Here is a 113,373-nt window from a genome sequence, read left to right on the forward strand (position 1 = left end):
CGGCTCGATCACCGGCGCGCCCAAGGTCGCCGCCATGCGCCGCATCCGCCAGATGGAGACCGCGCCGCGCGGCCTGTACTGCGGCAGCATCGGCTGGCTGGCCCCGGACGGCGATTTCTCGCTCAACGTGGCCATCCGCACCTTGGTGCTGGACCGGGCCGGGCATGGCGTCTACAGCGTCGGCGGCGGCATCGTGCATGACTCCGACCCGGCCGAGGAATGGCAGGAATGCCACTGGAAGGCCCGTATCCTGCGCGCCTGAGTGCGCAATCCGCGTCCGCGGGGTAGGATAGAACCCGGCCCCGCCCGCCACCGTCGGCCGTTTCCCAGGAGCCCCCATGCAACCCGAACTGATCGAGACCATCCTGGTCGATGCCGAGCGTCGCGTGCCGCTGCTGGCGCGCCACCTGCGCCGTCTGGAGCACTCCTGCAAGGCGCTGGGCTATGCCTGGGGCGGCGGCGCGGTCGAAAGCGACATCATGATCGCCGCCCTCAGCCTGAACACGCCTGGCGCGCACCGCCTGCGTCTGCTGGCCGCGCGCGATGGCAACCGCCACATCCAGACCGCCGTGCTGCCGCCGCTGCCGGCGGTGCAGGAAATCATGCTGGCGCCCGAGGCGCTGCGCTCGTCCGAACCGCTGCTGCGCTACAAGACCACCTACCGGCCCTGGTACACCAAGACCATCGAATGGCTGCCGGCCCATCCGCACATCTTCGACCTGGTCTACCTGAACGAACGCGGCGAGCTGTGCGAAGGCAGCCGCAGCAACGTCTACCTGCGCCTGGATGGCGAGTGGTACACCCCGCCGGTCGATAGTGGCTGTCTGCCCGGCGTGCAGCGCGCCGAACTGCTCGACACCGGCAACGCCAAGGAACGGGTGCTGACCCTGGCCGATCTGCATGCGGCTGAAGAGATCCGCCTGTCCAACGCCTTGCGCGGCTGGTTCACGGTGACCCTGCGCGAAGCCTGAACCGGCCGCCCGCCTCGCGCGCGGGTCCCGCTAATCCGCGAACTGCTCCACCACCACCTGCCGCAGCCACTGGTTGGCGGGCTCGCGGTGGTTACGGGCATGCCAGAACACGTTGATGACGGACTCCGGGATCTTCACCGGACAGGGCGCGGTGGCCAGGCCGAAGGGCTTGCAGGCGCAATCGGCGAAGCGGCGCGGCACCACCGCGATCATGTCGGTGGCCTGCAGCACCGGCCCCACCGCCATGAAGTGCGGCACCGTCAGGCGCAGGCGCCGGCGAATGCCGGCCTGCTCGATGACCTGGTCGACCACGCCGTGGCCGGTGCCCTCGGACACGATGGCGACGTGCTCGGCGGCGCGGAACTGCCGCGCCGACACGCCGGTGCGCGCCAGCGGGTGGTCCTCGCGGAAAATGCACACGTACGGCTGGCGGAACAGCCGGCGCTGGAAGAAGCCGTGCTTCAGGCCCGGCAGGAATCCCATCGCCAGATCGATGCGGCCGCGCTCCATCTCGTCCTTCACGTCGATCGAGGTGGTGCGCACGGTGCGGATGGTGACGCCGGGCGCGGCGCCGTCCAGGGCCCGCATCAGGCGCGGCAGGAAATAGGTTTCACCGACGTCGTTGACGCCGATGACGAAGGCCCGCTCGCTGCGCGCCGGATCGAAGCTGGCGCGGGCGTTGAGCGTGCCGTGCAGCGCTGCCAGCGCGTCGGCGATGGGTTGCGCCAGCGCCTCGGCATACGGCGTGGGCACCATGCCGCGCGAGGTGCGCAGGAACAGCTCGTCGCCCAGCAGCTTGCGCAGCCGACCCAGCGCGTTGCTGACGCCAGGCTGCGAGATGCCCAGGTTCTGCGCCACCGCCGACACACGGCCGTGCTTGCACAACGCGTTGAACACGACCAGCAGGTTCAGGTCCATGTCTTGCAGGTTCATGCTTGTCTCCACCAATATTCATTTTGGTGATTGTTGTCATCATCCAGATTCTATTTATTTATTTCACACCCTGGCCGATGATGCAACAAACGCCTGCGCCCATGCCGCGCGGGCCCCGATGGATGAAGGAGACAACCATGCGCCATCCCCCCGCCCCGCCCTGTCGGCGCGGCCGCCTCGCCGGAGGCCGCCGATGAACGCCCCCGAACAGCCGCTGTCGTTCGTGCCGCCCTGGCAGGGCGACGGCAGCCACCGCATTCCCTTCGGCGTCTACACCGACGCCGCCCTGCACCAGCGCGAGCTGGCGCGCTTCTTCTATCGCGGCCACTGGAGCTACGTCGGCCTGGAAGCGGAAATCCCCAACCCCGGCGACTTCAAGCGCACCGCCGTGGGCGAGCGTTCGGTCATCCTGCTGCGCGACAACGACGGCCAGGTGCGCGTGGTGGAGAACGTCTGCGCCCACCGCGGCGTGCAGTTCTGCCGCGAACGGTCCGGCAACCGCAGCGAATTCGTCTGCCCCTACCACCAATGGAATTACGACCTGCAGGGCAATCTGATCGGCGTGCCGTTCCGCCGCGGCGTCAAGCAGGACGGCCGCGTCAACGGCGGTATGCCGCCCGACTTCAAACCCGAGGAACACGGCCTGACCAAGCTGGCCGTGGCCTGCCGCAACGGCGTGGTGTTCGCCTCGTTCGACCATGAGGTCGAGCCGCTGGAGGACTACCTGGGCCCGGACATCCTGCACTACTTCGACCGGGTCTTCGATGGCCGCCAACTGGTGATCCACGGCTACAGCCGCCAGCGCATTCCCGGCAACTGGAAGCTGATGCAGGAGAACATCAAGGACCCGTACCACCCGGGCCTGCTGCACACCTGGTTCGTCACCTTCGGACTGTGGCGCGCGGACAATCGCTCGGAGCTGAAGATGGACCGCCACTTCCGCCACGCCGCCATGATCTCGACCCGCGGCCAGGGCGGCAAGGGCAGCGTCACCAGCGGCGTGTCCAGCTTCAAGGAGCAGATGACGCTGAACGACGACCGCTTTCTCGACATCGTGCCGGAGCCCTGGTGGAACGGCCCGACCGCCGTGCTGATGACGCTGTTCCCCAGCGTGATCATCCAGCAGCAGGTCAATTCGCTGTCGACGCGCCACATCCAGCCGGTGGGCCACGACGCCTTCGACTTTGTCTGGACGCACTTCGGCTTTGCCGACGACACGCCCGAGATGACGCAGCGCCGCCTGCGCCAGGCCAACCTGTTCGGCCCCGCCGGCTTCGTGTCGGCCGACGACGGCGAAGTCATCGAGTTCTCGCAATCCGGCTTCGCGCAGAAGCCCTGGCACCGCAGCGTGGCCGAGCTGGGCGGCAAGACCGCCGAGAACACCGACCACATGGTGACCGAAACCCTGATCCGCGGCATGTACGCCTATTGGCGCCGCGTGATGGAAGCGGAGGCGTAAGGATGCTGGACTTTCCCCTGTACTACCAACTGACCCGGCTGTACACCGACTACGCCGCCGCGCTCGACGCCGAACAGTGGGCGCAATGGCCCGAGTTCTTCCTGGAGGACTGTGTCTACAAGGTGCTGCCGCGCGAGAACCACGAGCGCGGCTACCCGCTGGCGACCATGTCGTTCGAGAGCCGCGGCATGCTCAAGGACCGCATCTACGGCGCCACCGACACCATCTTCCATGATCCGTACTACCAACGCCACGTGGTCGGCGCGCCGCGCGTGCTGTCGGTGCAGGGCGACCGGATCGAATCGGAAGCCAACTACGCGGTGTTCCGCACCAAGCCGAACCAGCTGACCACGGTCTACAACGTCGGCCGCTACCTGGACGTGATCCGGCAGACGCCCGACGGACTGAAGTTCGAGTCGCGCCTGTGCATCTTCGACAGCGAGCTGATCCCGAATTCGCTGATCTACCCCATCTGACCAGGACACCAGGACATGACTACGAATTGGATCAAGGCCATCGCGTTGGCCGACGTGCCGGACGAGGACGTGATCGCCGTGCAGGCGGGCGATCGCGAGATCGCGCTGTACGGCGTGGAAGGCAACGTCTACGCCACCGACAACCTCTGTACGCACGGCAATGCGCGCCTGTGCGACGGTTTCCTGACGGGCCACGAGATCGAGTGCCCGCTGCACCAGGGCCGCTTCGACGTGCGCGACGGCCGCGCGCTCTGTTCGCCGCTGCGCGACAACCTGGCCACCTATCCGGTCAGGATCGAGGACGGCGTGGTGTTCGTAGCGCTGTGAGCATGGCGCGGCGCCGCAAGCGCGGCGCGGCGGCCCGCCATTCCGAACCGGGCGGCGCCAGTCCCCGCCTTACAGCGCCAGCCGCAAGGCCTCGTTGGCGGCCGCCATGCCCATGGCGGCGGTCACGGTGACCACCGAGCCATAGCCGGCGCAGGACAACCCCTGCGGCGCCACGGCCTGCGCCGAGGCACCCATATCGTCCTCGGCCTCGGCCTGCCGCGTCCATTCATCGGGCAGGATGGCGGGCTGATCGAACCACAGGGCATGAATCCCCATCTTCGGCACGCGCTTGAGCGCCTTGCCGTTCTTGTCGGACGCCCGCGGAAACCCATGCTCGCGCCGCAGCTTGTTGCGCAGCTTGGACAGCAAGGCGTCGTTGACGGCGGCCGACAAGTCGCCGGCGCGCAACGCCAGCGGATCGGTCTTGCCGCCGGCGCCGCCACACAGCAGCATCGGTATCCCCAGCGCCCGCGCATGCAGGATCATGGCGATCTTGGCGGTGGCCTGATCGGTGCAGTCGATGATGGCGTGGTAGGGACCGGGCAGCACTTGCCCGACGTTCTCCGGCGATACGAAATCATCGACGCGTGTCAGGCGGCACTCGGGATTGATGGCCAAGACGCGCTCGGCCATGGCATCCACCTTGGATTGCCCCAGGGTTTGCGTCAGGGCATGGATCTGCCGGTTGACGTTGGATTCGGCGATGTGGTCCAGGTCGATCAGCGTCAGGGCGCCGACGCCGCAACGGGCCAGGGCTTCGACGGTCCAGGAGCCAACGCCACCCAGGCCGGCGACGGCGATGTGGGCGCCTTGCAGGCGGGCGGGAGCGTCGGGGCCATAGAGGCGGGACAGGCTGCCGAAGCGGCGGGCGATGTCGGCTTTTTCTTCTGGGGGGATCATGGGGGTATTTTATATGGGCGCGGAGGGGGGTCTTGCGCCGCGCGTGGCCGGGGCGGAAGGATCAGCGTGCATTCACACCGACGGAATCGTTCCGCGTCGGCACGGCATCGTCGCCGCCCAGCGCCTGATAGACCTTCACCTGGTTGATCAGGCGGTTCAGGGCGTTCTCGTCCCGCGCGATCTCGGCCGCGCGCCGCTTTTCCTGCGCGTCCAGCCAGAACCGCAACGAGACCGAGCCGGCCCGGTAGCGTACCTCGTACAGGCGCTCGGCCTCGCGCGCCGCCTTCAGGGACGCGTCCAGTTGCTCGGCCTGCAGGCGCAACTGGGTACGATTGGACAAGGCGTTCTCCACGTCCGCCATCGCCTGGTACAGGGCCTGGCGGAAGCTCACGACCCGCTCGTCGAAATCGGCCTGCGACACGCGCAGGTTCAGGCTCAGGCGGTTCCATTGCAGGAATGGCAGCGTCAGCGCTCCCGCCAACGATCCCACGGGGTTCTGCAGCACATTCGACAGCGTCGGACTGGAGCTGCCCAGCGCGCCGGTCAGGTTCAGCGTCGGATAGAAACTGGCGCGCGCCGCGTCGATGTTGGACAGCGATTCGCGCAGCCGCAATTCGGCGGCGCGCAGATCCGGGCGACGACCCAGCAGTTCGGCCGGCACGCCTTCGCGCGCCTGCGGCAGCGGGTATTGCGGCAGGCGTTGCGGGTCGGCCATGGTACGGTCGGGCGGGCCGTCGAACAGGATCGCCAGGGCGTTCACGTATTCCACGCGCTGCTGCACCAGCAGCGCGTGCGCCGCCTGCTGGCTCGCCACGGTCTGCTCGGCCTCGGCCAGCTCCAGCGCCGAGGCGCCGCCGGCGGCGTACTGCGCGCGCACCAGGTCCTGCGTCTTGCGGGCGTAGGCGATGCTCTCCAGGCTGCTGGCGATGCGCTGGTTGATGAAGGCGGTCTGCCAGTACAGCGTGGCCGTGGTGCCCACCAGCGACAGCGCCGAACTCTGGCGGTCCTGCTCGCTGGCCAATGCCTCCCATTCGGCGGCATCGAGCTGGCGCGAGAGCTTGCCCCACAGGTCGACCTCGTAGCCGATCGACAGTTCGGCGCTGTTGGTGCGGGTGATTTCGCGTTCGCCGCGCAGGTTGCGGGCGCGCGTCACGTTGCCGGTGCCGGACAGTTGCGGGATCAGCTGGTCCTGCGCCAAGCCGGCCTGCAGTTGCGCGCGGCGCACGCGGATGGCGGCGGCGGCCAGGTCGTTGTTGCGCGCCAGCGCGCCGTCGACCAGGCCGTTCAGCACCGGGTCGTTGAAATTGCGCCACCAGGCGCCGCCGGTGGCCAGCGCGCTGGCGGGGGCCGCAGCGGCGCCATGGGTCCAGGCGGGCGGCGCCTGCGTCGCGGGCGCGCGGTATTCGCTTTTTAGCAGACCGCCACAGCCGGCCAGGGCCAGCGTCAGGGCCACTGCGGCGGGTTTGCGGATCAGGGAAACCACTTTCATCTTCCTCATTCCCGGGCCAGGGCCTCGACGGGGTCCAGGCGCGCCGCGTTGCGCGCCGGTAAATAGCCGAACAGCACGCCGATCAGTGTCGAGCAGGTGAAGGCCGCCACCATCGACGCGGTCGAATAGATCATGCGGAACGAACCGCCGGTAGCCTTGGACACCAGCACGCCCAGCCCCAGCGACAGCGCGATGCCCACGGCGCCGCCGATCAGGCAGACCAGCACGGCTTCGATCAGGAACTGCTGCATGATGTCGCTGCGACGCGCGCCCACCGCCATGCGCACGCCGATCTCGCGGGTACGCTCGGTCACCGACACCAGCATGATGTTCATGACGCCGATGCCGCCGACCATCAGCGAGATCAGCGCGATCAGCGACACCAGCAGCGTCATGGTGGCCGTGGTGCGCTCGATGGTCTTGCGGATCGCATCGGTGTTGAACACGAAGAAATCCTTCACCACGTGGCGGCGCAGCAGCACCTTGGTGATGGCCTGTTCGGCGGCCGCTGGCGGCGCGGCGTCGTTGACGCGCACGGTGATGCTTTTCAGATGCTGCTGTCCCAGCACGCGCGACAGCGCCGTGGTGTAAGGAATCCACACATTCAGGGTTTCGTTGTTGCCGAACACGGTGTCGTTCTTTTTCGTGACGCCGATCACCCGCGCCGGCATCGACCCCAGGAACACGACCTGCCCGATCGGGTCGGTGTGCGAACCGAACAAGGTCTTGCGGGTGCTCTCGTCGATCACCACTTCCTGGGCGCGCCGCGCCACGCTGGTGGCATCGAAGAACTTGCCCTGCGCCAGCTTGACCGCGCGCACGCGGAAGTACTGCTCGCCCACGCCCTGGATCGAGCCGTTCACCGCCACATTGCGATAGCGCAGCGTGTTGCTGGTGGAAACCTCGGGCGTGACGCTGTCCACGTAGGACTCGCGTGACAGGGCCTCGGCATCGGCCGGCACCAGGGTGCGGATGGTCATGGCCTTTTCGTCGCCGAAGTCCTTGCCCGGGAACACCTCGACGGTGTTGGTGCCGATCTCGCTGATATCTTCCAGGATCTTCTGGCGCGAGCCCTCGCCCAGCGCCACCACCGACACCACCGCGGCAATGCCGATGATGATGCCCAGCATGGTCAGCGAGGTGCGCAGGCGGTGCGCGTTCATGGCCAGCAGCGCCATGCGCAGCGCCTCGCCACAGCGGTCCAGGTAGGCCTGCCAGGCCGGGCGCGGCGGCAGCGGCGCGGCTGCTTCGCGCGCCGCCTCGATGCGCGGCGCGTCGGGATTGCGCTGGTCGGCGACGATCTCGCCGTCGCTGATCTCGATGATGCGCTGCGCGTGGCGCGCCACGTTCATGTCGTGGGTGACCAGGATGATGGTGTGGCCGGCGGCGTTCAGCTCTTCGAGGATGCGCAGCACTTCCTGGCCGGTATGCGTGTCCAGCGCGCCGGTCGGCTCGTCGGCCAGGATGATGTCGCCGCCGTTCATCAGCGCGCGGGCAATGCTCACGCGCTGCTGCTGGCCGCCGGACAACTGGCCAGGACGGTGGCCGGTGCGCTCGCCCAGCCCCAGGCGTTCGAGCAATTCGGCGGCGCGCGCCAGCCGCGCCTCGCGGCGCTTGCCGGCATAGACGGCCGGCACCTCGACGTTGCCCTGCGCCGTCAGGTCGGACAGCAGGTGGTAGCGCTGGAAGATGAAGCCGAAATGCTCGCGGCGCAGTTCGGCCAGCTCGTCCGGATCCAGTTCGCCGGTGCTGCGCCCGCTGACGCGGTAGTCGCCGCTGGTGGCGCGGTCCAGGCAGCCCAGGATGTTCATCAGGGTCGACTTGCCCGACCCGGACGCGCCGACGATGGCCACCATTTCCCCGGCCTCGATGGTCAGGTCGATGTCCTTGAGGACGGCGATGGTCTGCTCGCCCGCGGGGAATTCGCGCCGGACCCCGGACAGCGAAATCAACGGTGCAGCCATGTCAGCGTCCCGCCGCCGCTGGCGCGGCGTCGGCCGACACCACCCGCTCGCCCACCGCCAGGCCATCCAGCACTTGCGCCTGCACGTTGTTGTTCATGCCGATCCTGACCAGGCGGGTCTCGGTCTGGTTGTCCTTGCCCACCACCCGCACTTCGTAGCGGCCGTCCGCGCCGCGCTTGCCCAGGGCCGAGGCGGGCACCACCACGGCGTCGCGCGCCTCGCCCAGCACGATGGAGACCTGCGCGGTCATGGAAATGCGCAGCTTCTCGTCGGGGTTGGGCACGTCGAACAAGCCGTTGTAATAGACCGCCGCGCTGGTGGAATTGGCGCTGGACGAGGTCAGCGACGAGGTGGCGTCGTCCTTCTGGATCGAGTCCGGCGCCGGCTCGACCGCGCGCAGCGTAGCGTGGTAGCGGTGATCGGGCTCGCCCAGGATGGTGAAGTACACCGGCAGGCCCGGCTTGACGCGGGTCACGTCGGCCTCGGAGATCTGCGCCTTGATGGTCATGGTGGCCACCTGGGCCACCTTGATGATGGTGGGCGCGCTCTGGATCGCGTTGACGGTCTGGCCTTCCTTGGTCACCACCGCCACCACCACGCCATCGATGGGGGAGACGATGCGGGTGTAGCCCAGGTTGACCTTGGCCTTGTCGACCTCGATCTCGGCCTGGACGATCTGGGCGTCGAGCGCGGCGATGTCGGCGCGCGTCACGCCCAGCGTGGCCTCGGCCGCCTCATAGTTCTCGCGCGAACTGGCGTCGGCCGCCAGCATCTGGCGCTGGCGGCGGAAGGCCAGCTCGGCCTGCTTCAGGGTCGCCACCTTGGCGGCGCGCTCGGCGCGGCGGGTCTGCAGCGCGGCCTGGGCGTTGCGCAGGTCGTTCTGCTGGGTCAGGTCATCGATTTCGGCGACCAGTTGCCCTTTTTTCACCCGGTCGCCCAGCGCCACCTTCAGCGATTTCAACTGGCCGGAGGCCTGCGCGCCGACGCTGACGCGCTCGATGGCATCCATGGTGCCGCTGGCCAGCACACTGTCTTCGAGGTTGCCGCGCACGACCTCGGCCACGGCGAAGGTGGGCGGTGGCGGCGACGAGAAAAACGCGGCCCGGACGCCAAAGACGATGACCAGAAGAACAACGGCGATCAGGCTGTAACGCTGGACTTTGCTGCGAGGTTTTTTCATTGAACCAGTCAGGAGAAGGCGGCGGAGGCACTCTCCGCCTCCCGAATGCGTCGACGCGGATCGGCGGAGTCATGCGTACCCATACTGACCGCTCATGCTAAACGGCGAGTGCCGTCAAAGCATGGCTATCTGTGCCGAAAGGGTGAAAAACGGTAAAGCCCCCATTGGGTCGCGCGACCAGGAGAATTGTTCCGTTGCATGAACGATACATCTGTTGCGGCGCATTAGCGTTTCCATTTTGCGCAACCCTGTCCGCAACGTGATGCCATCTTGCGGCATCCTTGCCGTAGAAGGGCCATAGATGCAGCCTATCCGCTCGCCCCGGCTCATCATGGATTGCGGCGACGCAAAATAAGCGCGCCTCGACATAGGCCGACGATAGGCACAGAATGGACTCAGTTACGCCGCATCCGTGTCCAATCCGCCCCCCTCTCCCTCTACTCACAACGCCGCCCCGGAGTTTTCCGGGGCGGCGTTGTTGTGCGTGCTGGCCATGCTGAACCACGTGGCGCTCACGGGGGGACGGATCACGGTGTCCCTGACGGCGCTGCAGATGGGCCTGTCGACCTTCAAGGTCGGAACGCTGGTGGCGGTATTCGCGGTATTGCCGATGCTGTTCTCGGTGGGCGCCGGCCGCTGGGTCGACCGGGTCGGCATCGTGCGCCCACTGGTCATCGGTACCGCGCTGGTGGCAACCGGCACGGCATTGCCGTTTCTGTCGCAGACCCAGTCCGCGCTGCTGGTGGCCTCCTGCTGCATCGGCATCGGCTTCATGCTGCACCAGGTGGCCACGCAGGATCTGCTGGGTCATGCCGAACCGACCCAGCGCCTGCGCAATTTTTCGCTGATGTCGCTGGCGCTGGCCGGCTCGGGTTTCTCGGGGCCGCTGATTGCCGGCCTGGCGATCGACCATCTGGGCACGCGGCTGGCATTCGGCCTGCTGACGCTGGGCCCGCTGCTGTCCGCCGGCGGCTTGTACATGTTGCGCCGCCAATTGAGGGCGGTCGATTCGCAGTTGTCCGGCGCCAGGCAGGCGCAGCGCCGCCGCGTGACCGAGCTGTTGGCGGTGCCGGCGCTGCGCCGCATCCTGATGGTCAATACCATCCTGTCGGGCGCCTGGGACACGCATCTGTTCGTGGTGCCGATCTTTGGCGTTGCCATCGGCCTGTCGGCCACCACCATCGGCGTCATTCTTGCGTCCTTCGCGGGGGCAACGTTCGTCATCCGCCTCGTATTGCCGCTTATCCAGCGCCGAGTGCGGTCGTGGACCCTGGTACGGACGGCCATGGCCACCGCCGCCATCGATTTCATGCTTTACCCGCTTTTCACCGACGTTGGCATCCTGATCGTGCTGTCATTCATCCTTGGGCTTGCGCTGGGGTGCTGCCAACCGAGTATGCTTTCATTGCTGCACCAGCATTCGCCGCCGGGCCGCGCCGCCGAAGCCGTCGGGCTGCGGATGGCGCTGATCAACGGATCCCAGGTGTCCCTGCCGCTGACCTTCGGCGCGCTCGGTGCGGTCATCGGCGTTGCCCCGCTGTTCTGGGCCTATTCCGTGGCCTTGATGGCCGGTGGCTGGGCCAATCGCAACCCCCCGCTCGAGTCTGACCGGAAACCGTCGTCGTGAACATGCAGTCCTCTCCCCCCGTGGCCGGCGCCAGCCTGCCTTTCCGCCTCTGGACCCCCGAAGAGCGGCAAGCCTCCCTGCAGGCCGCCCTGCAACATTGGCGCGACGGCGAGGACGTGTGGGTATATGGGTACGGATCACTGATCTGGCGTCCCGACTTCGACTTCGAGGAACGCCGGCTGGCCACCCTGCGCGGCCATCACCGCGCGCTGTGCCTGTGGTCACGGGTCAACCGCGGCACGCCGGAATGCCCCGGACTGGTGTTCGGCCTGGACCGCGGCGGTTCCTGCCGCGGCGTGGTCTACCGCCTGGCGGGCCGCCAGGTGCCGGCCTACTTCCCGGCGCTGTGGGAGCGCGAGATGTCGACCGGGGCCTATCTGCCGCGCTGGATCAACTGCAACACGGACGCCGGCACGGTGCGCGCGCTGGTGTTCATCATGAACCGCGACAACCCCGCCTATATCCGCGCGCTGCCCGAGGCCGAACTGCTGGCCATCGTGCGCCGTGCCGCCGGCCGCTATGGCCCCTGCACCGAATACGTGGTGCAGACCGCCCAGGCGCTGCGCGCCGCCGGCATCCACGATGCCCGGCTCGACACTATCGCCCGGCGCCTGGAACAGGACGGCCACGGCCTGCCCGAGGGCGCCTGACACGTCCCCGGCGCCCTTCCGGCGCAAAAACTTCCCCGGGCCCTGCGCGGGGTCAATAAGGGGAGCGTATCTGCGGCGGTATAAACTGCTTGTCATCAACGCTGAAACACACGCCCCATGTCTGTCTCCGATCTGCGTCAAAGCTACGAAAAGAATGTGCTGCTGGAAGGCGAGGCGGCCGCGTCCCCGTTCGAGCAGTTCACCCGCTGGTTCGACGAAGCCCTGGCCGCCAAGGTGCCCGAGCCCAACGCCATGACCCTGGCCACCGTCGACGCCGCTGGCCAGCCCAGCGCCCGCATCGTCCTGGTCAAGGGCTTCGACGAGCACGGTTTCACGTTCTTCACCAATTACGAGTCGCGCAAGGGCACCGACCTGCTGGCCGAGCCGCGCGCCTGCCTGCTGTTCTTCTGGCAACCGCTTGAGCGCCAGGTGCGCATCGAGGGTGTGGTGGAGAAAGTGTCGGCCGAGGAATCGGACGCCTATTACCACAGCCGCCCGGCCGGTTCGCGCATCGGCGCCTGGGCCTCGCGCCAGAGCCAGCCCATCACCCGCGCCGAGCTGGAGGCCCGCGAGCAGGAATTCCGCGCCCGCTACGGCGACCAGCCGCCGCGCCCGCCGCACTGGGGGGGCTACCGCCTCAAGCCCACCACCCTGGAATTCTGGCAAGGCCGGCCCTCGCGCCTGCATGACCGCCTGCGCTATGTCGCCGACGGCCAGGGCTGGAAGATCGAACGCCTGTCGCCTTGACGCCGCCGGGCGCCGCGCCTCGCCGCGGCGCCCGCCCCATCTCTCACTTGCATGCCAGCCTCCTCCCCTGATTTCGATGCCGCCTTTTTCCGTACCGCGCTGGGCCGCTACGCCACCGGTGTGACGGTCGTGACGACCGCCGACCTCGATGGCGCGCCGATCGGGCTCACGGTCAGTTCCTTCAATTCGGTCTCGCTGAACCCACCGCTGGTGCTGTGGAGCCTGTCGCGGAATTCCTCGTCGCTGGCCGCTTTCGAGCAGTGCCAGCGCTATGTCGTCAACGTGCTGGGCGCCGGACAGATTGCCCTGGCGCGGCGCTTTGCCACCGGCAAGACGCCCGAGCGCTATGCGGGCCTCACCGTGCACCACGCGCCGGGCGGCACCCCGATGCTGGACGGCCATTGCGCCGCCTGGTTCGAATGCCACAACCGCAGCCGCTACGTCGAAGGAGATCACGTCATCATGGTGGGAGAAGTCGAACGTTGCGGACATAGCAGCGAGCCGCCGCTGGTCTTTCATGCCGGCGGATTCGACCTGACGCCGGCCGGTTCCCGCGGCCAGGGAGCGGTCTCGTGAGCGTCGATATCGATTGCGTCGTGATCGGCGCCGGCGTGGTCGGCCTGGCCATCGCCCGCGCCCTGGCCCAATCGGGCCGCGAAGTGCTGGTGGCCGAGGCCACCGAAGCCATCGGCACCGGTACCAGTTCACGCAACTCCGAAGTGATCCACGCCGGCATCTATTACCCGGCGGGCAGTCTCAAGGCCCGCCTGTGCGTGCGCGGCAAGCACCTGCTGTACGCCTATTGCGCCGAACGCGGCATTCCGCACAAGCGGCTGGGCAAGCTGATCGTGGCGACCGACACCGAACAGGCCGCCCAACTGGCAGGCATTGCGCAGCGCGCCCGCGCCAATGGCGTGGATGACCTGCAGTTCATTTCCGGCGAGGACGCCATGCGGCTGGAGCCCGCCCTGCGCTGCACCGCCGCGCTGGTGTCGCCTTCCACCGGCATCGTCGACAGCCATGCGTTGATGCTGGCCTACCAGGGCGATGCCGAGAATGCCGGCGCGCAATGCGTGTTCCACACTCCGCTGGTCTCCGGCCGTGCCTGTCCCGAAGGCGGATTCGAACTGCAATTCGGCGGCGACGAAGCCATGAGCCTGCGCTGCAACGTGCTGATCAACTCGGCCGGCCTGCAGGCCCCGGCGCTGGCGCGCCGCATCGAGGGCGTGCCGGCCGCCAGCATCCCCACCGACTACCTGTGCAAGGGCAGCTATTTCACGCTGTCCGGCCGGGCGCCGTTCTCGCGCCTGATCTACCCGGTGCCGCAGCATGCCGGCCTGGGCGTGCACCTGACGCTCGACATGGGCGGCCAGGCCAAGTTCGGCCCCGATACCGAATGGGTCGGCACCGAGGACTACACCCTCGACCCGGCGCGCGCCGAGGTCTTCTACGCCGCCGTGCGCAGCTATTGGCCGGCGCTGCCGGACGACGCCCTGGCGCCCGGCTACACCGGCATCCGCCCCAAGATTTCCGGTCCGCACGAACCGGCAGCCGACTTCGTCATCGCCGGTCCGGCCGCGCACGGCGTGCCCGGCCTGGTGAACCTGTTTGGCATAGAATCGCCCGGACTGACCTCCAGCCTGGCGCTGGCGGAAGAAGCCCTGGCGCGCCTGGCCGATGACGCTTCCTCACCTTCTTTTCCCTGAACAATGCAGCACAACGACTACATCCTGACCCTGTCCTGCCCCGACCGCACCGGCATCGTCTTCCGCGTCAGCGGCCTGCTGTTCGAATCGGGTTGCAACATCCTCGATTCGCAGCAGTTCGGCGACGAGGAAACCGGCCGCTTCTTCCTGCGGGTGCACTTCGACCTGCCCGCCGGCGAAGCCCCGGACGCCCTGCGCGCCCGCCTGGACGAGATGGCGGCCGAGTACGGCATGCAATTGCAGCTGCACGACGCCCGCCGCAAGGAACGCCTGCTGATCATGGTCAGCAAGCAGGGCCACTGCCTGAACGACCTGCTGTTCCGCGTCCACAGCGGCCAGCTGCACGCGGACGTGGCGGCCATCGTCTCCAACCACAACGACTACGCCGGCCTGGCCGCCTCCTACGGCATTCCGTTCCACCATCTGCCGGTCACGCCCGACACCAAGGCCGAACAGGAGCGGCAGGTGCTGGCGCTGGTGGACCGCTACGACATCGACCTGGTGGTGCTGGCGCGCTACATGCAGATCCTGTCGGCCGAGATGTGCCAGGCGCTCAATGGCCGCGCCATCAACATCCACCACAGTTTCCTGCCCAGCTTCAAGGGCGCCCGCCCGTATCACCAGGCGCACGCGCGCGGCGTCAAGATCATCGGCGCCACCGCCCACTTCGTCACCTCGGACCTGGACGAAGGCCCGATCATCGACCAGGACATCGAGCGTGTCGACCACACCATGACGGCGCAGGACCTGACCCAGGTCGGCAGCGATATCGAGTCGCTGGTGCTGTCGCGCGCCGTGCGCAGCCACGTCGAGCACCGCATTCTGCTGAACCGCAACAAGACCGTGGTGTTCCGCTAGGCGCTTGTCCGGCCCGCCGCCCGCGGCGGGCCGCCAGGCTTCATGCGCCCCGGCCGCCAGGCCTGGACTTGTCTTTCCCGCGCGCGCTGGCGGGAAACTGGCGCGCCACCAGCGCCAGCGCCTTGTCCTGCAGCGGCGTGCGCTCGGTCCCTGGCCAGATCACCTGGCTGACCGAGCGCGCCTGATGCTCGAAGGCGATGAAGCGCGTTCCCGCCAGGCCGCTGCGCGACAGGCAGGACGGCACGATCGACACCCCCAGCCCCTGCGACACCAGCGAGGCCACGCTCAGCCAGTGGCGCACCTCGTGCCGCACCACCGGCATGAAGCCGGCCCCCACGCACAGCGACAGCACCGTCTCGTAATAGCTGGGCGACGCCGCTCTTGCGAAAAACACGAAATCGTCCGCGGCCAGTTCGGCCAGCGCCAGCGACTGGCGCCCGGCCAGCGGGTGGCTGGCGGGCAGGCAGACCACGAAAGGCTCGGCCAGCAGGTCGCGCGCGGCCACGCCGGCCGGCACCGGGTTGGCATGGATGAAGCCCAGGTCCTGCTCGCCGCGCCGCACCGCCTCGATCTGGTCGTGCGAATTCAGTTCGGTCAGCACATGCTCCACGTCAGGCAGTTCGGCCCGCATCGTCCCCAGCAGGGCCGGCAGGCCGCGATACAGCATCGACCCCACGAAGCCGATGCGCAGGCGGCCGCGCAGACCGGCGTCGACCCGCTGCACCAGCATGCGCACGTCCTCGGCCTGGCGCAGCAGGGTCTGCGCCTCGCGGTACAGCACCTGGCCGGCGGCGGTCAGCTCCACCTGCCGACTGGTGCGCGCCAGCAGGCGCGCGCCGACGTTGTCCTCGAGCTGGCGGATGGCGTAGCTCAACGGCGGCTGGGAAATATGCAGGCGCGCGGCGGCGCGGCTGAAATGGCGCTCTTCGGCCACGGCGATGAAATAGCGCAGCAGGCGCGGGTCCAGGTCCATCGGTCTCCTCCCTGGGCGGCGCCCCGAGATCCATATTTTTTTTGGATAGGTCTACATTAAAACGGTATTTGTATAGATTAATCCATCGTCGCACCATGCCAGCGATCCCCTTTTGCGCAGGATGCCGCCATGGATACCCCCGCCCACCCCGTTGCCACCGCCGCCCCGCCCATTCCGGACGCGCGCGGCCTGAACCTGTTCCGCGCCGATCCCTACGCCGCGCCGCTGGCTCAGCGCTACCTGCCGCCCGCGCTGCATGCGCACCTGCTGCCGCACCTGGATCGCCTGGGGGCCCTGGCTGGCGGCCACATGGACGAACTGGCGGCCACCGCCGACAAGCATCCCCCCACCCTGTCGGTGCGCAGCCGCGCCGGCGCCGACGAATCCCGCATCGACAAGCACCCCGCCTACGTCGAACTGGAACGCCTGGCCTACAGTGAATTCGGCCTGGCGGCGCTGTCGCACCGCGGCGGCGTGCTGGGCTGGCCCGAACCCATGCCGGCCGCCGCCAAGTACGCCCTGAGCCATCTGTTCGTGCAGGCCGAGTTTGGCCTGTGCTGCCCGGTCAGCATGACCGATTCCCTGGCCCGTACCCTGCGCAAATTCGGCGATCCGGCGCTGGTGGAACGGGTGCTGCCGCAGGTCACCAGCCAGGACTTCGACACGCTGCGCCAGGGCGCCATGTTCATGACCGAGCAGGGCGCCGGCTCGGATGTCAGCGCCACCGAAGTGACGGCCGCCCGTCAGGACGATGGCAGCTGGCGCATCCACGGCGACAAATGGTTCTGCTCCAACCCCGACGCCGGCTTCGCCATGGTGCTGGCGCGCAGCGAAAGCGAGCCCGGCCTGAAGGGCGTATCCCTGTTCCTGCTGCCGCGCGAACTGGCCGACGGCTCGCACAACCACTACCGCATCCTGCGCCTGAAGGACAAGCTCGGCACGCGCTCCATGGCCAGCGGCGAAATCCGGCTGGAAGGCGCGGTGGCCTGGCTGGTGGGCGAGCGCGGCAAGGGCTTCAAGCACATGGCGGACATGATCAACAACTCGCGCCTGTCCAACGGCATGCGCGCGGCCGGCCTGATGCGCCGCGCCGTCACGGAGGCAGTCTACGTATCGCAACACCGCCGCGCCTTCGGCAAGCGCCTGATCGACATGCCGCTGATGCAACGCCAACTGGTCAAGATGACCGTGTGGGCGGAGCAGGCGCGCAGCGTCATGTTCCAGACCGCCCGCGCGCTGGCCGACGCCGACCAGGGCCGGGGCGATCCGGCCCTGGCGCGCATCCTGACGCCGCTGATCAAGTTCCGCGCCTGCCGCGATGCCCGCAAGGTCACCGGCGACGGCATGGAGGTGCGCGGCGGCTGCGGCTACATCGAGGAATGGACCGAACCGCGCCTGGTGCGCGATGCGCACCTGGGCTCGATCTGGGAAGGCACGAGCAACATCGTCGCGCTGGACGTGCTGCGCGCCATCAAAAAGGAAGGCTCGCTGCCGGCGCTGCAACGCCATGTCGACCAATTGCTGGCCGAAGGCGTGCCCTGCCCCCCGGCGCTGGCCGCGATGCAGGCCGACGCCCTGCGGCAGACCTATGCCCTGGCCGAACGCGCCGCGCGGGAGGGCCGCGACGAACTGGCGCGTCAGGCCGCCTCGCTGCTGTACCACGCGGTGTCGATGGCGGCGCTGCGCTGGGAAGCCGCGGGCGCGGGCCTGGCCAGCCGGGCGCTGCTGGCCGACCAGGTCTTGCAGCATCGCCTGGCGCCGCGCGACCCCTACGCCATCCCTACCGACGAAAGCGCCGCCTGCCGCGGCATTCTGCAAGACGCGCTGTAATACGGCGCCCCACCCCGACGCTGGCGGCACAGCCAGCGCGCCCACACCACTGGAGACACCCATGAAACGCCTGTTCACCCCCTTGCTGCTGGCGGCCGCCGCCATTGCCGCCGCGCCGCCGGCGCTGGCCGCCGACGCCTGGCCGGCGCGCCCGGTCACGCTGGTCGTGCCATTCCCGCCCGGCGGCCCCACCGACGCGCTGGCGCGTCGCCTGGCCGACAAGCTAAAGGACCCCTTGGGCCAGACCGTGATCGTCGAGAACCGCAGCGGCGCCGGCGGCAACATCGGCTCGGAGTACGTCGCCAATGCCAAGCCGGACGGCTACACCCTGCTGTTCGGCACCTCGGGGCCGCTGGCCATCAACATCAGCCTGTACAAGAACCAAGGCTACAACCCCGAAACCAGTTTCGCTCCCATCATCCGCATCGGCCATCTGCCCAACATCCTGGTGGTGAATCCGTCGGTGCCGGCCAACAACGCGCGGGAACTGATCGCCTACGCCAAGAAGAACCCGGACAAGCTCAGCTATGCCTCGTCCGGCAACGGCGCGTCGTCGCACCTGGCCGGCATTCTGTTCAACCAGATGGCCGGCACCCGCATCATGCACATTCCGTACAAGGGCACCGGGCCGGCGCTCAACGACCTGCTGGGCGGCCAGGTGTCGATGTCGTTCACCGATATCCTGACCGCGCTGCCGTACATCAAGGCCGGCAAGCTGCGCGCCATCGGCCTGGCCAGCGCGCAACGCTCCGATGCGCTGCCCGAGCTGCCCACGCTGTCCGAACAAGGACTGGCCGGCTATGACGTCAGCGTGTTCTTCGGCATTGTCGCGCCCAAGGATACGCCGGCGGACGTCGTGGCCAAGCTGAACCAGGCATTCAAGACGGCGCTGTCCGACCCCGTGATCGAACAGACCCTGCACAGCCAGGGCATCGTGCGCGCGCAGGATCAGACGCCGCAGGGCCTGTCCTCCTTCATCGCCACCGAAGTGCCGAAGTGGCGCGCGCTCATCAAGAGCGCCAACGTTTCCATCGACTGACCCCTGAGGCGCCATGGCACCCAAGCTACCGAACGCCGGCGCCCTCGCCGGCAGCAAAGTGATCGACCTGTCGCGCGTGCTGGGGGGGCCGTATTGCACCCAGATACTGGCCGACCATGGCGCCGATGTGCTCAAGATCGAGCCGCCCGGCGGCGACGAAACGCGCGGCTGGGGCCCGCCGTTCCTGGGCGACACGGCCTCGTACTTCGTCGGCGTCAACCGCAACAAGCGCGGCATGACGCTGGATCTGTCGCAAGCGGCGGGCCAGGACCTGCTGCGCCACCTGCTGGCCGACGCCGACGTACTGGTCGAGAACTTCAAGCCGGGTACGCTGGAGAAATGGGGGCTGGGCTACGACACGCTGAGCCAGCGCTTTCCGGCGCTGATCCATTGCCGCGTCAGCGGCTTCGGCGCCGATGGCCCGCTGGGCGGGCTGCCCGGCTACGACGCCTGCGCCCAGGCCATGTGCGGACTGATGAGCGTGAACGGCGAGGCCGATGGCGAGGCCACGCGCGTCGGCCTGCCGGTGGTGGACATGGTGACCGGCCTGAACGCGGCGGTGGCCATCCTGCTGGCCTTGAACGAGCGCGGGCGCAGCGGGCTGGGCCAGTTCCTCGACATCACGCTGTACGACTGCGCGCTGTCGCTGCTGCATCCGCATGCGCCAAACTACTTCTACAGCGGCAACACGCCACGCCGCAGCGGCAATGCGCACCCCAACATCGCCCCCTACGAGACCCTGCCGACCGCCAGCGGGCCGATATTCCTGGCGGTCGGCAACAACCGTCAGTTCGCGCTGTTGGCGCAGGTGCTGGACGCACCGGCGCTGGCCGCTGACCCGCGCTATGCCGCCAATGCCGATCGGCTGGCGCACCGGCAGGCGCTGCGCGACGATCTGGCGGCGTTGCTGGCGCGGCACGATGCGGTGGCGCTGGCGGACCGCCTGCTGCGCGCCGGCGTGCCCGCGGCAGCGGTGCAGACGGTGGACCAGGCGCTCGCGCACCCGCACACCCGGCATCGCGGCATGGTGCTGGAACAGGGCGACTATCGCGGCGTCGGCTCGCCGATCAAGCTGTCGCGCACGCCAGCCACGTTGCGCAGCCTGCCGCCGGACCTGGAACCGACCGGGCCGTAGCGGCGCGGCCGGACGCGCTCGCGCCCGGCGCCGGGCCCGTGGCAGCACCGGCGCATACGGGCGCCGGGCGGCATGCCCCCCCCTAGCCGCCCAGCGCCAGCCCTTCGCGGCGGGGGTCGGCCCCGCCCTGCAGGCCGTCGCGGTCGATCACGATGCCATGGATGCCGCTGGGGAAATCGGTGATCTTCACGGGATGCCCCATGCGTTCGAGCGCCGGCGCCAGCGCCTCCAGCGCGGTGCCCCGCTCCAGTTCAGTCTCCTTGTTGCGGCTGCCCATGTTGGGCAAGGCCGCCGCGGCCTGGATGTCGAGCTTCCAGTCCAATACCGCCATGATGGTCTTGGCGACGTAGTTGATGATGGCGCTGCCGCCCGGCGAACCCACCAGCAGATAGGGCTTGCCGTCGCGCAGCACGATCATCGGCGCCATGGCGCTGCGCGGACGCTTGCCCGGCTCGACGCGGTTGGCCACCAGCCGGCCTTCGGGATCCCGGAACGACGACGAGAAATCCGTCATTTCGTTGTTCAGCAGGAAGCCGCGCACGAAGATCTTGCTGCCGAACTCGTTCTCGATGGTGGTGGTCATCGACAGCGCATTGCCGTCGGCGTCCACCGCCACCAGGTGGCTGGTGGAGGGCCGTTCCAGGGCGTTGTCGCGCCCCGGCGCCAGCAGCTTGCCCTCGGGGTCGCCGGGCAGCGCGACTTTCATGCTGCGGTCGGGACGGATCAGCGCGCCGCGCGCCCGCAGATAGGCCGGATCCAGCATGGCGCGCACCGGGACATGCACGAAATCCGGATCGGCCACATAGAAATCCCGGTCGGCGAACGCCAGCCGGCCGGCCTCGGCGAAGTAGTGCACCGCCTCCACGCTGCCGGGCGCGTAGCTGCCCATGGGGTATTGCTCCAGCTCGCCCAGCATCTCCAGCACCGCGATCGGACCGCTGCTGGGCGGACCCATGCCGCACAATTCATAACCGCGATAGGCGCCGCAGACCGGCTCGCGCTGGCGCGGCCGGTAGCCGGCCAGATCGGCCAGCGTCAGGTCGCCCGGCTTGGGGTGGGCATGCACCGCCGCGACGATGTCGCGCGCGATGTCGCCCTGGTAGAAGGCGTCCGCGCCGCCTTGCGCCACCGCCCGCAAAGTGGCCGCGAAGGCCGGGTTCTTCAGCACATGGCCGATCGGCCAGGCGCTGCCGTCGGGCGCATAGAAATAGGCCGCGGCCGCCGGCTGGCGCGGCAGCGCCCGGTTGCCCGCCAGCAGCTTGTGCAGGCGCGGCGACACGGCAAAGCCCTGTTCGGCCAGGCGGATCGCCGGCTGAAACAGGTCGGCCCATGGCAGCTTGCCCTGGCGCTTATGCGCCAGCTCCAGGCCGCGCAACAGGCCGGGCACACCCACCGCCATGCCATTGTTGACCGCCTGCGCAAAGGGCAGCGGCTTGCCGTCGGCGTCCAGGAACCGGTCCGGCCGCGCCGCGGCGGGCGCCGTCTCGCGGCTGTCGTAGGTCACGATGCGGTGGTCCTTGGCTGAATACACCACCATGAAGGCGCCGCCGCCGATGCCGGAGGATTGCGGCTCCACCAGGTTCAACACGAGCTGCGTGGCAATGGCGGCATCCACCACGCTGCCGCCCCGGCGCAGCATTTCCTCGCCGGCCGCGGTCGCCAGCGGATTGGCCGCGACCATCATGAAATGCGGCGCGCGCACCAGCGCCCGCGCCTGGCTGCCGGTGGCGGCTTCGGGATTCAGGTCCTCGGTGGCCGCCGGCGAACGAGCCCAGGCGGGTGCGGCCGCGGCCAGCGTGGCGGCGGACAAGAGGGCGGCGGCGGCACGGCACACGCGCATGACGGACTCCATGGTGGCGCCGGCAGGCCGGCATGGATGCCATGATAGACAAGGCCGCCGCCGCTGTCGCGCGCGCCGCGATGCGCCGTAGAATGCGGGTTTGCGCCAACCCCCGCCCGCCTCATGCGCCTGCGCCATATCGAGATCTTCGAAGCCATCCGCCGTACTGGTTCCCTGACCCAGGCCGCGGCGGCGCTGCACATCACCCAGCCTGCGGCCAGCAAGCTGCTGGCCAGCGCCGAGGCGCAACTGGGCTTCAAACTGTTCGAACGCATCAAGGGGCGGCTGGTCGCCACGCGCGAGGCCGATATCCTGACACCCGAGGTGGCGCGCCTGAACCAGGATCTGGACAGCGTGCGCCGCCTGGCCGCCAGCCTGCGCGACCGCCCCCATGCCCACTTGCGGCTGGGCTGCGCGCCGGCGCTCGGCCTGGGCCTGCTGCCCGGCGTGGTGCGCGACAGCCGCGCCGCCCAACCCGGCATCACCTTCGATATCCATACGTATCACAGCGCCGAACTGGTGCGCGGCATGCTGACTCGCGAGCTGGACCTGGCCGTGACCTTCGATACCCACGACACGCCCGGGCTGACGCGGATCGAACTGGGCCATACCGAACTGGTGCACCTGGGGCGCGGCGGCGGCGACGGCGGTCCGCTGGCGCTGGCCGACATCGCCGGCGACACCCTGATCCTGCTGGACGCCAGCGACGCGGCGGGCGCGTTGCTGCAAATGGCGCTGGATGCGCAGGGTCTGGATCCGCGCGCAGCGGTGCGGGTGCAGACTCACTATGTGGCCTGCGCGCTGGCCCAGGCGGGCGCGGGCGATGCCATCGTCGACGCCATCACGGCCCAGGCCATGCGGCGTCCGGACATGCGGCTGCGGCGCCTGACGCCGGTGCTGCAGGTGCCGATCAGCGTGCTGGCTCGCAGCCAGGATCCCCTGACGGCCCTGCAACGCGACCTGATCGAGCGCCTGCGCGCGGCCTGCGCCGCCAGCCAGGCCGCGCTGGAACCCTGACCCACCATGTAAAAAACCCTCGAATGCTGGGACCAGGTCCAGCGTTCGAGGGTCTGCGCGCAAGGCGCGCCACGCGAGGCGGCGGACGGGCGCGCGCCCGTGCCGCCTGCGATGTCGTCAGTCCAGCTTGATGTTCTGCTTTTTCACGACGTCTTTCGCCCAGTCGAATTGCTCCTTGATCTCCTTGGCGAATTCCTCCGGCGTGTTGCCCGACGGCGCCGAGCCCTGGTCATCCAGCGCCTTGATGACCTTCGGGTCTTTCAGGGCCACGACCGCCGCGTCACGCAGCTTGTTGACGACGTCCATGGGGGTGCCCTTGGGCGCCAGCAGGCCATACCAGACCGGCTGGTTCAGGACCGGGAAGCCGGCTTCCTTGAAGGTCGGCACGCCCTTGATGGCAGGAATTTCCTGCGGCCACGCGATCGCCATGGCGTTCAGCTTGCCCGCCTTGATCTGCGGCATCGAGGACGGCAGGTTGTCGAAAAGGATTTCGATCTGGCCGCCGACGGCGTCGGCCACGGCCGGGCCCGAGCCCTTGTACGGCACGTGCACGATGTCGGTGCCGGTGGCCATCTTGAACGATTCGCCCATCAGGTGCAGCACGCCGCAAGTGCCCGAGCTGCCATAGGAATACTTGCCGGGGTTCTTCTTCAGTTCTTCGACGAAGCCCTTGAAATCCTTGGCCGGGAACTTCGGATTCACGGCGACCACGTTGGCGGTGTTGGCGAAGTTAGTGACCGGCTGGAAGTCCTTGATCGGATCGTAGGGCAGGTCGTTGGGGCGGCACGCCGGGTTGACGGCCATGGTCGAGACCGTGGCGATCGACAGGGTGTAGCCGTCCGGCTCGGCGCGCGCGGCTTCGGCCGCGCCGATGGCGCCACCGGCGCCGCCCTTGTTCTCGACCACCATGGGCTGGCCCAGTTCCTGGCTCATGCGCTGCGTCACCAGGCGCGCGATGATGTCGGTCGAACCGCCCGGCGCGAACGGCACGATGACGCGGATCGGCTTGTTGGGATAGGCGTCGGCGGCGTGAGCGGCACCGACCGTACCGGCGGCCAGCGCGATGGCGACAGCCAGGGAGCGAACTTTAATCATTGGTGTGTTTCCTCCAAATGTGCGTGCCCGAGTGTGAACGGACCGTCTTGTGGCGCCCCCGTCTGTGAACGGGTGAGCAGTTAGCGTCGGCGGGGCATCGCTTGGAATGCAGGGCAGAAAACCGTGCTTTTTATCGAGTTGCTTGTGGCACACGCGCCCGCCAGAATGACGGAGAATAGCAGCAAACGCTTACCGTCGCATAGCGCGCCGATCTCCGGCGGGCGCTCACGAAAAAACGCAAATTCCCATGTCGGTTGCACTGCTGGTTTTCCCTGATTTCATGCTGGTCGCGCTCGGGTGGGCGCTCCGCCACAAATTGAATTTTTCGCGCGAATTCTTTGCCGGCACCGAGCGCCTGGTCTACTTCGTGCTGTTCCCCGCCCTGCTATTTCAGGCCATCCTGCGCACACCGATCAGCGCAGGCAACGCCGCAATACTGTTGCAGGCAACCGCGGCGGTGATCGTCTCTGGCGTGGCCCTGTCGTGGCTGGCGGGTCCGGTGCTGAAACCCTCGTCGCTGGGCCTGGCCTCGTCGGCGCAATGCGGTTACCGGTTCAACACCTATATCGGACTGGCCCTCTCCGCCAGCCTGGGCGGCACGCAAGGGCAAACGGTAATGGCGCTGATCATCGGCTTCGCCGTGCCGATGGCCAACGTGGCCGCGGTGTACGGGCTGGCGCGCCATAACGGCGGCAATCTGCTGCGCGAGCTGGCGCGCAATCCCCTGGTGATATCGACGCTGGCGGGGCTGGCCTGCAATCTGGCGGGACTGCACCTGCCCGGGCCGGTGGACACGGTGCTGGCGCGGCTGGGCGCGGCCGCGATCGCGCTGGGGATTCTGTGCGTGGGGGCCAGCCTGGCATGGGAAGGCGGCAAGGGCTACGGCCGCTTGATCGCGTGGATGCTGGCGGTGAAGCTGGTGGCGCTGCCGCTGGTGGCGCTGGCCGTGGCCAGAGTGCTGGGGCTGGCGCCGCTGGAGGGGCGGATGCTGTTGCTGTTCGCGGCCTTGCCCACGGCTTCGGCGGCCTACGTGCTGGCAATGCGGATGGGTGGGGACGGGCGGATGGTGGCGGTGCTCATTTCCCTGGGCACGCTGTTTTCGGCGCTGACGATTCCGGGGTGGCTGCTGCTGACGGGGAATGCCTGAACGCCTGACGCCAGGATCAACAGGACGGTACAACGCGCATCAAAAAAGCCGCCCCTTGCGGGGCGGCTTGCGCTCGATGGCGTCAGGGCTTACTTGCCGGCGTTCGTCATGCTCGACGGCACGACCCATTCGGCGAATTGGGCTTCGGTGACGTAGCCCAGGGCCAGCGCCGATTCCTTCAGCGACAGGCCTTCCTTGTGCGCCTTCTTGGCGATCTGGGCGGCCTTGTCGTAGCCAATGTGGGGGTTCAGCGCGGTGACCAGCATCAACGAGCGGTCGACCAGTTCGGCGATGCGCTCGCGGTTGGGCTGGATGCCGGCGGCGCAATGCTGGTTGAAGCTCGCCATGCCATCGGTCAACAGGCGCACCGACTGCAGGAAATTGTGGATCACCAGGGGCTTGTAGACGTTCAGCTCGAAGTTGCCGCTGGCGCCGCCGATGTTGATGGCGACATCGTTGCCCAGGACCTGGGCCGCCAGCATGGTGATGGCTTCGCACTGGGTCGGGTTGACCTTGCCCGGCATGATGGAGCTGCCGGGTTCGTTTTCGGGGATGCTGATTTCACCCAGGCCGGAACGCGGGCCGCTGGACAGCCAGCGCACGTCGTTGGCGATCTTCATGAGGCCGGCGGCGAGCGACTTGAGCGCGCCGTGGGCGAACAACAGGCCTTCGTGCGAGGCCAGCGCCTGGAACTTGTTGGGCGCGGACACGAACGCGGTTTCGGTGGCGTGGGCCAGTTCGGCCGAGACCTTGGCGCTGAATTGCGGATGGGCGTTCAATCCGGTGCCGACGGCGGTGCCGCCGATGGCCAACTGGTGCAGGCCCGGCAGCGTGGCACGGATCTGCTGCTCGGCCAGGTCGAGCTGGGCGACGTAGCCCGACAATTCCTGGCCCAGGGTCAGCGGGGTGGCGTCCTGCAGGTGGGTGCGGCCGATCTTGACGATGTCGTAGAACTCGGCGCTCTTGGCGGCGAAGGTGGCACGCAGGGCCTTCAGGGCCGGCAGCAGGCGGTGTTCGACTTCGACCGCGGCCGCCACGTGCATGGCCGTGGGGAAGGTGTCGTTGGACGACTGGCCGCGGTTGACGTGGTCGTTGGGGTGGACCTTGCGTTCCTCGCCGCGCACGCCACCCAGCAATTCGGAGGCGCGGTTGGCCAGCACCTCGTTCATGTTCATGTTGCTCTGGGTACCGGAGCCGGTCTGCCACACGGACAGCGGGAATTCGTTGGGCCACTTGCCGGCGATGACCTCATCGGCGGCGCGGACGATGCCATCGGCGATCGTGGGGTCGAGCTCCCCAAGTTCGGCATTGACCTTGGCGGCCGCGCGCTTCAGGCGCGCCATCGCGATGACCAGCGGCTCGGGCATCTTCTCGGTGGAGATCGAGAAAAAATGCAGCGAGCGCTGCGTCTGCGCGCCCCAGAGGTGATCCTCGGGGACTTCGATGGGGCCAAAAGTGTCTTTTTCGATGCGGGTCTTCATGGCGCTTACTGCTCCGTGGCGGCGTCCGTCGCGGCCGGCGGGACTCCGCCTGGCCGGACCATTTGAGAATAGCAATCACTTATAAGATTAGCAGAAACCCGAATTCCTATAATCGCGTTCAATCGGTATTTCCCATCCTGACCTTTTACCACTCGCCCCGCGACCCGCGCCATGTCCGTTCCCCTACGCAGCCTGACCCTGCACCTGCCCGATGAAGCCGCCACGGAAGCGTTGGCGCGGCAGCTCGCCCCGCTTGTCTCTGGCCGCGAAACCGGGCTGGCAGGCGCATGTATCCATCTCCAAGGCGACCTGGGGGCAGGAAAAACGGCCTTCTCCAGGGCATTGTTGCGGGAATGCGGCATCACAGGCCGAATCAAGAGTCCGAGCTACGCGCTGCTTGAATCCTATAAAGTTTCTAACTTATACTTCTATCACCTTGATTTTTATAGATTTAGTGATTCGCGCGAATGGTTGGACGCAGGATTCCGGGATTTACTGCGTGAAGATGCGGTCGTTTTGATCGAATGGCCGGAGCGGGCTGAGGGCCTTTTGCCCCCTCCCGACCTGCAGATTTCCCTGGCGTATGCCGGCCAGGGACGCGACGCCACCCTGACCGCGTACACCGCCCGAGGACAAACATGGTTGAACGCGATTGTCCCCCCGCCCGTAACGGCGCCCTCCCCGCAGCCGGCGCCACCCGACGCCGCCTGATCAGCGTCGCCGCCACCCTGCTCGTCCTGCCGGTGGTGCCCCGGCTGGCGCAGGCCGCCACCATCCTCGCGGTGCGCACCTGGCCCGCCGACGAATACACCCGCGTCACGCTGGAACTGGACAGCGAGCTCAAGGCCGAACACTTCACCCTGGAAAATCCGCATCGCCTGGTGGTCGATATCGAGGGACTGACCCTGAGCGCTGCCCTGAACGACCTGGTCTCCAAGGTCCGGCCCGGCGATCCCTACATCCAGAGCCTGCGGGTGGCGCAGAACCGTCCCAACGTGGTGCGGCTGGTGTTCGACCTGAAACAGGCGGTGGCGCCGCAGGTGTTCACCCTCAAGCCGGTAGCCGATTACCAATACCGCCTGGTGCTGGACCTGTACCCCAAGGTCGCCCAGGACCCCCTGGTGGCGATTCTCAACAAAACCGGACCCGACGCCGACGATCCGCTGGCGCGCATCCTCGAAGACATCCAGCGCAACCCCGCCACGCGCGCCGATCCACCGGAACCGCCACGGGTGAAGGGCCAGCAGCCGGCCGCGCCGCTGCCGATACCCAAGTCGCCCCCGGCCACCGCCAGCCGCGGCAAGCAGCGCATGCTGACCATCGCGCTCGACCCCGGCCACGGCGGCGAGGACCCAGGCGCCATCGGCCGCAGCGGCCTGCGCGAAAAAGACGTGGTGCTGCGCATCGCGCGGCGCCTGAAAGCGCTGATCGACGCCCAGCCCTACATGCGCGCCTACCTGACACGCGACGACGACTTCTTCGTGCCGCTGCATGTGCGCGTGCAGAAGGCGCGCCGGGTGCATGCCGACCTATTCGTGTCGATCCATGCCGACGCCTGGATCAAGCCCACGGCCAACGGTTCCTCAGTGTTCGCGCTGTCGCAGCGCGGCGCCTCCAGCGCCCAGGCGCGCTGGATGGCCGACAAGGAAAACGCGGCCGACCTGATCGGCGGCGTCAATCTGGGCAGCCACGACCGCCAGGTCGCCAAGGTGCTGCTGGACCTGTCCACCACCGCGCAGATCAACGACTCGCTCAAGCTCGGCAGCGCCTTCCTGGACGAAATCAAGAAGATCAACCGGCTGCACAAGAACAGCGTCGAACAGGCCGGCTTCGCCGTGCTGAAAGCGCCTGACATTCCGTCGGTGCTGGTGGAAACGGCCTTCATCAGCAACCCGCAGGAAGAGGCCCTGCTCAAGAGTTCGGCGCACCAGGAGAAGCTGGCGCAGGCCATGATGACCGGCATCCAGCGCTACTTCACCGCCAATCCGCCGCTGGCGCGGCTGGGCAACATCAGCTGACCGCCCGCCGGTCGCAATCAGGGCCATGCGCGCGCGCATGGCCCTTTTCTTTTGGGGCGCCCCCATGCGCTCATTCACACGTCCCGGGTTACCCGATCTTATATAAAGGCGAGTGCAAGACTTGCCTCTGGATTTTCAGACTGATCCCCACAACGCTTCGCAGTCAGCCTGGGTAAATTAGCAGCCATCCTTTTGGAAAGATTTATGGCCGCCGCCACCCCGCCCCGCATTCCAGCGCCATCCTGTATTTATCATGCAGGGATCCTGGAAAATGAAATGCACGAAAATATCGCTGGCAGCCGCCCTCTTGTTATCCACAACCTCGTATGGCCAGAGCGCGCCAAGCGAGGCCGTGCCTGACGAGGCCAGGAAGGGCGCCCATAATGGGGTGAAGATTTTCTCGCCGATCACCGTCACCACGACCATCAAGCCGGAAGACGTGACCACCCAGTCCATTTCTGCTGACGAGCTGAAAAAGATAGGCGGGAATGATTTTGGCACCATCATGCGCTATCAACCCCTGATCAGCGCATCAGGCGTAAATAGCGGTTCTCGCAACGGCAAATCCAGCTTTGACCGTGGCGGTTACAGCAGTTATAACATTCGCGGCCTGGATGGCAACCGCGTGGCCTTGGATGTCAACGGGATCCCCTTGCCGGACGCCACCGGCCGCAGTTACGCAGTCACGACCGGCGAAGACACTTTTGGCATCGGCCGCGATTACATCGACCCCTATCTGTACGGCCAGGTGAACATTACGTCAGGCTCGGCGCGGCAAAGTACGGTCAAGAACGTGGTGGGCGGCTCGGTGTCATTTATCAGCAAATCGCCGGACGCGTATCTCACCGACACTGAAAGCAGCTATTTTGATTACACCGGCGAGTTCGACTCGGCCGACCATGCCTGGCACAACGGCGTGACCTCGGCGTTCGGCAACGATAGCGCCAGGGTTCTGTTCGCCTACAGCCGGCGCGATGGCCGGCAGACGCAAAACAACAGCGATTATCTGGCTGCCTACCCGATGCGCTGGCATTCCGACGCCGCGCTGATCAATGGCGTGGTCGACATCGACAACAGCAACCGCATCATGGGCACACTGGATTTCTATCACAAATCCAGCGCGGAAAGCGCGCCCATGTACAAAAAGCTGAATAGCCTCGCCGCCCACGAAAGCATTGTTGGCTCGGCCAGGCAGAAGAACGCCACGCAACGCCATTCAGTCAGCCTGGCCCATGTGTTTACGCCAAAAAACAACTGGCTGATAGACACGATGGAAAACAGGGCCTTCTACCAGCAGACGCGCGTCAGCGACAATACCTTTACACAGCAAGATATCGCCACTTCCTTCATGTCGTGGTTTACCGGACAAGAGACGGAAAGCCCATTGGAGAATGTGTCGACCTTCTCCGATTTGAACACCAAGACTTTTGGCTTCCAGAGCGAAATCACCAAGGAATATGGCGTCCAGACACTGAATTACGGCGTGAATTTCTCGGCGGTACAGTTTTCGCGGCCCTTCAGGCAAGTTGGCGACGAATATCCAACCTTGCAGCCACAGGGCAACAACAGAACTTACGATACGAATGTGTGGCTGGGTGACACCGTCACCATCGGCGCCTTTTCCGTAATGCCGGGGCTGAAATATTCATGGCACAGAATCAAACCGCAAGGCTTTGACGCGCCCGCCGACGACAAGGCACTGGGCGGGTTGACTCTGGAAGAAATCAATCAGATACACAGCAAGACGTTCACGGACGGCAAGTTGTTGCCTTCGTTGACCGTCATGTATGCGCTCAACCCCCAGTTCAATACCTATCTGCAATACAAACGCGGCGTTTCCTACCCCACCAGCAGTCAAATAGCGGGAATCTGGCTGCACCCCAAGGTTGGACGCGCATCGCCAGCCATGGTTGGCAATTCCGACTTGAAGTCCGAAACCAGCAATCAGTTTGAATTGGGGGTGGTTGGCCAGGCCACGAGTGGAATCACCGTGCGCGGCAATGTGTTCTACAACAGCTACGATAATTTCATCTACAACCGCAAATACGCCTTGCGGGATTACCGAACAGGCTTGCCGAAACCCGGCGTTGAGAACCTGCTTGCCAAGCTTCCAGCCTCGATTTCCAGCCTCACCATCGCGGAAAATCGCGACAAGGCGTATATCTACGGCGCCGAATTGATAACCCGGATCAACTATGGCGCCCTGTTCAGGAACGCCAGAGGGCTGAGCAGCACTTTTGCCGTAGGGTACAACCAAGGCAAATCGAAATCATCGTATTCGGGCGATGGCTGGGTGGACCTGGACAGTGTCCTACCGGTTAAAGCCATTGCCTCATTGGCCTGGGACGACCCTCAAAACCGTTATGGTGCGAGCATCACCGCCACCTTCGTCAAGGGGAAGCAGGCGGTCGATCCCGTCCGGCAGAATTTCTCCAACAATTGCAGTCTTACATTTGAGGAATATGCCGAGAAATACGAAAAGGACTACAAGCGCATTCCTGGCTATAGCATTTTCGATCTGACGGCTTATTACAACGTGAAGAAACACCTGACACTGGCGATGGGCATTTACAACCTCACCAATCGCAAGTATTGGAATTACGCCAGCAATAGGAAAATGCCGATGACCTCGGATCAGGATCTGCGTGATATCGCTCTTGGCGTGGCGCCTGGCAGGACTTACCAGCTAAGCGTCACGGCAATCTTCTGATTTCGTCCTTGCTCCCTTTCCGGCAGCGGCTGCGCGCCCAGCGGCGCCGCTAGCCGCCCCGGCGCGCGCGCAGCAGCTTGAACAACGCCGCGCCAACCACCGGCACGATGGCCGCGCCCAGGCCGATCAGCACAATGGTGTTCAGGTGTTCCTTGACCAGCGGAATGTTGCCGAAGAAATACCCCGCCGCCACCAGGCTCACCACCCACAGCAGCGCGCCCAGAATGTTGAACAGCTGGAAACGCGACAGCGGCATGCCGGCCACGCCGGCCACGAACGGCGCGAACGTGCGCACCACCGGGATGAAGCGCGACATGACGATGGTCTTGCCGCCGTGCTTCTCGTAGAACGCATGCGTGCGCATCAGCGCACCACGGTCCAGAAAGCGCAGGTTCATCGAGAACACGCGCGGGCCGATATAGCGGCCGATGGCGTAGTTCACGCTGTTGCCGGTGATGGCGGCCACGATCAGCAACGCCGCCAGCAGCACCGGGTCCAGGCTGCCCGTGGCGCCGAAGGCGCCGGCGATGAACAGCAACGAATCGCCCGGCAGGAACGGCAGCACCACCAGCCCGGTTTCCGCGAAAACGATCAGGAACAGCACCAGATAGACCCACACGCCGTACTGCTGGACCCAGACCCCGAGGGTCTGGTCGATGTGGAGCACCATTTGGAAAAAATCAAGCATCAATACGTCCCTGGAGGCGGAAGGGGAATCAGGCAACGACTATAGCCCACCGGGTCAAGAGGCTAAAATCATCCTTGTAGCTACACCGGAATCCCTCATGACAGAACGCCGCTCCATTCTTGCGCTGCCCGATCTGCTGATCAGCCAGATCGCCGCGGGCGAGGTGATCGAGAGACCCGCCTCGGTGCTCAAGGAAATCCTCGAGAACGCCATCGACGCGGGTGCCCGCGCGATTGAGGTGCGCCTGGAGGGTGGCGGCATCCGCCGCATCGCCGTGACCGACGACGGCGGCGGCATCCCCCCGGAAGAACTGCCGCTGGCGCTGGCGCGCCATGCCACCAGCAAGATCCGCGACCTGCGCGAACTGGAATCGGTCGCGTCGATGGGGTTCCGCGGCGAAGCCCTGGCCTCGATCGCTTCGGTGGCGCAGGTGTCGATCATCTCGCGCACGCGCGACGGCGAACACGCCTGGCAGATCCAGGCCGGCAACATGCAGGTCAGCCCCGCCTCGGGCCCGCCGGGCACCACGGTGGACGTGCGCCAGTTGTTCGACGCGGTGCCGGCGCGGCGCAAGTTCCTGCGCTCGGAAGCCACCGAATTCGGGCACTGCGTCGATGCCATGGAGCGCATCGCGCTGGCGCATCCGCAGATCGCCTTCCGCCTGTTCCACCACGACCGCGCGCAGCGTCAATGGCTGCCGGCCGAGCCGCCGCAGCGCATCCGCGACGTGCTGGGCGCGGAATTTGCCGAGCATGGCCTGCTGCTGTCGCACAGTGTCGGCACGGTCAGCCTGGCCGGCATGATCACCCGCCCCACCGCGGCGCGCGCCCGCGCCGATCGGCAGTACCTATATGTCAACGGCCGCTACGTGCGCGACCGCACCGTCAGCCACGCGCTGCGCGCCGCCTACGCCGACGTGCTGCACGGCGACCGCCAGCCGGCCTACGTGCTGTTCCTGGACATCGACCCGGGCGCGGTCGACGTCAACGTGCACCCGGCCAAGCACGAGGTGCGCTTCCGCGACAGCGGCGCCGTGCACCGCTTCGTCAATCATGCGGTCAGCCAGACGCTGGCGCAGACCGGCGGCTCATCGGCGGTGGCGCCGGCCGCGAGCGCACGCGACGACGATGAATTCGAGACCGTGTCGCCGTCATCCCCGGTTGCGTCCGGCGGACTGCCCGCGTCCGCGCTGGCCGACGCGCCCGCGCCCCGCCCCGGCCACCACGGCGCCGGCCAGAGCGCCGCGCCCGGCTACGGCCTGCGGCCCTCCCCGACACCGCAACGCCCGCACACGCAAGTGCCGTTCCGTCTGCACGCGGAGCCGGCCGGCATTCCCGCCGCCGACTGGCAATCGCTGTACCGCCCGCTGAACGACGACACCGCATCGCGCGTCGAGCCGCTGCGCGATGCGGCCACGCCAACGCCCCTGGCCTCGCCGGCGCCGACGCTGCCGGCCGACGAGGAACACCCGCTCGGCATGGCGCTGGGCCAACTGCACGGCATCTACATCCTGGCGCAGAACCGCCGCGGCATGGTGCTGGTGGACATGCACGCCGCCCACGAGCGGGTGGTCTACGAACAGCTCAAGCAGGCGCTGGACGCGCGCAGCCTGCCGCGCCAGGACCTGCTGGTGCCGGTGGTGTTCCACGCCCAGGAAAAAGACGTGGCGGTGGTCGAGGAATTCCAGGAACAGCTGGAAGACCTCGGCTTCCAGATGCGCCCGTCCGGCCCAACGTCGATCGCGGTGCGTTCGGTACCCGCCATCCTGGCGCGCGGCGATATCGAGACACTGGCCCGCGCCGTGCTGCGCGATCTGGCCGGCGTGGGCGTGTCGCGTTTGCTGACCGAACAGCGCAACGAGCTGCTGTCGACCATGGCCTGCCACGGCTCAGTGCGCGCCAACCGCAAGCTCACGATCGAAGAGATGAACGGTCTGCTGCGGCAGATGGAAGCCACCGAACGCGCCGACCAGTGCAACCACGGCCGGCCCACTTGGGTGCAATGGTCGGTGTCCGACCTGGACAAGCTGTTCCTGCGCGGGCAATAGACGTTGTCCAGGCCCACCTCCCCGCTCGTCATCTGCCTGGCCGGCCCCACCGCCGCCGGCAAGAGCGCGTCCACCCTGGCGCTGGCCGAACGCTGGCCGCTGGAGATCGTCAACGTCGATTCCGCCACGATCTATCGCGGCATGGACATCGGCACCGCCAAGCCGTCACTGGCCGAACAAGCGCAGGTGCCTCAGCACCTGCTTGATATCCGGGACCCGGCGCAGTCGTATTCGGCCGCCGAATTCCGCGCCGACGCCCTGCGCCTGATTGCCGAGATCCGCGCGCGCGGCCGCATTCCGCTTCTGGCCGGCGGCACCATGATGTACTACAAGGCGCTGCGCGACGGCCTGGACGACCTGCCGCAGGCCGACCCCGCGCTGCGCGCCGAGCTGGAAGCCCGCGCCGCCCGCGACGGCTGGCCGGCGCTGCACGCCGAATTGGCCGTGCTGGACCCTGTCACGGCGGCGCGGCTGGCGCCCAACGACAGCCAGCGCATCCAGCGCGCGCTGGAAATCTGCCAGTTGTCGGGCCGGCCCATGTCCGCCCTGCTCAGCCGCGGCCAACGGCCGCCCGATGACGGCGCCGACCGTTACCTGACCATCAGCCTCGAACCCTCCGACCGCGCCGCGCTGCACGCGCGCATCGAACAGCGCTTTGACGCCATGCTGAGCAACGGCCTGCTGGACGAGGTGCGCGGCCTGCACGCGCGCGCCGACCTGCACCCCGGCCTGCCGTCGGTGCGCTGCGTGGGCTACCGCCAGATGTGGGCCCACCTGGATGGCGAGGTCCGCCTGGACGAGGCCCGCGAGCAAGGCATCGCCGCGACCCGCCAACTGGCCAAGCGCCAGATCACCTGGCTGCGGGCGCAGCCCGAGCGCATCATCGTCGACTGCCTGGCGGCCGACGCGGTGGCGCAGACCATCGACGCGATGGCCGTGGCGCTGGCCGACGCGCCCTGACGCAAGTGGATGCCCGCCTTCGGGCCCGGCCTCGCATCGCAACCGGCCGCCCGCGGCGGCCATGGATCCCTGGATACTGAACGGATGGACATCAACGAAGCACACCCGTCTTTTGCCGCCATGCTGCGCACGCAAGACAAAGCCTTGATCAGCGAAATCCGGCGGTTGCTTCAGGAGCGCCCGTTCACGCTGAATCCGGGCGTTTCCAAGGAAGCCGTGGACGCCATTCACTTCGAGTACGACTGGGAGTCGTTCGCGCCCGTCGCGATTCCATTGAACACGCGTTCCGGCTACTGTGGGCGGGGCCTGCCGCTGACGTTGCCGCTGCCGTTGATTCCGCCGGATGTCGACGCCGCGTTGACTGAAGCCATGGATAACGAGGACGATGATTTTTGCGATGAACTGCGCGAAAAAATGACGCAGACATACCTCGCCTGGTTCCAGGCGGCGTGGCGCGACGCGCGAGCCGCCAACCAGGATATGCGTGGCTTTCTGTCCGTTCACGACACCCTGTGGCGCACGGATCTGGATACGGGGGAAGAATTCCGCGAGGACGCGGGGCGGGTGAAATTCTTCTAACCGCGAAAGTAAAAAACCCGCCACCAGGGCGGGTCTTGTCATGCGGCCTTGCCGGCTCAGACCACCACGGTCTGCGGCATGCCTTCGGTCTGGGCGACGATCTCGCCCAGCTTGCTGACGGTTTCGCCCTGCTCGCGCAGCGTGGCGGCGATGGCGTCGGCCTGGGCCGGGTCCACCACCAGCACCATACCGATGCCGCAGTTGAAGACGCGGTACATCTCGGTGTCCTCGACGCCGCCCTGTTCCTGCAGCCACTGGAACAGCTTGGGCATTTCCCAGCTATCGCGCCGCAGGCGGGCCGACAGGCCGTCCTGCAGGATGCGCGGCACGTTGTCGAGCAGGCCGCCGCCGGTGATGTGGGCCAGGCCCTTGATGGCGGTGCCGTGCTTGGCCAGCGCGGCCAGCACCTGCTTGACGTAGATGCGGGTCGGGGCCATGACCACGTCGACCAGCGGCTGGCCGTGGAAGTCGTCGTCGGGCTTGGCGCCGGCGCGTTCCAGGATCTTGCGCAGCAGCGAATAGCCGTTCGAGTGCGCGCCGCTGGACGCCAGGCCCAGCACCACGTCGCCGACCTTGATCGACTTGCCGTCGATGATGGCCGACTTCTCGACCGCGCCCACCGCGAACCCGGCCAGGTCGTATTCGCCGTCCGGGTACATGCCCGGCATCTCGGCGGTTTCACCGCCGATCAGGGCGCAGCCCGACAGTTCGCAGCCCTTGGCGATGCCACCCACCACCGCCGCCGCCGTGTCCACCGAAAGCTTGCCGCAACCGAAGTAATCCAGAAAGAACAGCGGCTCGGCGCCCTGCACCAGGATGTCGTTGACGCTCATCGCCACCAGGTCGATGCCGACGGTGTCGTGGCGGTTCCAGTCGAACGCCAGGCGCAGCTTGGTGCCGACGCCGTCGGTGCCCGAGACCAGCACGGGTTCCTTGTAGTGCTTGGGCACTTCGAACAGGCCGCCAAAGCCGCCGATACCGGCCAGCACCCCGGGGCGCATGGTGCGCGCCGCAAGCGGTTTGATACGGTCGACCAGGGCGTCGCCCGCGTCGATGTCGACACCGGCGTCACGGTAGGTCAGGGGAGCTTTGGGTTGATTCGTCATGAGAAATGCCGTGGGATATGTAACAATTGCTGGGAATTGGGGTGGAACGCCCTGCATTTTACGATGTTGCGGCCCGGTCCAGGCCGGCGGCCGGCGAAAGCCGTCCGCGGCGGGCGGGACGGCCCCGGCCCGGCGCGGCGCCATTTTGGCGCAAACCCAAGCCAGGCAATGGGCTGGGACGCGACACCGGCGCCCCGGGTGGTTTAAAGTGTAGGGTTGGCCGATAGTGATTTTGCCAGCTTCTGGCGGGCAACGCCGCCGCCGGCCATGGGTTCGCCCCCCAGCCATGCCCCGCCTGATCGATAACCTCTCATGAACCGCCAGCTGCTGCTCGACGTTCTTCCCGCGCCAGCGCCTTCGCTGAACAACTACATCGCCGGTCCCAACGGAGAGGCGCTGGCAGCCGTGCGCACGCTCGCTCCCGGCCGCGCGCTGTATATCTGGGGCGCGGCGGGCTGCGGCCGCAGCCACCTGCTGCGCGCGCTGACCGCGCGCCCCGACGCCGTCTATATCGAAGCGGCCAACAGCGCCAACATCCTGCGCGTGCTGGCCGAAGCCGATTCCAAGTCGCCCATGCCCAAGTTCGTGGCCGTGGACGACGTGCACCGCATGGACGACCACCGCCAGGCGGGCCTGTTTGCCCTGTACAACCGCTGGCGCGAATCCGCCGCCACCGGCCGCGCCTTCGCGCTGGCCGTCGCTGGCGACCGCTCGCCGCTGTCGATGCCGCTGCGCGAAGACCTGCGCACCCGGCTGGGCTGGGACCTGGTGTTCCGCCTGGACCCATTGTCCGACGCCGACAAGCTGGCGGCGCTGGCCGCGCAAGCGGCCGAGCGCGGCCTGCACCTGGCGCCCGAAATCATCAACTGGATGTTGACGCACCACGAGCGCGACATCCGCAAGCTGGCGGCGTTGCTGGACGCGCTGGACCGCTATTCCCTGGCCACTGGCCGTCCCATCACCCTGCCCCTGCTGCGCGCCATGCTCGCAGACCCTGATTCACAACGCACATGACCTCCCGACGTCTCGCCCTGTTCGACCTGGATCACACCCTGTTGCCGCTGGACAGCGACTACCAATGGGCCGACTACCTGGCACGCACCGGCCGCGCCGGTGATCCCGACGAGGCCCGCCGCCGCAACGACGACCTGATGGACCGCTACAACCGCGGCGAACTCACCGCCGAGCAGGCCGCCGAGTTCATGCTGGGCCTGCTGGCCGCGCACGCGCCGTTCGAGCTGGCGGCCTGGCACGAAGACTTCATGGCCGAAGTCATCCGGCCGTCGATCACGCCCGCCGCGCGCGAGCTGGTGGAATCGCACCTGGCGGCCGGTGACCTGTGCGCCGTGGTCACCGCCACCAACAGCTTCGTCACCGCCCCCATTGCCCGCGCCTTCGGCATCCCCCACCTGGTGGCCACCGACGCCGAAGTCCAGCGCGGCCGCTATACCGGCCGCATTCTCGGCACCCCCAGCTTCAAGGAAGGCAAGGTGGTGCGCGTGAACGATTGGCTGGCCGCCATGGGCCTGGGGCTTGCGGATTTCCCCGAATCGTTTTTCTATAGCGATTCGGTCAACGATGTCCCGCTGCTCGAAAAGGTGACCCGCCCGATCGCCGCCAACCCCAGCCCCAGCCTGCGCGCCATCGCCATGGAACGGGGCTGGCAAGTGATCGACCTGTTCGACCACGTCATTGATGCCAAGTCCTAAATGATCACCGAAACCATAAAAAAATTCGTCGGCCGACTGTTCGCGCCGGCAGCCCGGGGGCCCTTGCGCATCGGACGCGACAAGCACGGCATCGACCGCCGCAATGTCTCGCGCCATGCCATCAAGGTGTGCGAAGTGCTGCGCCAGCACGGCTATGAAGCCTATATCGTGGGTGGCGCGGTGCGCGACCTGATCGTCGGCCTGGAACCCAAGGACTTCGACGTGGCCACCAACGCCACGCCCGAGCAGATCCGCCCGCTGTTCCGCCGCGCCCGCATCATCGGCCGCCGCTTCCAGCTGGTGCACGTGGTGTTCGGCCAGGAAATCATCGAGACCTCCACCTTCCGCGCGCCTGCCTCGGAAGACCAGGAAACCGACGCGCACGGCCGCATCCTGCGCGACAACGTGTTCGGCACCCACGAGGAAGACGCGGCGCGCCGCGACTTCACCATGAACGCGCTGTACTACGACCCGCACAACGAGGAAGTGATCGACTTCCACGACGGCGTGGCCGACCTGAAGAAGCGCCAGATCCGCATGATCGGCGATCCGGCCAAGCGCTATCGCGAAGACCCGGTGCGCATGCTGCGCGCGGTGCGCTTTGCCGCCAAGCTCAACGGCACCCTGGATCCGGCCACGCGCCAGCCGATCCGCACCATGGCCGACCTGATCGAGAACGTGCCGGCCTCGCGCCTGTTCGACGAGATGCTCAAGCTGCTGACCTGCGGCCACGCGATGGACTGCCTGCGCCAACTGCGCGCCGACGGCCTGCACAACGGCCTGCTGCCGCTGCTGGACGTGGTGCTGGAACAGCCGGGCGGCGAGCACTTCGTGGAGCTGGCGCTGGAACGCACCGACGCCCGCGTGCGCGCCGGCAAGACCATCAGCCCCAGCTTTCTGTTCGCCGCGCTGCTGTGGCAGCAGGTGGAGGTGCGCTGGAAGCAGTTGCGCGCCCAGGGCGAGCACACCATCCCGGCGCTGTCGCAGGCCGCCGATTCGGTGCTCGACGAGCAAACCGAGAAGCTGGCGATCCAGCGCCGTTTCTCGTCCGACATGCGCGAGATCTGGTTCATGCAGCCGCGCTTCGAGCGCCGCATGGGCAAGACCATTTTCCGCATGATCGAGCAGCCGCGCTTTCGCGCCGCCTGCGACTTCCTGCAACTGCGCGCCGCCGCCGGCGAGTTCGACAGCGTGCTGGCGCAGTGGTGGATGGACCTGGCCAATGCCGACGACGCCACCCGCGCCGACATGATCGAGGAAATCTCGCGCCTGCCGCGCGAGGCCGGCGATGGCCCGGCGCCGGCCGCGCGCAAGCGCCGCCCGCGCCGCCGCTCGCCCTCCCGCAGCGCGGGCGGTGGCGGCGGCAATGCCGGCAGCGCCGAATAAGGCCATGGCCGCCCCCGTGCGCGCCTATATCGGGCTGGGCGCCAACCTGGGCGACAGCGCGGCCACGCTGCGCGCGGTGCTGGCCGAACTGGCCGCCACCGACGGCATCCTGGCGGTGACGGCCTCGCCGTTCTACCGCACCGCGCCGGTGGATGCCAGCGGCCCGGACTTCGTCAACGCGGTCGCGGCCCTGGACACCACGCTGGCGCCGCTGGCTCTGCTGGACCAGCTGCAGGCGCTGGAGCTGCGCCACGGCCGCGAGCGGCCCTACCGCAACGCGCCGCGCACGCTCGACCTGGATCTGCTGCTGCACGGCGACACCACGCTGGCGCACGAGCGCCTGACACTGCCGCATCCGCGCATGCGGCTGCGCGCCTTCGTGCTGCGCCCGCTGCGCGACCTGGCGCCGGCGCTGACACTGGCCGGGCGCGGCATCGACGCCTGGCTCGGCGACCTCACCGACCAACCGATCGAACGCCTGGCCTGAACCGCGCCGGACGGCGCGGCCCGCCCCCCTGTCTTTTTTGCCGCGCTAGGCCTTGGGCGCGAACGCCAGCATGGCGCGCTCGACGTCGTCCACGGCGGGCAGGCCAGCCTCGTTGCCCAGGTGCTGAATCTTGTGCGCCGAGGCGGCGCGGGCGAAGGTGAAGTGCTCTTTCCAGGCCAGCTCGGGCCGGTTCAGGTAAGACCAGACATAGGCGCCGTGGAACACATCGCCCGCGCCGGAGGTATCGATGATGCGCTCGGCCGGCACGTCCAGCGACGGCAGCGTGTCGACCGCGCCGGTTTCGTCGTACCAGAGCATGCCGCGCTCGCCCAGCGTCACCGCGCCGATGCGGCAGCCGCGCTGCTTGAGCAGGTCCAGCAATCCGTGCGGCGACAGGCCCAGCTGTTCGCACATGCGCTCGGCACACACCGCCACGTCGATGTGGCGCAGCAATTCGTCGGTGTTTTCGCGCACGCCGCCGCCATCGAGCGAGGTCAGGATGCCGGCCTGGCGGCAGGCGCGCGCGTAGTGCAGCGCGGCGTCGGGCTGGTGGCCGTCCAGGTGCAGCGCGCGATAGCCGCTGACGTCCAGGCGCGGGAAGTCGTTCAGATAGTCCGCGTCGCGCGCCCGCACGATGGCGCGCTTGCCATGGTTGGGCATGATGAACGACAGCGACGAGCGCCGCACCTGGCGCCCGTGCAGCGTGACGCCGTGCGCGGCCGCCATGTCGGTGTACATATGGCCCAGCCAGTCCGGCGCCAGCGAGCAGATCAGGTCGGGCTTCGTACCGAGCTGGCCGCAGGCGAAGGCCGCGGTGACGGCATTGCCGCCGAATGACACGGCGTAGTCGCGCGCCACGCTTTTCTCGTCGCCGGTGGGCCACTCGTCGGCCAGCACGGTGACGTCGATATAGGTATGCCCGATGAAAAGCGCTGCACTCATGAGACCGTCCGCGAAAAGGGGTTGCCGGATTGTAGGCCGGCCAGCGCCGGACGGGTCAGCCGCCGGCGGCCTCCCCCGCCTGCGCCAGCACGCGGCGGGCGCGGCTGATGACGGGCGCATCGACCATGGCGCCGTCCAGCATGAAGGTGCCGGCGGCCTTGTCGCGGTGCGCCTGGACCACGCGGCGAGCCCAGGCCAGCTCGGCCGGATCGGGCGCGAAGGCGGCGTGGATCGCCGGCACCTGTGCCGGATGGATGCACAGCATGCCGCCAAAGCCCATCTGCTGCGCGCGCGCCGCGGCGGCGGACAGGCCAGCCTGGTCCTGGACGCCAGGGAATACGCCGTCCAGCGCCGGCGCCAGCCCGGCCGAGCGGGTCTGCAGCAGCACCTGCACGCGGGCGTGGTCCAGGACCGTTTCGGCGCCGGCGGTGTCCGGCGCCAGGCCCAGGTCCAGGCCGTAGTCGAGGCTGCCGAAGGCCAGCCGCGCCACGCCGGGCGTGTCGGCGACCTCGGCGGCGTTGAGGATGCCGCGCGCGGTTTCCAGGATGGGAATGACCGGCAGCCCGGCCTGCGCGACGTGGCGCACCTGCGCCAGGCTCTCGGCCTTGGGCAGCAGGATGCCGGCCACCGCCGGCTTGCCGCGGCAGGCCTTGAGGTCGTCGTCGTGCCACGAGGTGGAGGCGTCGTTGATCCGCACCCACACGCGCGCCTGCGGCTGCGTGCCGAGGAAATCACAGAGCGCCTCGCGCGCCGAGGCCTTGGCCAGGTGTTCGACCGCGTCTTCCAGGTCGACGATGACGGCGTCGGCGCCGCTGGCCAGGGCCTTGGGGATGCGATCGGGACGGGAGGCCGGCACGAACAGCGCGGTACGAACGACGGAATGCATCACACCACCTCCGAAGCATGGAATTGCGCCACCTGTTCGGGCGCGTATCCCAACGATGCTAGCACCGCATCCGTATTCTCGCCCACGGCGGGCACCGCCGCCATGCGCGGCGCGAAGGCATTGCTGCTAGCCGGCGGCAGCAGCGCCGGCAGCGTGCCGGCCGGGCTGTCGACCTGGCTCCAGCGGTCGCGCGCCCGCAATTGCGGGTGGGCCCAGACACCGGCCATGTCATTGACGCGGGCATTGGCGATCTGCGCGTCTTCGAGTCGGTTGGTGACCTGCTGCACGCTGAGGTCGGCGAAGGCCGCCACGATCAGCGCGCGCAAGGCTTCGCGGTTGGCAGTGCGCAGCGAGTTGGTGGCAAAGCGCGGGTCCTCGGCCAACTCGGCCTGGCGCAGCACCTGGGCGCAGAACACGCGCCATTCGCGTTCGTTCTGCAGGCCCAGCATGATGGTGTTGCCGTCGCCGGTGGGGAACGGGCCGTACGGGTAGATCGAGGCGTGGGCCGCGCCGGCGCGCACCGGCGGCTTGGCGCCCTCGAACGCGTAGTACATCGGAAAGCCCATCCACTCGACCATGCTTTCGAGCATGGAGACGTCCAGGCGGCTGCCCTGGCCTGTCTTCTGGCGCAGCAGCAGCGCGTTGAGGATGGCGGAATAGGCGTACATGCCGGCCGAGATGTCGGCGATGGAGCAGCCCGCCTTGACCGGGTCGTCGGCCGTGCCGGTGACCGACAGGAAGCCGCTTTCGCTCTGGATCAGCAGGTCGTAGGCCTTCTTGTCCTGGTAGGGGCCGCCTTCGCCATAGCCGGAGATGTCGCAGACGATCAGGCGCGGGAAGCGGGCGTGCAGGGCCTCGAACGACAGGCCCAGGCGCGCCGCGGCGCCCGGCGCCAGGTTCTGCACCAGCACGTCGGCCTGTTGCAGCAGGCGTTCCATGATGTCGCCGGCCTCGTCGCGCTTGAGGTCCAGCGTCAGGCTTTCCTTGGAGCGGTTGGTCCAGACGAAGTGCGACGACAGGCCCCGCACGCGCTCGTCGTAGCCGCGGGCGAAGTCGCCCGCGCCGGGGCGTTCGATCTTGATGACGCGCGCGCCCATGTCCGCCAGTTGGCGGGTGCAGAACGGGGCGGCGATGGCGTGTTCGAGGCTGACGACGGTAATGCCGTCCAGCGGGCGGGGGGCTGGCGTGCTCATGCGGTGAACCTCAGTTCGGCCTGGTGGGCCAGCGTGCCGTCCTGCTCGGCCCAGAGCCGGGCCAGGCCCGGTTCGTCGAGGCGGCCGGCCACCTGGAAGGGCGTGGGCGAAATCAGTGGCCGCAGGCCACGGTACGACAGGTGCGTGGGGCGCGCGCCGGGATGGGCGCGCAGGAACGCGGCGACCATCTCGGTGGCGATCAGCGGGCCGTGCACCACCAGGCCCGGATAGCCTTCGGTGCCGGTGACGTAGGGATGGTCGTAATGAATGCGGTGGCCGTTGAAGGTCACGGCCGAGTAGCGGAACAGCAGCACCGACGACGGCTCGATGGTGTCGCGCCACTGCGCCTGCGGCGCCGGCTCGGCGCCGGTGAGCTTGGGCGGCGAGGGCTGGCGATAGACGATGTCCTGCTCTTCGAGAATGGCCACCTCGCCGTCCTGGCGGTACTCGTGGCGCACCGTCACGAACAGCAGCGCGCCGGTGCGGCCGGCCTTTTCCTTGACGTCGGCCACCACCGAGACCCGTTCTGCCGGCACGCCCACGCGCAGCGGCTGGCGGAATTCGACGCGGCCGCCGGCCCACATCCGGTTGCGGTCGTGCGCGGGCGGCAGGAAGCCGCCACGGGCGGGATGCCCATCCGTCCCCAACCCGTCGGCCGCGACTGTGCTGATAAAGAACGCCCACTGCCACAAAGGCGGCAGGGGGTCGCCGGCGGCGGGCGCGGGAGCGCCCAGCGTGGCGGCGATGCGCGCCGCATGGCCGGGGTCCAGGGCGTCCGCCCGGCGCTCGCCGCTGCCGATCCAGCCGGCCGGGTCTGTCGATGTCATGCCGAAATTCCTCTGATGATTGATCTGACAGCTAGCATCCCGCATGGCGGGGATACTGTGAATTCATTTTTCCTCAAGGCCGGGTTTGGGGCGCCTGAATCGTGCGACCAGCGCCGGCCGCCGTAATATAGGCGCCATGCACTTCGATCTCGCCGACCTCCGCCTGTTCATCCACATCGCCGAATCCCCCAGCCTGACGCAAGCCGCCAAGCGGGCGCACCTGTCGCTGGCCGCGGTCAGCGTGCGCATCAAGGCGCTGGAGAACCAGCTCAACACCCGCCTGTTGTACCGCGACAGCCGTGGCGTGGAAATCACCCCGGCCGGCCAGCGGCTGCTGCAGCATGCGCGGGTCATCATGCGCCAGGTCGACCACCTGAAGCACGACTTCCAGGAGCAGGCCGACGGCGACGCCGGCCACATCCGCATTTTCGCCAACACCACCGCGGTGACGGAATTCATGCCGGACATCCTGGCGCAGTTCCTGGCGGGCCATCCCGGTGTCACCGTCGACCTGCAGGAACGCCTGACGCGCGACATCGTGCGCGGCGTGCTGGACGGCACCACCGACCTGGGCATCGTCGCCGGCCCGGTCGACGCGCCCGAATTGCAGACCATCCACTTCAGCACCGACCGCCTGGTGCTGGTGGTGCCCAACGGCCATGCGCTGCAGGGCCAGGACAAGGTCAAGCTGGCCGACGCGGTGCGCTACCCCTTCATCACCATGCACGAAGGCTCGACCCTGGTGGCGTTCCTGCGCGACCAGCTCGAACGTGTGGGCCAGCGCCTGCCGCAACGCATCCAGCTGTACAGCTTCGACTCGATCTGCCGCATGGTGCAGGCCGGGGTGGGCGTGGGCGTGATCCCGGATTCCGCCGCGCGCCGCTATGGCGCGGAAATGAAGCTGCAGGTGGTGGAACTGGACGAGCCCTGGGTGGTGCGCGAACGCAAGCTGCTGGTGCGCGACATCGACGCCCTGCCCGGCTGCGCGCGCGAACTGATCGGACAGATCCGACAGCCGGCGGCCGCCTGAGGCCTCGCCGATCGGCAACGGTAACCGCGGCGGCGGCGCGCTTTCGCGCACTGTCCCCTGCTTCGATTACGCGTCCTAGCGTCCCTTGAACGCAGGCGCGCGCTTTTGTGCGAAGGCGCGCATGCCCTCCAGGTAATCGTCGGTGTAGCCCAGCTGGCGCTGCAAGCCGCATTCCAGGTCGAACTGCTGCGCCAGCGTGTTGCCGCTGGACGCGTGCAGAGCGGCCTTGGTCGCGGCATAGGCGCGGGTCGGCCCGGCCGCCAGGGTGGCGCGGACCTCGGCCAGCGTGGCCGCCAGGTCCGCATCCGGCACCACACGCCAGATCAGGCCCCAGGCCTCGGCCTGACGCGCGCTGAGCGCCTCGCCGAACAAGGCCGCGCCCATGGCCCGCGCCGACCCCACCAGGCGCGGCAGGAACCAGGTGCCGCCGGCATCCGGCAACAGGCCGATCTTGCTGAAGGCCTGGATGAAGCGCGCCGATTCCACCGCGAACACCACGTCGCACGCCAGCGCCAGGCTGGCGCCAGCCCCGGCCGCGACGCCGTTCATGACGCACACCACCGGCGCCGGCAGTGCGCGCAACCGCAGGATCAGCGGCTTGTAGTGTTTTTCCAGGTTCTCGCTCAGGTCGCGGCGCGAGCCGTCCTCGGCCGGCTTGCGTTCGGCCAGGTCCTGGCCGGCGCAAAAACCGCGCCCGGCGCCGGTCAGGATCACGCCGCGCAGTCCGGCATGCGCTTCCAGCGTGTCCAGCGCCCGCGCCAGTTCGGCGTGCATGACAGCGGTGAAGCTGTTCAAGCGCTCAGGACGGTTGAGCGTGATGACGCCGACGCCCTGCTCCAGGGTGAAGATGATCTGGGTATCGTCCGCGGCGCTCATGCCAGTTCCTCCAGCACCGCCAACTGCTCGGCGCTGTCGCCCAGCAGCAGGTCCGCCACCGTCAGGCGCTTGAAGAAGTCGCCGACCTCCAGTTCGTCCGTCATGCCCATGCCGCCGTGCAGTTGCACCGCCATCTGCGCCACCAGCCGGCCGGCGCGCGCGGTTTCGAGCTTGGCCGAGGCCAGCATGCGGCGGCGCTGCGCCGGGTCGGCTTCGGTCAGGGCGGCCACGGCCACGTAGGCCATCGACAGCGCCAGCTCCTTGGCCACCAGCATTTCCGCCAGACGGTGCTGCAGCGCCTGGAACGTCGCCAGCGGCTGGCCGAACTGCTTGCGCGTCTTGAGATAGTCGACGGTGATTTCCAGCAATCGTTCCATCGCGCCCGCCGCATGGGCGCACAGCGCGGCGGTGCCCCATTGCAGCGCCTGCGCCAAGGCGGCGTCGGCCGCTTCGCCTCGCGCCAGCAGGGCGTCGGCCGACAACGACAGCGCGTCGAAATCCAGGCGCGCACAGCGCGCGCCATCCAGCGTCGGCGTATCGGTGAGATGCGCCCCGGCGGCATCGGCCGGCACCGCGAACAACAGCGTGGCGCCGTCTTCGTCACGCGCGCTCACCAGCCAGGCGTGGGCGGCCGCGCCGTGCCACACCAGATGCTTGGCGCCGTCCAGGCGCCAGCCGTTGCCGCCGCGCGTGGCGCGGCAGGCCTGGGGATCGTCCTGATAGCGGCGCCCGGGTTCCTGGTAGGCCACGCTGACCACCTTTTCGCCCGAGGCGATGGCGGGCAACCAGTGCGCGCGCGCCGCATCGCCGCAGGCGCCGATCAGGGCCGCGCCCATCACCGCGCTGGGGATCACCGGCTCGGCCACCAATCCGCGCCCCAGTTCCAGGTGCACCGGCAACAAGCTGGCCGGCACTTCGCCAAAGCCGCCCGCTTCCTGTGGGATGTTCAGGCCCAGCACGCCCAGCTCGGCCAGCGCGGCCCAGGCCGCCGGATCGAGCCGCCCCGCCGCCTCGCGGGCGCGGCGCTGCGACCGGGTCCATGCCTGGTCCACCAGGCGGCGCAGGCTGTCGGCCAGCATGCGCTGTTCTTCGGTATAGAGGAAATCCATGCGTCGTGTTCCTTGCGGATGCGGGCCGGGCCTACAGGCCCAGCACCAGGCGGGCGATGATGCCCTTCTGCACTTCAGTGGTGCCGCCGTAGATCGAGGTCTTGCGCATGTCGGCATAGCCGGCGCCCGAGGCCGCCGCCAGCTCCGGGCCAGGACCGTGATACGCGGCCTCGGCCAGCATCCATTCGGGGTCGTAGGGCCAGGCATCGGGGCCGGCCACTTCCATCTGCAGCATGGCCAGGTCCTGCTGGATCTCGGAACCACGGATCTTCAGCACCGAGGCTTCCGGGCCGGGCGTGCCGCCGTTGCTGGCGGCCACGCGCAGCAGCAGCATTTCCAGCGCCATGATGTCGACCTCGATGCGCGAGATGCGGTCGCGCATGCGGCTATCGGCCAGCAGGGGCCGGCCGCGCGCGGTGGCGCGCGCGGCCATGTCCTTGAGGATGCCGAGTTCGCGATGGCAATGGCCCAGGCCGGCGATGCCGGTGCGTTCATGGCCCAGCAGGTACTTGGCGTAGGTCCAGCCCTGATTTTCCTCGCCGACGAGATTGGCGGCCGGCACGCGCACGTTCTCCAGCCAGACTTCGTTGACGTCGTGGCCGCCGTCGAGCGTGCGGATCGGGCGCACGGTCACGCCCGGCGCGCGCATGTCCAGCAGCAGCATCGAAATGCCACGCTGGGCGCGCGCCTCGGGATCGGTGCGCGCCAGGCAGAACATCCAGTCGGCGTATTGCGCCAGCGTGGTCCAGGTCTTCTGGCCATTGACCACGTAGTCATCGCCGTCGCGCACCGCGCGGGTCTTGAGCGAGGCCAGATCCGAGCCCGAGCCGGGCTCGGAATAGCCCTGGCACCACCAGTCCTGCACCCGCGGCATGCGCGGCAGGAAGCGCGCCTGCTGCTCGGCGCTGCCGTACTTCATCAGCACCGGGCCGATCATGGACAGGCCGAACGGCAACAGCCGCGGCGCGCCGGCCTTGAAGCATTCGACTTCGAAGATCAATCGCTCCAGCGCGTTCCAGCCCGTGCCGCCGTGCTCGACCGGCCAGTTCGGCGCGCCCCAGCCCTGGTCGGCCAGGATGTTGTGCCAGCGCACGTAGTCGTCGCGCTCCAGGCGCTGGTGCCGGCGCACCTTGTCGCGGATGTCGCGCGGCAGCCGGTCGGCGGCGAACGCGCGCACCATTTCGCGGAACCGGATTTCTTCCGGCGTCCAGGTCAGATTCATGGCCTACCTCCTTTGGCGGGTATCTAGCCATGGCGACCGCGCGTCGGACAATCTGCGGTTGCCGAAGACCGGCTTCTGCCTCGGTGTAGGGCACGGCACTACGGGTCGGCAAAAGGCCTGCTTCAGCAATGAAGAATGGCATGGGCCGGCGCCAGCCCCGACACTGGCGGCTCATCCATCCGGAAACGTATGCAATGACCGCAACCGACCCACGCGCCACCGAAGGCGTCGAGGCGCAGTACCGCCAGGCGCTCGACCAGGGGCGCTTCCAGATCCAGCACTGCGGCGCCTGCGACCGCGCCGTGTTCTATCCCCGCATGCTCTGCCCCCATTGCGGCGCGGATCAGTTGTCGTGGCGCGTGCCGGACGGCCGCGGCACGGTCTATTCCACCACCATCGTGCGGCGCAAGCCCGAGGCGGGCGGCGACTACAACGTGGCGCTGATTGATCTGGCCGACGGCGTGCGCCTGATGAGCCGGGTCGAAGGCGTGGCGCCCGAGGCCGTGCGCATCGGCATGGCGGTGCGCGCACAGGTAGCCGTGACCGAAGGCCGCGGACTGCTGGTCTTTGTTCCCAACGAGGAGGCGCAATGACGCTGAACGATCTGCGCGGCGCCGTCGCGGTGGCAGGGGTGGGTCATGCCGGCCTGGGCCAGGCCCACGGCTTCACCGAAATGGAAATCCTGGTGCAGGCGGCGCAGCGCGCCGTGGCCGACGCCGGCCTGTCGATGCGCGACATCGATGGCCTCTGCACCGCCAGCGTGGCCGCGCCGATGTGGGCGATGCCGGTCGTCGAGCACCTGGGCATCCGCCCCAGCTTCATCGACAGCACCATGCTGGGCGGCAGCAGCTTCGTGGCGCACCTGCTGCCGGCGCTGCACGCGCTGGCCTCGGGCCAATGCAACGCGGTGCTGGTCTGCTATGGCAGCACGCAGCGCACTTCGACGCTGAGCCGCGCCGAAATCGGCCGCGTGCGCAAGCAGTTCGATCCGCAGCCCTACGAGACGCCGTATGACCCGTTGAGCCCGCTGTCGTCGTATGCGCTGGCGGCGGCGCGTCACATGCACCAGTACGGCACCCGCCGCGAGCACCTGGCGCAGGTGGCGCTGGCCGCCAACCAGTGGGCCCAGCTCAATCCCGAGGCCCAACTGCGCGACCCGGCCACGCTGGAACAGATCCTGGCCGCGCGCATGGTGTCCGACCCTCTGAGCGTGCGCGACTGCTGCCTGGTCACCGACGGCGCGGGCGCCTACGTGCTGGTGCGCGCCGACCGCGCCCGCGACCTGCCGCGGCCGCCGGTCTATGTGCTGGGCAACGCCACCGCCGTCTGGAACCGCCAGATCTCGTCGATGGAAGACCTGACCGTCACCGCCGCCAGCGAATCGGGCCGCCGCGCCTACGCCATGGCGGGCGTGACGCCCAAGGACATCGATGTGGTCGAGCTGTACGACGCCTTCACCATCAACACCCTGCTGTTCCTGGAGGACCTGGGCTTCTGCGCCAAGGGCGAGAGCAAGGACTTCATCGCCGGCGGCGCCATCGCCCCCGGCGGACGGCTGCCGGTCAACACCAACGGCGGCGGCCTGTGCTGCGTGCATCCGGGCATGTACGGCGTCTTCATCATGATCGAGGCGGTGCGGCAATTGCGCGGCGAGGCCGGGGCGCGCCAGGTGGCCGGCGCCGAACTGGCGCTGGTGCATGGCAACGGCGGCACCCTGTCCAGCCAGGCCACCGCCATCCTCGGCACTGCCGCCACGCTTTGATCCCGACCGCAGCAACCATGTCGCACACCGAACCGCTTACCCGCATCCACCAGTTGCTGGCCCGCCAGGCCAGCCGCCAGCCCGACGCCATCTGCCTGTACGAGGAAGGCGGCGGCATCCTGACCTACGCGCAGCTTTGGCAACGGGTCCGGCACGCGGCCGACTGGCTGGCGGCGGCGGGTGTGCGGCCGGGGCACCGCGTGTTGATGGTCGGCGAGAATTGCGCCGCCATGATCGCCGCGCTGTTCGGCTGCGGCCTCGCCGGCGCCTGGCCGGTGGGGGTGAACGCGCGCCTGTCGGCGCGTGAGATCGCCGCGATCAGCGCTCATGCCCAGCCCGAGATCACGCTCTATACCTGCGGCGTCTCCGCCGCCGCCACGGCCCACGCCGAGGCCGCCAGCGCGCGTCCCGCCGACGCCGAGACCTGGGGCCCGGGCGTGCAGGCGCGGCACGCGGACAGCCCGACGCAACCCGAAGCCGGTGCTCTGGCCGCCGAGGTCGCCACCGTGATCTACACGTCCGGCACCACCGGCGCCCCCAAAGGGGTCATGGTGCCGCATCGCGGCCTGCTGCACTTTGCCGGCGTTTCGGCTGCCTCGCGCCGCCTCACGCCGCAGGACATCGGCTACGCCGCGCTGCCGCTATCGCACATCTTCGGCATCGCCACCGTGCTGATGGCCACGCTGCATGCCGGCGCCAGCCTGGTGCTGCGCAGCCGCTTCGATCCCGAGGATGCCTTCAAGGCACTGGCCCATCCGGGCGTCAGCATCCTGCAGGGCGTGCCGACCATGTTCAACCGCATGCTGGCGGCCGCGCCGCCGCGCGGCGAACTGCGCGCGCCGGCACTGCGCTACCTGTACACCGGCGGCGCGGCGCTCGACCCCACCCTCAAGCGCGACGCCGAACGCTATTTCGGCGTCGCCATGCATCACGGCTATGGCATCACCGAGTACGCCGGTTCCATGTTCATCACCGACATCGACGCGCCGCCCACGGATTGCAGCGCCGGCTACCCGGTGGACGGGGTCGAGCTGCGCATCGGCAGCCCCGAGGCCGACCCGCCGCGGCCGGGAGAACGCGGCGACATCCTGATCCGCGGCCCCGGTGTGATGCTGGGCTACTACCGCGACCCGGCGCAGACGGCGCAGGCGCTGCTGCCCGGGGGCTGGCTCGCCACCGGCGACATCGGCTACCAAGACGAACGCGGCGCGTTGTATATCGCCGGCCGCTCCAAGGACCTGATCATCCGGTCCGGCTTCAACGTCTACCCGATCGAGGTGGAGGCGGTCATCAACGCTTTCCCCGGCGTGCGCCTGTCGGCGGTGGTCGGCCGCCCCACCGCCGACCACAACGAGGAAGTCATCGCCTTCGTCGAGCCGCTGGCCGGCACGCGCCTGGATACCCGCCTGCTGATGCTGCACCTGCGCGCCCAGCTGGCGCCGTACAAGCGGCCCGCGCAGATCCATTGCATCGACACGATTCCCACCACCGTCAGCGGCAAGATCCTCAAGCAGCCGCTGAAAGAAAGGCTGGCGTAGGCGCGGCTGCGCTGTTCCGCTCCGCGACCGGCCCATTACACAAGGAGACATGAGCGTGAACATCAAGACCTTGCTCGCCGCGGCTGCCGCCGTGACGGCCATGGCGGCCGGCGCCAGCGCCGCCGCCGACAGCGCCTACCCCGACCGCCCCATCCGCCTGCTGGTGGGCTACGCCCCCGGCGGCCCGGTGGACACCACCGCGCGCGTCTTCGCCAAATACCTGGGAGACAAGCTGGGCCAGACGGTCGTGGTCGAGAACCGCGCCGGCGCCAGCGGCATGATCGCCTCGGACGCCACCGCCAAGGCGCCGCCCGACGGCTATCTGCTGGGCTTTGCCGCCAGCCCGACATTGACCATGTCGCCGTTGGTGCAGCGCAGTACCCTCTTCGATCCGCGCAAGGACTTCTCGCTGATCGGCCTGGTCGTGGACTATGCCAACGTGCTGCTGGTGGGCCCGCAGATCCCGGCGCGCGACGTCGCCGGCCTGGTCGACTATGCCCGCGCCCACCCGGACGCCGTGTCATTCGGCTCGGCCGGCATCGGCGCCTCCAACCACCTGTCGGCCGAGCTGCTGAAAAAGCAGGCCGGCGTACCCATGCTGCACGTACCCTATCGCGGCAACTCGCCCGCCATGATGGACGTGGTCAGCGGCAAGATCACCTTCATGTTCGACATCACCAGCACCGCGATTCCGTTCATCAAGAGCGGCAAGGCGCGCGCGCTGGCGGTCACGTCGCGCACCCGCAACCCCGAGTTGCCCGACGTGCCCACCATGATCGAGGCCGGCATGAAGGACTACGAGGTGGTCGGCTGGTACGCGCTGGTCGGCCCGCGCAAGCTGCCCGACGCGGTGCAGGCGCGCCTGGCGCGCGCGCTGTCCGAGGTGTCGCAGGACCCCGCCTTCCGCCGCGCCATGACCGACGGCGGCTACACCATCGACACGGGTGACGCCGCCGCCCTGCAACAGCGCATCGACCGCGAATATGCCTTGTGGGCCGATGTGATCAAAAGCGCCAACATCCAGGCCAACTGACGCCTACCGGAAACCGCCCATGACGCCCCCCGCATTGCGCGCGCAGACCCGATTGCCTCTTATCGGCGCCCCCATGTTCCTGGTTTCCGGCCCGGACCTGGTGGCGGCGCAATGCGGCGCCGGCATCATCGGCACCTTTCCCTCGCTGAATGCGCGGCCGCAAGAACAACTGCACGAGTGGATCAGCCGCATCGAGGACAGGCTGGCCCGCGCGCGCAAGGAGGATCCAGGCGCGGTCATCGCGCCCTACGGCGTCAACCTCGTCGTCCACCCGAGCAACGCCCGCTGGCAGGGCGACCTGGACATCTGCGTCGAACGCCGCGTGCCGCTCCTCATTACCTCGCTGCATCCGCCCGAGGCCGTGGTCCGCGCCGTCCACGCCTATGGCGGCCAGGTCTATCACGACGTCACCAACGTGCGCCATGCGCGCCGCGCCCTCGATGCCGGCGTGGACGGCCTGATCCTGGTGGCCGCCGGCGCTGGCGGCCACGCCGGCCAGCTCAACCCCATCGCCCTGGTCAATGAGATCCGCGCCTTCTACGACGGCCCGCTGGCGCTGTCCGGCTGCATCAGCCATGGCAAGGACATCCTGGCCGCCCAGGCCATGGGCTGCGATTTCGCCTACATGGGCACCCGCTTCATCGCGACCCGCGAATCGCTGGCCAACGACGCCTACCGCGAAATGATCCTGCGCGCGCAGGCGGCCGACATCACCTGCACGCCCTATTTCTCGGGCGTGCCCGCCAACTACCTGGCGCAGAGCATCCGCGCCGCCGGCCTGGACCCCGCCCGGTTGCCCGGCGACGCCCCGCCTCCCAACCTGGACAAGCACACGCGCCCCAGGGCCTGGAAAGACATCTGGAGCGCGGGCCAGGGCGTCGGCGCCACGCAGGAACTGCTGCCGGTGGCCGAGCTGGTGGGCCTGCTCGAAGCGGAATACCGGCAGGCCCGCCAGGCGCTGCTGGGCTGAGCGTCAGAAGCGATAGCTCATCCTGACGCTGCCCGCCTGGGAGGACGCGCGCGACGTATTGACGAGCGCATCGTAAGCAAGCGAGACGCCCAGTTGCCGGGTCAGCGACCAGCCGACGCTGGCGCCGAACGTCAGGAAACCGCGCGACAGATCGGCGCCGGGCGCCGCAAAGCGCGTGCCATCCTGCGACGCCACCGTGACGGCGCGGCCGGTGTCGAGCAGTTCATGCGCGTAGGCGGCGCGCACCTGCAGGTTCAGCGGGCGCCGCATGTTATCGAACGTCTTGTCGAAGGTCACGCCGACATAGGGTTGCAGGCTGCGGGTGCTGTCCGAGCCGACATGCAGGTTCTGCCCGCGCGCGCCGCTTTCGTCAAAGCTGTTGGCGTAGAAGTATGCATAGCGCAGGCCCAGCCGCGGCGTCATGACCGTCCCGGCAAGCGCGATGGGTTTGCTGACCTGCGCCGCCGCCGTGAACTCCTGGCCGATATGGTCGCCCTTGGCCGTGCCGGCGTTGTCGAACGGCCGCTTCTGCGACAGGAAATGCAAGCCATAGCCGAGCATGCCGGTGACATCGACCAGCCCCATGTCGCGGCTGGCGTAGGTTGCCAGCCGCACCGTGTCGCGCGTGCCGGAGTTTTCGGTCTGCTCCTCCGACAGGTCGGCATGCGAGTAGCCCATCGCCAGGCCGAATGTGTTGCGCTCCACGCGCTTTTGCGCGCCGGCGAGAAAGCCGTACTGGTTTTCCTGGAAGCCGGGTTGTCCGCCCGAGCCGGACAGGCGGCCATGCCGCCCCGTGGCGTTGGCCCAGACCCATACCTTGCCCGGCGCGCCTGCCGCGTCTTCGGCGGTGCCGACGGTGCGCGGCGTTGCGCGGTCGAGCAGCGCTGCCGTGGCGGATTGCGCGCTCATCAGGGCAGCGGAGCCAAGCGCCGTATAGATGCTGGTGTGGACCGGCGCGATGACCACGGGCGTATCGCCCGGGACGCCGATGCCCAGCACCAGGGCAACATCGTTGGCGCCGTAGGCCACCGAAGAACTCAGGCCGTTCAGGTCCGCGCCCGAGACCAGCGTGCCGGTGACCGACGAGAAACGGCCGCTGATACCGTTGGCCGCGCTCACTACGTTGTAGCGCGTGGCCGAATACGTGCCGGGCGTGTACGTGATCGCCAGCGTGCCGTTCAGGGACGCGCTGCCCGACACTTTCAGCAGCGAGGCCGCAGTCGGACTCACCTCGATGGCCAGCGTCGCGTTCGACGCCTGCGTGTAGTTGCCGCCGACGCTCAGGGTGCCGATAGAGCCGCCCGGCGATACCGTCCCGCCGTTGGTGACATTGCCCAGAACCGTGCCGTGCCCGCCCAGCACGCCCTGCGCGCCAACGGCGACGTTGCCCCCCAACTCCGCGCCGCCATGGCTGGCATCGCCCACCTGCAGGGTGCCCCCGTCGACCGTCGTGGTGCCGCTGAATGCGTTGTTGGAACCGTTGATCACCAGCATGCCGGTGCCTTGCTTGACCAGTGAGCCGGTGCCGCTGAAAGCGCCGGAAAAGGCGCCGGAGGCGTTCGTCAACGTCAGGGTGCGCGCGCCCAGGGCGACCGTGCCGGTGCCCGCGAGACTGGCCAGGGACACGCCGCTCGTGGTTGCCGAAATGTCCAGCGTACCGTTGTTGTTCACGCCGCTCGATGCCGCCACACTGCCGCTGCCACTGAGCGTGAGCGTCGCGCCGCTGTCGATCGTGGTGGCGCCTGTATAGGTGTTCACGCCCGTCAGGGTCTGGTTGCCGGCGCTGACGCGGACGCCGCCGGTGCCGTCGATGACGCCATCGAACGCGCCCGCGGCATTGGTGAGCGACAGTGACTGCGCGCCGAGACGTACCGTGCCCGAGCCGGACAGTGCCTTGATCGACGCCCCGGCCGTCACCCCGGAGATGTCGAATACCGCGTTCACCACCACGCCCGACGACGCGGCGAGACTGCCGGCGCCGGTCAGGGCGAGCGTGCCGCCGCTGATCGTGGTGGCGCCGGTGAAGGTATTGACGCCCGACATCGTCAACGTCCCCGTGCCGCTGGCACTCACCGAGCCCGCGCCGGAGATGACGCCCGACTGCGCCAGGCTATTCGCGGCGGTGGAAAACGTGACGCCGGATGCGGCGTCGGTCAACACCACGTTGTTATCCAGCGCGAGCCCCGCATTTTGCGCGGCGATGGTGGCCGTCGCCCCCGCATCGAGCATCAGGTTGCCGACGATGAGGGAGCCTGACAACAGATTCAATGTGTTGCCCGCGCCGCCGAACTCAATGGCCGCGGCCCGGGCGCCGCCCGGGCCGATGCCGCCGATGATGGTGCCCGAGTTGCTGATCGTGTCCGCGCCCCGGGTCACGATACCGACCCCGCCGCCGTTACCGGCGCCGCCCGCGATCGTGCCGGTATTCGCCACGGAATTGCCGGTGCCGGCAAGATTGACGCCGACCCCTGCGGCGCCGTCCGCGCCGCTGCCGGACGCACCCGCGCCGGCGTTACCGCCCGTGCCACCGGTAATGCTGCCGACGTTAATGATGGTGGCTTGGCCCCCCACCGCGAGCAGGCCATCGCCGCCGGCACCACCGCCGCCGCCGAAGCCGCCGGCGCCGCCGATGCCCCCCACCCCGCCGACGATCATCCCTAAGTTGGTGATCGAGGCCAAGGCCGATGTCGATATCAGGCCGCTGCCACCGCCACCGCCGCCGCCGCCGTTGCCCGTCAAGCCGTTACTGGTATTGCCGCCGGCGCCGCCGGCGCCGCCCGATAGTGTCGCCGGAGCGGACACAGTGAGATTTCCGCCGGAGTAAAAGAGCCCCGTATTCCCGCCATTGCCACCGCTGCCGAAATTGGCGCCGTCCGGCCCGGTGTTGCCGGCCGCACCGCCCAAGGAGGCGACTACGGTGGCGGTGCCGGCAGTAGTGGATGTCGCGGGCGCATTGCCCGCGGCGCTACCGCCGTCGCCCGCCGCGCCTGTGCCACCCGTACCCGAGGCCCCCCAGCTTCCCGGAATCTGCACCGTCACGCCGCCCCCGTCGAGCTGGCTCGATCCGCCGCCTTGACCATTTCCGGTCCCGCCGGCGCCGCTGCGTCCGGGGAAACCGGCCCCGCCCGGCGCGCCGCAACCGCTGATGTCGCCAGCGGAACAGGCGGCCCAGGCGGGCGCCGACGTCCCGGCGAGCGCCAACGCAAGGGCGCTGCCGCCGGCCGCCAGGGCGAACCGGGCGCCGGCCGGTAAACGCGCCGACACGGCAGCGCGAGCCGACATGCCGGTGGCGGGTAGAGACATCTGCGACGCCGATGCGGCGCACAGCGCGCCATGGGTAACGAGGCCCGCTCGGTTTTGAATCATGGAATCCCCTTGTATACCGCCGTGCATGGCGAACGGCAGCCGGGAAGGCACGGCCTGGACCCGCAAGGCGGTATGGTGTGAATGCCAGCGCTCGGGATGGCAAGTCTGCTCGATGGAAGAGCGCTGGGAGGTCGCGCGGTCTGATCCGCGCAGCGCCTGCAAATGTAATACAAAGCAACAACTTCCGCTAGCGCGGCGGGAACCGCCAGTGGGGACCGCATCGGACCGGGGTTCGCGCCAGGCGGCCGGGGACGGCAGCGGGCCGCCTACTCCAGCTTGATCCCCGCCTTGTTGATCACCTCGCGCCATTTGACGACCTCGCCGCGCACGAACGCGCCGAACGCCTCGGGGCTGCCCGGCCGGGGCTCCGCGCCCGCGGCCAGCATTGCCTTGGCCGTCGAAGGATCGGACAGCACTTTCACCATGTCCGCGTTCACCCGCGCCACGATCTGCGCCGGCGTGCCCTTCGGCGCCATCAACCCGCTCCACGAATACGCCTCGTAGCCGGGCAATCCGGACTCGGCGATGGTCGGCACCTCGGGCAGCATGCTCGAGCGCGCGGGATTGCCCACGCCCAGCGCCCGCACCTTGCCGGTCTTCAGGTGCGGCACGGCCGAGGGGCCGTCCGCGAACATCACCTGCACCTGGCCGCCCAGCAAGTCCTGCATCGCCGGCGCGCTGCCGCGATAGGGAATGTGCTGGATCTTCACGCCCGCCATCGCGTTGAACAGTTCGCCTGCCAGGTGCGTGCCGCCGCCCGTGCCGGACGAGCCGAACGACAGCCTGCCCGGATTCGCCTTGGCGTAGGCAATCAGTTCGCTCACCGAATTCACCGGCAGCGACGGATTCACCACCAGCACGATCGGGAACACCGCCGCCATGCCCACCGGCACGAAATCACGGTTGATGTCATAGGTGAGGTTGTCGCGCAAGCTGGGCAGCACGGCATGGTGAATGGAGGCGAAGAAAAAGTTGTAGCCGTCCGGCTCGGCCTTGGCGGCGAATTGCGCGCCGACGATGCCGCCCGCGCCCGAGCGGTTGTCCACCACCGTCGGCACCGACCACAGGTGGCCGAGCGGCTGCGCCGTGAAGCGCGCGGTGGTATCGACCGGGCCGCCCGCGGGAAACGGCACGATGAACGTTACGGCATGGCCGGGCCAGTTGGCGGCGCGGGCGAAAGGGGTCAGCAAGGTCGAGGCGCACACGGCGCCCAGCCCCGCGATGACGCGGCGGCGTTGGGAATCTGGCAAGGCGGTCTCCTGGGTTTCGTTTTTGTCGGCGGCGTGGCCGGGCTTTTTTTTATTATTTGCCGCACAGCCGCGCTTTGCCGCTACACATTTGCAAAAGCCCCTCTTTCGCCGCACGCCCAGGTTCGACGGCCGGACGCTCCCGCGCCCCTTGCCGCATCGCGGCGACGGCGCCCGTTCGCGCTACTGCCCCCGCGCCGCGCGCTGCACGTGCTCGATGAAGCACTCGGCGAAACTGGGCAGGTCGCGGCCGCGCTGGCGGCACAACAGCCGGTCGCGCAGCGCCCAGGAGTCTTCCAACTTCAGCACGTGCAGGGCGTCGGGCCGGCTGTAGCGCGCGGCGCAGGCGCGCGGCACCACCGCGATGCCGGCCCCCGCCTCGACCATGCGGCACACGGCCTCGAAGCTGCCTACGTGCACGCGCTGGCAAATGCGCTTGCCCAGGCCGCTGGCGATGTCTTCCAGGAAGGTCTGGATGGCGCTGTCGGGATGGATGCCGACGAACTGGTAGGCGTCGACCAGATCGGCGAAATGGGCTGACGTCGATGCCGCCAGCGGATGGTCCAGCGCCGTCACCACCGTGAGCTCATCGCGGAACAGCGGGGTCACGTCCAGGCCCTCGACATCGATGTTGCCGGCCACCAGCCCCAGGTCGCCGGCGCCGGCGCGAATCGCGATGACGATGTCGCCCGAGATTTTCTCCTCCAGTTCGACATCCACGTCCGGGTTCTCGGCCAGGAAGGTCGACAGGGCGTCGGCCAGGAACGAATTGGTGGCGGTGGTGTTGGCCAGCAGGCGCAGCCTGCCCTTCAGCCCGCTGGCATAAGGCTGCAGGTCGGCGTTCAGGCATTCGAGCTGGCGGAACACGGCGTTGGCGTGTTTCAGCAGTACCTCGCCGGCTGGCGTCAGCGCCACGCCCGTGGCCATGCGCACCAGCAGGCGCGCCTTGAAGGCCTCTTCCATGTGCTTGACGCGCGCGCTGGCGGCGGGCAGCGACAGGAACGTGCGTTCGGCCGCACGGGTCAGATTGAGCGTCTCTCCCACGTTCACGAAGAGCCGCAGGTCAGTCAGGTCATGTCTCATGTTCCACCACACAGAAGGGGGGCATTTCTAATTTTGAATTCTTCGAATGCCGTGACGAACATACCATGGTGCAACCCCGTAAACCATACGGTTTGACGCGGAATGGTTTCCCTCGCGGCGTGCCGCGGCATCAGGAGTGAGTCCCAATGAGCGGTATTGTTTCCGGCAAGGTAGTGGTCGTTACCGGCGCGGGCGGCGGCATCGGCCGCGGCATCGCGTTGGCCATGGCGCGGGCGGGCGCCAAGGTGGTGGTCAACGACATCGGCGTCTCGCTTACCGGCGAAGGCGGCGGCGAAGGCCCCGCGCAGGCCGTGGCGCGCGAAATCACCGCGGCCGGCGGACAGGCCGTCGCCAACACCGACAGCGTGGCCGCCTACGACAGCGCCAGCCGCGTCATCCAGACCGCCATCGACGCCTTCGGCCGCATCGACGCGGTGGTCAACAACGCCGGCAATCTGCGCGACCGCGTGTTCCACAAGATGAGCGAAGAAGAATGGCGCCAGGTCATCGACGTGCATCTGAACGGCTCGTTCTTCATGAGCCGCGCCGCGGCGCCGTATTTCCGCGAACAGGAAGCGGGCGCCTTGGTGCACATGACGTCCACCTCGGGCCTGATCGGCAACTTCGGCCAGGCCAACTACGCTGCCGCCAAGCTCGGCATCGTGGCGCTGTCCAAGTCGATCGCGCTGGACATGGCGCGCTACAACGTGCGTTCGAACTGCATCGCGCCGTTCGCCTGGAGCCGCATGACCAGCTCCATTCCCGCCGAGACCGACGAGGAAAAGGCGCGCGTCGAGAAACTCAAGAAGATGGAAGCCGACAAGGTCGCGCCCATGGCCGTGTACCTGGCCAGTGACGCGGCCAGCGCCATCACCGCGCAGGTGTTCGCGGTGCGCGCCAACGAGATCATGCTGATGAGCCAGCCGCGGCCGCTGCGCAGCGTGCACTACAGCGAAGGCTGGACGCCCGAGCTGATCGGCGAGATCGCCGTGCCCGCCATGCGCAAGCACTTCTACGCGTTGGAGCGCTCGCCCGACGTGATCGACTGGGATCCCATTTGAGGCCGCCATGCCGCTCGACTATGCAACCGTGAAGCACTGGCGTTTCGACGACGTGCGCCAGCACTACGACGACAAGGACACCATGCTGTACGCGCTGGGCATCGGCCTGGGGCAGGACCCCGAGGACCCCCGGCAGTTGCGCTACGTGTACGAAAAGGACCTGCGCGCCTTTCCCACCATGAGCGTGGTGCTGGGCTACCCCGGATTCTGGATGAGCGACCCGCGCGCCGGCATCGACTGGGTGCGGCTGGTGCATGGCGAGCAGCGGCTGGCGGTGCACGCGCCCTTGCCCACGTCCGGCACCGTGATCGGCAGGAGCCGCGTCACCCACGTCATCGACAAGGGCGCGGACAAGGGCGCCATCGTCATCACGGAGCGCACCCTGCACGACAGCGCCGGCGCGCACCTGGCGACGCTGCAACAGAGCACCTTCTGCCGTGGCGATGGCGGCTTCGGCCAGGGCGACGCCGGCCCCGAACCGCTGCCCGCCGCGCCGCAAGGCGAACCCGAACGCCGCTGCGAACTGCGCATCCCGCCGCAGGCGGCGCTGCTGTATCGCCTGAACGCCGACCGCAATCCGCTGCACGCCGACCCCGAGGTTGCGCACCAGGCCGGCTATCCCAAGCCGATCCTGCATGGTCTGTGCTCCTACGGCGTGGCCGCGCATGCGCTGGTCAAGAGTTGGTGCGACTACGATGCCGCGCGCCTGACGCGGCTGGACGCGCGCTTCTCGGCCCCGGTCTATCCGGGTGAAACCCTGCAATGCGACATGTGGCGCATGGCCGATGGCCAGATCCGCTTCATCGCCCGCGCCGTCGAGCGCGACATCGTCGTCATGAGCCACGGCACCGCCGAGGTGCGGCCATGACGCGCCCGCCCGCGCTGGACGGCATCCGCGTGCTGGACCTGTCGCGCATCCTGGCCGGCCCGTGGTGCACGCAGAACCTGGCCGACCTGGGCGCCGACGTCATCAAGATCGAGCGCCCCGGCGTGGGCGACGATACCCGCGCCTGGGGGCCGCCTTTCCTCAAGGATGGCGAGGGCGTCGACACCAACGAGTCGGCCTACTATCTCAGCGCCAACCGCAACAAGCGCTCGGTCGAGGCCGACATGGCCACGCCGCAAGGCGCGGCGCTGATCCGCGAACTGGCCGCGGTCAGCGACATCCTGGTGGAGAATTTCAAGGTCGGCGGCCTGGCCAAGTACGGACTGGACTACGCCAGCCTGAAGGCCATCAACCCGCGCCTGATCTATTGTTCGGTCACCGGCTTCGGCCAGGACGGGCCGTTCGCGCGGCGCCCTGGCTACGACTTCATGATCCAGGGCATGGGCGGCCTGATGAGCATCACTGGTGAACGCGACGACCTGCCCGGCGGCGGCCCGCAGAAGGCCGGCGTGGCGGTCACCGACATCGTCACCGGCATGTACGCCACCGTGGCCATCCTGGCGGCGCTGCAGGAACGCCATCGCAGCGGGCTCGGGCAGCATCTGGATATCGCGCTGCTGGACAGCCACGTGGCGCTGCTGGCCAACCAGAATTCCAACTACTTCAATTCCGGCGTGGCGCCGACGCGCGCCGGCAATGCCCACCAGAACGTGGTGCCCTACCAGGTATTCGCCGCCAGCGACGGCCACCTGATCGTCGCCACCGGCAACGAATCGCAGTACCGCGCCTATTGCAACGCCATCGGCGCGCCGGAACTGGGCGACGATCCGCGCTTTGCCAGCAACCGGCTGCGCGTGACCCACCGCGAGGAACTGGTGGCGATACTGGCCGCCATCATGCGCCAGGGCGCACGCGACGACTGGATCGCCAGGCTGGAGGCGGTCGGCGTGCCCTGCGGGCCGATCAACAACATCGCCCAGGCGTTTGCGCACCCGCAGGCGCAGGCGCGGCAGCTGCGCCGCGACCTGCCGCATCCGGCGGGCGGTGTCGCGCCCGTCACCGCCAGTCCGTTGCGCTTTTCGGATTCTCCGGTGGTGTATCGGCGCGCCCCGCCGCTGCTGGGCCAGCACACCGAGGAAGTGCTGCGCGAGGTGCTGGGCAAGTCGCCGCGGGCCATCGCGGAATGGATGGAGACGCATCGCCAAGGCGCTGAGTGACGCCCCCACATATCGGACAACATAACGAATGAAGGCGCGCATCCGGCGAGGGTTTTGATTCTATGATTCGGGCCACCGATTCATTCACCGCCCATCGCGCCGAGCGAGCCTTCATGCCAGCGATCCGCCCCCTCAAGCGCCTGTTCCGCCGCGAACGCGATACCCGACATGCCGACCTGCAAGGGCAGCTCGCGGCCATCCACAAGGCGCAGGCGATCATCGAGTTCGACCTGGACGGCCATGTACTGGCGGCCAACCGGAATTTCCTCGACCTCATGGGCTACGCGCTGAGCGAGCTGGTGGGCCAGCATCACCGCCTGTTCGTCGCGCCCGAGCGCCGCGATTCGCAGCAGTACCGGGCCTTCTGGGACAAGCTCAAGCGCGGCGAATACGACGCCGGACGCTATCGCCGCATCCACAAGGACGGCAGCGACGTCTGGCTGCAGGCCAGCTACAACCCGATCCTCGACCCGCAGGGCCGGCCTTTCAAGGTGGCCAAGTATGCGATGGACGTCACCGAGCAGCAGTGCCGCCAGGCCGACACCGAAGGCCAGTTGGCGGCCATCTCCAAGGTGCAGGGCATCATCGAATTCGAACTGGACGGCACCATCATCCGCGCCAACGACCTGTTCCTGGAGGCGATGGGCTATCGCGCGGACGAATTGCGCGGCCGCCATCACAGCATGCTGGTGCTGCCCGAGGAAGTGCGCGCCCCGGCCTACCAGGACTTCTGGCGCAAGCTGCGCGGCGGCCAGTACGACACCGGCCAGTACCTGCGCATCGGCAAGAATGGCCGGCGCGTCTGGATCGAGGCCAGCTACAACCCCATCTTCGACGCCGAGGGGCGGCCGTTCAAAGTGGTGAAATTCGCCACCGACATCACCAAGCGCTTCACCGCCGCGCAGACGCTGCGCGTGGCGGTGCAAGGCCTGACCGAGAACGCCGAACGCGCCAGCCAGGCCAATATCCTGGCACGCGATGCCTGTCGCGTTGCCGAGGAGGGCGGCAAGACCGTGGCCGGTGTGGTGGCCACGATGGGCGCCATCACCGACAGCTCGCGGCGCATCTCCGAAATCATTGGCGTGATGGACGGCATTGCCTTCCAGACCAACATCCTGGCGCTGAACGCCGCGGTCGAAGCGGCGCGGGCCGGCCCGCACGGCCGGGGGTTCGCGGTGGTGGCGGCGGAAGTGCGCAGCCTGGCGCAGAACAGCGCCGCCGCGGCCAAGGAGATCAAGCACCTGATCACCACCTCGGTCGAGCAGATCGGCAACGGCGCCGAACAGGTGCAGTCCGCTGGCGCAACCATGGAGAACATCGTCACCTCGTCGCGCCGCGTCACCGAGATCATGGGCGAAGTCGTGGAAGTGTCGCTGGCGCAGTCGGCCAAGCTGGGCGAAGTCACCGAGGACATCACCCAGATGACGGCCGAAGCGGCCCAGGAACTGCAAGGCGTCTATGACGCGCAGCCCAGCCCCGCCAAGGCCGGCACAACGACCGGCGCGCGGACGTCCGCCCAACCGGCGCTGGAATACGTGCGCTACTGAAACAGGCGCGCTGCGGCGGACGAACGAAATGAGGCCCCCACGCGGGCGCGCCATGCATCGCCAAAAAAAAATCGGGCGCCGTGATCGGCGCCCGATTTGCGTTGCCGCTGCCGGCTTACGCCACGGCGACGGGAATCTTGCCGATCCTGGCCTGCCATTCCTTCGGGCCGGTGGTGTGGACCGAGGTGCCCTGGGCATCCACCGCCACGGTCACCGGCATGTCCTTCACGTCGAACTCGTAGATGGCTTCCATGCCCAGGTCCGCAAAGCCCAGCACCTTGGCGCCGCGGATCGCCTTGGACACCAGGTAGGCCGCGCCGCCCACGGCCATCAGGTAGGCCGAGCCGTGCTTCTTGATCGACTCGATGGCGACCGGGCCGCGCTCGGACTTGCCGATCATGGCGATCAGGCCGGTCTGCTCCAGCATCATGTCGGTGAACTTGTCCATGCGGGTCGCGGTGGTGGGGCCGGCCGGGCCCACCACTTCGTCGCGCACCGGATCGACCGGACCGACGTAGTAGATGACGCGGTTGGTGAAGTCCACCGGCAGCGGCTCGCCCTTGGCCAGCATGTCCTGGATGCGCTTGTGCGCGGCGTCGCGGCCGGTCAGCATCTTGCCCGACAGCAGCAGGGTCTGGCCCGGCTTCCAGCTGGCGACTTCTTCCTTGGTCAGCGAGTTCAGGTCGACCTGCTTGGACTTGTTGTAGTCCGGCGCCCAGTGCACTTCCGGCCATTCGGACAGCGACGGCGGGTCCAGGCGCGCCGGGCCCGAGCCGTCCAGCTCGAAGTGGGCATGGCGGGTGGCCGCGCAGTTCGGGATCATGGCGACGGGCTTGGAGGCCGCGTGCGTCGGGAAGGTGTTGATCTTGACGTCCAGCACCGTGGTCAGGCCGCCCAGGCCCTGGGCGCCAATGCCCAGCGCGTTGACCTTTTCGTACAGTTCGATGCGCAGCGCTTCGAGCTTGTTCTGCGGGCCGCGGGCCAGCAGTTCGTACATGTCGATGTCTTCCATCAACGACTGCTTGGCCATCAGCATGGCCTTTTCGGCGGTGCCGCCGACGCCGATGCCCAGCATGCCCGGCGGGCACCAGCCGGCGCCCATGGTCGGGACCGTCTTGAGCACCCAGTCCACCAGCGAATCGCTGGGGTTGAGCATGGCGAACTTGGACTTGTTTTCCGAACCGCCGCCCTTCGACGCCAGCTGCACGTCGACCTTGTCACCCGGGACCAGTTCGACGTGCAGGATACAGGGGGTGTTGTCGCGGGTGTTCTTGCGGGCGAACAGCGGGTCGTCCAGCACCGAGGCGCGCAGGGGGTTGTCCGGGTTCAGGTAGCCGCGGCGGACGCCTTCGTCGCACAGTTCCTGCAGGGTGCGCTTGGTGTCGAAACGCACGCCCATGCCGACCTTCAGGAAGACGTTGACGATGCCGGTGTCCTGGCACAGCGGACGCTTGCCCTCGGCGCACATGCGCGAGTTGGTCAGGATCTGGGCCATCGCATCGCGCGCGGCCGGGCTTTCCTCGCGCTCGTAGGCGCGCGCCAGGTGGCGGATGTAGTCAACGGGATGGTAATAGCTGATGAACTGGATGCCATCGGCTATCGACTGGATGAAGTCTTCTTCTTTGATGAGGACGGACATGGCGATATGCGATTAACGAAGGGATAACGTGAAAACGCGGCCGCCCTACCGGCCAGCCGCGCGGGTGAAAGGAATACTTTTCTTTTGCCGCCGGGCCGCCCCAAGGCAAAAGGGCCCCCCTGGGGGGCAGCCAGCTCGCGCAGCGGGCGCGGCGTGGGGGTCTCTCCCCCGCCGGGCCGCCCCAAGGCAAAAGCCCCCCCTGGGGGGCAGCCAGCTCGCGCAGCGGGCGCGGCGTGGGCGCATTCATTCATTTGCCTTGCCAGACCGGCTTGCGCTTTTCCGCGAAAGCCGTGGCGCCTTCCTTGGCGTCGGCCGACGCGAAGATATGGGCGATCAGCGGACGCTGGCGGTTGAACATCTCTTCCTGGGTCCAGTCGCCGGACTGCGCCACGATGCTCTTGGCGGTCTGCACCGACAGCGGGCCGTTTTCGACGATGGCGCGGGCCAGCTCCAGCGCGCCGGCCAGGGCGCCGCCCGGCTCGGTCAGGCGATTGACCAGGCCGAAGCCGTAGGCGCGCTCGGCGCCCAGCATGTCGCCGGTCAGGATCACTTCCATGGCGATGTGGTACGGCAAGCGGCGCGGCAGGCGCAGCATGCCACCGGCGCCGGCCACCAGGCCACGCTTGACCTCGGGCAGGCCGAACTTGGCATTGCTGGCGGCCACGATCAGGTCGGACGCCAGGGCCATCTCGCAACCGCCGGCCAGCGCGTAGCCCTCGACCGCGGCGATCAGCGGCTTTTTCGGCGGCGCTTCGTTCAGCCCGGCGAAGCCCCGGCCCTCGACGTAGGGGCGCTGGCCCGACTTGGCGAAGGCCTTCAGGTCCATGCCCGACGAGAACGTCCCGCCCGCGCCCGTCAGGATGCCGATGCGCACGTCGTCGCGGCTGTCCATCTGATCCAGCGCGGCGGCCATGGCCTGGGCGGTTTCCAGGTTGATGGCGTTCTTGGCCTCGGGGCGGTTGATGGTGATGATCTGGATGCCGTCGGCGACTTCCACCTTGATCAGGTCAGACATGCGGATGCTCCTTCCGGGGGGGTTGGATGTTGGTTTTATATAAGACAGGTCAACCCGGAATGATACGACCAATGCCCGCCCGCCGCAGGGCGGCGCCCGGGCGGTGTCCACCTGGGACACGTCGCGGCAAAGATGTAACCGCGTGGATGTAACCGTGATTCCGGGGTCCGGCCCCAGGGCCGCCCCGGGCCAGTTAAAATGCCGGGTTTCCCACGCCCACGGCAAACGTCGCCCGGCGACCGAATTCCAAGAATCCTATGCTCACCTTTCAGCAAATCATCCTTACGCTCCAGGAATACTGGGACAAGCAGGGTTGCGCCCTGCTGCAGCCCTACGACATGGAAGTCGGCGCCGGCACCTCGCACACCGCCACCTTCCTGCGGGCGATCGGCCCGGAACCCTGGCGCGCGGCCTACGTGCAGCCCTCGCGCCGGCCCAAGGACGGCCGCTACGGCGAAAACCCCAACCGCCTGCAGCACTATTACCAGTACCAGGTGGTGCTGAAACCCGCGCCCCCGGAAATCCTGGACCTGTACATCGGCTCGCTCAAGGCGCTGGGCATCGACCCCACGCAGCACGACATCCGCTTCGTCGAGGACGACTGGGAAAACCCCACGCTGGGCGCCTGGGGCCTGGGCTGGGAAGTCTGGCTGAACGGCATGGAAGTGACCCAGTTCACCTACTTCCAGCAGGTCGGCGGCCTGGATTGCACCCCGACCACGGGCGAGATCACCTACGGCCTGGAACGCCTGGCCATGTATCTGCAGGACGTGCAAAGCGTGTACGACCTGGTCTGGACCGAAGGCGCCAACGGCAGGCGCGTGCTGTACCGCGACGTGTTCCACCAGAACGAAGTGGAACAGTCGACCTACAACTTCGAGTACTCGTCGGCCGAGATGCTGTTCGCGCACTTCAACGACTACGAAGCCGAGGCCAAGCGCCTGATGGACGTGCCGCTGGCCCTGCCCGCCTACGAGGCCACGCTCAAGGCCGCGCACACCTTCAACATGCTGGACGCGCGCGGCGCGATCAGCGTCACCGAGCGCGCCGCCTACATCGGCCGCATCCGCAACCTGTCGCGCGCCGTCGCGCAGGCTTATTACGATTCCCGCGAACGACTGGGCTTTCCCATGCTGGGCCGCGACCAGGCCGCCGGGGAGGCTGCATAAATGACGACGAACATCCGCCCCCTGCTGGTCGAGCTGCTGACCGAAGAACTCCCGCCCAAGGCCCTGCAGAAGCTGGGCCAGGCTTTCGCCGAAGGCGTGCGCGCCACGCTGGCGCGCCACGGCCTGCTGGCAGACGGCTGCACCGTGCAGCCCTACGCCACGCCGCGCCGCCTGGCGGTGCGCCTGTCGGCCGTGCTGGCCCAGGCGCCCGACCAGGCCTACGCCGAAAAGCTGATGCCGGTGAAGATCGGCCTGACCGAAGACGGCAAGGCCACCCCGGCGCTGCAGAAGAAGCTGGCCGCCAAGGGCCTGGAGAACATCGACCTTTCCACCCTGGAACGTGAATCCGACGGCAAGCAGGATTACCTGGTCGCCCGCGGCACCGCCCCCGGCGCCGCGCTGGCCGCCGGCCTGCAGGAAGGCATCGACGCGGCCATCGACGGCCTGCCGATCCCCAAGGTCATGCGCTACCAGCTGGCCGATGGCGTCACCACCGTCAAGTTCGTGCGCCCGGCGCACGGCCTGATCGCGCTGTTCGGCGCCGACGTCGTGCCCGTGGCCGCGCTTGGCCTGAATGCCGGCCGCGACACGCTGGGCCACCGCTACATGAGCAGCGGCGCCATCACCATCGCCGATGCCGACGCCTACGCCGCCACCCTGGCCGAGAAGGGCCGCGTAGTGGCCTCGTTCGAAGGCCGCCGCGACGAGATCCAGCGCCAGTTGCTGGAGCACGCCGGCCGCCTGTCGGCCACGCTGGGCGACGACCCGGAAGTGGCCGCCCTGCTCGATGAAGTCACCGCCCTGGTCGAACACCCCACCGTCTACGTGGGCGAGTTCGAGGAACAGTTTCTGCAAGTGCCGCAGGAATGCCTGATCCTGACCATGCGCCTGAACCAGAAGTACTTCCCGCTGTTCGACCCGGCCAGCGGCCGCCTGACGCACCGCTTCCTGATCGTGAGCAACATGCACACGGACAACCCGGTGAACATCGTCGAAGGCAACCAGCGCGTGGTGCGTCCGCGCCTGGCCGACGCCCAGTTCTTCTTCGAGACCGACCGCAAGACGCCGCTGGCCGCGCGCGTCGAACAGCTGGGCTCGATCGTCTACCACAACAAGCTGGGCACCCAGCTCGAACGCGTCGAACGCGTGCGCGCCATCGCCCGCGATGTGGCCGGCAAGCTGGGCGGCGACGTCGCCGCCGCCGACCGCGCCGCCCTGCTGGCCAAGGCCGACCTGGGCTCGAACATGGTGGGCGAATTCCCCGAGCTGCAAGGCATCATGGGCGCCTACTACGCCGCCGGAGACGGCGAGCCGGACAGCGTCGTGCAGGCGCTGCGCACCCAGTACCGCAACCGCTACGACACGCCGGTCTCGCAGGACGACCTGACGGCCGCCACGCTGTTCATCGCCGAACGCGCCGAAACCCTGGTCGGCATCTGGGCGATCGGTCTGGCGCCCACCGGCGAACGCGACCCCTTCGGCCTGCGCCGCGCCGCGCTGGGCCTGATCAGCGCCTTCGAGCAACTGGCCGCCGGCGGCTGGCTCAAGCTCAACCAGGACGGCCCGCTGTCGCTGGACGGCCTGCTGGCCGCCACCGCCGCCACCTTCCCGGCCGGCAAGATCCCCGCCGAGACGCTGGCCGAGGTGCGCGCCTTCATCTATGAGCGCTACCGCAACCAGCTGATCAACGAACATGACCGCAACGCGGTCGAGGCCGTCGTCGCCCTGACGCCGCCGCTGCACCAGGTGGCCGCGCGCGTGCGCGCCGCCGCCGCCTTCGCGCAGATGCCCGAGGCCGCCAGCCTGGCCGCCGCCAACAAGCGCATCGGCAATCTGCTCAAGAAGGCCGAAGGCGAGATCGGCGCGGTCAATGCCGACGCCCTGGTCGAACCCGCCGAAAAGACGCTGGCCGCCGCCATCGCCACGCTGCGCCCGCAAGCCGAGGCGCAACTGGCCGCCGGCGATTTCGCCGCCAACCTGCGCACCCTGGCCCAGGCGCGCGAACCGGTGGACGCCTTCTTCGCCGACGTCATGGTGATGGCGGAGGACCCGGCGGTGCGCGCCAACCGGCTGGCGCTGCTGGGGCAGTTGCACACCCTGATGAACCAGGTCGCTGACATTTCCAGGCTGGCACAGTGAAACTCATCATCCTCGACCGCGACGGCGTCATCAACCAGGACAGCGACGCCTTCGTCAAGCATCCCGACGAATGGATCGCCCTGCCCGGCAGCCTGCAGGCCATCGCCCGCCTGACCCAGGCGGACTGGACGGTGGTGGTCGCCACCAACCAGTCGGGCCTGGCCCGCGGCCTGTTCGACATGGACACGCTGACCGCCATCCACACCAAGATGCGGCGCGAGCTGGCCGCGGCCGGTGGCAGCGTCGATGCCATCTTCATGTGCCCGCACGGCCCGGACGACAACTGCACCTGCCGCAAGCCGCGTCCCGGCCTGTTCGAGCAGATCGGCCACCGCTATGATGCCGAGCTGGCCGGCGTGCCGGCCGTGGGCGACTCGCTGCGCGACCTGCAGGCCGCCGCCGCGGCCGGCTGCTCGCCCTGGCTGGTGCGGACCGGCAATGGCGGGAAGACGCTGGCCAAGGGTGGCCTGCCCGAGAGCACCCGGGTCTGCGACGACCTGTCGGCCGTGGTCGACGCCCTGCTGCAGGACAACTGATGGCCTGGCTGCGCTCGCTCCTCTACTTCCTGTTCCTGTCCGTCACGGTCATCCCATACGCGTTCGCCTGCGTGCTGTGGGCGCCGCTGCCGCAGCACCTGCGCTACAAGCTCACGGTGGGCTGGCCGCGCCTGGCGATCTGGGGCGCCAAGGTCATCTGCGGCATCCGCTGGCAGGTCAAGGGCTGGGAAAATCTGCCCGACGGCCCGGCGGTGCTGCTGTCCAAGCACCAGTCGGCCTGGGAGACCCTGTTCTTCCCGGCCCACATGCCGCGCGAGGTCTGCTTCGTCTACAAGAAGGAACTGCACCTGGTGCCGTTCTTCGGCTGGGGCCTGGCGCTGCTGCGCATGATCGCCATCGACCGCGCCAAGGGCCGCGACGCCTTCGAACAGGTGGTCAAGCAGGGACAGGCAAGGCTGGACGAAGGCCGCTGGCCGCTGCTGTTTCCCGAAGGCACCCGCGTGCCGCCAGGCAAGACCGCGCGCTTCAAGATGGGCGGCGCGCTGCTGGCCTCGCGCACCGGCGCGGTGGTCATCCCGGTGGCGCACAACGCCGGCGAATGCTGGCGCCGCAACGCCTTCGTGAAACATCCGGGCATGGTTACGCTGTCCATCGGTCCCGCGATAGAATCGAAAGGAATCTCCCCCGAGGAACTGAACCGGAAAGTCCAGGACTGGATCGAAGGGGAAATGCGGCGTCTCAATCCAGAAAGGTATGCCCAGCACTGACCAGCTCGAACTCCTGTTCGACGTGCAAGACGCCGATGCGTCCCTGGACGCATCGCCGCTGACCGCGTCTCCCGCGCCCCGCAAGGCGCCGGTGGCCACGCCCCCCGCGCCGCTGTTTCCTCCCGCCGCCGCCAGCGCGCCCGGGCCCGCCGGCGAACCGCTGCTGACGCCATCGCCCAACGCCGCCGCGCGCGTGCCCACTCCCTGCCCCGATCCGCTGCCGCCCGGCGCGCGCTGGCGCGAGGTGGACACCGGCCCGCAACCCATCGGCTTCGTGCTGCTGCGCTCGCGCCGCCGCAGCATCGGCTTCGTCATCACCGACGACGGCCTGCGCGTCACCGCGCCCAACTGGGTCACGCTGACGCAGATCGACGACGCGGTGCGCGAAAAATCCCGCTGGATCGTCGCCAAGCTGCGCGAGTGGCATACCCGCAAGCAGCAGTTGGCGATGGCGCACACACGCTGGCAGGCCGGCGGCGAGTTGCCCTACCTGGGCAAGCGCATCGTGCTGGGCGTGGGCGGCGACAGCCGTCAGACCCGCCTGTCCGGCGACGCCGAAGCGCCGGCTGACGGCGACACGCTCTGGCTGGCACTGCCGGCCGACGCCGACCAGGGCCGCGTCCGCGATGCCGCCCAGGCCTGGCTGCAACAGCGCGCCGGCGCCTGGTTCGGCGCCCGGCTGGCGCATTTCCTGCAGATCAGCGGCCTGAAGATCCGCCGCTGGCGCCTGTCGTCCGCGGCCACGCGCTGGGGTTCGTGCACCAGCGACGGCAACATCATGCTGAACTGGCGCCTGATCCACTTCGCGCCGGCCATCATCGACTATGTCATCGCGCACGAACTGGCCCACCTGCGCGAAATGAACCACAGCCAGGACTTCTGGCGCGAAGTCGGCCAGATCCTGCCGGATTTCGAAGCAGCGAAAAACGTACTGCGACGCCACGACCCGGCGTCGCTTCCTCAGTTCTAGGCCGGTTGCGCCCGCCGCGGCAACCGGTTCCGTGACTCCGCCCCTCATCGCTAAAGGAATTTCACCATGCGTATGCTCCACACCATGCTGCGAGTCGGCAACCTCGACAAGTCCATCGACTTCTACACCAACGTGCTTGGCATGCGCGTGCTGCGCCGCAACGACTACCCCGACGGCAAGTTCACGCTGGCCTTCGTCGGCTACCAGGAAGAATCCGAAGGCGCCGTGATCGAGCTGACCCACAACTGGGACACCGACAAGTACGACCTGGGCACCGGCTACGGCCACATCGCCCTGGAAGTCGACAACGCCTACGAGGCCTGTGACAAGGTCAAGGAACGCGGCGGCAAGGTCACCCGCGAGGCCGGCCCGATGAAGCACGGCAGCACCGTGATCGCCTTCATCGAGGATCCGGACGGCTATAAGATCGAGTTCATCCAGAAGAAAGGACGGGTGGACTGAGGCTCCGCCCACCATCGCCATGATCCATACCATCCTGAAAATGGGCGACCCCCGGCTGCTGCGCGTGGCGCCGCCGGTCGAACGCTTCGACACTCCCGAGCTGCACGCCCTGATCGAAGACATGTTCGAGACCATGGCGGCGGCGCAAGGGGTGGGGCTGGCCGCGCCGCAGATCGGCGTGGACCTGCAACTGGTCATCTTCGGCTTCGACCGCAACGAGCGCTATCCCGATGCGCCCGCGGTGCCGCAGACCATCCTGTGCAATCCGGTCATCACGCCGCTGTCGGACGACATGGAAGACGGCTGGGAAGGCTGCCTGTCGGTGCCGGGGCTGCGCGGCCTGGTGCCGCGCTACCGCCATATCCGCTACCAGGGCAAGGACCCCTACGGCCGCGACATCGAGCGCGAGGCCGAGGGCTTCCACGCCCGCGTGGTGCAGCACGAATGCGACCACCTGATCGGCCGCCTCTACCCCTCCCGGATCCAGGATTTCTCGAAGTTCGGCTTCACCGAAATCCTGTTTCCGGGCATGGATCCGAATCAGGACGATTGAGCGTCCGCCGGCGCCCGGCGCGGGTCCGCGTCCGGCGCCAATTCCTCCGGCGCGAAATCATCCACCTGCAGCACCTGCGACACGAGCGCCTCGGCCTCTTCCAGCTGTGCCGCCTGGGCCGCCGTGATGGCGCCGTGCCGGTGCGCTTCGCGCCAATCGCGCACGCCCGACTGGCGCAGCCGGTCACGGATCGGCTGCACCGCGTCCACCAGGGCGAAGGCGCGGGTCAGCAGCGCCAGCGGATCATCGCCGGCGCCCGTCTCGGCGGACGTACGCTGGAGGTCGGCGGCCAGCCGCGCATGCGTCGGCGACGGCTTGAGCAGCAGTTCCGCGCATTCGCGGGTCAGCGCATCATCCGGCCCCCGTGCCGACCGGCGCGGCAGGATCGCGGCCCGCAAGGCCCAGGCCAGCGGCCGGCCGGGCAGGTTGGACAGCACCTGGTCCATGCGCGTTTCGATCTCGGCGTAGCCGCGCGCCATGCACCAATGCACCAGCGGCAGGTCGTCATGCTTGCGCCCCTCGTCCTCCCAGCGTTTGAGCACGGCCGACAGCAGGTATAGCTCGGACAGGATGTCGCCCAGCCGCGCCGACAGCATCTCGCGGCGCTTGAGGCCGCCGCCCAGCCGCGCCAGCGCGGCGTCGGCCAGCAGCGCGAAACCGGCGGCATAGCGGCCCAGCCGGCGGTAATGGCTGGCGGTCGGGCCGGACACCGGTGACGGCGCCAGCACGCCGCCGGTCCAGGCGCGGCCGATGGCGCGCAGGGTATTCATGCCGGCGTGGCGCAGATGGCGCCAGAACACGTCATGGAACACCTCCATGCCGCGCTCTTCGTCGGGATTGCCGAGCGCCAGGATTTCCGGCATCAGGTAGGGATGGGCGCGGATCGCGCCCTGGCCGAAGATGATCAGATTACGCGTCAGGATGTTGGCGCCCTCGACCGTGATGGCGATGGGCACCGCACGGTACAGCGCCCCGAGGTAATTGCTGGGCCCGTCGATCACGGCGCGCCCCGCGTGCACGTCCATGGCATCGTTGACCGACACCCGCATGCGCTCGGTCGCATGGTATTTCATGATGCCCGACACCACGGCCGGCTTGACGCCCTGGTTCAGCGCCGCGCAGGTCAGGCGCCGCGCCGCTTCCACCAGGTAGGCATTGCCCGCCAGGCTGGCCAGCTTTTCCTGCACGCCCTCGAACTTGCCGACGGGAAGGCCGAACTGTTCGCGCACCCGCGCATACATGCCGGTGGCATGCGCGCTCATCACGCACGCCGCCGCCGACAGCGACGGCAGCGAAATACCGCGCCCGGCGGCCAGCGCGCTCATCAGCATCTGCCAGCCATGGCCGGCGCGCTCGACCCCGCCGATCAGGGCGTCCAGCGGCACGAACACGTCGCGCCCGCGATTGGGGCCGTTCTGGAAAACCTGCATCGCCGGCAGATGGCGGCGGCCGATCTCGACACCGGGCGCGTCGGTCGGCACCAGCGCCACCGAGATGCCGATGTCGCGCGCCCCACCCAGGATGCCGTCGGGGTCGGACATCTTGAACGCCAGCCCCAGCACGGTGGCGACCGGCCCCAGCGTGATGTAGCGCTTGTGCCAGTTCAGGCGCACGCCGATCAGCTCGCGGCCATCGATCACCTGGCGGCAGACCACGCCGGTGTCCACCATGGAGGCGGCGTCGGAACCGGCCTCGGGGCTGGTCAGCCCGAAGCACGGCACCTCGCGGCCGTCGGCCAGGCGCGGCAGCCAGTAATCGCGCTGGGCCTGCGTGCCGAACTGCATCAGCAGCTCGCCCGGCCCGAGCGAGTTGGGCACCATGACCGTGACGCCGGCGGTGATCGAATAGGCGGAGATGCGCCGCACCACCTCGGAGTGCGCATAGGGCGAGAAACCCAGGCCGCCGTGGCGCTTGGGGATGATCATGCCGAAAAAACGCTGTGCCTTGAGAAAATCCCAGACTTCCGCGGGCAGGTCGCGCCGATGCCAGGTGATGTCCCATTCGTCCAGCATGGCGCACAGTTGCGCCACCGGGCCGTCGATGAAACGCTGCTCATCGGGCGTCAGGGTCGCCGCGGGCAGGTCCAGCAGCTTGCGCCAATTCGGGTTGCCGGTGAACAGGTCGGCCTCCCACCAGGTATCGCCGGCCTCGATGGCCTCGCGCTCGGTGGCGGAGAGCGGCGGCATCGCGTTGCGGGCCCAACGGTACGCGGGCTCGGAGATGCGGCGCCGGCGCCATGCGTTGAAATCCATCTGTTCCCCCTATATTCGAGATGCTACTGGGCGTATCGAATCAAAGTACCAGAATTGCGCCGTCCAGGCCAAACCGCGGCACGCCGACTCTGCGACAATGGATCTCCCCGCGCTGGTGCGCAATCCAATCGCTGTACGGGTACACACCGCATGCTGAACAAACTCTGGCTGGGCTTTTTCCTGACTGCCGCCGCGGCCGCCCTGTACCGCTGGCTGGCCATCGGCGATCCGGATGTGTTCCACGCCATGGTCGCCAGCCTGTTCGACATGGCGCGGGTGTCGGTCGAGGTCATGGTGCTGCTGTTCGGCACGCTGACGCTGTGGCTGGGTTTCCTGCGCATCGCCGAACGCGCCGGGCTGGTAGAGCGGCTGGCGTGGCTGCTGGGGCCGCTGTTCAGCCGCCTGATGCCCGAAGTGCCGCGCAATCACCCCGCGATCGGCCTGATCACCCTGAACTTCGCCGCCAACGGCCTGGGCCTGGACAACGCCGCCACCCCCATCGGCCTGCGCGCCATGCGCGAATTGCAATCGCTCAATCCCACTCCGGAAGTCGCCAGCAACGCCCAGATCCTGTTCCTGGTGCTCAACGCCTCGTCGCTGACCCTGTTGCCAGTGACGCTGTTCATGTTCCGCGCGCAGCAGGGCGCGGCCGATCCGACGCTGGTGTTCCTGCCCATCCTGCTGGCCACCAGCGCGTCGACGCTGGCGGGCTTGCTGGCGGTGGCGGCGTGCCAGCGCCTGCGGCTGCTCGATCCCGTCGTCATGCTGTGGCTGGGCGGCGCGGCGCTGCTGCTGGGCGGTTTCATGGCGCTGCTGGCCAGCATGTCCGCCAGCGCCATCGCCGCGCTGTCGTCGCTGATGGGCAACCTGGCGCTGTTCAGCATCCTGCTGGCGTTTCTCATCGCCGGCGCCTGGAAGAAGGTGCCGGTCTACGAGGCCTTCATCGAGGGCGCCAAGGAGGGCTTCGACATCGCCAAGAGCCTGCTGCCCTACCTGGTGGCGATGCTGTGCGCGGTCGGGGTATTGCGGGCCTCGGGCGCGCTCGACTTCCTGCTCGACGGCATCCGCTGGGCAGCCTCGCACGCCGGCTGGGACACGCGCTTCGTCGATGCGCTGCCGACCGCGCTGGTCAAGCCGTTCTCGGGCAGCGCGGCGCGCGCCATGATGCTCGAGACCATGACGCATTTTGGCGTGGACAGTTTCCCCGCGCTGCTGGCGGCCGTGATGCAAGGCAGCACCGAAACCACCTTTTACGTGCTGGCGGTGTATTTCGGTTCGGTCGGCATCCTGCGCGCGCGCCACGCGGTGGGTTGCGCGCTGGTCGCCGACCTGGCCGGCGTGCTGGCGGCCATCGGCGTGTGCTACTGGTTCTTCGGCTGACGCCCCGTCAATCCACCAGCAGGATCTTCATGCCATTGGTGCCGCCGCTGTCGCGGTAGAAATCGCCCTTGGTCAGGATGACCCAGTCGCCGGCCTGCACCAGGTTGCGCTTCTTCAGCTCGTCGATGGCGGCGTTGCTGAGGTCGGCCGGCTCATAATCCGACGGCGCGAACGGAATCGTGTACACGCCGCGGAACATGGTCACGCGGTTCTGCGTGACACTGTGCGGGCTGTAGCAGTAGATCGGCACGCCCGAGCGGATGCGCGACATGATCAGCGGCGTGTGGCCGCTTTCGGTCAGCGCGATGATGGCCTTGACGCCCGGGAAGTGATTGGCCGCGTACATGGCGGCCAGCGCGATGGTCTCGTCGCAGCGCGAGAAGGTCTCGCCCAGCCGGTGGTGCGACTGAGTGCTGGTGGGATGCTTTTCCGCGCCCAGGCAGACGCGCGCCATGGCCTGCACCGTTTCCACCGGATACGCTCCGGAGGCGCTCTCGGCCGACAGCATCACCGCATCGGTGTAATCCAGCACCGCGTTGGCCACGTCCGACACTTCGGCGCGCGTGGGCATCGGACTGGAGATCATCGATTCCATCATCTGGGTCGCGGTGATCACCACTTTGTTGAGGGTGCGGGCGTGCTGGATGATGCGCTTCTGGATGCCCACCAATTCGGCATCGCCGACTTCCACCCCCAGGTCGCCGCGCGCCACCATCACGCCATCGCTGGCGCGGATCAGCGCATCGAGCGCCTCGTCGTCGGCCACGGCTTCGGCGCGCTCGATCTTGGCGATGATCCAGGCCTCGCTGCCGGCGGCGCGCAGCAACGCGCGCGCCTCGTCGATGTCGCTGCCATAGCGCGGGAACGACACCGCCACGTAGTCCAATTGCATTTCAGCGGCCAGCTTGATGTCGACCCGGTCCTTGTCGGTCAGGCTGGGCGCGGACAGGCCGCCGCCGCGCCGGTTGATGCCCTTGTTGTTGGACAGCGGACCGCCCACCGTGACTGTGGTGTGGACCTCGTCACCCTCGACCCGGTCCACCACCAGCACCACGCGGCCGTCATCGAGCAGCAGCTCGTCGCCGACGCGGCAGTCGGTCACCAGCTCGGGATAGTCGATGCCGACGATGCTGGCGGTGCCCGCGTCCTTCGGATGCACCCGCGACAGCGTGAACGGCTGACCCACCTGCAGTTGCACCAGCTTGTCGGTGAAGCGCGCAATGCGGATCTTGGGCCCTTGCAGGTCGCCCATGATGGCGACGAAGCGGCCCTGCCGCGCGGCGCTCTCGCGCACCAGCCGGGCACGCTCGCGATGGTCATCGGCGCTGCCATGCGAGAAGTTCAGCCGCGCCACGTCCAGGCCGGCCTTGATCATGGCGTCGATGCGTTCCGGCGTCGACGTCGAGGGCCCCAGGGTGGCGACAATTTTGGTGCGGCGCAATACAGGCATGGCGATCCACTCTCACATGAACAACGAAAGCGCTATGGTACGACGGCGGCGGACACGCGGGTATCATGATCGGCATCCCGTCCCCAACGATCCGTGGCCGACCTCGTGAAAATCGTCATCGCACCCGACTCTTTCAAGGAAAGTATTTCCGCCCCCGACGCGGCCGCGGCCATCGCGCGTGGCGTCAAGGCCGCCTGTCCCGGCGCGCACACGGTCTGCATCCCGATGGCCGACGGCGGCGAAGGCACGGTCGAGGCGGTGTTGGCCGCGGCTGGCGGCCAGGCCCGCCAGCACACGGTCAACGATGCGCTCGGCCACAAGGTCGACGCCACCTGGGGCCTGCTCGAAGACGGCACCGCCGTCATCGAAATGGCCGCCGCCGCGGGCCTTGAACTTATCGCGCCGGCCAGGCGTGACCCGCTGCGCGCCAGCAGCCACGGCGTGGGGGAACTGATCCTGGCGGCGCTGGATGCCGGCGCCGCACGCATCATCCTCGGTCTGGGCGGCTCGGCCACCAATGACGGCGGCGCGGGCATGCTGACGGCGCTGGGCCTGCGCCTGCTCGATGCCGACGGCCGCAGCCTGCCGCCCGGCGGCGGCGCGCTGGGCCAACTGGCCAGCATCGACCCGCGCGGCCTCGATCCGCGGCTGGCGAAGACGCGCATCGTCATTGCCTCCGACGTCGACAACCCGCTATGCGGTCCGCAGGGCGCCTCGCATGTCTTCGGCCCGCAGAAAGGCGCTACGCCCGAACAGGTGCAAACGCTGGACGCCATGCTGGACCACTTCGCCGATCTCTGCGCGCGCCAGTTGGGTCGCGACCACCGCCACGAGGCTGGCGCGGGCGCGGCGGGCGGCCTGGGCTTCGCCGCCAAGGCTTTCCTGGATGCCCAATTCCGGCCGGGCATCGAGATCGTCGCCGAACTCGGCGGACTGGCACGGGCCATGGAGGGCGCCACGCTCGCCTTCACCGGCGAAGGCCGCATGGATGCCCAGACCCTGCGTGGCAAGACGCCGGCGGGCGTGGCCCGCATCGCGCACCAGGCCGGCGTGCCGGTGGTGGCCCTGGCCGGCTCGCTGGGCGAAGGCTACGAAGCCTTGCATGGCGTCGGCATCAGCGCCGCCTTCAGCCTGGCCCCCGGCCCCATCACGCTGCAACAGGCCCTGGCCGACGCCGAGCGCCTGCTGCACGACCGCGCCCGCGACGTCATGCAATTGTGGATGGCGGCGCAGAAGCGCATGCTGTAGCCGCGCCTCCCGCGCCACGACAAAAAAACCCGCTCGACGCGGGTTTTTGCCGGCCTTGGGGGCGACGCGGTGTCAGCCGCCCTGCAAAATGCCGGCCTCGACCAGCGCGTCCGACAGACGGATGTAGCGATCCACCGAGATATCCTCGGCGCGCGCGGTGGGCGCAATGTCCAGCGCCTCCCAGGGCACCTGCGGCGCCCAGTCGGCCAGCACCCGGCGCAGCATCTTGCGGCGCTGCGAGAAGGCACGCGCCACCACCGTCTCGAAGGCGCGCGCGCTGACCGGACGCAGGCGCTCGGCCGGCAAGGGCACCATGCGCACGATGGCCGACACCACCTTGGGCGGCGGGTCGAAGGCTTCGGGCGGCACGTCGAACAGCTTGTGCATGCGATAGCGCGATTGCAGCATCACCGACAGGCGGCTGAAATCACCGCTGCCCGGCTGCGCGACCATGCGGTCGATCACTTCGCGCTGCAACATGAAATGCTGGTCGCGGATGTGATCGGCCCAGGTCATCAGATGGAACAGCAGCGGGCTGGAAATGTTGTAAGGCAGGTTGCCGACCACCCGCAGCCCCGCGCCGAACTGCGAAAAATCCACTGTCAGCGCATCGGCCTCGACCACGGTCAGGCGGCCTTCGTCGAACTGCTTGCGCAGGCGCGCCGCCAGGTCGCGGTCGATCTCGACGGCGGTCAGATGGTCGAGCCGCTCCAGCAGCGGCCGCGTCAGCGCCGACAGGCCGGGCCCGATCTCGACCACGGAGTCGCCGCGGGCGGGATTGACCGCCCGCACGATCGACTCGACCACGCTCTCGTCGGTCAGGAAGTTCTGGCCAAAGCGCTTGCGCGCCTGGTGTTGAGACATGAAAAGCCCGGGCTGTGATCAGCGGTTGTTCTGGTTGATACGGTCCTGCTTCTCCAGCCGGTTGTCCACGTACGCCTGGGCGCGCAGTTGGTCCAGCCAGTCTTCGAAAGCCGGTTGGGCGCGGCGCTCGAACAGGGTCTGGCGGGCCTTCATGCGGGCCAGGTCATCGGTGGCGTCATGCTGGCGGCGCTCTTCGACCTGGATCAGGTGCCAGCCGAACGGCGTCTGGATGGGCTGGCTGATCTCGCCCGGCTTGAGGGCATTCATGGCGGCCTCGAACGGCGGCACGGTTTCACCGGGATTGAGCCAGCCCAGGTCGCCGCCCTGCGGCGCGGTCGCGTCCTGCGAGTACTGGCGCGCCATGTCGGCGAACTTGGCATCGCCGGCCACCAGGCGCTGGCGTATCTGCTCCAGGCGCTGGCGGGCCTGCGCGTCGCTCATGACGGTCGAGGTCTTGATCAGAATGTGGCGGGCATGCGTCTGCATCACTTCCACCGGCCCCTGCTGCGCCTGCGGCTGCGGTTGCGGCTGCGGTTGCGGCTGGGGAGCCTGCGCGGGCGCCGGAGCGCGCGCGGTGCGGCTGGGCGCCGGCTGGGCAGTGCCGCGGTCCATCACCTTGAGGATGTGGAAACCGTTGCCGCTCTGGAGCAGGCCGCTGACCTGCCCCTTCTGCAGGTTGGCGATGGCCTTGGCGAACAGGTCGGGCCAGCCATCCAGCGGACGCACGCCCATGACGCCGCCCTGCAGGGCTTCGGGGCCGTCGGAATTGGCGGCGGCCAGGCTGGCGAAGTCATCGCCGCGCTTGACCCGCGCCAGCAGGTCCTCGGCCTTGCGGCGCAATGCCGCCAATTGCTCGGGCGAGGAACCTTCCGGCACGCGCACCAGGATCTGGGCGACGGCGTAGAGCATCGGGCCGGCCGCGGCCGCCTGCTCGGGCGCGGCCTCGGGTTGGGGTTGCGGCTGGGCGCGCTGGGCCGCGGCGGCGAAGGCCGGGTTGCGGCGCTGATCCTTGAGGAATGCGTCGACCTCCGCGTCGGAAATGACGATGGTGGAGTCCACCGCACGCTGGCGCAGGCGATCCGCGCGGATTTCGTCCTTCAGCGACTTGCGGTAGCTGTCCCAGGTGACGCCGGTTTTCTCGATTTCCTGGCGCAGTTGCGCCACGCTGATCTTGTTGCGGCCGGCGATGGTGGCAATGGCCTGGTCGACCTGGGCGTCGTCGACGCGGATGCCGAGGCGGTCGGCCTCATGGCGCTGCACGCGTTCCATGATGAGACGTTGCAGCACCTGGTGCTGCAAGGTCTTGTCGTCGGGCACCTGGATGCCGCGCGTCTTCAGTTCGCCGGCGATGCGGGTCGAGGCATCGCGCAGCTCGCGCAGGGTGATCACATCCTTGTCGACCACGGCGGCGATGCCGTCCACGAACTGCTCGCCGGCGGGCGGCGGCGCGCTTTTCTGCGCGGCGGGCGCGTTCCGGGCACCCTTGCCGTTCGGCTCCGCCGCATGCGCGGCCGGGAAAGCGGCGCAAATGGCCAGCAAGAGCGCGTTGCCGGTAAAGCGGCGCAAAGAGTGCAACCTACGCATCATTCATACCTTTCAAATGTGGTCCCGGCGGGCACAGGCGGGGTAATGCGCGAGTAACCGGGGATACTTCTGTTCAGCAGGTTCATCGGATCGGTCCCGAGGGAACCCAGTCCGGTCAGTTCCAGCTGGAAGAACAAGGCCGTGTTGGCATCGGTGGCGGACACGGCATAGCGCTGGAACACCATCCGGCCGACCCAGCAGCAGTCGCCCTTGTATTCGAGGCCGGCGATGGCCTGCGTGATACGGGGCGAGTCGTTGGTGCCGCTGACCGTGCTCGACGGACCGTTGCGCAGTGAATAGTCGATACGACCCACGCCGTACCAGCGCTTGGTGAAGGGCCATTGCACAGCCAGGCTGATCTGGTTCTGTCCCTGCGGCTGATACTGCACGCCGGGCTGCGGATCGCGCTGGTAGCGGTAGGCCAGCGCCACGGTCGTCAGGCGCTGCGGCGACCAGCGGCCGCTCAGCAAGGCGCGCGACCAGCGGTTGTCGTAGGGGTTGTACTGGGCCGCCGCATCGGTGCTGAAGGTGTCGGTCAGCGCAGCGCTGGCGCCCACCAGGAAGTCGGAACGCACGTTCTCGCGCGGCGTCTCGCCCGGCAGCGTCACTTTCTGGTCGGCGAAATACAGGCGCTGCGCCACGGCCAGCGAGGCGCGCTCGAAGCCGGTCGAGGCATCGAGCCAGCGCGTGGTCAGCGCGGCGGTCAGCTGGTTGGCGTTGGAAATACGGTCCCAGCCGCCCGAATAGATGTTTTCCTCGAAGGCCTGCGAGAAACTGAAGTCGGACAGCGACGTGTCATAGACCGGGATCTTGGACTGGTCGCGGTACGGCACGCGCAGGTAATACAGGCGCGGCTCCAGGGTCTGGATCGACGACTTGCCGAACAGCGTGGTGTCGCGCTCGAAGATCAGGCCGGCATCCAGCGACATGATCGGCACCGTGCGCGATTGCGAACGCGGATAGCCGAACGCGGTGCCGGCATTGGCCGTGCCCGAATTCAGGCCGAGCCAGTCGCCGTTGTACCAACTGGTCTGGTATTGGGTGTAGTTGACGCCCGCCTTGGGAATCACGAACCAGCCCGGCCGGACGATCGGGTAGGACACCGTGGGATAGGTCTGGAAGCGGTCGCCATTGGGGCCATTGCGATTGCCCAGGAACAGCGGCTTGCTGAAACGCACCGCCGTCGAGGTCCAATCCAGATCGAAACCGCCCCAGTCGTAGCGGGCGCCGCGCAGGTACAGTTCGGGCTGCTTGTCGTAGGGCGGCGTCAGCAGCGCGTCCGGATCCTGCAGCGTCTGGTACTTGTACACCTGCGCATAGGCGCTCCAGTAGGTCGAGGACCAGCCCACCCGCGCGCGCTGCGGCAGATAGGTGGTGGACGCCTGGTTCAGGCCCAATTGGGAGATGTCGCGGAAGTAGTCGTTGTCCGACACCTTGGCCACGTCCCAGTCGGCATAGAAGCCGTTGCCGAACAGCTGCTGGTGGCGCCACCAGTACATCCAGCGGTCTTCGCCGCTGACATTGTCATGCGGCAGGTAAGCGCCGTAGATGCTGCCGGCATAGCTCGCCCCCAGGTAGCGGAATTCGCCGCCCAGTTGCAGGCCGCGCTTGGAAAAATAGCGGGGCTGCAGGGTCGCGTCATAGTTGGGCGCGATGTTCAGGTAATACGGTATCGAGAAATCGAACCCGCCCTTGCTGGTGGTGCCGTAGGTCGGCATCAGGAAGCCCGACTTGCGCTCTTTCTTGACCGGGAAGGTCATGTAGGGCGAAGCCAGGATCGGCACGTCCTTGAAATACAGCACGCCATTGCGGGCCACCCCTTCGTTTTCGTCGAAGTCGATGTCGACCGTGTTGGCCTTGATGTACCAGGACGGCGTCTCGCACGAGCAGCCGCTGTACGTGACGGTATGCAGCCGCATCTGCGACTTGCTGAAGATGTCGGCCTTCTCGGCCACGGCGAAGCCGCCGGTGGCGCCCAGCCAGAAGCTGGGTTTCTCGACTTCGCCGGAATACTTGTCGACGTTGAACTTGGCGTTCGGACCGGTGACCAGGGTGCCATCGCGCATCATGCGCGCATTGCCCTGCACGTCGACCTCGCCGGTATCCTTGCGGTAGTTGATGCGGTCGCCCTTGATCACGCCGTCGATGCGGCGCACCTGGGCCGCTCCCGTCAGGGTCAGGTCGGAATCCGGGTCACCTTCGATGGTGTCCGCTTCCAGATAGGCGGGGATATTGCCGTCCGGCAGGCGGTGCATCCGCAAGCCGGGAGACGTGCGCAGCTCGGGAGCCGCGGTGATCGAGGTCGACGCGGGAGCCGAACCCTGGCTGCCCTGGGCCTGAACGGCCCCGGCGACGCTGATAGCAGATAGGATCAACCACCGAACCTTGCGCACGAGTGAAAACAGCCCTTTTTGACGATGGGGGAACCAGGCAAAGGCGCCTGGAAAGGGCCAATGCTAACGGAAACGAGCCGGTATTATAGAGAAGCCGCGCCCAACGCCCAGCCTTATGTGTGCGCGCCCCTTTTTTACGCAATATTGCTCTTCTGACACGGATCATCCTTGAAAAACGATCACGACCCCCGCCTGGAGCAGATCCGCGCCTGGCTGCAAGGCCTGCCCGCCGCCCTGGGCCTGGCGGTGGATACGCTGCGCCCCGCCTCTGCCGATGCCAGTTTCCGTCGCTATTTCCGCCTGGACGCCGCCGGCCGCACCCTGATTGTGATGGACGCCCCGCCGCAGCACGAAGACTGCCGCCCATTCCTGCACGTGGGCCAGTTGCTGCGCGATGCCGGCCTGAACGTGCCCGCCGTCATCGAGCAGGACCTCGGCCAGGGCCTGCTGCTGCTGTCCGACCTGGGCGAGCAGACCTATTACCAGCGCATCCAGGACGGCGTCGACGACGCCCGCCTGCAATCGATGTATCGCGATGCCCTGGCGGCGCTGGTGCGCCTGCAGCAGGCCAGGACTACCGGCCTGGGCGCCTATGACGCTTCGCGGCTGGCCGAGGAGCTCAAGCTGTTTCCCGAGTGGTACGTGCAGAAGCACCACGGCGCCACGCTCGACGACAAGACCGCGCAGGCCCTGGAGAAGATCTTCGCCCTGCTGTCGGCGAGCAATGGCGGCCAGCCGACCGTGCTGGTGCACCGCGACTACCACTCGCCCAACCTGATGGTCTGCGACCAACCGCAGTATGGTCCCAACCCGGGGGTGATCGACTTCCAGGACGCCCTGGCCGGGCCCATCACCTACGACCTGGCATCGCTGGTTACCGACGCCCGCACCACCTGGGAAGAGCCGCAACAGTTGGACTGGGCCATCCGCTACTGGGAAATGGCGCGCGCGGCCGGCCTGCCGGTCGACGCCGACTTCGCCGAGTTCCACCGCGCCTATGAATGGATGGGCCTGCAGCGCAACCTGCGCATCCTGGGCGTGTTCGCGCGCCTGAACCACCGCGACGGCAAGGCCCACTACCTGGCCCACATGCCGCGCGTGAACGCCTACGTGCGCCAGGTGGCGCAGCGCTACGGCGTCTTCACGCCCCTGCTGCGCCTGCTGGACAAGCTCGACGACCGCCAGGTCAGCGTCGGATACACCTTCTGATGCGCGCCATGATCCTGGCCGCGGGCCGCGGCGAGCGCATGCGGCCGCTGACCGACCGGTTGCCCAAACCCTTGCTGCCCGTCGGCGGCAAGCCGCTGATCGCCTGGCATCTGGAACGGCTGGCCGCGGCCGGCTTCCAGGACGTGGTCATCAACCACGCCTGGCTCGGCCACGAGATCGAACGCGCCCTGGGCGACGGCTCCGCCTTTGGCCTGCGCCTGCGCTATTCCGCCGAGGGCACCGCCCTGGAAACCGCCGGCGGCATCGCGCAGGCCTTGCCCCTGCTCGGTCCGGACCCTTTTCTGGTGATCAACGGCGACGTCTGGTGCGACTGGGATCCGGCCGCCGCCGGCATGCAGGCGGCGCGGCTGCCCCCAAGCGGCGCCTGGCTGCTGCTGGTGGACAACCCGCCGCAACACCCGCAAGGAGATTTCACGTTGCAGCGCGACGGCCGGGTGGGCGCTGACGGCGAGCCCCGTTTGACCTTCTCCGGCATCGGCGTCTACCATCCCATGCTATTCGCGGGCGTGGCCCGCGGCACGGCCGCCCGGCTGGCGCCGCTGTTGCGGCAAGCCATGCAGCAGGATCGCGTGCGCGGCGCGCGCCACACCGGCCGCTGGGTCGATGTGGGCACCCCTCAGCGGCTCGCCGATCTCGACGCCGAACTGGGTTCCGGCCTGGCCTGAGGCCGGGCCGATGCCCACATATTTCACAATATCAAGGTGCGCAACCAGGCTTGTCCGCGCACCCAACGCACCCGGTTAACCGGGTATTCTCTGACGCTTTGGTCGGCGCGCGCGGCGCGCGGCCAGGCATTACCACAGGGTGTTTTCTAGGAATGGGGATGTTTGGAAGATCACAACGGGCCGTATTCAAGCCCTCCGTATACCAACCGGGCCAACGCACGCGCCGCATGCCGCGCTGGCTCGTCCTGCTGCTGGTGGGCATCGCCCTGGGCGCGGGCGGCGTGCTCTTCCTGCAGACCAACTACGGCCCGCAACGGCTGACCGTGGAGCAATCCGAGCAACTGCACACCGAACTGAGCGCGTCCAAGCTGGAGAACCAGCGCCTGCAGAGCCAGCTCGAAGAAGCGACCCAGCAGCGCGACGCCAACAAGGCCGGCCATGAGAAACTCACCGCCGACCTGGCGGACGCCCGCGCCAAGCTGGAAACGCTGAACAAGGAACTGGTGCTGTTCCAGGATGCCATGCCGCCCGATCCCCGCGGCGGCAATCTGGGCATCCGCTCGGCCACCTTCAAGCGCCAGCCGGGCCTGCTCGATTACCAGGTGCTGGTCATGCGCGAAGACCGCAGCGCGCCGGCCTTCAAGGGCACCCTCACCTTCGCGATCGAGGGCAGCTACACCAACGGCCGCGCCGCCACCGTCACGCCGGACGGCCCGGCCCTCGATGTCGACCGCTACGATTACGCGTTGGGCCAGCTCAAGCTGCCCGATGGCTTCACTCCCAGGGTGGTGGTGCTGCGCGTCATGGACGGCAATCAGAAGCAGCAAGCCATGCGCATCTACAACGTGCGCAACTGAGCGCCGCCGTCTCCAGGAAACCCGCCCATCCGGCGGGTTTTTTTGTGCCTGCGCAAAATGGTTGCGCCCACAACCAAGCAAGCGATATAGTTGCGCAAACAACCAAAATTCGGAGACTGCATGACACTGCCTTCCCGCGTGCCTGTCCTGATCGTCGGCGGCGGTCCGGTCGGGCTCACCCTGGCCGCGCTGCTGGCGCGCTACGGCATTGCCTCGCTCACGCTGGAGGCCGACGACAGCTATTGCAGCGGCAGCCGCGCCATCTGCATTTCGCGCCGCTCGCAGGAGATCCTGTCCTGGACCGGCGCCGACGCCGCGCTCACCGCCACCGGCCTGCCCTGGACGGGGGGCCGCAGTTACTACCGCGACCGCGAAGTGCTGCGCTTTGACATGCCGCACGATCCGCTGCAGCGTTTCGCGCCCATGGTCAATATCCAGCAGTACTTCGTCGAGGAATATGCCCATCAGGCCATGCTGCGGCAACCGGGCCGGGCGACGCTGCAATGGGCCGCGCGCGCCGTGGCGGTACGGCCGGAAGCGGACGGCGTGCGGGTCGAGGCGGACCTCGACGGACAGCGCCGGACGATCCAGGCCGACTGGCTGGTGGCCTGCGATGGCGGACGCAGCAGCGTGCGCGAGGCGTTGGGCCTGAAACTGGAGGGCATGCAGTACGAAGGCCGGTACGTCATCGTCGATATCGAGCAGGCCTCCAGCCGCCCGGTCGAACGGCTGGCCTGGTTCGACCCGCCCTCCAATCCCGGCTCCACGCTGCTGATGCACCGGCAGCCCGGCAATGTCTGGCGGGTCGACTACCAGATCCGCGACGACGAGGACGCGGCCGAGGCCGTCAAGCCCGGCAACGTGCTGCCACGGGTGCAGAGCCACCTGGACATGATCGGCGAAACGGCCCCCTGGAAGCCGCTGTGGATCTCGCTGTACAACGCCAAGTGCCTGACGCTGGAACGTTACCGCCACGGCCGGGTGCTGTTCGCCGGCGATGCCGCCCACCTGGTGCCGATCTTTGGCGTGCGCGGCCTGAACTCGGGGCTGGATGATGCCGGCAACCTGGCCTGGAAGCTGGCCTGGGTGCTGCGCGGGCAAGCGCAGCCGGACTTGCTCGATAGCTACAGCGACGAGCGCGTCCACGCCACCCGCCAAAACCTGGCCTACGGCGCCAAGAGCACCGAATTCATGGCGCCGCCGGATTATGGCTTCCGCCTGATGCGCGAAGCCGCCTTGCGGCTGGCGCTGACGGACGAGCATGTGCGCCCGCTGATCAATCCCCGCCAGTCGGCCCCCATCGCCTACCCCGGCTCGCTCTTGAACCTGGCCGATGGCGCGCCACGCCAGAGCCCCGGCGCCGCCCCCGGCCAACCGGCGCCCGACCTGCTGCTGGCCGACGCGGACATGGCGCCATGCTATCTCAGCGCCTGCTTCGGTCAGGGCTTCGTGCTGCTGGCCTGCGCGCCCGACACCGCGCAGGCCCAGCGCCTGCGGGCGCTTGCCGGCGCCACCCGGACGGCGCCGGATCCGCTGCGGCTGCTGCCCGTCGGCGGCGCCGCGCCCGACGCCTGGGGGGATCCCCACGGCCATCTGCGCGACCGCTTCGGCGCGCGCCCCGGCAGCGTGTACCTGCTGCGGCCCGACGGCTACGTGCTGGGCCGCTGGGACCACCCCGACGACCGCATACTGCGCGCCGCCCTGGCGCCCTATTACCCGATGATCCCTGCCACCGCGCCGGAGCCCCACGCATGAGCAACGATGAACTGGATCAGGTCTATACCCGAATGGCGCAGACCTTGACGCGCGTCGGTCCGGCCCAGGCGCCGCTATTCCTGTCGATCCTGGGCCTGGCCGCGCTGGCGCGGCTGCCGGACGCCTCGACCGCCGCCGCCTTGCTGGCGCAGGCCGAGGCGGCCTGCGCGGACCCTGTGGCACACTATTCCAACGCCACCGCCGACCGACCGACGTGACCCCGCCCGCCCTCGAACGCTTCCTGACCTACCGCCTGCACACGATCAACAAGATCACGGATCGGGATACGAACCGCGCCTACCTGCAGGACTGCGGCATTCCGCTAGGCGAAGCGCGCTGCCTGGCCGCCATCGGCCGCTATGCGCCGCTGTCGGTCAATGACCTGGCCCTGGCGGCCAACCTGAACAAGGGCCAGGCCAGCCGTTCGGCGCAGGCGCTGGCCGAGCGCGGGCTGATAGAAAAAAAGGACTCGACCGCCGACGGCCGCGGCGTCGTGCTGTCGCCTACCGTCGCCGGCCAGGCGCAATACCGGCGCATCATGGATCTGATCGCGCGCCGCAACGAAGAAATCTTCGGCTGCCTGAGCGCCGACGAACAGCGCCAGCTGGGCGACATGCTCGATCGCCTGATCGCCCATCAGCGCCAGCGTCCCGGCACGCCGCAAGACTGACCCGCGCTCCGCGGTCCGTGGGATCCCGCCCCTGACAGGCGCCTCGCACAGGCCCTAGCCCGCCGCCTTGGGGGCGGTCGCGCCGAATTGCGCGGCCACTTCATCCATGAATTGCGCCATGCGCACATCCAATTCGGTCACGCCGCCGGCATCATGCGTGGTCAGCATCACGTCGACCCGGTTGTAGACATTGGTCCATTCGGGGTGATGGTTCAGCTTCTCGGCGAACATCGCCACCCGCGTCATGAAGCCGAACGCGGCGTTGAAATTGGCGAAGCGAAAGCGCTTTTCGATGGCATCGCGCATGGCGACGGCCTGCCACCCCGACAGGGCCGCCAGCGCGATGTCGCTACCGATGCGCGCAGGGGGAAACATACTCATGACGAACTCCAGGAAAGGCCTGCGGAACCATGCGCCGAGGCACGCGCGGGCCGGCGTCACCGCCGATGGCCCGCCGGCGCGCATGGCGGTTGCCGGGCGCTATTGCCTGACCGCGTACAGATAGATTTCGACGCGGCGGTTGAGCGCCCGGCCTTCGGCGGTGGCATTGTCGCCGATCGGATCGCTCGGTCCGCGTCCCTCGATCGACAGGCGCGTCGCGGCCACGCCCTGCCGCGCCAGATAGTCGGTGACGCTGCGCGCGCGGTTCACCGACAGCGTCTGGTTGTGCGCCAGCGCGCCCGTGCTATCGGTATGCCCCACGACCTTGGCGCGCAGTTCGGGATGCTGGTTGAGCGCACGCGCCACGCTGTCGAGCACCGGCAGCAGCGCCGGCTTGAGGTTGGTCTTGTCGGTATCGAAAGACACATTGCTGGGGATATTGACCTTCAGGCTGCCATCCGGCATTTCAACCACGTCAATGCCCAGCGAAGTCGCTCCCGAGCGCTGCACGTCGTCCTTCACCACCTTCCAGTTGTAGCCGATCAGGCCGCCGGCCACCGCGCCTATGCCGGCTCCCACGGCGGCGCCCGTGCCGTGGCCGATCAGGGCGCCGATGCCGGCCCCCACCGCCGCACCCGCCCCCGTCCCCACCGCGGTATTGGTCTGTTGCTGGGTGGCGCACCCCGCCACCAGGGCTCCTGAAGCCGCGACTACAGCGATACGCTTGAGCATGGTTCCCGAGTACATGACAACCTCCACGATCCTGTCGGTGTGCCGGCACCATGCCGGCAGGATCATGTTACGCCCGGGCCCGCCCGCCATGTCAGCCGGACGCGCGCAACAGTTTGTACCGGCCGGCGCTCAGCCCGGCGCCGCACCGGGCGCCGCCAGCCACGGCAACACCCCCTCGAGCCGCGGTGACTGCGCCGCCGGCGCCGGCGCGCCCTGCGGCAAGGCCAGGCCGACACGGTTATGCCAATAGGTGCGTAGCCCGACCTTGCGGGTGCCGAACAGGTCATACCCCGAACCGGCCACGAACGCCGCCTGCGATGCCGGCGTTTCGAGGCGCGCCAGCGCCATCTGGTAGGGGCGCGGATCGGGTTTGTAGTAGCCCGCCTCTTCCGAGGTCACCACCACGTCCCACGCCACGCCCAGCAGCGCGGCGGCGCGATGCCCCAGGCGCCGCGAACAGTTGGTGACCACGCCGAGCCGGCAGTGCGGCCGCAACGCGGCCAGCAACTCGCGCGCGCCATCCCATACCGGCAGATCGTCCCAGCCGCTCTCCAGCGCCTGCGGCGCGCTGGCCGGCAGGCCCACCGCCGTGGCGGCGGCCTCGACCAATTCCTCATAAGGCCGATAAGCGCCGCAGCCATAGGTCAGCCGCAGATACTCGGCGCGCCAAGCCCGGCCCTTGGCCTCGGAACCCGCTGCGCCATTCCACACCGTCCAGGAATCGAGCAACGCCGTCAGCAGATCGAACAGGACCACCCGCGGATAGGCGGCGGACGGGGCAAGAACGGACATGGCAGGCACTCCCAGTGATTCGATGCCCTCACTATAGAGACACCGTGCGCCCGCGTGCTTTAGCCGGGATACAGGCTGCTTTAAGTCCAGCATTAATCCCGACTACGACGTCCGCCAACACGCCGCTGGCATGAAGCCGGTTCCGATTATTTGCACTTGCAATTACATCGCGCACCGATACAATCTTTCGACCATACGATTGCAATTGCAATCAAATATCGGGACTTTCGCGCGGCGCCGTCGAAAGGCCACGCCCCCAACTGCGCCACAGGAACCCGCAGCATGCGTCTCTTGCACATCGTGTCTTCGCCCCGCGGCCCCCGCTCGGCATCGTTCGCCATCACCAACGCCTTCCTCCAGGCCTACGGCAGGACATGCCCGGCCCTGGCGGTCGACACCTTGAATCTGTGGGAAGCCGACCTGCCCGAATTCGACAGTGGCGCCATCGGCGCCAAGTACAAGGCCGTCGCCCGCGAGCCGCTGGACGCCGCCGAAACCGCGGCCTGGACGCGCATTGCCGGCCTGGTCCGGCGCTTCGAGCAGGCGCAGCGGATCGTGGTGGGCGTGCCGATGTGGAATTTCGGGCTGCCCTACAAGCTCAAGCAGCTCATCGACCTGGTCAGCCAGCGCGGCCTGTTGTTCAGTTTCGACGGACGCGCCTATGGCCCGTTGCTGCGGATTCCCCGCGCACTGGTGGTGCATGTGCGCGGACAGGGCCACGATCCGGCGGCCAGCCCGGTCGACCCCGGGTTCGCGCACCAGGCCGACTATCTCGACTTCTGGCTCAGGTTCATCGGCGTCCAGGAGGTGCTCCGCGTGATGGTGGAACACACCTGGGACGGGCGCGCCGCCCAGGCCATCGAAGCGGCCAAGGCCCAGGCGGTCGCGCTGGCGCGGGATTTCTAGCGCCCGCGCTTACCGCCGCGCGGCTCAGCCGCGCCTGCCGAACAGCAGCGCCAACCCGAACAGCGCCCCCAGCCCGCCGACGGCGGCCAGCGAAAGCGACGGCTCGCGCAGGTTCAGCGCCATGAGCGCCGCCGCCCCGCCCAGCGCGGTGATGCACAGGCCCACCAGGCGCCCGCCCGCGGAACCATAGAAATGCGTGCGCCGCGCGGCCTCGGTGCCGGCCGGCTGGCGCCTTTGCCACGCCGCCAATGCCTGCTCGAATTCACGCAGCAGGCGTTCACGGCTGGGCAGGTCCACCGCGCTGACCAGCAACGTCGGCCGGCCGGGACGGACCAGCTTGAGATAATCGTCCGTACCCCAACTGGACAAGTCGGCGAAAGCGATCGAGGAACGGCGCGAAAACTCCAGTCCTTCGGCCGTCACCCTCACGGCGTTGCGCGTGGGAAAGCCCTTGAATGCCACCAGCGGCGGCACCAGCAGACCCAGCACCGCCAGCGTGGCCGCCAGGCCCAGCGGACCGCGATTGAACACCACCAGCATGAAGCTGCCTGCCGCCAAGGCGAACGCCAACGGCACCGACAACTGGTGCCACCGGGTGTAGACCGACGCCTGGATCCCTTCGTTGCTATTCATGCTTGAACCTTGTCAATTACTCGCCTTCACGAAGTTTGCGCCATTGCCCCCCACCGGTAGCGCGCGAATGTCGGGCATGCGATCCGGGTCGGGCCAGTATTCCACCTTGATGATCGCCTCCTGGAAGATATCGTCATCGACCAGCACTTCGGTGCGCAGGATCGCGCAACCGTTGCTCACATGGAACTGCACCGACTCGTCCCAAGGCTTGGAGGTGAATTCGATCGACTGGCTGCGATCCTTGCGTATCCAGCGCCAGACATCCGCCCACCCCGGGCGAGCGCTCATGTTGTCGACGTATTGGTCGACGCGATCGGCCCAGGTTTCCTCGCGCGGCCGGCCCTGCACGAGCTGCGCATTGGATGGTCCGCGCGGCTGCAACTCCGGGTCCGCCGAGCGCGGCGAGCCCTTGCTAGACACCACCGCGCTGACACCCTGCCCGACCAGCTTGAGGTTATACGCGTAGTCACTGTGCTCGGAATAGCCCGGCATGGTCACTTCCAGCACCAGGCGGTCGCGGCCGAAGACTTCGCCCTTCAAGAACCCCTTCCAATCCAGCGTCACGCGCACACCGAACACGGCCCGGTTGAAGGCCTCCAGTTCATCTTCCCGCGTTTCGTAGAGCGTGCGGTCTTCCACGTCCTCGAATTGCGCCGAGCGCATGCAGCAGCGCGTGAACCAGATTTCCAGCTCGCTGTCCTTGGCGCTGTCGCCCCAGAACTTGAAGTACAGCCCGGCCGCCAGCAGGCAAAGGCCCAGCGCGATCCAGCCCCACACGGGGATCCCCAACAGCACGGTGCCGCCGCTGGTCAGGCCGACCAGGGCGCCGCCAAAGCCTCCCGCGCCCGCCACGACACCGGCCGTGCTGAGGGCCCCGCCCAGCGAAATCAGCGCCGTGGCGACGCCGGTAAGCCCGGACAGCAACAGGAACACGGACGAGGTCGCATAGGCGCCGCCTGCCTCGTAGTTCTTCACATCATATTGATCGATGGCGCTCAGCGCGTTGTTGGCTCCGTCGACAAACGTAGCCGCCGCCGCGAACACCGCCCCCGCCGTGCGCACGGCAGTCAGGCGCATGTTCAGCTTCAGGTTCATGGTGAAGGCGGTATTGCTGGCCACGCGCGCGCCGATCCCGCCCGCCGTCACTTCGATCGCCACGCTGCCCACGCCCAGCACCCCCGACGTGATACCGAACCAGGCCTTGCGCGCGGCCTTGGCGTCGTGGATGACTTGCGCCTCGCGCAGATCGGAGACCGACGAGTACAGCGCCACCAGCGTCAATACGCCCGTCGCCCCGGCGTTGGCGCCGTCCTTGCTCTTGGCCCATTTGACCAGGCCCGCCAGCGGCGACATGGTGGGCGCGGGCAGGGCCAGCACCGGGGGAGGCGCTGGCAGCGACAGCTGCGGCGATGCGCCGCCGCCAGGACGCGGGCGCGCCGTGGCCGCGCGGTTCAATTGCGCGTCGACTTCCTCGGGAATGATGTAGTTGAACGTGACCGGCGTGGCGCGCTCCGCCTGGGTCCCGATCCAGCCGGCCTGCATCTGCTTGCTCGCGTAGATACCGATGTCGCCTCTCCCGCCCACGGTCAGGGACGTCGGGTCCGGCTCCCAGACGATCTGGTGCATGTCGGCGATCATCCGCGGCACGGTGGTGGTATGCGTGCGCACGGCCACCACGATGTTCATGCGCGCCGACATCGTCAGCGTGACGCGCGCCGCGACGCGTTCAGCGATGGGGTCGCCCGACAAGGTCAGCCGCAGCAACTGCGTCGCCATGAAACGGCCGATCGCCGCGCCCGCCGCCCGCATCGGCGGCAGCTGCCCCTTGGCCGCTCGCGCCTTGAGCCAATCGTTGTAGCTCTTGACCATTCTGCGGACGCTGGAGACCTGCTTGGAGATGACCTTGCCTTTGGCTTCGCGGTCCAGGAAGCCCAGCAGCTCGCCATCGTTCGCCGCCAGCGCCCGCCAGATCGCCGCATAGGTGCTGTCGCTGTCTTCGTCCTTCAGCGAATCGTCGATGGCCTTGTGCTCGCTTTCGACCGCGCCCGCGCCATCCACGCACAGCGCCATGTCTTCTTCCAACCGCTCGCCGGCGGCGGCGTCCTTGGGGGAGTAGGCCTTGAGCGCCAGCCAGAACGTATCGCGGCTATACCACCAGGCCCAGTCCTTGCCTGCCCCCTCGATCTTCTCGCGCATCCGGGAGATGGCGGCCTTGTTGTCGCTGAGCGTCTTGGCGACCTTGCCGGTGTCGATCCGTTCACGCAGGCGACTGAGCTCGTCACCGCTGGAGCCCATCTGCTTTTGCAGGCCGTCGATGATCTGCGCCACACCCACTTCGCGCAGGCGGGTCGGGTCCAGATGGTGCTCGGCCAGCTCGCCCATGCATTTATTGCGCCAGGTCGACACATCCGCCAACACGCCCACGGGATCGCGCAGCGCCAGCACCACGCCGCCCTTGGGCGTCATCTGCCGCATCTTGGCCGCCACCGCCGCGCCTTGGCCGCCGAACACGCTCACGGCCGGCGCCAGGGTATTGCCGAACAGCGTGGCGGCCCCCGCCGCATCGCGAAACTCGATCGCGTGGCTGGCGAGGTTGGCGCCGTCCTCCGCCACGCGAAAGCCAGTCTCGGGCTTGGGATGGCCGCCCGCCCACACCGCCTTGGCGTCCAGCTCCACCATGATCTTCTTGCGCCAGCGCTCGTTGCGCGCCAGATCGCGGCGGATATCGCGCGTCCACCAGACCCGCGAATAACCCACCCACACCGTGCGCGACGCATTGGCGGGGGCCTCGACGTTGATCAGCGTCGATTCCAGCCCATGCCCTTCGCGCGTGCAGGTGAATGTCGGCTGTTCGGCCGGGCGGTTATCGTCGTCGACCGGCACTTCCTTCATCTGGCCCGTGGCGGTCGCCGCGAACGCGCGCCAACCGTAGCTGCGACGCGGGTCCCAGATATACACATACCCGGCCGTGATCGCACGCAGCATGTAGGCGCCCTGGCGCATGGTCTCGTAATAGAGCTCCGGGTCTATATATACGCCATCGGGCAGGTCGTTCTTGCCGCCCGGCACGTACGCGATCCGCATGGGCAGGATGGGCAGCCCCGGCCGGCCGCAGAACTTGCCCTTGCAGGGCAGCGCGTCGTAGTCAGTCGTCATCCTTGCAGCTCCTCCCGTGCCCGCGCCTCTTGCGCGAACACCTGCCAGTCCTCGTCGTCCATATCTTCGGCGGCGCGATAGAGGCGGCCGCCTTCCTCGCGCACTTCGCGCAGCAAGGCCTCGAACGAAGGCGCGCGCTCCAGCGGCGCGGCCAGCCGCAGCCGCCAGGCGGCGAACAGCGCCAGGTCCTCGTCATCGTCGATGCCACAGGCGGCCCCGGCATCCAGCGCGCGCCGCACTGCCTCCAACACCGACGCGTCACCGCGCAGGCCGTCCGCGTTCAAGCGTTGCAGCACGGCGTTGACGCGGCCAAGCCGCGCCAGGCGCGGCCAGTCCGGCGTGGCGGTCTGCATCGGGCCGGGCGTATCCGGCAGCGCCTGCCACCGCCCGAACCCGTCCACGCTCATCCACGTGACGCCCGGTATCCACGAGGCCGGTACCGCGCCCGCATACAGCTCGCCCTGAAATTGCGTGGTGCGCGGATCCCAGAACCGCAGGATGCGCACGCGTCCCTGCGCATCGCGCAGGCGCGCCCGCTGAACCAGGCGCTGCGCGACTTCCGCCAGCGGCAGATCCGTCGCCAGCCAGGCCGACATCGAGCGCGCCCGCCGGGCGGCCGGCGCCGGACGCACGGCTTCATCCACGGCCAGCCGCAGGCTGGCGTTTACCAGACGCTCGTGGCGCAACTCATCCGGCACTTCGGCCAGATACAGGGGCGGCGCGGTGGCGCCTTGCGAAATCAGATCGACCCCGCGGCGCGCCAGGCCGGCCGACTCGATCATCCCAGCCAGCGGATCGGCCAGGGTCGAATCGCACAACAGCAGCACGCGCCGGCTGGCGCATCCGTCCAACACCGCGCGCAGACCCGCGATGGCGCGCTCGACGCTGGCTTCGGCGCTGGCCGTCCAGTACTCGGGGCAGTGGCGCAGGGTGTCCATCGTCATGCCGCCAATGCGCCGCTGCCGGCCGCGTCCTCGAGCGCCGCGGCGCAGCCTTCCAGATCGCCCTGCGGTGGTTGCGCGGGCCCGGCGCCGCTTTGCGGCCCGACCCAGTTATGCACGCCCGCCTTCAGTTCCACCTTGCCGGGCGCATGCAGCTGAATGCCGCCGCCTTCGATACGCATATACGCGCCGGCGGCCGTGGCCAGGACCTTGCGGGCCGCGTTCACCTCCACCGCGCCCTGCGCCGACACCAGTGTCACCGTCTTCTCCGCCGCCAGCCGTATGCGCGCCTTCTGACTGTGCAGCCGCAGCTGCCCGCCCGCCGCGTGCAGGCGGATGCCCTGCTGGTCCACCGCGCGGCCGTCGCCGCCCAGGCCCTTGGTGAACAGCACCACCCCTTGCGCCACGCACATCGACAGGTCCGCGCCCGCCGCCCAATTCACGTCCGGGGCGACCTGGCACAACGTGGCGCCAGCCACCATATAGGCATTGCGCGGCGTGTACTGGCCGATTCCCTTGGGCGCGCTGACCTGGATATGCGGCTGGGTGTAGGCCGGCACGCGCGCCTCGGCCTCGGCCTGGCTGCCTTCCAGGATCCCGCGCACCGCGTCCAACTCGTTCAAGGCCCGCGGCTTGTCCGCATCGCCTGGGAGCCCAGCTTCCTGGCGGCCGGCGGTGGCGGACAATTCGCCGGCCTGCTCGATGGCCGTTTCCATCAGCCTGATGGCCTCTTCGCTATCCAGCAGGCCGCCCGCCGCGTCTTCGCGCTTGTCGGCGCTGATCAGCAGCCCGGCCCCCGCCCGCAACGCCAACGCCTCGCTGGTGGCCAGCTCGGCGCCATGGCCCAGGTCCGACAGCCGCTCGTTATCGCGCTGCTGCTTCAGATGCCCCAGGTTCAACCGCGCTTCGGCCTGCGAGGTCGATGCCGTCAACCGCGACTGGCCCGGCGTGTCGTCCTGCACCAGCTGGTTGTAGCCGCCCATGCCCTGCCCGCTGGCGGCCAGCGCCTGGGTCTTGAAACCCGACATCACCACGTTGTGCGCATGCCCCGCCTCGCTGCCCGCGAACCAGGCGGGCGCGTTGCCGGTGGCCTTGGCCGCGCCGCCCTGCACCTGGTTGATCGCCGCGTTCTCGGCGCCGGCGCCGTTGTACAGGGCGCCAACCACGACGGGGCGGTCGATATCGCCATGCATGAACTGCACCAGCACCTCCTGCCCCAGGCGCGGCACGAAATGCCCGCCCCAGTCCGACCCGGCCACCGGCTCGGCCACGCGCACCCATGTACCCAGGGTGTCGCTGGCCGGCGCGTTGTCGTCGCCGGCCGGATGAACCTGGCGGTTGCTCGACGCGCTGCCGCGCTGCCAATGGAATTGGATCTTGATGCGATGGTCGCGATCGGTATGGACCGGATCGCCGGCGCCAACCACCAGCGCGGTCTGCGCGCCATGCACGGTGGGGCGCGGATGCAGCCGCGCGCCGTGGCCATCGCGCGTGCTGGGCCGGTATTCCAGCGTGGCGGCAATGGCTTCGAAGCGGTTGCGATAGAAGTCCGCCTCGCTGTCCGCGGCTGCGCCCGCCGCGCCCAGCGCCTGCGTCACGGCCCGGCCCAGGCTTTCGTCGAAATTGTTGCGGGCCTCATGGCCGATGGCGATCACCACGAATTCCGCGCCCGCGTCTTGTGACGGCCCCCAGTGTCCCGTCAGGGTGAAGCGCTGCCCCGGCGCCAGGGTACGCGCCGTGCCCTCGCCTTCGTAGCGCGACTGGCGCACGCGCTGCGCCGCCAGCGCGTTGTGCGCCAGCCGCTCGCCCTGCGCGCCATCCTCGAACAGGTACTGCCCGGGGTAGTCCGAGTCCGCCAGTTCCATCGCATTGGCGAACGTGTCTTCGACCTGGGCGCTGGCCTGGCGCGCGTGCATGGCGCGATAGTCCCAGGTGGCCAGGCGCACGGCGTTGGTGCGCCAGGCACGGCTCTGGCGCCAGACCTGGATCGAGTCCTGCGCCTCGGTGGCATCGGCGCGCTGAAACGGGATGCTGTCCTGCGGGCCCGCCCCGAAAGCGCCATTATGGTCGGCGATGACGAGGGTGTGGGCGCCGGGCCCGCCCTCGCCGGCTTCATGCTCGACCCAGTAAAACAGTCCCTCTTCGGCCAGCAGGCGCTCCACGAAGGCAAAGTCGGTTTCGCGGTACTGGATCGTCAGGCTGCGCTTGGCATAGGCCTCGCGGTCCTTCACTTCCCAGCGCCACTGGGGCGCCAGCGCGCCCTGCCCCTGGTAGTCGCCAAACACGCTGTCGACAATGTCGATCACCGACAGATCCTGGAACGCAAAGCTGTCGCGCCGCTGGCGCAGCAACGCCAGCCAAGGCTCGATGCGCAGGCGGTAGCGGGCAAAGCCGCCGTTGGCCCCCTCGAATCGCGCCTCGGTCACCAGGCCGCACCAGACGCGGTGTTCGTCACGTCCCAGCGCCGTCTGCAGCTTCACCTGCGCGGGCTGGCCGATCAGCGACTTCAGCGGAATGTGCGCATCGTCGGAGAGCGCGTCCAGGTGCAGCACGAAGCCGCCATCGCTCAGTTGTTCGCTGCCATGCAGCCGCTCGGCCAGCAATTTGTCCTGCCCCAGCGGCGTCGTCAGGTCCAACAGGCGGTCGGCCTGGGTAAAGCCTGCGCCCAACAGGCTGGCAGCGGCGGATTCAAGGGCCATGTCGGCGTCTCCTCTGGTCAGCTCATCCGGAACCGGAACTCGCCATTCTTGCCCGCGCTCACGCGGACCCTGGCGATGCCTTCACCCTGCGCCATGCGGCTGAGCACCTGCTCGGCAATCTCCGGCAGCAGCGTTCCGTTCAGAATATGGTCGACATTGCGCGCGCCCGTATCCACTTCGGTGCAGCGCGCCAGCACGGCCTCCACCAACGCCTCGTCCCATTCGAATACGGCGCGATGCGTGGCCTGCACGCGGCGGGCGATGCGCCCGAGCTTCAGACCGATGATGTGCGCCAGCGCATCGTCATCCACCGGAAAATACGGAATGGTCTTCATGCGCCCCAAGAACGCGGGCTTGAAGGCCTTGTACAGCTGCGGCGCCAGCAGTTCCGACAGTTGGTCGGGCGACGGGCGCTCGGCGGCCGGCTTGTTCAAGCAGGCCTGCATGATGGCGCCGGAGCCGACGTTGGACGTCAGGATGATCAGCGTGTTGCGAAAATCGATCTCGCGCCCTTCCGCGTCATCCATCACGCCCTTGTCGAATACCTGGAAGAACAGCTCCAGCACATCGGGATGGGCCTTCTCGATTTCGTCCAGCAGCACCACGCTGTAGGGCTGGCGGCGCACCGCCTCGGTCAGCACGCCCCCTTCGCCATACCCCACGTACCCGGGCGGCGAGCCCTTCAGGCCGGAGATGCTGTGGGCTTCCTGGTATTCACTCATATTGATCGTGACCAGCTTGCGCTCGCCGCCATAGAGGATATCGGCCAGCGCCAGCGCGGTCTCGGTCTTGCCCACGCCCGACGGCCCCACGAACAGGAACACGCCCTTGGGCTTGTCCGGATCTTCCAGGCCGGCGCGGGCCGTGCGCACGCGCTGCGCGATGGCGTGCAGCGCGTGGTCCTGACCGATGACGCGCTCGGCCAGCATGGGTTGGAGCTGCAGCACGGTGCGGATCTCGTCGTTCACCATGCGGCCAAGCGGAATCCCGGTCCAGGCCGCGATGACTTCGGCCACGATCTGCCCGTCGACGCACGCCGGCACCAGCGGCTGTTCGCCCTGCAGGGCGCGCAACTCGTCCATCAGGCCGGCCAGGCGCTGCTGCGCGGGCGTCAGCGGGGTCGGCGCCGCCTTGCGCCGGCCCGCGGCGGGCGCCTTGTCCCCGGCGGGGGCGGGAATTTGCGCATCCAGGCCCGCGGCTTCCAGCTCGGCGCGCAGGGCATGAATCCTTGCAACCAGCTCGGTCTCGGCCGCGTGCCGGGCCTCGGCCTCGGCCAGCGTCGCCTCGCCCGCCGCGATCTCGGCATCCAGTTCCGCCAGCCGCGGCTGCGGGCCGCCGGTGGCGGCTTCGCGGCGCAGCGCCTCCCGCTCGGTGCGCAGCCGCGTCAGGCGATGGCGCGCGTCGTCGATCAGCGCCGGCGTGGCGCTGCGGCCCAGCGCCACGCGCGCGCAGGCCGTGTCCAGCACGCTGACGGCCTTGTCCGGCAGTTGACGGCCGGTGATGTAGCGGTGCGACAGCCGCGCCGCCGCAACGATCGCCTCGTCCAGGATGCGCACGCCGAAATGGTTCTCCATCAATGGCGCCATGCCGCGCAGCATCGATGCCGCCAACGCTTCGTCCGGTTCCTCGACCTTGACCACCTGGAAGCGGCGCGCCAGCGCGGCGTCTTTCTCGAAGTATTTCTTGTATTCGCTCCAGGTGGTGGCGGCAATGGTGCGCAACTCGCCGCGCGCCAGGGCGGGCTTGAGCAGGTTGGCGGCATCGTTCTGGCCCGCCTGTCCGCCCGCGCCGATCATCGTGTGCGCCTCGTCGATGAACAGGATGATGGGCGACGGGCTCTGCTTGACCTCGTCGATCACGTTCTTCAGCCGGTTCTCGAACTCGCCCTTGACGCTGGCGCCCGCCTGCAGCAGGCCCATGTCCAGCACCCGCAGCGTCACGCCGGCCAGGGACGGCGGCACGTCGCCCGCCACGATCCGCAGCGCCAGTCCCTCGACCACGGCGGTCTTGCCCACGCCCGCTTCGCCGGTCAGGATGGGATTGTTTTGCCGCCGCCGCGTCAGGATATCGATCATCTGGCGGATCTCGGCATCGCGGCCGATCACCGGATCGATGCGGCCCTCGCGCGCACGCTCGGTCAGATTGGTGGTGTACTGGTCCAGCGCGGGCGTCTGCGACAGGGCCGGCGCGGGCTGCCCGGCGCCGGCCTGGGACGCCACGCCATCGGCAAAGCCGACCGCCTGCCCCGCCTCTTCCGAGCCCTGCGTCAACGCGGCGAAATCATGCTTGAGCGCGTCCAGGCGGAACGATTCGAACAGCGGCGAGCCGCGGCGCGCCAACTGCGCCAGATCGGGCTCCGTCAGCAGCGCCAGCAGCAGATGCCCGGAGCGTATGCGGGTGGTCTGCGTATCCAGCGAGGCGATCAGCCAGGCGTGCTCGAACAGTTTCGGCAAGTGCGCCGAGAACACGGGCGTGCGTGTATTGCCATTCTTGAAACGGCCGATCTCGGCCTTCAGGTCGGCCTCCAGCGCATCGGTATGGATGTGGCAGCGCCGCGCAATGATGCTGACATCGCTGGCCGGCTTTTCCAGCAGCGCCAGGAACAGATGTTCCAGGTCCACTTCGTAATGGCCTTGCGCCATGCACAGGCTGGCCGCGCGTTCAGCGGCCTGGCGGCAGGTCTGGTTCAACTTCCCGATCAAGGTCTTCAGCGGAGTCGCCATGGGTCTCTACGTTGGAATGGGATCAATGAATGGTGTGCAGCTCGTAGCTGGCGTCGTCGCGGTCCTCGTTCGCCGGCCCGCTGCACAGGAACGAATTCCAGCCCAGGCGCACTTGGCCGTCCCCGCCCAGCTGGCTGGGCGCAACGCTCTCGCGCGCCAGAACCAGCCGCACTTCGTACTCGAACGTCATGCCGCCGAACATCGTCAGCAGTTTTTCGAGCGCCTGCGCGCGCTCGCCGCCCGGCAGGAACTCGCCGAAGGCCTGGCGCGACAACGGACCGATCCACAACCGGATGCGCAGGTCGCGCTGCCAGATGCGATCGCCCGCCAGCGCGGACACGCCCAGCACGGCGCCCGGTTGTCCCAACTGGGTACGGTTCTGCGGCGGCACGTCATACCAGCGGCCCACGAACTGCTCCACCCGCAGCGGCACGCCAAAGTAATCCTGCAGCACACGCTGCAGGAACGGCGCCGATACGGGCCGCTGGCGCGCGGCCGCGGCGTAGTGGGCCACGGATTCGTCGAACACCCGGCCGGCGCCATTGTGCAGCCGGTCGCGCAGTGCCGGATGGCCGATGCCGCCCAGGGCCAGCAACAGCGGCAGGTAATGATGGTCCTGCTCGGTTTCATGCCGCAATGACATGCGGTATTTCTTCCAGGCGGCGTAGAACAGCGCCGCCGCCCGGTTCGAGAAAATGTCGAAAAAGGCGCGCGCGCCGCGGTCGCGCCGCAGGCTCTCCCGTTGCGCCAGCATTTCGGAATAATGCAGCGGCAACGCGCCCTGGCCGCCCAGCAGGCCGAAGAAGGCCGGCGTCACGTCCACCCGGCCCAGCCGACCTTCGGCCACCGCGGCCTGGCGCGCCGCCTGGTCGGCCAGCACCTCGCCATTCTTGTCGTACGCCACGGCATCGACAATTTCGCTCGGCGGAAAGCCCAGCCCCGGCGCGTTGGGAAAGCGCAGGTGCACCGGTACGGGGTGACGGGTCGCGCCGCGTTCCTGGCGCGCGAAGCACTGCTCCAGCAGGCGCACCGCCTGGAAAAACTTGAAGCGCTGCGGCTCTGCCAGCAGCGCATCCATCACGCTAGGATGGCGTCGCCGTTGCATGGGGGGCATCGTAGTAATTCCTCCGCGCCGCGGCGCGACAGCACGACCAACTGCACGAAGCTGTTGGCGTGCACATACAGGCCAAAGAACCGGTTGATCACGGCCACGAAGGCATGCAGGCTGGTGCCCACGAAGTGATCTTCATTGACGGTGAGACGAATCTCGATACCGCGCACGAAAGTGGCGAATGGCTCTCCCGGCAGCCAGTGCGTGGCTGGCTTGTAGTCCAGGCCGACCAGGCCTTCGATCTGGCGCGCCGCCACCGCCGACCCCGACAGGTCGTACAGCCGCAGGGTTTCCTTCAAGGCGGGCAGGCCGCTCTGCACCAGCGACAAGTGGTTCAGCGCCAGATGCGAAATCAGCCGCCAATGCGCCGCGCGTCCCTGCTGGAAGCGATGCGAATGCGTCGGCCGGCGCAGCATCCGGATGGCGCGCGCGACGGTGCCGCCTTCCAGGAACAGGTCGCCGCCCGCCTGCCCTACCGCGATCTGCGCCGGCAGGTCGCGATTGGTGCAGGTCAGGTCCAGGCTCAGGGTTTCGGTCTGCGGCACCGACGGATCGAAATCGATATCGACAATTGAAATCTCGGTTTCGTATCCCGGGCTGCGCTGCGCCATCGCGGCATCGCGCCGCATCGTCCAATAATGACCGGCGGACTCCGGCGACTCGCCATGATGCAATGAGTAGAACGGCCGGAAATCCACCACCGCGTCGCCCTGGGCGTTCTGCCGTACCTGGCGCACCCGGTCGATGGAATAGACCTCGTATCCGTAGGCGCGCCGTGCATCGGCCACCACGGGATAGGATTCGGCCGCGTGGGTCACGCGGATCGGATCGGCGCGCTGGGTGAACAGGTTGACCACCGGCGAGCAGCCCAGCCGCAGATTGTCGGCCGAGGTCGACTCCAGTAGCCGCGCCGTATTGGAATCGGCGCGCAGCCCGCTCACCGGCAGGTGCAGCGTGAACTGCCGCGCATTGCCCAGATAGGGGCGCAGCGCCGCCAGGTCGATATCGACGAAATTGAATTTCTCGGCAAAGACGAAATACTCGGCCAGAAGGCGATACGCCGGATGCGAACTGGCCGGAAAATCGATCAGCGCATCTTCCTCGGCCAGTCCGACCTGCGCCAGCGGAATCGCCGGCAAGCGCTCCCAGCGCCCCGGCTGCAGCTCGACATAGGCCGCGGCCGCGCGCAGGAACAAGGCGTCGCGCAGCGCCGCCACGAACGACGGTTCGCCGTGCAGATAAAGGCGCAGCCGGTCGATACCCGGCATGCCGAAATGCTGGCTCTCGCCCAGGCACCCCAGCGTGACCGAGAAGCGGCCGGTGACGCCGGCGGGCAGCTTGGCCGTGGCCGGGGCATTGGCGCTGGACACGAACCCCGCGCGCTGCACCTCGACGGGCGCCAGCGTGACCTCATAAGCCGTGCGGAAGCGGCACGACACGCCGCGCACCGGATGCGATTTCAATTCGGTGCCGCGGCCGATACGCACGGGCGCGGTCAGCTGGGCGCCGGCGCCGCCCAGGTCGAACTGGGCGACGCTGCAGGAGGGAAACGGCCGCAGGTAATGCGGGTACATCACCTCGAAAAGCGCTTCGGTGAATTCTGGGTAATCGTCGTCCAGCTTCTTGTTGATGCGGGCGCTGAGCAAGGCGAACGACTCGATCATGCGCTCGACGTGCGGGTCCTCGCAGGTCTCGCCCGACAGCCCCAAACGCGCGGCGATCTTCGGATAGCGCTCGGCGAAGTCGCGCGACGAGGTTCGCAAGAAGCCAAGTTCGCGCTCGTAATAGGGCAGCAATTCTTCCATTGATGTGTTCCTGTCCGGCGCGCCGGCGCACCTGCGCCACCGACCGATGCGTCAGACCGTGGCCGGGCTTTTGGCCCAGCCCTTGGTCACGGAGTACTGCAGGGTCGAGGGCTGCAAGGTCGCGTCGAAGGTCACGGGCTCGTGAGCCGGCCCCACGTCCAGCATGGCCGTGATCGCGAAATACAGCACCGATGTGGCCCGGCTGTCGACCTGCAGCATGACCCGTACGTGCGTCAATCTCGGCTCATGCCGCGCGATCGCCTGCTCCAGCGAACGGCAGATGAACTCGCGGTCGTAGTGGCTCGCCAGGCTCAGCCCGGAGAAGTCCGACAGCCCGTACGTCAGCAACGAGCGCTGGCAGTTCGGGTAGCGCCGCAGATCCTGCTCGGTGAACACCATGCGGGTATTCAACAGGGCCTCGATGTCGCGCGCCACCGTCTCCTTCATTTCCTCGATCGACAAACGCCGCAACGCATAGGGCGACTGGCCCTCTGCTTCGAACAACTTGTCGAACAGACTCGGTTCGAATCCTTTCATCGGGGCCTCGAATAAAAAAGACAGCGACCCGGCTCGGGCCGCGGTCTTCCAACCTGCCGGCCGCGATCAGACCGAATAGGTCTTGTCGTTCTTGGTCAGGCTCCAGGCGCCCTGGGCATTGCCGCCCTGATTGCCGCCCACCTTCTGCTGCGTGTACTTCCACTGCACCGCGGCGTACTTCAGCGAGAAGGACTCGTGCGGCAGGCCTTCGGCAACCACCTCCGGCGCCACGCGCGCGATGATCACGTACTTCAGCTTGATTTCGAGGTACTTGACGCGGTTGCCCTCGCCGTCGGCGCGCAGGAAGTCGATCGTGACCTCATCGAAGGTGGTGCCGCCCGAGGCGTGCTGATACAGCAACGGGCTGACCACGTCCAGATCCTTGGTGAAGACCATTTCCCCATGTTCGGTGCGCTCGGCGGTATGGCCGCCCGAGGTCGAGGCAGTGGCCGAACGCGGCTGGATGATCTCGTGGCGCCACGAGCTGACTTCGATCCAATCCGGATGGTCCTTGTCTTGCGACTCGCCCTTGAGCGCAGGATTGCCGAACTTGACGTAGATGTCCTTCATTGTCGATAACCTCTTTGAATGGATGAGTTGTCAGTGCAATGACGCTCAGGATTTCTGGGCCTGGGCCGGCAATTCGGCGACCAGGCGCAGGGAAATCGAGAGTTCGTCAAGCTGGAAATGCGGCCGCAAGAACGCCACGGCACGGAAGACGCCGGGGCGCCCGGGCACCTCGGCCACTTGCACCGAAGCTTCGCGCAGCGGGAACTGCGCTTTTTGTTCCTGCGTCGCGTTGTCGTCCAGCAGCACATACTGCGACACCCAGCGATTCAGGAAACTCTCTACGGACTGCGCCGACGCGAAGCTGCCGATCTTGTCGCGCATCATCGCCTTCAGGTAGTGCGCCACGCGCGATACCGAGAAGATGTATTGCAGCTGCGCCGACAACACCGCGTTGGCGTTGGCGCTGTCCGTGTTGTACTTCTTGGCCTTCTGCACCGACTGGGCGCCGAAGAAAGCCGCGTAATCCGAGTTCTTGCAATGCACCAGCGGGATCAGCCCCAGGTCGCTCAGTTCCTTTTCCCGGCGGTCGGTAATGGCGATTTCGGTCGGGCACTTGAGGGCGATTTCACCGTCGTCCGTCTTGAAGGTATGGGTGGGCAGGTTCTCCACCAGCCCGCCGCCTTCCACGCCCCGGATCGCCGCGCACCAGCCAAAATCGGCGAAGGCCGCCGTCAGGCGCGCGCCGAAGGCCCAGGCGGCGTTGCACCACAGGTACTTGGCGTGATCGGTGCCGTCCACATCCTCGACGAAATTGAAGCCTTCGACCGTGGTGCCCTCGACCGGGTCGTAGGGCAGGCGGCCCAGAAAGCGCGGCATGGTCAGGCCGACGTAGCGCGAATCCTCCGAATCGCGGAAGCTGCGCCACTTGGTGTATTCCACGGTGTCGAATACCTTGGCCAGGTCGCGCGGGCGGCCCAGGTCGGCGAAACTGTCCAGCCCCAGCAGCTCGGGCGATGCCGAGGCGATGAACGGCGCGTGCGACGCGGCGGCCACGTGCGACATCTGCTCGATGAAATACATGTCCTCGGGCTGGCGCGTGATCTCGAAGTTGCCCAGCAGCGCGCCGAACGGGGCGCCGCCGAAGGTGCCGAATTCCTCTTCGTACACCTTCTTGAACATCAGGCTCTGATCGAAGTCGATCGCGGTCTGGAAGTCGCGCACCAGGTCGCGCTTGGTGACGTTCAGCACCTTGATCTTCAGCATCGGGCTGGTATCCGTCTCCTGGCACAGGTAGTGCAGGCCGCGCCAGGTGCTTTCCAGCTTCTGGAATTCCGGTGCGTGCATCACTTCGCTGAGCTGGGCCGAAATCAGGCGGTCCAGTTCGGCGACGCGCGCGTCCAGCATGGCCGACAGGTTGTCGGACACCACCACGGTGCCCTTCATGACTTCGCGCACCAGCTCGCCGATGATGTCCTTGGCGCGATCATGCTCGGCGGTGGATTTGGCGACGCGGCTTTGCTCGACGATCTGGTCCAACAGCCCGCCCGGGGCATCGGAAGCGGTGGCGGCGGCGTTTTGCGCGGCGGCGGAATTACTCATTGCGGCCTCCCTTGTCGGTCTCGCTGGTCAGCTGTTGCAGCTTTTCGGTGCTGGTCAGCACTTCGCCCAGCAGGTCTTCGAGCTTGTCATTGCCGGCCAGCTTGTTGCGCAGGTCGGCCAGCTTGGTGCGGATGTCCAGCAGCTCGCGCAGCGGGTCCACTTGCTGCACCACGGCTTCCGGACGGAAATCCTCGATGGAGCGGAACTTCATGTCCACGCCGAACGTGCCGCCCTCTTCCGTCAGGCGGTTCTTCACCCGGTACGCCGCGCGCGGCTCCAGTCCGCGCATCACGTCGTCGAAATTATCGACATCGATGTTGACGAACTTGCGATCCTTCAGGCGCGGCAGTTCGGCCTCGGACTGCGCCGAAAAATCGCCCACCACGCCGACGACGAAGGGAAGTTCCTTTTGTTCGATGGCATCGCCCTTTTCCACGTCATACGTAAGCTGAACGCGCGGTGGACGGACTTTCTGCAATCGTTTCTGAACGCTTTCTTTCTTGGCCATGGAAGGCTCCGTGCAAAGGATCGGGTCTGTCGGACCGGGGCGCGCCGCGCGGGGCGGCGCTCCCGGGCGAATCACTTGGTAAGCAGGTCGCCGAACGGATTCGGCGCGCGGTTGGGCTGCTGGGCGGGAGGCGTGGCGGGTTGCGGCGTGGACGGCCGGGTCGACGACGCGGCCGCGGGCGTACTCGCGGGCGCGGCCGACGATTGCGCGGCTGCCGCGCCGGCGGCGGGCGCCGCAGCGGCGGACGGGGCCGGATCGGCCTTGCGCGGCTGGCGCGGACGCGGCCGGCGGCCCTCGGGGAACAGCACGTCCTGGCCCAGCGTTTCGCGCATCGATGCGGCCAGCGCCACGGCATCGGCACGGGCATTGCCGGCCAATAACGCGTCGGCGCGCAGATCGGCCAGCGACTGCATGGCCACGCGCAGACCGCCGACGGCGCGCACCGTCTTGGCCACGAAATCATCCGGATCGCGGCTCAAGGTTTCATCGGCGGCCACGATTGCCTGGCCGTATTTCTGTTCGTCGAAACGGATTTTCGCGATGTAGGACCATGGCTCGCCCTTGGAGGGATTGCGCTGCGCAATCTCTTCAAACTGCGCGACGGCCTGGTCGACGCCTTTCTGCTCCAGCGTCTTTTGCGCCGCGGCCATGGACTGTTTGTATTCAGCTTCCGACTGCGGTTTGACGGATGCGCAGCCGGCCATTAATGCAACGACACCTGCAATAACAACGAGGCGGGAAAAGGGCATTTTTAAGCACCTAGCAAGGTTGTAACTAGGGGCCGTATTTCAACAACCTTTTGTTAGTGCAGCGCTACAGCGAGTGTCTTCATGTTACTTGCGTCGATTTTGCACGCATCATGCCGCGATCTGTATTGCTTCACACACTTCCGGTATAAAGGGCCATGACCAAACATATCCATTTATCACGTTTGTTCGCGGTAATGGCGTGCGTGCTCGCAAGCGGCGCCATTACTGGATGTGCGGCCGTATCGGCCATTGGCGCGGTGGCCGGTTTGACCGGCAACGCGATGGAGATGGCGGGTTTGAAAAAGCCTGAAAACGCGCCCGTGGAAGTGAATCTGGCGATTCATGCCGGAGAAAATCTGAATGCCGGCAGCGGCCAATCGATGGCGGTAGTTACAAAAATATACTACCTGAAGAATCCTGAGCAATTCCAGCGTGCGCCGCTCACGCAATTGATAGACACTGCCGGGGAGAAAGCGGCGCTGGGGGAATCGATGCTGGGTTCGCGCGAGCTTACGCTCACGCCGGGACAGCGTTATGAGACGGTCGAGAAAGTCCCCAAGCAGGCGGATTACATCGCCATCGCCGGGCTGTTCTATGCCCCCGCGCCGATGCGTTGGAAGTACGTATTCAAGGTCGAAGACGTGGAAGACAGCGGTATTGTCCTGGGCGCGCATGCGTGCGCGCTGACGGTGGCCACGGGCGAGCCCGCGTTGCCGGCGGGCGTGCCCGCCTACGATCCATCGCGCTTGTCCGGCGTGCAGTGTCCGGGTTGACGCGCGCATCGCGGCCGTCGCTGTCCATCCAACCTTCTCTATATATAGCGATATAGAAACCGGGAAAGACGAAACAGGGAGCGTCTATTTTGAGTTACTCAGCCAAAGTCCTCTGGGGCGAGGGTTTGTTTCTGCGTCCGCAGCATTTCCAGCGGCAGGACGCCTATCACGAAGACCGGCTGGCCGAGATGGCCCGGGCGCTGCATCCCTATGCATGGGGGCTGCGCGCCGCGCGTTTCGATGCCTCGGCGCTGGCCAATGGCATGTTGCGCGCCACCGAGATGAGCGCCGTGTTTCCGGATGGCGAACTCTACAGCGCGCCGCACGGCGACGAACTGCCGCCCCCTGTCGCGCTGACGGCGCTGGACGGCGTGAGCGAAGCCGTGTTCTATCTGGCGATCCATCCGCTGAAAGCGATCGGCGGCAACTACCGCGATGCGCAGGCCGCGGGCGGGTTCGACACGCGCTACACGCACAACAATACGCCCGCGCCCGACCTCTATACCGGCGCCACCACCGCCGAACTTGCCTTCCTGCGCAAAGACGTGCGCCTGATTTCCGAGTTCGAACCGCGTGACGCCCTGCTGGCGATCCCGGTGGCGCGCGTGCGGCGCACCGCCAGCGCGGGCTACGAACTGGACAGCGCTTTCATCCCGCCGAGCCTGTCGCTGGCCGCCTCGGGCGCGCTGCACGAGCAATTGCGTCGACTGCTCGATGCCCTGCAGGCCAAAGTCAACGCGCTCTACGGCTTTCACCGCGAACCCAGCAAGAACATCATCGAATTCCGCTCGGGCGATGTGGCGTCCTTCTGGCTGCTGCACACCGCCAACGAGGCCTACGCCACGCTGTCGCACCTGTTCCATCATCCGCAACTGCATCCCGAGCGCCTGTTCCAGGAATTGGCGCGGCTGGCGGGCGCGCTGATGACGTTCTCCAAGGAGCACACGCTGGCGGATCTGCCGGTGTATCGCCACGATGCGCCCGGGCCGGCCTTCGCCCGCATGGACGAGATCCTGCGCGACTTGCTCGAAACCGTGATCTCGACGCGTTACTTCTCCATCGTGCTCGAAGAACTGCGTCCTTCGTTCCACATGGGGCGGCTCGACTCGGAAAAGCTCGACGAAACCACCTCGCTGTACCTGTCGGTGCAGGCCGCGATGCCCGCCGCCGAACTGGCGGAGAGCGTGCCCATGCGCTTCAAGGTCGGCGCGCCTGAAGACGTGGACAAGCTGGTGCTGTCCGCCATGCCAGGCGTGCCGCTCACCTACACGCCGCAGGTGCCGCCCGCCGTGCCGGTCAAGCCTGGCGCCATCTATTTCGCCCTGCAGACCCGCGGCTCGCTCTATGACCGCATGCTGCAGGCGCGCAGCATCGCCATCTACGCCCCCGCCGGCATTCCCGAACTCAAGCTGGATTTGATCGCAGTGACCCGCTGACAGGAACGACACCGCCATGACCGCTGACACCCCCTCCCTGATGCCAGCAGCAACGCTGCCGCCGCGCGCGGCGGAATTTCACGCCAGCCGCCCGGCCAGGTCATTGCTGGATCTGTTGTACGACGGCTTCCTGATGCTGTTCTTGCTCAAGAGCGGGCAGGAACCCGCCGACGCGGCCGCGTTCTCGGCGCGGGTGCAGCAGTTCCTGGCGGACTACGAGCGCGCCGCCAAGAAAATGGACGCCGCCGCCGAGGACGTCTACGCCACCAAGTACGCATTCTGCGCCGCCGTCGATGAGACCGTGTTGAATTCCCATTTCGCCATCCGCGACGCCTGGATGCTGCAGCCGCTGCAACTCACGCTGTTCGGCGAACAGCTGGCGGGCGAGAACTTTTTCGCCCGGCTCGAAGACCTGCGCGCGCAGGGCGCGCCGCGCCTGCAATCGCTGGAGGTCTATTACATGTGCCTGCTGCTCGGCTTCCAGGGCAAGTACCTGATCGAGGGCCAGGAAAAGCTGGGATACCTGACCGCGCGGCTGGGCGACGAGATTGCGCTGTTGCGCGGCAAGCGCACCGGCTTCGCGCCGCACTGGCCCCTGCCCGACAAGGTGGCGCACACGCTCAAGCGCGACGTGCCGCTGTGGTCGATCATGGCGCTGTTCGCGTTGCTGGGCCTGCTCGCGTACCTGGGCATGGGCCACTTCCTGAACACCGAAATGCAGACCGCGATGGCGCCCTATCACGACATCGTCAAGTTGGGTCCGCGCGCGGCCCATTTGACGATATCGCTGCCTTAGCGGCAGCCGACACACTCGCACGCGCCTCTGGTCCCGCCGATCGATTACCGCCCAGCCCTATGAACGCCTTGCCATCTGACGCCCCGGCCTATTCCACGCTCAACATCGCCACCCTGTCGCAACAAGCGCGCATGCTGCGCCTGAGCACCGCGCTGGATGCCGAGCTGGTGGTCGAGCACATGCGCCTGCGCGAAGGCGTGTCGCGCCTGTTCTCGCTGACACTCGATTGCCTGGCCGCCAGCGCCGAGCTGGACGTGGCGATCTTGCTGGGCAAGGAAATCAGCGTCAGCCTGCTGCAGGCCGATGGCTCGATGCGGCGCTGGCACGCGGTGGTGGAAGGCGTGGACGCGCTGGGCGCCGACGGCGGGCTGGCGCGCTACCGCCTGCACGCCGCGCCCTGGATGGCCGCGCTGGCCTTGCGCCGCGACAGTTTCGTCTATCAGGACCTGTCGGTGCAGGACATCGTCAGCGAGGTCTTTTCGGATTATCCCCAGGCGGCGTTCGCCTTCGAGCTCACCGAGGCGCCAAAGCCCCGCCCCCTCTGCACGCAGTACCGCGAATCGGACCTGGCGTTCGTGCAGCGCATCCTGGCGGAAGCCGGCCTGAGCTACCGCTTCGAACACCAGCAGGATGAGGGCCAAGGCGATGGCGGCGGCGCGCGCCATCGCGTGGTGATCTTCGACGCCGGCGCGGCGCGC

Annotated in this window: 99 protein-coding genes (2 of these 99 only partly in view); 56 read left to right on the forward strand and 43 right to left on the reverse strand. The window is 67.9% G+C overall.

Annotation, left to right across the window (positions count from 1 at the left end; all coding sequences use genetic code 11):
- On the forward strand, nt 1–262 hold the 3' end of the coding sequence (locus K2W61_RS03385; RefSeq protein ID WP_175131192.1) for an aminodeoxychorismate synthase component I. 875 nt of this gene lie to the left of the window's left edge; the window shows 262 of its 1,137 coding nt (coding positions 876–1,137); its start codon lies beyond the left edge, outside the window; the stop codon is at nt 260–262.
- A gap of 76 nt (nt 263–338) precedes the next feature.
- Nucleotides 339–971, forward strand: a complete 633-nt coding sequence (locus K2W61_RS03390; RefSeq protein ID WP_175131191.1) for an aminotransferase class IV family protein — start codon at nt 339–341, stop codon at nt 969–971.
- A gap of 30 nt (nt 972–1,001) precedes the next feature.
- On the opposite strand, the gene K2W61_RS03395 is transcribed toward K2W61_RS03390, so the two are convergent.
- A complete protein-coding gene (locus K2W61_RS03395; protein ID WP_175131190.1) occupies nt 1,002–1,904 on the reverse strand; it encodes a LysR family transcriptional regulator in 903 nt (300 codons plus the stop codon).
- A 193-nt stretch (nt 1,905–2,097) separates the two neighbouring features.
- Here K2W61_RS03395 and K2W61_RS03400 point away from each other — a divergent pair, with 193 nt between their 5' ends.
- The 3 genes from K2W61_RS03400 to K2W61_RS03410 are packed head-to-tail and all read left to right on the forward strand — an operon-like array spanning nt 2,098 to nt 4,166.
- Nucleotides 2,098–3,363, forward strand: coding sequence for an aromatic ring-hydroxylating dioxygenase subunit alpha (locus tag K2W61_RS03400; RefSeq protein WP_175131189.1), 1,266 nt, complete (start codon nt 2,098–2,100; stop codon nt 3,361–3,363).
- A 2-nt stretch (nt 3,364–3,365) separates the two neighbouring features.
- Nucleotides 3,366–3,839 carry an aromatic-ring-hydroxylating dioxygenase subunit beta gene (locus K2W61_RS03405; protein ID WP_236755053.1) on the forward strand — a complete coding sequence of 158 codons (474 nt, stop codon included), beginning with the start codon at nt 3,366–3,368 and terminating at the stop codon, nt 3,837–3,839.
- A gap of 15 nt (nt 3,840–3,854) precedes the next feature.
- The gene (locus K2W61_RS03410; RefSeq protein ID WP_006393099.1) at nt 3,855–4,166 is read left to right on the forward strand and encodes a non-heme iron oxygenase ferredoxin subunit; all 312 of its coding nucleotides are present in this window, start codon (nt 3,855–3,857) and stop codon (nt 4,164–4,166) included.
- A gap of 69 nt (nt 4,167–4,235) precedes the next feature.
- Here K2W61_RS03410 and K2W61_RS03415 read toward each other — a convergent pair whose 3' ends face one another.
- The 4 genes from K2W61_RS03415 to K2W61_RS03430 form a co-directional block, all read right to left on the reverse strand.
- Nucleotides 4,236–5,066, reverse strand: a complete 831-nt coding sequence (locus K2W61_RS03415) for a tRNA threonylcarbamoyladenosine dehydratase (RefSeq protein ID WP_175131187.1) — start codon at nt 5,064–5,066, stop codon at nt 4,236–4,238.
- 61 nt (nt 5,067–5,127) lie between these two features.
- Nucleotides 5,128–6,555, reverse strand: a complete 1,428-nt coding sequence (locus tag K2W61_RS03420) for an efflux transporter outer membrane subunit (RefSeq protein WP_175131186.1) — start codon at nt 6,553–6,555, stop codon at nt 5,128–5,130.
- Between the two features lie 5 nt (nt 6,556–6,560).
- Complete coding sequence (locus K2W61_RS03425) at nt 6,561–8,519, reverse strand: MacB family efflux pump subunit (protein ID WP_175131185.1); 1,959 nt, start codon at nt 8,517–8,519, stop codon at nt 6,561–6,563.
- Between the two features lies 1 nt (nt 8,520).
- A complete protein-coding gene (locus K2W61_RS03430; protein ID WP_175131184.1) occupies nt 8,521–9,699 on the reverse strand; it encodes an efflux RND transporter periplasmic adaptor subunit in 1,179 nt (392 codons plus the stop codon).
- Between the two features lie 493 nt (nt 9,700–10,192).
- On the opposite strand from K2W61_RS03430, the gene K2W61_RS03435 reads away from it, so the two are divergent.
- The 6 genes from K2W61_RS03435 to purU all read left to right on the forward strand — a co-directional run bounded on the left by K2W61_RS03435 (nt 10,193) and on the right by purU (nt 15,287).
- Nucleotides 10,193–11,326 carry an MFS transporter gene (locus K2W61_RS03435; RefSeq protein WP_236756941.1) on the forward strand — a complete coding sequence of 378 codons (1,134 nt, stop codon included), beginning with the start codon at nt 10,193–10,195 and terminating at the stop codon, nt 11,324–11,326.
- Nucleotides 11,323–11,976 carry a gamma-glutamylcyclotransferase gene (locus tag K2W61_RS03440; protein WP_419761586.1) on the forward strand — a complete coding sequence of 218 codons (654 nt, stop codon included), beginning with the start codon at nt 11,323–11,325 and terminating at the stop codon, nt 11,974–11,976. Before K2W61_RS03435 ends, K2W61_RS03440 begins: the two co-directional genes overlap by 4 nt.
- Nucleotides 11,977–12,093: 117 nt before the next feature.
- Nucleotides 12,094–12,723, forward strand: a complete 630-nt coding sequence (pdxH, locus tag K2W61_RS03445; RefSeq protein WP_175131181.1) for a pyridoxamine 5'-phosphate oxidase — start codon at nt 12,094–12,096, stop codon at nt 12,721–12,723.
- A gap of 51 nt (nt 12,724–12,774) precedes the next feature.
- Nucleotides 12,775–13,299: a flavin reductase family protein gene (locus K2W61_RS03450; RefSeq protein ID WP_175131180.1), complete on the forward strand. Its 525-nt coding sequence runs from the start codon at nt 12,775–12,777 to the stop codon at nt 13,297–13,299.
- Nucleotides 13,296–14,429 carry an NAD(P)/FAD-dependent oxidoreductase gene (locus tag K2W61_RS03455; RefSeq protein WP_175131179.1) on the forward strand — a complete coding sequence of 378 codons (1,134 nt, stop codon included), beginning with the start codon at nt 13,296–13,298 and terminating at the stop codon, nt 14,427–14,429. The genes K2W61_RS03450 and K2W61_RS03455 overlap by 4 nt, the downstream gene beginning before the upstream one ends.
- Nucleotides 14,430–14,432: 3 nt before the next feature.
- Nucleotides 14,433–15,287: a formyltetrahydrofolate deformylase gene (gene purU / locus K2W61_RS03460; RefSeq protein WP_175131178.1), complete on the forward strand. Its 855-nt coding sequence runs from the start codon at nt 14,433–14,435 to the stop codon at nt 15,285–15,287.
- 40 nt (nt 15,288–15,327) lie between these two features.
- Here the strand turns inward: purU and K2W61_RS03465 are convergent, their stop codons facing one another.
- Nucleotides 15,328–16,260: a LysR family transcriptional regulator gene (locus K2W61_RS03465; RefSeq protein ID WP_236755054.1), complete on the reverse strand. Its 933-nt coding sequence runs from the start codon at nt 16,258–16,260 to the stop codon at nt 15,328–15,330.
- 129 nt (nt 16,261–16,389) lie between these two features.
- Between K2W61_RS03465 and K2W61_RS03470 the strand changes: the two genes are divergently transcribed.
- The 3 genes from K2W61_RS03470 to K2W61_RS03480 all read left to right on the forward strand — a co-directional run bounded on the left by K2W61_RS03470 (nt 16,390) and on the right by K2W61_RS03480 (nt 20,264).
- Nucleotides 16,390–18,090, forward strand: a complete 1,701-nt coding sequence (locus K2W61_RS03470; protein ID WP_175140984.1) for an acyl-CoA dehydrogenase family protein — start codon at nt 16,390–16,392, stop codon at nt 18,088–18,090.
- 61 nt (nt 18,091–18,151) lie between these two features.
- Complete coding sequence (locus K2W61_RS03475; protein ID WP_175140985.1) at nt 18,152–19,129, forward strand: Bug family tripartite tricarboxylate transporter substrate binding protein; 978 nt, start codon at nt 18,152–18,154, stop codon at nt 19,127–19,129.
- Between the two features lie 13 nt (nt 19,130–19,142).
- The gene (locus tag K2W61_RS03480) at nt 19,143–20,264 is read left to right on the forward strand and encodes a CaiB/BaiF CoA transferase family protein (RefSeq protein ID WP_175131174.1); all 1,122 of its coding nucleotides are present in this window, start codon (nt 19,143–19,145) and stop codon (nt 20,262–20,264) included.
- Nucleotides 20,265–20,346: 82 nt separating this feature from the next.
- On the opposite strand, the gene ggt is transcribed toward K2W61_RS03480, so the two are convergent.
- On the reverse strand, nt 20,347–22,104 hold the full coding sequence (ggt, locus tag K2W61_RS03485; protein ID WP_175131173.1) for a gamma-glutamyltransferase: 1,758 nt from the start codon (nt 22,102–22,104) through the stop codon (nt 20,347–20,349).
- Nucleotides 22,105–22,227: 123 nt separating this feature from the next.
- Between ggt and K2W61_RS03490 the strand changes: the two genes are divergently transcribed.
- On the forward strand, nt 22,228–23,121 hold the full coding sequence (locus K2W61_RS03490) for a LysR family transcriptional regulator (protein WP_236755055.1): 894 nt from the start codon (nt 22,228–22,230) through the stop codon (nt 23,119–23,121).
- 117 nt (nt 23,122–23,238) lie between these two features.
- Here the strand turns inward: K2W61_RS03490 and K2W61_RS03495 are convergent, their stop codons facing one another.
- Entirely contained in the window at nt 23,239–24,216 is a 978-nt protein-coding gene (locus K2W61_RS03495; RefSeq protein ID WP_175131171.1) for a tripartite tricarboxylate transporter substrate binding protein BugE, read from the reverse strand.
- A gap of 247 nt (nt 24,217–24,463) precedes the next feature.
- On the opposite strand from K2W61_RS03495, the gene K2W61_RS03500 reads away from it, so the two are divergent.
- The gene (locus K2W61_RS03500; RefSeq protein ID WP_236755056.1) at nt 24,464–25,363 is read left to right on the forward strand and encodes an AEC family transporter; all 900 of its coding nucleotides are present in this window, start codon (nt 24,464–24,466) and stop codon (nt 25,361–25,363) included.
- 89 nt (nt 25,364–25,452) lie between these two features.
- Here K2W61_RS03500 and fumC read toward each other — a convergent pair whose 3' ends face one another.
- On the reverse strand, nt 25,453–26,844 hold the full coding sequence (fumC, locus tag K2W61_RS03505) for a class II fumarate hydratase (protein WP_175131170.1): 1,392 nt from the start codon (nt 26,842–26,844) through the stop codon (nt 25,453–25,455).
- 171 nt (nt 26,845–27,015) lie between these two features.
- Between fumC and tsaE the strand changes: the two genes are divergently transcribed.
- From tsaE to K2W61_RS03520, 3 genes are all read left to right on the forward strand, one after another.
- Nucleotides 27,016–27,555, forward strand: coding sequence for a tRNA (adenosine(37)-N6)-threonylcarbamoyltransferase complex ATPase subunit type 1 TsaE (gene tsaE / locus K2W61_RS03510; protein WP_175131169.1), 540 nt, complete (start codon nt 27,016–27,018; stop codon nt 27,553–27,555).
- The gene (locus K2W61_RS03515) at nt 27,483–28,862 is read left to right on the forward strand and encodes an N-acetylmuramoyl-L-alanine amidase (protein WP_175131168.1); all 1,380 of its coding nucleotides are present in this window, start codon (nt 27,483–27,485) and stop codon (nt 28,860–28,862) included. The genes tsaE and K2W61_RS03515 overlap by 73 nt, the downstream gene beginning before the upstream one ends.
- A 271-nt stretch (nt 28,863–29,133) precedes the next feature.
- Nucleotides 29,134–31,572, forward strand: coding sequence for a TonB-dependent receptor domain-containing protein (locus K2W61_RS03520; RefSeq protein WP_236755057.1), 2,439 nt, complete (start codon nt 29,134–29,136; stop codon nt 31,570–31,572).
- Nucleotides 31,573–31,621: 49 nt separating this feature from the next.
- Here the strand turns inward: K2W61_RS03520 and K2W61_RS03525 are convergent, their stop codons facing one another.
- Nucleotides 31,622–32,260 carry a VTT domain-containing protein gene (locus K2W61_RS03525; RefSeq protein ID WP_175131166.1) on the reverse strand — a complete coding sequence of 213 codons (639 nt, stop codon included), beginning with the start codon at nt 32,258–32,260 and terminating at the stop codon, nt 31,622–31,624.
- A gap of 97 nt (nt 32,261–32,357) precedes the next feature.
- Here K2W61_RS03525 and mutL point away from each other — a divergent pair, with 97 nt between their 5' ends.
- The 3 genes from mutL to K2W61_RS03540 all read left to right on the forward strand — a co-directional run bounded on the left by mutL (nt 32,358) and on the right by K2W61_RS03540 (nt 35,846).
- Nucleotides 32,358–34,307 carry a DNA mismatch repair endonuclease MutL gene (mutL, locus tag K2W61_RS03530; protein WP_236755058.1) on the forward strand — a complete coding sequence of 650 codons (1,950 nt, stop codon included), beginning with the start codon at nt 32,358–32,360 and terminating at the stop codon, nt 34,305–34,307.
- Between the two features lie 3 nt (nt 34,308–34,310).
- Nucleotides 34,311–35,267, forward strand: a complete 957-nt coding sequence (gene miaA / locus K2W61_RS03535) for a tRNA (adenosine(37)-N6)-dimethylallyltransferase MiaA (RefSeq protein WP_175131164.1) — start codon at nt 34,311–34,313, stop codon at nt 35,265–35,267.
- Between the two features lie 84 nt (nt 35,268–35,351).
- Nucleotides 35,352–35,846 (forward strand): hypothetical protein, encoded by a 495-nt coding sequence (locus tag K2W61_RS03540; RefSeq protein WP_175131163.1) that lies wholly within the window; start codon nt 35,352–35,354, stop codon nt 35,844–35,846.
- Between the two features lie 56 nt (nt 35,847–35,902).
- Here K2W61_RS03540 and purM read toward each other — a convergent pair whose 3' ends face one another.
- Nucleotides 35,903–36,952, reverse strand: coding sequence for a phosphoribosylformylglycinamidine cyclo-ligase (purM, locus tag K2W61_RS03545; protein WP_175131162.1), 1,050 nt, complete (start codon nt 36,950–36,952; stop codon nt 35,903–35,905).
- 312 nt (nt 36,953–37,264) lie between these two features.
- Here purM and hda point away from each other — a divergent pair, with 312 nt between their 5' ends.
- From hda to K2W61_RS03565, 4 genes are read left to right on the forward strand one after another with little or no spacing between them, the layout of a single operon-like run.
- Nucleotides 37,265–37,966: a DnaA regulatory inactivator Hda gene (hda, locus tag K2W61_RS03550; protein WP_175131161.1), complete on the forward strand. Its 702-nt coding sequence runs from the start codon at nt 37,265–37,267 to the stop codon at nt 37,964–37,966.
- Entirely contained in the window at nt 37,963–38,661 is a 699-nt protein-coding gene (locus tag K2W61_RS03555; RefSeq protein WP_175131160.1) for an HAD family hydrolase, read from the forward strand. Before hda ends, K2W61_RS03555 begins: the two co-directional genes overlap by 4 nt.
- Complete coding sequence (gene pcnB, locus K2W61_RS03560; RefSeq protein ID WP_175131159.1) at nt 38,662–40,047, forward strand: polynucleotide adenylyltransferase PcnB; 1,386 nt, start codon at nt 38,662–38,664, stop codon at nt 40,045–40,047.
- Between the two features lie 4 nt (nt 40,048–40,051).
- A complete protein-coding gene (locus tag K2W61_RS03565; RefSeq protein ID WP_236755059.1) occupies nt 40,052–40,534 on the forward strand; it encodes a 2-amino-4-hydroxy-6-hydroxymethyldihydropteridine diphosphokinase in 483 nt (160 codons plus the stop codon).
- Nucleotides 40,535–40,579: 45 nt separating this feature from the next.
- Here K2W61_RS03565 and K2W61_RS03570 read toward each other — a convergent pair whose 3' ends face one another.
- From K2W61_RS03570 to K2W61_RS03585, 4 genes are read right to left on the reverse strand one after another with little or no spacing between them, the layout of a single operon-like run.
- Nucleotides 40,580–41,476, reverse strand: a complete 897-nt coding sequence (locus K2W61_RS03570; protein WP_175131157.1) for a sugar kinase — start codon at nt 41,474–41,476, stop codon at nt 40,580–40,582.
- 55 nt (nt 41,477–41,531) lie between these two features.
- Complete coding sequence (locus K2W61_RS03575; RefSeq protein ID WP_236755060.1) at nt 41,532–42,365, reverse strand: HpcH/HpaI aldolase/citrate lyase family protein; 834 nt, start codon at nt 42,363–42,365, stop codon at nt 41,532–41,534.
- Nucleotides 42,362–43,555 carry a CaiB/BaiF CoA transferase family protein gene (locus K2W61_RS03580; protein WP_175131155.1) on the reverse strand — a complete coding sequence of 398 codons (1,194 nt, stop codon included), beginning with the start codon at nt 43,553–43,555 and terminating at the stop codon, nt 42,362–42,364. The genes K2W61_RS03575 and K2W61_RS03580 overlap by 4 nt, the downstream gene beginning before the upstream one ends.
- Nucleotides 43,552–44,382 carry an HTD2 family dehydratase gene (locus K2W61_RS03585; RefSeq protein WP_236755061.1) on the reverse strand — a complete coding sequence of 277 codons (831 nt, stop codon included), beginning with the start codon at nt 44,380–44,382 and terminating at the stop codon, nt 43,552–43,554. Before K2W61_RS03585 ends, K2W61_RS03580 begins: the two co-directional genes overlap by 4 nt.
- Nucleotides 44,383–44,518: 136 nt before the next feature.
- Here K2W61_RS03585 and K2W61_RS03590 point away from each other — a divergent pair, with 136 nt between their 5' ends.
- Complete coding sequence (locus tag K2W61_RS03590; RefSeq protein WP_175131153.1) at nt 44,519–45,412, forward strand: LysR substrate-binding domain-containing protein; 894 nt, start codon at nt 44,519–44,521, stop codon at nt 45,410–45,412.
- A 75-nt stretch (nt 45,413–45,487) separates the two neighbouring features.
- Here K2W61_RS03590 and paaG read toward each other — a convergent pair whose 3' ends face one another.
- The 3 genes from paaG to K2W61_RS03605 are packed head-to-tail and all read right to left on the reverse strand — an operon-like array spanning nt 45,488 to nt 48,619.
- The gene (gene paaG / locus K2W61_RS03595) at nt 45,488–46,288 is read right to left on the reverse strand and encodes a 2-(1,2-epoxy-1,2-dihydrophenyl)acetyl-CoA isomerase PaaG (RefSeq protein WP_175131152.1); all 801 of its coding nucleotides are present in this window, start codon (nt 46,286–46,288) and stop codon (nt 45,488–45,490) included.
- On the reverse strand, nt 46,285–47,397 hold the full coding sequence (locus K2W61_RS03600) for an acyl-CoA dehydrogenase family protein (protein ID WP_175131151.1): 1,113 nt from the start codon (nt 47,395–47,397) through the stop codon (nt 46,285–46,287). The genes paaG and K2W61_RS03600 overlap by 4 nt, the downstream gene beginning before the upstream one ends.
- A 31-nt stretch (nt 47,398–47,428) precedes the next feature.
- On the reverse strand, nt 47,429–48,619 hold the full coding sequence (locus tag K2W61_RS03605) for an acyl-CoA dehydrogenase family protein (RefSeq protein ID WP_175140996.1): 1,191 nt from the start codon (nt 48,617–48,619) through the stop codon (nt 47,429–47,431).
- A gap of 194 nt (nt 48,620–48,813) precedes the next feature.
- Here K2W61_RS03605 and K2W61_RS03610 point away from each other — a divergent pair, with 194 nt between their 5' ends.
- The 5 genes from K2W61_RS03610 to K2W61_RS03630 are packed head-to-tail and all read left to right on the forward strand — an operon-like array spanning nt 48,814 to nt 53,922.
- Entirely contained in the window at nt 48,814–49,212 is a 399-nt protein-coding gene (locus tag K2W61_RS03610) for a Zn-ribbon domain-containing OB-fold protein (protein ID WP_175131149.1), read from the forward strand.
- Nucleotides 49,209–50,381, forward strand: coding sequence for a thiolase (locus tag K2W61_RS03615; protein ID WP_175131148.1), 1,173 nt, complete (start codon nt 49,209–49,211; stop codon nt 50,379–50,381). The genes K2W61_RS03610 and K2W61_RS03615 overlap by 4 nt, the downstream gene beginning before the upstream one ends.
- Before the next feature lie 17 nt (nt 50,382–50,398).
- The gene (locus K2W61_RS03620) at nt 50,399–51,919 is read left to right on the forward strand and encodes a class I adenylate-forming enzyme family protein (protein ID WP_175131147.1); all 1,521 of its coding nucleotides are present in this window, start codon (nt 50,399–50,401) and stop codon (nt 51,917–51,919) included.
- A gap of 55 nt (nt 51,920–51,974) precedes the next feature.
- The gene (locus tag K2W61_RS03625; RefSeq protein WP_236755062.1) at nt 51,975–52,952 is read left to right on the forward strand and encodes a Bug family tripartite tricarboxylate transporter substrate binding protein; all 978 of its coding nucleotides are present in this window, start codon (nt 51,975–51,977) and stop codon (nt 52,950–52,952) included.
- 19 nt (nt 52,953–52,971) lie between these two features.
- Nucleotides 52,972–53,922 (forward strand): NAD(P)H-dependent flavin oxidoreductase, encoded by a 951-nt coding sequence (locus tag K2W61_RS03630; RefSeq protein WP_175131145.1) that lies wholly within the window; start codon nt 52,972–52,974, stop codon nt 53,920–53,922.
- Between the two features lie 3 nt (nt 53,923–53,925).
- Here K2W61_RS03630 and K2W61_RS27710 read toward each other — a convergent pair whose 3' ends face one another.
- From K2W61_RS27710 to K2W61_RS03650, 3 genes are all read right to left on the reverse strand, one after another.
- A complete protein-coding gene (locus K2W61_RS27710; protein ID WP_272909250.1) occupies nt 53,926–57,288 on the reverse strand; it encodes an autotransporter outer membrane beta-barrel domain-containing protein in 3,363 nt (1,120 codons plus the stop codon).
- Nucleotides 57,289–57,554: 266 nt separating this feature from the next.
- Complete coding sequence (locus K2W61_RS03645; protein WP_175131144.1) at nt 57,555–58,538, reverse strand: Bug family tripartite tricarboxylate transporter substrate binding protein; 984 nt, start codon at nt 58,536–58,538, stop codon at nt 57,555–57,557.
- A 180-nt stretch (nt 58,539–58,718) separates the two neighbouring features.
- Nucleotides 58,719–59,618, reverse strand: a complete 900-nt coding sequence (locus tag K2W61_RS03650) for a LysR family transcriptional regulator (protein ID WP_175131143.1) — start codon at nt 59,616–59,618, stop codon at nt 58,719–58,721.
- Between the two features lie 146 nt (nt 59,619–59,764).
- Here K2W61_RS03650 and K2W61_RS03655 point away from each other — a divergent pair, with 146 nt between their 5' ends.
- The 4 genes from K2W61_RS03655 to K2W61_RS03670 all read left to right on the forward strand — a co-directional run bounded on the left by K2W61_RS03655 (nt 59,765) and on the right by K2W61_RS03670 (nt 64,329).
- Entirely contained in the window at nt 59,765–60,679 is a 915-nt protein-coding gene (locus K2W61_RS03655; protein ID WP_236755063.1) for an SDR family NAD(P)-dependent oxidoreductase, read from the forward strand.
- A 7-nt stretch (nt 60,680–60,686) separates the two neighbouring features.
- Nucleotides 60,687–61,547: a MaoC/PaaZ C-terminal domain-containing protein gene (locus K2W61_RS03660; protein ID WP_175131141.1), complete on the forward strand. Its 861-nt coding sequence runs from the start codon at nt 60,687–60,689 to the stop codon at nt 61,545–61,547.
- The gene (locus K2W61_RS03665; protein ID WP_175131140.1) at nt 61,544–62,782 is read left to right on the forward strand and encodes a CaiB/BaiF CoA transferase family protein; all 1,239 of its coding nucleotides are present in this window, start codon (nt 61,544–61,546) and stop codon (nt 62,780–62,782) included. Before K2W61_RS03660 ends, K2W61_RS03665 begins: the two co-directional genes overlap by 4 nt.
- A 113-nt stretch (nt 62,783–62,895) precedes the next feature.
- Nucleotides 62,896–64,329: a methyl-accepting chemotaxis protein gene (locus K2W61_RS03670; RefSeq protein ID WP_236755064.1), complete on the forward strand. Its 1,434-nt coding sequence runs from the start codon at nt 62,896–62,898 to the stop codon at nt 64,327–64,329.
- A gap of 115 nt (nt 64,330–64,444) precedes the next feature.
- Here K2W61_RS03670 and K2W61_RS03675 read toward each other — a convergent pair whose 3' ends face one another.
- Nucleotides 64,445–65,968: a fumarate hydratase gene (locus K2W61_RS03675; RefSeq protein WP_175131139.1), complete on the reverse strand. Its 1,524-nt coding sequence runs from the start codon at nt 65,966–65,968 to the stop codon at nt 64,445–64,447.
- A gap of 247 nt (nt 65,969–66,215) precedes the next feature.
- Nucleotides 66,216–66,983 (reverse strand): crotonase/enoyl-CoA hydratase family protein, encoded by a 768-nt coding sequence (locus K2W61_RS03680; protein ID WP_175131138.1) that lies wholly within the window; start codon nt 66,981–66,983, stop codon nt 66,216–66,218.
- Between the two features lie 257 nt (nt 66,984–67,240).
- Between K2W61_RS03680 and glyQ the strand changes: the two genes are divergently transcribed.
- The 7 genes from glyQ to def all read left to right on the forward strand — a co-directional run bounded on the left by glyQ (nt 67,241) and on the right by def (nt 73,540).
- Nucleotides 67,241–68,152: a glycine--tRNA ligase subunit alpha gene (glyQ, locus tag K2W61_RS03685; protein WP_175131137.1), complete on the forward strand. Its 912-nt coding sequence runs from the start codon at nt 67,241–67,243 to the stop codon at nt 68,150–68,152.
- Nucleotides 68,153–70,291 (forward strand): glycine--tRNA ligase subunit beta, encoded by a 2,139-nt coding sequence (gene glyS / locus K2W61_RS03690; protein WP_236755065.1) that lies wholly within the window; start codon nt 68,153–68,155, stop codon nt 70,289–70,291. It abuts the gene before it with no gap.
- On the forward strand, nt 70,288–70,827 hold the full coding sequence (gmhB, locus tag K2W61_RS03695; protein WP_175131135.1) for a D-glycero-beta-D-manno-heptose 1,7-bisphosphate 7-phosphatase: 540 nt from the start codon (nt 70,288–70,290) through the stop codon (nt 70,825–70,827). Before glyS ends, gmhB begins: the two co-directional genes overlap by 4 nt.
- A complete protein-coding gene (locus tag K2W61_RS03700; RefSeq protein WP_175131134.1) occupies nt 70,827–71,555 on the forward strand; it encodes a lysophospholipid acyltransferase family protein in 729 nt (242 codons plus the stop codon). The genes gmhB and K2W61_RS03700 overlap by 1 nt, the downstream gene beginning before the upstream one ends.
- Nucleotides 71,542–72,525 (forward strand): M48 family metallopeptidase, encoded by a 984-nt coding sequence (locus K2W61_RS03705; protein ID WP_236755066.1) that lies wholly within the window; start codon nt 71,542–71,544, stop codon nt 72,523–72,525. The genes K2W61_RS03700 and K2W61_RS03705 overlap by 14 nt, the downstream gene beginning before the upstream one ends.
- 66 nt (nt 72,526–72,591) lie before the next feature.
- Nucleotides 72,592–72,987 carry a lactoylglutathione lyase gene (gene gloA, locus K2W61_RS03710; RefSeq protein WP_236755067.1) on the forward strand — a complete coding sequence of 132 codons (396 nt, stop codon included), beginning with the start codon at nt 72,592–72,594 and terminating at the stop codon, nt 72,985–72,987.
- Nucleotides 72,988–73,006: 19 nt separating this feature from the next.
- On the forward strand, nt 73,007–73,540 hold the full coding sequence (gene def, locus K2W61_RS03715) for a peptide deformylase (protein ID WP_175131131.1): 534 nt from the start codon (nt 73,007–73,009) through the stop codon (nt 73,538–73,540).
- Here the strand turns inward: def and K2W61_RS03720 are convergent.
- Nucleotides 73,528–75,792 carry an acyl-CoA dehydrogenase gene (locus tag K2W61_RS03720; protein WP_236755068.1) on the reverse strand — a complete coding sequence of 755 codons (2,265 nt, stop codon included), beginning with the start codon at nt 75,790–75,792 and terminating at the stop codon, nt 73,528–73,530. The genes def and K2W61_RS03720 overlap by 13 nt on opposite strands.
- Before the next feature lie 150 nt (nt 75,793–75,942).
- Between K2W61_RS03720 and K2W61_RS03725 the strand changes: the two genes are divergently transcribed.
- Complete coding sequence (locus tag K2W61_RS03725) at nt 75,943–77,172, forward strand: nucleoside recognition domain-containing protein (protein WP_175131129.1); 1,230 nt, start codon at nt 75,943–75,945, stop codon at nt 77,170–77,172.
- 7 nt (nt 77,173–77,179) lie between these two features.
- On the opposite strand, the gene pyk is transcribed toward K2W61_RS03725, so the two are convergent.
- Nucleotides 77,180–78,622: a pyruvate kinase gene (pyk, locus tag K2W61_RS03730; protein ID WP_175141929.1), complete on the reverse strand. Its 1,443-nt coding sequence runs from the start codon at nt 78,620–78,622 to the stop codon at nt 77,180–77,182.
- Nucleotides 78,623–78,727: 105 nt separating this feature from the next.
- Between pyk and K2W61_RS03735 the strand changes: the two genes are divergently transcribed.
- The gene (locus K2W61_RS03735) at nt 78,728–79,870 is read left to right on the forward strand and encodes a glycerate kinase (protein WP_175131127.1); all 1,143 of its coding nucleotides are present in this window, start codon (nt 78,728–78,730) and stop codon (nt 79,868–79,870) included.
- 72 nt (nt 79,871–79,942) lie between these two features.
- On the opposite strand, the gene rsmA is transcribed toward K2W61_RS03735, so the two are convergent.
- Genes rsmA through K2W61_RS03750 form a run of 3 tightly spaced genes read right to left on the reverse strand, consistent with a single transcriptional unit; the run spans nt 79,943 to nt 84,711 of the window.
- Entirely contained in the window at nt 79,943–80,734 is a 792-nt protein-coding gene (gene rsmA, locus K2W61_RS03740) for a 16S rRNA (adenine(1518)-N(6)/adenine(1519)-N(6))-dimethyltransferase RsmA (RefSeq protein WP_175131126.1), read from the reverse strand.
- 18 nt (nt 80,735–80,752) lie between these two features.
- Entirely contained in the window at nt 80,753–82,321 is a 1,569-nt protein-coding gene (locus tag K2W61_RS03745) for a peptidylprolyl isomerase (protein WP_236755069.1), read from the reverse strand.
- Nucleotides 82,318–84,711, reverse strand: coding sequence for an LPS-assembly protein LptD (locus K2W61_RS03750; protein ID WP_236755070.1), 2,394 nt, complete (start codon nt 84,709–84,711; stop codon nt 82,318–82,320). The genes K2W61_RS03745 and K2W61_RS03750 overlap by 4 nt, the downstream gene beginning before the upstream one ends.
- A gap of 168 nt (nt 84,712–84,879) precedes the next feature.
- Between K2W61_RS03750 and K2W61_RS03755 the strand changes: the two genes are divergently transcribed.
- From K2W61_RS03755 to K2W61_RS03780, 6 genes are all read left to right on the forward strand, one after another.
- Nucleotides 84,880–85,920 carry an aminoglycoside phosphotransferase family protein gene (locus K2W61_RS03755; protein WP_175141932.1) on the forward strand — a complete coding sequence of 347 codons (1,041 nt, stop codon included), beginning with the start codon at nt 84,880–84,882 and terminating at the stop codon, nt 85,918–85,920.
- Nucleotides 85,920–86,606, forward strand: a complete 687-nt coding sequence (gene murU / locus K2W61_RS03760; RefSeq protein WP_175131122.1) for an N-acetylmuramate alpha-1-phosphate uridylyltransferase MurU — start codon at nt 85,920–85,922, stop codon at nt 86,604–86,606. The genes K2W61_RS03755 and murU overlap by 1 nt, the downstream gene beginning before the upstream one ends.
- A gap of 158 nt (nt 86,607–86,764) precedes the next feature.
- Nucleotides 86,765–87,463, forward strand: a complete 699-nt coding sequence (locus tag K2W61_RS03765) for a DUF6776 family protein (protein WP_175131121.1) — start codon at nt 86,765–86,767, stop codon at nt 87,461–87,463.
- Between the two features lie 120 nt (nt 87,464–87,583).
- Nucleotides 87,584–89,218 carry an FAD-dependent monooxygenase gene (locus K2W61_RS03770; RefSeq protein ID WP_236755071.1) on the forward strand — a complete coding sequence of 545 codons (1,635 nt, stop codon included), beginning with the start codon at nt 87,584–87,586 and terminating at the stop codon, nt 89,216–89,218.
- The gene (locus tag K2W61_RS03775; protein WP_236755072.1) at nt 89,215–89,436 is read left to right on the forward strand and encodes a hypothetical protein; all 222 of its coding nucleotides are present in this window, start codon (nt 89,215–89,217) and stop codon (nt 89,434–89,436) included. The genes K2W61_RS03770 and K2W61_RS03775 overlap by 4 nt, the downstream gene beginning before the upstream one ends.
- Complete coding sequence (locus K2W61_RS03780) at nt 89,433–89,888, forward strand: MarR family winged helix-turn-helix transcriptional regulator (protein ID WP_175131118.1); 456 nt, start codon at nt 89,433–89,435, stop codon at nt 89,886–89,888. Before K2W61_RS03775 ends, K2W61_RS03780 begins: the two co-directional genes overlap by 4 nt.
- A 54-nt stretch (nt 89,889–89,942) precedes the next feature.
- Here the strand turns inward: K2W61_RS03780 and K2W61_RS03785 are convergent, their stop codons facing one another.
- The 3 genes from K2W61_RS03785 to K2W61_RS03795 form a co-directional block, all read right to left on the reverse strand.
- A complete protein-coding gene (locus tag K2W61_RS03785; RefSeq protein WP_175131117.1) occupies nt 89,943–90,269 on the reverse strand; it encodes a 4a-hydroxytetrahydrobiopterin dehydratase in 327 nt (108 codons plus the stop codon).
- Nucleotides 90,270–90,368: 99 nt separating this feature from the next.
- The gene (locus K2W61_RS03790; protein ID WP_175131116.1) at nt 90,369–91,016 is read right to left on the reverse strand and encodes a YiaD family glycine zipper/OmpA-like lipoprotein; all 648 of its coding nucleotides are present in this window, start codon (nt 91,014–91,016) and stop codon (nt 90,369–90,371) included.
- 114 nt (nt 91,017–91,130) lie between these two features.
- A complete protein-coding gene (locus K2W61_RS03795; RefSeq protein ID WP_236755073.1) occupies nt 91,131–91,793 on the reverse strand; it encodes an HAD family hydrolase in 663 nt (220 codons plus the stop codon).
- A 282-nt stretch (nt 91,794–92,075) separates the two neighbouring features.
- Between K2W61_RS03795 and K2W61_RS03800 the strand changes: the two genes are divergently transcribed.
- Nucleotides 92,076–92,699: an FMN-dependent NADH-azoreductase gene (locus tag K2W61_RS03800; RefSeq protein ID WP_236755074.1), complete on the forward strand. Its 624-nt coding sequence runs from the start codon at nt 92,076–92,078 to the stop codon at nt 92,697–92,699.
- 24 nt (nt 92,700–92,723) lie between these two features.
- On the opposite strand, the gene K2W61_RS03805 is transcribed toward K2W61_RS03800, so the two are convergent.
- The 12 genes from K2W61_RS03805 to K2W61_RS03860 form a co-directional block, all read right to left on the reverse strand.
- On the reverse strand, nt 92,724–93,332 hold the full coding sequence (locus K2W61_RS03805) for a hypothetical protein (RefSeq protein ID WP_175131113.1): 609 nt from the start codon (nt 93,330–93,332) through the stop codon (nt 92,724–92,726).
- Nucleotides 93,333–93,344: 12 nt separating this feature from the next.
- A complete protein-coding gene (locus tag K2W61_RS03810; protein WP_236755075.1) occupies nt 93,345–96,488 on the reverse strand; it encodes a T6SS effector BTH_I2691 family protein in 3,144 nt (1,047 codons plus the stop codon).
- Nucleotides 96,485–97,432 carry a DUF4123 domain-containing protein gene (locus K2W61_RS03815; RefSeq protein ID WP_236755076.1) on the reverse strand — a complete coding sequence of 316 codons (948 nt, stop codon included), beginning with the start codon at nt 97,430–97,432 and terminating at the stop codon, nt 96,485–96,487. The genes K2W61_RS03810 and K2W61_RS03815 overlap by 4 nt, the downstream gene beginning before the upstream one ends.
- Nucleotides 97,429–100,128, reverse strand: a complete 2,700-nt coding sequence (locus K2W61_RS03820; RefSeq protein WP_236755077.1) for a type VI secretion system Vgr family protein — start codon at nt 100,126–100,128, stop codon at nt 97,429–97,431. The genes K2W61_RS03815 and K2W61_RS03820 overlap by 4 nt, the downstream gene beginning before the upstream one ends.
- 17 nt (nt 100,129–100,145) lie before the next feature.
- The gene (gene tssH, locus K2W61_RS03825) at nt 100,146–102,851 is read right to left on the reverse strand and encodes a type VI secretion system ATPase TssH (protein WP_236755078.1); all 2,706 of its coding nucleotides are present in this window, start codon (nt 102,849–102,851) and stop codon (nt 100,146–100,148) included.
- Nucleotides 102,852–102,873: 22 nt separating this feature from the next.
- A complete protein-coding gene (gene tssG, locus K2W61_RS03830; RefSeq protein WP_236755079.1) occupies nt 102,874–103,965 on the reverse strand; it encodes a type VI secretion system baseplate subunit TssG in 1,092 nt (363 codons plus the stop codon).
- Nucleotides 103,929–105,767, reverse strand: a complete 1,839-nt coding sequence (gene tssF / locus K2W61_RS03835) for a type VI secretion system baseplate subunit TssF (RefSeq protein WP_175131108.1) — start codon at nt 105,765–105,767, stop codon at nt 103,929–103,931. Before tssF ends, tssG begins: the two co-directional genes overlap by 37 nt.
- 51 nt (nt 105,768–105,818) lie before the next feature.
- The gene (gene tssE, locus K2W61_RS03840) at nt 105,819–106,304 is read right to left on the reverse strand and encodes a type VI secretion system baseplate subunit TssE (protein ID WP_175131107.1); all 486 of its coding nucleotides are present in this window, start codon (nt 106,302–106,304) and stop codon (nt 105,819–105,821) included.
- A gap of 66 nt (nt 106,305–106,370) precedes the next feature.
- Nucleotides 106,371–106,874: an Hcp family type VI secretion system effector gene (locus tag K2W61_RS03845; RefSeq protein WP_006226591.1), complete on the reverse strand. Its 504-nt coding sequence runs from the start codon at nt 106,872–106,874 to the stop codon at nt 106,371–106,373.
- A gap of 45 nt (nt 106,875–106,919) precedes the next feature.
- Nucleotides 106,920–108,413: a type VI secretion system contractile sheath large subunit gene (gene tssC, locus K2W61_RS03850; RefSeq protein ID WP_236755080.1), complete on the reverse strand. Its 1,494-nt coding sequence runs from the start codon at nt 108,411–108,413 to the stop codon at nt 106,920–106,922.
- Nucleotides 108,406–108,921, reverse strand: coding sequence for a type VI secretion system contractile sheath small subunit (tssB, locus tag K2W61_RS03855; RefSeq protein WP_105237420.1), 516 nt, complete (start codon nt 108,919–108,921; stop codon nt 108,406–108,408). Before tssB ends, tssC begins: the two co-directional genes overlap by 8 nt.
- 71 nt (nt 108,922–108,992) lie before the next feature.
- A complete protein-coding gene (locus K2W61_RS03860; RefSeq protein ID WP_236755081.1) occupies nt 108,993–109,571 on the reverse strand; it encodes a tetratricopeptide repeat protein in 579 nt (192 codons plus the stop codon).
- Between the two features lie 254 nt (nt 109,572–109,825).
- Here K2W61_RS03860 and tssJ point away from each other — a divergent pair, with 254 nt between their 5' ends.
- The 4 genes from tssJ to tssI all read left to right on the forward strand — a co-directional run.
- The gene (gene tssJ, locus K2W61_RS03865) at nt 109,826–110,443 is read left to right on the forward strand and encodes a type VI secretion system lipoprotein TssJ (RefSeq protein WP_236755082.1); all 618 of its coding nucleotides are present in this window, start codon (nt 109,826–109,828) and stop codon (nt 110,441–110,443) included.
- A gap of 89 nt (nt 110,444–110,532) precedes the next feature.
- On the forward strand, nt 110,533–111,879 hold the full coding sequence (gene tssK, locus K2W61_RS03870; protein WP_175141940.1) for a type VI secretion system baseplate subunit TssK: 1,347 nt from the start codon (nt 110,533–110,535) through the stop codon (nt 111,877–111,879).
- A gap of 16 nt (nt 111,880–111,895) precedes the next feature.
- On the forward strand, nt 111,896–112,675 hold the full coding sequence (icmH, locus tag K2W61_RS03875; protein ID WP_175135726.1) for a type IVB secretion system protein IcmH/DotU: 780 nt from the start codon (nt 111,896–111,898) through the stop codon (nt 112,673–112,675).
- A gap of 68 nt (nt 112,676–112,743) precedes the next feature.
- Nucleotides 112,744–113,373, forward strand: the start of a protein-coding gene (gene tssI, locus K2W61_RS03880) for a type VI secretion system tip protein TssI/VgrG (protein WP_236755083.1). 6,801 nt of this gene lie beyond the right edge of the window; the window shows 630 of its 7,431 coding nt (coding positions 1–630); it begins with the start codon at nt 112,744–112,746; its stop codon lies off the right edge, out of view.

This window comes from Achromobacter pulmonis (assembly GCF_021733725.1).
Lineage (GTDB): Bacteria > Pseudomonadota > Gammaproteobacteria > Burkholderiales > Burkholderiaceae_B > Achromobacter > Achromobacter pulmonis.

What these genes read in the sequence shown, in the direction of transcription:
- K2W61_RS03390 (WP_175131191.1), top strand. Translation starts at nt 339, where the DNA reads ATGCAACCCGAACTGATCGAGACCATCCTGGTCGATGCCGAGCGTCGC.
- K2W61_RS03395 (WP_175131190.1), bottom strand. Translation starts at nt 1,904, where the DNA reads ATGAACCTGCAAGACATGGACCTGAACCTGCTGGTCGTGTTCAACGCG.
- K2W61_RS03400 (WP_175131189.1), top strand. Translation starts at nt 2,098, where the DNA reads ATGAACGCCCCCGAACAGCCGCTGTCGTTCGTGCCGCCCTGGCAGGGC.
- K2W61_RS03405 (WP_236755053.1), top strand. Translation starts at nt 3,366, where the DNA reads ATGCTGGACTTTCCCCTGTACTACCAACTGACCCGGCTGTACACCGAC.
- K2W61_RS03410 (WP_006393099.1), top strand. Translation starts at nt 3,855, where the DNA reads ATGACTACGAATTGGATCAAGGCCATCGCGTTGGCCGACGTGCCGGAC.
- K2W61_RS03415 (WP_175131187.1), bottom strand. Translation starts at nt 5,066, where the DNA reads ATGATCCCCCCAGAAGAAAAAGCCGACATCGCCCGCCGCTTCGGCAGC.
- K2W61_RS03420 (WP_175131186.1), bottom strand. Translation starts at nt 6,555, where the DNA reads ATGAAAGTGGTTTCCCTGATCCGCAAACCCGCCGCAGTGGCCCTGACG.
- K2W61_RS03425 (WP_175131185.1), bottom strand. Translation starts at nt 8,519, where the DNA reads ATGGCTGCACCGTTGATTTCGCTGTCCGGGGTCCGGCGCGAATTCCCC.
- K2W61_RS03430 (WP_175131184.1), bottom strand. Translation starts at nt 9,699, where the DNA reads ATGAAAAAACCTCGCAGCAAAGTCCAGCGTTACAGCCTGATCGCCGTT.
- K2W61_RS03435 (WP_236756941.1), top strand. Translation starts at nt 10,193, where the DNA reads ATGCTGAACCACGTGGCGCTCACGGGGGGACGGATCACGGTGTCCCTG.
- pdxH (WP_175131181.1), top strand. Translation starts at nt 12,094, where the DNA reads ATGTCTGTCTCCGATCTGCGTCAAAGCTACGAAAAGAATGTGCTGCTG.
- K2W61_RS03450 (WP_175131180.1), top strand. Translation starts at nt 12,775, where the DNA reads ATGCCAGCCTCCTCCCCTGATTTCGATGCCGCCTTTTTCCGTACCGCG.
- purU (WP_175131178.1), top strand. Translation starts at nt 14,433, where the DNA reads ATGCAGCACAACGACTACATCCTGACCCTGTCCTGCCCCGACCGCACC.
- K2W61_RS03465 (WP_236755054.1), bottom strand. Translation starts at nt 16,260, where the DNA reads ATGGACCTGGACCCGCGCCTGCTGCGCTATTTCATCGCCGTGGCCGAA.
- K2W61_RS03470 (WP_175140984.1), top strand. Translation starts at nt 16,390, where the DNA reads ATGGATACCCCCGCCCACCCCGTTGCCACCGCCGCCCCGCCCATTCCG.
- K2W61_RS03475 (WP_175140985.1), top strand. Translation starts at nt 18,152, where the DNA reads ATGAAACGCCTGTTCACCCCCTTGCTGCTGGCGGCCGCCGCCATTGCC.
- K2W61_RS03480 (WP_175131174.1), top strand. Translation starts at nt 19,143, where the DNA reads ATGGCACCCAAGCTACCGAACGCCGGCGCCCTCGCCGGCAGCAAAGTG.
- ggt (WP_175131173.1), bottom strand. Translation starts at nt 22,104, where the DNA reads ATGCGCGTGTGCCGTGCCGCCGCCGCCCTCTTGTCCGCCGCCACGCTG.
- K2W61_RS03490 (WP_236755055.1), top strand. Translation starts at nt 22,228, where the DNA reads ATGCGCCTGCGCCATATCGAGATCTTCGAAGCCATCCGCCGTACTGGT.
- K2W61_RS03495 (WP_175131171.1), bottom strand. Translation starts at nt 24,216, where the DNA reads ATGATTAAAGTTCGCTCCCTGGCTGTCGCCATCGCGCTGGCCGCCGGT.
- K2W61_RS03500 (WP_236755056.1), top strand. Translation starts at nt 24,464, where the DNA reads ATGTCGGTTGCACTGCTGGTTTTCCCTGATTTCATGCTGGTCGCGCTC.
- fumC (WP_175131170.1), bottom strand. Translation starts at nt 26,844, where the DNA reads ATGAAGACCCGCATCGAAAAAGACACTTTTGGCCCCATCGAAGTCCCC.
- tsaE (WP_175131169.1), top strand. Translation starts at nt 27,016, where the DNA reads ATGTCCGTTCCCCTACGCAGCCTGACCCTGCACCTGCCCGATGAAGCC.
- K2W61_RS03515 (WP_175131168.1), top strand. Translation starts at nt 27,483, where the DNA reads ATGGTTGAACGCGATTGTCCCCCCGCCCGTAACGGCGCCCTCCCCGCA.
- K2W61_RS03520 (WP_236755057.1), top strand. Translation starts at nt 29,134, where the DNA reads ATGAAATGCACGAAAATATCGCTGGCAGCCGCCCTCTTGTTATCCACA.
- K2W61_RS03525 (WP_175131166.1), bottom strand. Translation starts at nt 32,260, where the DNA reads ATGCTTGATTTTTTCCAAATGGTGCTCCACATCGACCAGACCCTCGGG.
- mutL (WP_236755058.1), top strand. Translation starts at nt 32,358, where the DNA reads ATGACAGAACGCCGCTCCATTCTTGCGCTGCCCGATCTGCTGATCAGC.
- K2W61_RS03540 (WP_175131163.1), top strand. Translation starts at nt 35,352, where the DNA reads ATGGACATCAACGAAGCACACCCGTCTTTTGCCGCCATGCTGCGCACG.
- purM (WP_175131162.1), bottom strand. Translation starts at nt 36,952, where the DNA reads ATGACGAATCAACCCAAAGCTCCCCTGACCTACCGTGACGCCGGTGTC.
- hda (WP_175131161.1), top strand. Translation starts at nt 37,265, where the DNA reads ATGAACCGCCAGCTGCTGCTCGACGTTCTTCCCGCGCCAGCGCCTTCG.
- K2W61_RS03555 (WP_175131160.1), top strand. Translation starts at nt 37,963, where the DNA reads ATGACCTCCCGACGTCTCGCCCTGTTCGACCTGGATCACACCCTGTTG.
- pcnB (WP_175131159.1), top strand. Translation starts at nt 38,662, where the DNA reads ATGATCACCGAAACCATAAAAAAATTCGTCGGCCGACTGTTCGCGCCG.
- K2W61_RS03565 (WP_236755059.1), top strand. Translation starts at nt 40,052, where the DNA reads ATGGCCGCCCCCGTGCGCGCCTATATCGGGCTGGGCGCCAACCTGGGC.
- K2W61_RS03570 (WP_175131157.1), bottom strand. Translation starts at nt 41,476, where the DNA reads ATGAGTGCAGCGCTTTTCATCGGGCATACCTATATCGACGTCACCGTG.
- K2W61_RS03580 (WP_175131155.1), bottom strand. Translation starts at nt 43,555, where the DNA reads ATGAGCACGCCAGCCCCCCGCCCGCTGGACGGCATTACCGTCGTCAGC.
- K2W61_RS03585 (WP_236755061.1), bottom strand. Translation starts at nt 44,382, where the DNA reads ATGACATCGACAGACCCGGCCGGCTGGATCGGCAGCGGCGAGCGCCGG.
- K2W61_RS03590 (WP_175131153.1), top strand. Translation starts at nt 44,519, where the DNA reads ATGCACTTCGATCTCGCCGACCTCCGCCTGTTCATCCACATCGCCGAA.
- paaG (WP_175131152.1), bottom strand. Translation starts at nt 46,288, where the DNA reads ATGAGCGCCGCGGACGATACCCAGATCATCTTCACCCTGGAGCAGGGC.
- K2W61_RS03600 (WP_175131151.1), bottom strand. Translation starts at nt 47,397, where the DNA reads ATGGATTTCCTCTATACCGAAGAACAGCGCATGCTGGCCGACAGCCTG.
- K2W61_RS03605 (WP_175140996.1), bottom strand. Translation starts at nt 48,619, where the DNA reads ATGAATCTGACCTGGACGCCGGAAGAAATCCGGTTCCGCGAAATGGTG.
- K2W61_RS03610 (WP_175131149.1), top strand. Translation starts at nt 48,814, where the DNA reads ATGACCGCAACCGACCCACGCGCCACCGAAGGCGTCGAGGCGCAGTAC.
- K2W61_RS03615 (WP_175131148.1), top strand. Translation starts at nt 49,209, where the DNA reads ATGACGCTGAACGATCTGCGCGGCGCCGTCGCGGTGGCAGGGGTGGGT.
- K2W61_RS03620 (WP_175131147.1), top strand. Translation starts at nt 50,399, where the DNA reads ATGTCGCACACCGAACCGCTTACCCGCATCCACCAGTTGCTGGCCCGC.
- K2W61_RS03630 (WP_175131145.1), top strand. Translation starts at nt 52,972, where the DNA reads ATGACGCCCCCCGCATTGCGCGCGCAGACCCGATTGCCTCTTATCGGC.
- K2W61_RS27710 (WP_272909250.1), bottom strand. Translation starts at nt 57,288, where the DNA reads ATGATTCAAAACCGAGCGGGCCTCGTTACCCATGGCGCGCTGTGCGCC.
- K2W61_RS03650 (WP_175131143.1), bottom strand. Translation starts at nt 59,618, where the DNA reads ATGAGACATGACCTGACTGACCTGCGGCTCTTCGTGAACGTGGGAGAG.
- K2W61_RS03655 (WP_236755063.1), top strand. Translation starts at nt 59,765, where the DNA reads ATGAGCGGTATTGTTTCCGGCAAGGTAGTGGTCGTTACCGGCGCGGGC.
- K2W61_RS03660 (WP_175131141.1), top strand. Translation starts at nt 60,687, where the DNA reads ATGCCGCTCGACTATGCAACCGTGAAGCACTGGCGTTTCGACGACGTG.
- K2W61_RS03665 (WP_175131140.1), top strand. Translation starts at nt 61,544, where the DNA reads ATGACGCGCCCGCCCGCGCTGGACGGCATCCGCGTGCTGGACCTGTCG.
- K2W61_RS03670 (WP_236755064.1), top strand. Translation starts at nt 62,896, where the DNA reads ATGCCAGCGATCCGCCCCCTCAAGCGCCTGTTCCGCCGCGAACGCGAT.
- K2W61_RS03675 (WP_175131139.1), bottom strand. Translation starts at nt 65,968, where the DNA reads ATGTCCGTCCTCATCAAAGAAGAAGACTTCATCCAGTCGATAGCCGAT.
- K2W61_RS03680 (WP_175131138.1), bottom strand. Translation starts at nt 66,983, where the DNA reads ATGTCTGACCTGATCAAGGTGGAAGTCGCCGACGGCATCCAGATCATC.
- glyQ (WP_175131137.1), top strand. Translation starts at nt 67,241, where the DNA reads ATGCTCACCTTTCAGCAAATCATCCTTACGCTCCAGGAATACTGGGAC.
- glyS (WP_236755065.1), top strand. Translation starts at nt 68,153, where the DNA reads ATGACGACGAACATCCGCCCCCTGCTGGTCGAGCTGCTGACCGAAGAA.
- K2W61_RS03700 (WP_175131134.1), top strand. Translation starts at nt 70,827, where the DNA reads ATGGCCTGGCTGCGCTCGCTCCTCTACTTCCTGTTCCTGTCCGTCACG.
- K2W61_RS03705 (WP_236755066.1), top strand. Translation starts at nt 71,542, where the DNA reads ATGCCCAGCACTGACCAGCTCGAACTCCTGTTCGACGTGCAAGACGCC.
- gloA (WP_236755067.1), top strand. Translation starts at nt 72,592, where the DNA reads ATGCGTATGCTCCACACCATGCTGCGAGTCGGCAACCTCGACAAGTCC.
- def (WP_175131131.1), top strand. Translation starts at nt 73,007, where the DNA reads ATGATCCATACCATCCTGAAAATGGGCGACCCCCGGCTGCTGCGCGTG.
- K2W61_RS03720 (WP_236755068.1), bottom strand. Translation starts at nt 75,792, where the DNA reads ATGGATTTCAACGCATGGCGCCGGCGCCGCATCTCCGAGCCCGCGTAC.
- K2W61_RS03725 (WP_175131129.1), top strand. Translation starts at nt 75,943, where the DNA reads ATGCTGAACAAACTCTGGCTGGGCTTTTTCCTGACTGCCGCCGCGGCC.
- pyk (WP_175141929.1), bottom strand. Translation starts at nt 78,622, where the DNA reads ATGCCTGTATTGCGCCGCACCAAAATTGTCGCCACCCTGGGGCCCTCG.
- rsmA (WP_175131126.1), bottom strand. Translation starts at nt 80,734, where the DNA reads ATGTCTCAACACCAGGCGCGCAAGCGCTTTGGCCAGAACTTCCTGACC.
- K2W61_RS03745 (WP_236755069.1), bottom strand. Translation starts at nt 82,321, where the DNA reads ATGATGCGTAGGTTGCACTCTTTGCGCCGCTTTACCGGCAACGCGCTC.
- murU (WP_175131122.1), top strand. Translation starts at nt 85,920, where the DNA reads ATGCGCGCCATGATCCTGGCCGCGGGCCGCGGCGAGCGCATGCGGCCG.
- K2W61_RS03765 (WP_175131121.1), top strand. Translation starts at nt 86,765, where the DNA reads ATGTTTGGAAGATCACAACGGGCCGTATTCAAGCCCTCCGTATACCAA.
- K2W61_RS03770 (WP_236755071.1), top strand. Translation starts at nt 87,584, where the DNA reads ATGACACTGCCTTCCCGCGTGCCTGTCCTGATCGTCGGCGGCGGTCCG.
- K2W61_RS03775 (WP_236755072.1), top strand. Translation starts at nt 89,215, where the DNA reads ATGAGCAACGATGAACTGGATCAGGTCTATACCCGAATGGCGCAGACC.
- K2W61_RS03785 (WP_175131117.1), bottom strand. Translation starts at nt 90,269, where the DNA reads ATGAGTATGTTTCCCCCTGCGCGCATCGGTAGCGACATCGCGCTGGCG.
- K2W61_RS03790 (WP_175131116.1), bottom strand. Translation starts at nt 91,016, where the DNA reads ATGTACTCGGGAACCATGCTCAAGCGTATCGCTGTAGTCGCGGCTTCA.
- K2W61_RS03795 (WP_236755073.1), bottom strand. Translation starts at nt 91,793, where the DNA reads ATGTCCGTTCTTGCCCCGTCCGCCGCCTATCCGCGGGTGGTCCTGTTC.
- K2W61_RS03800 (WP_236755074.1), top strand. Translation starts at nt 92,076, where the DNA reads ATGCGTCTCTTGCACATCGTGTCTTCGCCCCGCGGCCCCCGCTCGGCA.
- K2W61_RS03805 (WP_175131113.1), bottom strand. Translation starts at nt 93,332, where the DNA reads ATGAATAGCAACGAAGGGATCCAGGCGTCGGTCTACACCCGGTGGCAC.
- K2W61_RS03810 (WP_236755075.1), bottom strand. Translation starts at nt 96,488, where the DNA reads ATGACGACTGACTACGACGCGCTGCCCTGCAAGGGCAAGTTCTGCGGC.
- K2W61_RS03815 (WP_236755076.1), bottom strand. Translation starts at nt 97,432, where the DNA reads ATGACGATGGACACCCTGCGCCACTGCCCCGAGTACTGGACGGCCAGC.
- K2W61_RS03820 (WP_236755077.1), bottom strand. Translation starts at nt 100,128, where the DNA reads ATGGCCCTTGAATCCGCCGCTGCCAGCCTGTTGGGCGCAGGCTTTACC.
- tssH (WP_236755078.1), bottom strand. Translation starts at nt 102,851, where the DNA reads ATGGCGACTCCGCTGAAGACCTTGATCGGGAAGTTGAACCAGACCTGC.
- tssG (WP_236755079.1), bottom strand. Translation starts at nt 103,965, where the DNA reads ATGCCCCCCATGCAACGGCGACGCCATCCTAGCGTGATGGATGCGCTG.
- tssF (WP_175131108.1), bottom strand. Translation starts at nt 105,767, where the DNA reads ATGGAAGAATTGCTGCCCTATTACGAGCGCGAACTTGGCTTCTTGCGA.
- tssE (WP_175131107.1), bottom strand. Translation starts at nt 106,304, where the DNA reads ATGAAAGGATTCGAACCGAGTCTGTTCGACAAGTTGTTCGAAGCAGAG.
- K2W61_RS03845 (WP_006226591.1), bottom strand. Translation starts at nt 106,874, where the DNA reads ATGAAGGACATCTACGTCAAGTTCGGCAATCCTGCGCTCAAGGGCGAG.
- tssC (WP_236755080.1), bottom strand. Translation starts at nt 108,413, where the DNA reads ATGAGTAATTCCGCCGCCGCGCAAAACGCCGCCGCCACCGCTTCCGAT.
- tssB (WP_105237420.1), bottom strand. Translation starts at nt 108,921, where the DNA reads ATGGCCAAGAAAGAAAGCGTTCAGAAACGATTGCAGAAAGTCCGTCCA.
- K2W61_RS03860 (WP_236755081.1), bottom strand. Translation starts at nt 109,571, where the DNA reads ATGGCCGCGGCGCAAAAGACGCTGGAGCAGAAAGGCGTCGACCAGGCC.
- tssJ (WP_236755082.1), top strand. Translation starts at nt 109,826, where the DNA reads ATGACCAAACATATCCATTTATCACGTTTGTTCGCGGTAATGGCGTGC.
- icmH (WP_175135726.1), top strand. Translation starts at nt 111,896, where the DNA reads ATGACCGCTGACACCCCCTCCCTGATGCCAGCAGCAACGCTGCCGCCG.